The sequence below is a fragment of the Ruminococcus flavefaciens genome (assembly GCF_900119075.1).
GTDB classification, from domain to species: Bacteria; Bacillota; Clostridia; order Oscillospirales; family Ruminococcaceae; genus Ruminococcus; species Ruminococcus flavefaciens_Q.
This window is the reverse complement of the sequence record NZ_FPIP01000010.1, coordinates 1-115,343: the sequence shown is the minus strand read 5'-3', so window position 1 is coordinate 115,343 and position 115,343 is coordinate 1. Positions and strand designations below refer to the sequence as shown.

Sequence of the window (115,343 nt, the reverse complement as noted above, 5' to 3'; positions counted from 1 at the left end):
AACTCCGCGCTGATAAACGGAGAAAGATATGATATGTTCTATCTGCGTTATAAGGGAGGCGAGGGCGGTATCGGCGGATACGATATCTACCGCTGTATCAGCATAAAGCAGAACGCAGGTCAGAAAATGGGCAAAAAATGCCACCTCAGCGGAAGCATCGACTGGTCCAAGCACATCATGGCGTGGGACAGCGCAGGATTCCCTGTAACTTCTGTTGACAGCTGCGAGGTATTCTTTGAGACCAACAGCCCAAGCGGCGATTTCAGCCTCAATATCTGCGGCTTCAATACGGGAGCAGAAAGCGGAAAGGTAAAGGGCGACCTTAACGGTGACAGGTCTGTTGACAACTTTGACGTAATAGCCTGCCGAAAGGCGCTTCTCAATCCAGATAAACACCTGTATGATACTGAGGCAGGAGACATGAACGAAAACGGCGTCATCGACATCGGCGATCTTATCCTGCTTACCCGCTTCATTCTCGGAGTTTCAAAAGCGTGACATCTATACCTCTTTGAATAAATAAGAAAATCCCCTTTGATAAGGGGATTTTCTTGATATATGTTCAGTGTGATATCACTTTTTGGACTTCTTTTTGGACTTTTTCTTGGGTTCGTCGGACTTTTTAGCGGACTTTTCGTTCTTTTCGCTTTCGTATTCCGCCATAGCGTCCTCAAGCACCTTTCTGCATTCGGGCAGCTTCTCTGCTTCCTCAGGCGGAAGTGCAGGATATTCGGGCTTGCAGGCTTTCAGCTCGCTGAGAAGTATCTCTGTGATAAGATACCTTGTGTACCACCTCTGGTCGCCGGGGAGCACATACCACGGACTGTGTTTGGTGGAGGTCTTGTTTATGACCTCATTGAAGCATTTGAGGTATGAATCGTACTTATCGCGGACTTTCAGGTCGTCTGCGCGGAATTTCCAGTTTTTCTCGGGGAGCTGTATGCGCTCGAGAAGCTGTTCTGTCTGCTCCTCCTTTGATACGTGGAGGAATATCTTCACCATGCGGTAGCTGTTCTCGTAGAGGTATTCCTCGAAGTTGTTCACCTGCTCGTAGCGCTTCTCGAAGAACTTCTTCTTTGTATCGTCAAGAACTCGGTCTGACATATGGTAATGCTCCCATATATCCTCAGCCTGAACGGTAACTAAGTCCTCATAGTGACTGCGGTTGAAAACGGCGATCTCGCCTCTGCGGGGGATATTCTGATGAATGCGCCAGAGATAATCGTGAGCCAGCTCGTCGGCGGTAGGCGCTTTATAATAGTGCACCTTTACGCCCATGGGGTTCATGCCGCTGAAAACGTATTTTATAGCGGAGTCCTTACCCGAGGCGTCCAGAGCCTGTATTACTACTATAAGTCCCTCTCTGCCGTCAGCGTAGAACTTGTCCTGCAAAGCGATGAGCTCCTGCTTGTTGGCTTCGTATTTTGCGATTATATCGTCCTTTTCGACGTTATCCTCCTTGCTGTCGGTAGGAAGCTTGCGTATATCAGTTTTCTTGTTTTCTTCTATGATGTATTTGTCTGCTTTCACGGTAAATAACACCTCTTTATGATTATTAGTGGTTTGTGTAGGGGCGGATGCCCACATCCGCCCGTTGATGGCAGTAAAATGATCGGGGCGATGTGGGCATCGCCCCCTACAAGCTAATGGCTAAAGGCTATATTATTCGGAAAGCACAGGCGCTACGGTCATCATGCTGTATACCATAACGGAGTACAGCGCAGCCTGTCTTGCCGCAAGGAGAGCTCGTCTTTCCTGCTGGTCGCCCACGTTCTCGTCGCTGGCATAAGCGGTAGTCAGCAGCATGAATGCGTGGCTTATGGGCTCGCTCTTGCCGAACTCCGACAGATCCGCAATGGAGTTATGCTCCGCGAGAAAAGCTTCAACGTCGCTTATATCGCCGAGTATCTCGGCACTGCCGAACTTTGTCATCGCCAGTGCAGCCAGCATTGCCAGCTCATAGTGCTTGCCGTATTTGCGTCCCTTTTTGAGCATACTGTCGTACAGCTCCATGAACTTTGCACACTTGTCCTCGGGCTTTCCGTTTGCCATAGCCAGAACGTGGGACACGGTCTGTATGCTGTTCTTGTCGGCGCTGTGCTTGAGAAGCTTGTAGCTCGCCTCCATATCCTCGATGAGTTCGTCGTCGGTCTTCTCGGAAAAAGCGAGCATGATCGCAAAAGCCACGTCCTCCTTTGTGGTAAGGATACGGTGCTCCTTTTTCATGCGGTCGTAAATCTGCCTGCTGCGCTTTATGTAGCTCTCGGCAGTATTCTTGTCCGTGATACGCTGGAGCAGTACCGCCATTAACGCAAGATGCTCGGAATTGGTGAAGTACTTTCTCAGCAGGTCATAGCAGGCGATACAGCGCTCCATTTCGCCCTTGGGATCGTCGCTTATGGAAAGCCACGACGCTATCAGCGGTCTTATGGTGCTTCGGAAGCTTGAGAGCATTTTGTTGTTTTCTTTTATAAGAGCCATGCTGTTTTTGAATTTTGAAAGGTCGAATTCCGTATCCGCAGTGCACATAACGTTTGCGCACACAGGGTAAAGGATATCCCTTTCCAGCGGACAGAAATCGGTAAACAGCCCCAGATTGAGCAGATACTTATCACACAGAGTTTCAAGCAGCTCCTTCATGGTGCACCCCCCTTTTTTGTATTTGTTTTCCATAAACACTTAATACAATTTACAATTATTATATCACACTGTGCAGAAAATTTCAATGCAAAAATACTGATTTTCTTAATTTTTTTGGATAAAAACGGCAAAAAGTTACTAAATTCTTCAAAAACTGCGTTTTTTATCAGGGAAAACCTTTCTGAGGAAAGGTTCTCCTCTGACGGAGGCGCGCCCCTCTGTCCTTCGGACATCTCCCCGCACTGCGGGGAGTCACCCGAACCCCTTTCCAAAGACTTTTAGCTGATTTTTTCTATAATAGAGCCCCTTTTATATTAAAGAAAGGCGAGTCTGTTTTAGGGCTCTATTATAGAAAAAATGAAATAACGGTCACTGAAAGAAATACGGAAAAAATCTTCTTCAAAACGATTCCCACAAATAATAAGCGTAATTTTTGTGTATCATTATCACGGCTTCAAACCTTGAATTTTGTAGAAAACAGCAATTTTTGAACATAATAACGTGATTTTTACACATTCTAACTGTTGACTTGAAGAGAAAAATATGATATAATTTTTCTGTATATAAATTATTTATATTATTTTATATTTTTATGCGGTCAAAAAATTCGTGCAACGCCGTTTTTATTCTGAAAACGGTGAAAACAGCAAGAGTTTGACTCATATATTTAATATATTTACTTGGATTGAATCCGCTGCGGATTTTACGACCGACTTTTTTATGTTAAGGAGGAAGCTATGGGAAACAGTGAATACCGCAAGACTATTGATTACATACTCGACCTTATCAGAAGCGGAATGCTGCAGGTAGGGGACAAGCTTCCGACAGAGCGCAGTATATCGGAAAAGCTCGGCATAAGCCGAAACACTGTCCGCGAGGCGCTCAGGGGACTTGAGATTCTTGGTATTGTCAATGGAAAACAGGGCTCGGGAAATTATCTTACCGATAATATCTCGGATTCCATCGCTTCTGCGATGGACGTCATGCTTCTGATGAACAGGACTTCAAAAGAAGAGATATGTTCTTTCAGAAGAAGCATGGAAAAGACCGTGTGCAGCTACCTTATCGCAAAGGGCTGCAGCTCGGACAACAAACTGAAAATAGTCGCCGCTCTCAACAGGCTCAAGGATTCCGAGGGCACTGAGGAGCAGACTGTGGCAGACAGGGACTTCCACTATTCGCTTATAAACGCTACGGAAAACAGCTTCTGGATAACCTTCATGAACGCCGTTTCCGAGGTGTATATGCGCTGGATAGACGATTTCCTGACAACTGCCGACCACGATGTGCGCATGAGACTTCAGGACGCCCATGAGAAAATAGTGCAGGGAATAATCACGGGCGATGTTGAGTTCTGCTTCCGCGCCATCGATGCACACTATAATATAATAGACGAGAGCTTCGGCTAAGGAAAGGGATTTTATGAGGAAAAAGGGTTTCTTTGCCGCTCTTATGGCGGTACTGTTTGCTTTTAGCGCTGCTTCCTGTGATAATGAGCTCCATGTAGATGTAAAATCAAAGACGAGCGAACAGGAAACAACTGCGTCAGAAGGGGAAAAGGGAACTCAGTCGGCTGAGACAAATACAATAGCCAACGATATCAACTCATATATCACAGTCAAAGAATCAAAGCCTGCATTGTGGAAGGTCACAGACACCAACACTGGTACCGAGCTTTATATGTTCGGTATGGTGTACTTTATGACCGATAATACCCTGCCGCTGCCCGATTACGTTATGGACGCCTATAAAAAGAGCGATACCATAGCTGTTGAGTACGATATGAGCAATATGGCTCAGGATATGGAAAAAATGCAGGAATTCTACAGTCATATGGTCTATACCGACGGAACGGCCATAACGGACCATATTTCCGAGGAGACCTACAAGAAAGCTAAGGATTATCTGTCCAAGAATTTCTTCTACAATAATATGATGGACGGCTATTCCGCAGGCTTCTGGGCTTCACAGGTAAATGCCGTGGCTGTGGGAAATGTAAAGAATCTTATCATGGAGACTCTCGATTCGAGATTTGTCTCTATGGCAAAAATGGAAAACAAAAAGATAGTGAGCCTTGGTGATGCGGATTCACAGCTCAAGGCTATGGACGCAAGCACTGACGAGCTGTCTGATTTCATGATAAGCGATACTATCAGACGCGCCGAAAATGTCAGCGGCTTTACCAAGAATCTTGCGGATCAGTACGACTACTGGGCAAAGGGCGACGTCGATCCCCTTGCCGAGGAGCTCTACTGGCTCGACCGCTCGTCAGACCTTGACGACGACTACGAGGCTTATCTGGACGCTACTCTGTACCAGAAAAACCGCGATTTTTCCGCAAGGATAAAGGAAATGCTCGCAAACGGCGAGAGTCCGTTCGTTATCGTGAACGTTACCTGCTTCTCGGGAGAAAAGGGCATAGATGATATGCTCACCGCCGAGGGCTACAAGGTAGAGAGAGTAGACAAATAGTCTGCTCATTGACAGATATTACTAAATCAAACAAAAAAAGCGCCGAATGGTTTTTAAATTCGGCGCTTTTTTATAAATCTTCACGGAGCCCCTTGACATGGGACAAAAACTGTATTATAATGTTATAATGTATCAATATGGAATAGTATCGCTATTTTGCAAGATATTATAGCATACATTGCACTGACTTGTCAATAGTTTTCTGCAAAAATTTTTCATGATACGATAGCAACAAACAAGAACTGCTCTGCTTACACTGTGTGCGGCGGCAGAGCGGCAAAAAAATACAAGGAGGTTCCGCCTATGGTGAATGTTACACCTAAGCAGCTGGGAAAGAATGTCAGAATGAGCTTCGGTAAGATTACCGAGCCTCTGGAGATGCCGAACCTTATCGAGGTGCAGAAGAACTCGTATAAGTGGTTCAAGGAAGAAGGTCTTCGCGAGGTGTTCCGCGAAATGACTGCTATCACCGACTACAACGGCAATCTCGTCCTCAACTTCAAGGACTACCGCTTTGACGATACTCCCAAGTATTCTCTCGCAGAATGTAAATCAAGAGGAGCTACCTATCAGGTCGCAATGAGAGCGACTGCAACCCTTGCCAATAAGGAAACAGGCGCAGTCAGCGAAAGCGAGATCTATATGGGTGACTTCCCGCTTATGACAGACAGCGGTACCTTCGTCATCAACGGTGCAGAGCGTGTTATCGTATCACAGCTCGTCCGTTCCCCGGGTGTTTACTACTCCTTCACCAAGGATAAGACGGGTAAAGACCTGTTCAGCTCACAGATAATCCCTAACCGCGGTGCGTGGCTTGAGTATGAGCAGGATTCAAACGACGTTGTTTACGTCCGTATAGATAAGAACAGAAAGATACCTCTCACTACCTTCATCAGAGCTCTCGGCGAAGAGGGTACAGATGAGGAGATATTCGAGACATACGGCGATGATGAGCGCCTCAGACAGACTATCCTCCAGAAGGATCAGACCAAGAACCGCTCAGATGCCCTCATAGATGTATACAAGAAGCTCCGTCCGGGCGAGCCTCCTACGGTTGAAAGCGCAGTAAGCCACCTCAACAACCTCTTCTTCGAGGCTAAGAGATACGACCTCTGCCGTTTCGGACGCTATAAGTACAACAAGAAGCTGGGCATTGCTTCACGTCTTTCGGGCAGAACTCTTGCCGAGCCTATCATCAACGAGATGACAGGCGAGATACTTGCTGACGCAGGCGAGACTCTTACCTACGACAAGGCTTGCGAGATAGAGCAGGCCGGTGTTTACAGCGCATTCGTAAACGTCGAGGCTAAGGAGTACTACACTGACGAGCGCGGCGAGACAAATATCCGCATGGTCGAGAAGACAGTCAAGGTAATCGGCAACGGCATGGTAGATATCAAGGGTTACGTTGATTTCGACGCTGAGAAGTACGGCATCAACGAGAAGGTTTCCTTCAATGTCCTCAAGGATATCATCGACAACGCCGCTGACGCTGACGAGCTTGAAGAGACTATCAAGAAGAAGGCTGACGAGCTCTCTCCCAAGTACATCACACTTGACGATATCAGAGCTTCTATCAGCTACTTCCTCAACCTTTGCGAGGGCGTTGGTACTGTTGACGATATCGACCACCTCGGCAACAGACGTATCCGCTCTGTTGGTGAGCTCCTCCAGAACCAGTTCCGTATCGGTTATACACGTATGGAGCGCGGTATCCGTGAGAGAATGAACCTCCAGACTCAGGACGTGAACACACTCACTCCTCAGACTCTTATCAACATAAGACCTATTTCTTCGGCTATGAAGGAGTTCTTCTGCTCCTCACCACTGTCACAGTTCATGGATCAGAACAACCCTCTTGCCGAGCTTACTCATAAGAGACGTCTTTCGGCTCTCGGTCCCGGAGGTCTTTCAAGAGACCGTGCAGGATTCGAGGTTCGAGACGTTCACTACAGCCACTACGGAAGAATGTGTCCTATCGAGACTCCTGAAGGACCTAACATCGGACTTATCTCCTATCTGGCTACATTCGCAAGGATCAACGAGTACGGCTTCATCGAGGCTCCTTACAGAAAGGTCGACAAGACTACAGGCGTAGTTACCGACGAGGTAGTTTACATGACTGCCGATATGGAGGATAACTTCGTCGTTGCTCAGGCAAACGAGCCTCTCACAGAGGACAACAAGCTGGCAAGGCCCCGTGTAAATGCACGTTTCCGTGAGCAGATACTCGAGTGCGAGCGCGAAAAGGTAGACTACATGGACGTTTCGCCTAAGATGGTCGTTTCTGTAGCTACCTCAATGATCCCGTTCCTCGAAAACGATGACGCGAACCGTGCTCTCATGGGCTCTAACATGCAGAGACAGGCTGTTCCGCTTCTCAAGACAGAGCGTCCTTTCGTTGGTACAGGTATGGAGTACAAGGCTGCCGTTGACTCGGGAGTATGCGTAGTTTCCGACTACGACGGAAAGGTAACATACGTTGACGCCGACAGGATCACTATGGTGGACACAGACGGCGTTGAGCACAAGTACGAGCTCATCAAGTTCAAGCGTTCCAACCAGGGTACCTGCGTAAACCAGAGACCTATCGTCACAGCAGGCGAGGAGGTCAAGAAGGGACAGGTGCTTGCAGACGGTCCTGCTACCGCTGACGGTGAGATCTCCCTCGGTAAGAATGCCCTCATCGGCTTCATGACTTGGGAAGGTTACAACTACGAGGACGCTGTTCTCCTTAACGAGAGACTTGTAAGAGAAGATGTATTCACATCTGTTCATATCGAAGAATATGAGATCGAGTGCCGTGATACAAAGCTCGGTCCCGAGGAAATAACAAGAGATATCCCGAACGTGGGTGACGACGCACTGGCTAACCTTGACGAAAACGGTATCATCCGTATCGGTTCCGAGGTAAATTCAGGCGATATCCTCGTTGGTAAGGTAACACCTAAGGGTGAGACAGAGCTTACCGCCGAGGAAAGACTTCTCCGTGCTATCTTCGGTGAGAAGGCAAGAGAAGTCCGTGATAACTCCCTTAAGGTACCTCACGGTGAGTCGGGTGTTATCGTTGATGTAAAGGTATTCACAAGAGACAACTGCGACGAGCTCTCAGCAGGCGTAAATATGCGCGTTATCTGCTACATCGCTCAGAAGCGTAAGATCACTGTCGGCGATAAGATGGCCGGCAGACACGGTAACAAGGGTGTCGTTTCACGTATTCTCCCTGAGGAGGATATGCCATTCCTTCCAGACGGTACACCTCTCGACATCGTACTCAATCCTCTCGGCGTTCCTTCACGAATGAACATCGGACAGGTACTTGAAGTACATCTCGGTATGGCTTGTAAGGCTCTGGGCTGGCACATCATGACTCCTGTATTCGACGGCGCTCACGAGGGCGATATCCGTGAATGCTTCAATATGGCTAACGAGCACGCCAAGGAGCACAAGGACGATATGTTCGAGCTCAAGGCTATGGATAAGGTCATCAACCCCAATGCTCTGGAATTCACAGAGGATTGTAAGTTTACACTTTACGACGGACGTACAGGTGAAAAGTTCGATAACCGCGTAACGGTGGGCTATATGTACTACCTCAAGCTCCACCACCTCGTTGACGATAAGATACACGCTCGTTCAGTAGGTCCTTACGCACTTGTTACACAGCAGCCTCTGGGCGGTAAGGCTCAGTTTGGCGGACAGCGTTTCGGAGAAATGGAAGTTTGGGCTCTTGAAGCTTACGGTGCAGCATACACACTTCAGGAGATCCTTACAGTCAAGTCAGACGATACTATCGGACGTGTCAACACATATGAGGCTATCGTCAAGGGACAGAACGTTCCTACACCTGGTATCCCTGAGTCCTTCAAGGTTCTTATCAAGGAAATGCAGTCACTGTGTCTCGACGTTAAGGTACTTGACGAAAATCAGGAAGAGATCGACCTCACTCAGAACTTCGACGACGACGATCCGATGCCTTCACGTTCTTACGACGATGAGGACACAGTCGACAACTCAGACTTCAATGAAGACGATCTGGGCGACGCAGGCTACGGTATCGAAGGCGAGGACGAGGACGGAGATCTTGATCTCGTTGACGGTGAGGACGACTTCAGCTTCGATGAGGATGAGGACGACCTCGGTCTCGATGAGGACGACGACGTTCTTGATCTCGGTGATGATGACGGCGACGGATTCAGCTTCGATGACGAGGACTGATAACAGGTAAACGAATAAAAACAGCGGATTAGAATAATGAATGCCCACAGTCTGATGACTGTCGGACTGCGGCGCATGATTCCGAATTCAAATTCCGAATTAACATATCAGGAGGTAGCAGTTTGGAATTTACAACTTTTGAATCGATAAAGATAGGTCTTGCGTCCCCCGAGCAGATCAGAAGCTGGTCTCACGGCGCTGTTGAAAGACCTGAAACTATAAATTACAGAACCCAGAAGCCTGAGCGCGACGGCCTTTTCTGCGAAAGAATTTTCGGACCAACAAAGGACTGGGAGTGTCACTGCGGAAAGTTCAAGAAGATACGCTTCAAGGGCAAAATATGTGACCGCTGCGGCGTTGAGGTAACAAGGGCAAGAGTAAGAAGAGAGAGAATGGGCCACATCGAGCTGGCTGCTCCCGTTTCTCACATCTGGTACTTCAAGGGCACACCTTCCAGAATCGGTCAGGTGCTTGAAGTCTCACAGAAGAGGCTTGAGGAAGTTCTCTACTTCACAAAGTATATCGTAACAGATCCGGGCAACACAGAGCTCCTTAAGAAGCAGCTCCTCTCCGAGAAGGAGTACCTCTCATATTTAGAGAAGTACGGCGACGACTTCAAGGCTGAAATGGGCGCTGAGGCTATCAGAAAGCTCCTCAACGAGTACGATCCTGCAAGATACGATACTCACAAGCAGAGACTCATCGAAATGGGCAAGGTATCTCTGGGCGGCAAGAAGATAGAGTGCTTCAACAAGCCTACAGAGTGCGAGTGCGAGGAGTGCCAGAAGTTCAGAGAGCTTGAAGACATCGACTGGAGAAACAACCTCGAGATCGTTGCAGACGACCTTAAGGCTGAGCTGGTAGGTCTCCCAAGCGGTCAGAAGAAGGTCAAGCTCCTTAAGAGACTCCAGATAATCGAGGCATTCCGTCTCTCCGGCAACAAGCCTGAGTGGATGATACTCAGCGTAGTTCCTGTAATTCCACCCGATATCCGTCCTATGATAATGCTGGACGGCGGACGCTACGCAACATCAGACCTTAACGACCTTTACAGAAGAGTTATCAACAGAAACAACCGTCTTAAGAGAATGCTCGAGCTTGACGCTCCTGACATCATCGTAAGAAACGAGAAGCGTATGCTTCAGGAAGCTGTTGACGCTCTCATAGACAACGGCAGACACGGCAGACCTGTTACAGGTCCAAGCAACCGTGCTCTCAAATCTCTTTCCGATATGCTCAAGGGTAAGCAGGGACGTTTCCGTCAGAACCTTCTCGGTAAGCGTGTTGACTACTCAGGACGTTCGGTTATCGTCGTAGGACCTGAGCTCAAAATGTATCAGTGCGGTCTTCCTAAGGAAATGGCACTGGAGCTCTTCAAGCCCTTCGTATTAAAGAGACTTGTCGACAAAAAGGCTATCGCTAACATAAAGAGCGCAAGAAAGCTCATCGACCGTGCTGACAACAAGGTCTGGGACGCACTTGAGGACGTTATCAAGGATCACCCTGTAATGCTCAACCGTGCCCCCACGCTCCACAGACTTGGTATTCAGGCATTCGAGCCTATCCTTGTTGAAGGCCGTGCTATCAAGCTCCACCCACTCGTATGCTCAGCCTTCAACGCTGACTTCGACGGTGACCAGATGGCTGTACACCTTCCTCTTTCCGCAGAGGCTCAGGCTGAGGCAAGATTCCTCATGCTTGCGGCTAACAACCTGCTTAAGCCTTCAGACGGTAAGCCTGTTGCCGTTCCTTCACAGGATATGGTACTCGGTTCATACTATCTGACAATGGATAAGCCCGGCGAACCCGGCGAGGGCAAGGTATTCCGCGACGTTAACGAGGCACTCATGGCTTACAATGAGCATGACGTATCACTCCACGCTAACATCAAGGTAAAGATAACAAAGGATATCGGCGACAAGAAGGTATCCAAGATAATCGACGCTACAGTCGGCAGACTTATCTTCAACGAGAATATCCCACAGAATCTGGGCTACGTTGACAGAACCAACTCTGACAAGCAGTTCGACCTTGAAATTGCATTCCTCGTTGGCAAGAAGCAGCTCTCAGACATCATCGAGCGCTGCATCAAGATCCACGGCACAACAACTACTTCCGAAGTTCTTGACCGTATCAAGGCTCTCGGCTATAAATACTCCACAAGAGCAGCTCTTACCGTTGCTGTCTGCGACGCAACTATCCCTCCTCAGAAGAAGGATATCCTTGCTAAGGCTGACGCAGAGGTCGAGCAGATAACAAATGAATACGAGTACGGATATATCTCCGCACAGGAAAAGACCAAGAAGATCATCGCTCTCTGGACTAATACCACTGACGATGTTACTAAGGCTCTGAAGGCAAACTTCGACAAGTACAATCCTATCTGGATGATGGCTGACTCTGGTGCCCGTGGTTCTATCTCACAGATCAGACAGCTGGCAGGTATGCGTGGACTTATCGCCAATACATCAGGTACCGTTATCGAGATCCCGATCAGAGCTAACTACCGTGAAGGACTTAACATCTTGGAGTACTTCATCGCGTCAAGAGGTGCGAGAAAGGGACTTGCTGATACCGCTCTCCGTACCGCTGACTCAGGTTACCTTACACGTCGTCTCGTTGACGTTTCTCAGGACGTTATCATCCGTGAGGAAGACTGCGGAACTACAGACGGTATCGAGGTATTCGAGATCAAGAACGGCAACGAGATAGTTGAGCCGTTCGAGGAAAGACTTGTAGGACGTTTCCTCTCTGAGGATCTCCGCGACGAGTCAGGCGAGCTTATCGTATCACGCAACAAGCTTATCACAGACGCTGACGCTAAGAAGATAGTTGACAGCGGCGTTGAGAGAATAAAGATACGTTCTGTACTTACCTGTAAGTCAAGAACAGGCGTATGCTCAAAGTGCTACGGTGCAAACCTTGCATTCAACAATATGGTATCAGTCGGCGAGGCTGTCGGCGTAATCGCTGCTCAGTCAATCGGTGAGCCTGGTACACAGCTTACAATGAGAACCTTCCATACCGGTGGTGTTGCTTCTGCCGACGCTGAAGATATCACACAGGGTCTTCCCCGTGTCGAGGAACTCTTCGAGAGCAGACGTCCTAAGGGCGCAGCTATCCTCTCAAGGATCGACGGTAAGATACACATCGAGGAAGTCAAGACTACAAGAAATATCATCGTTACCAACGATGAGACAGGCGAGTCCGAAAGCTATATGATCCCATACAACCTGAAGATAAGAGTTCAGGAGGGCGAGGTCATCGAAAAGGGCACACGTCTTACGGAAGGTAACATCTATCCTGCTGATATCCTCAATATCCTCGGTACACAGGCTGTTCAGAACTACATCATCAATGAAGTTCAGAAGGTTTACCGTTTACAGGGTGTTGATATCAACGATAAGCACATCGAAGTTATCGTTCGTCAGATGCTCCGCAAGGTCAAGGTTGAGGAGACAGGCAGCAGCTATCTGCTTCCGGGTACTCTCGTTGACAGCAAGGAGATCGACGCTATCAATGAAGAGCTTCAGGCTCGTATCGACGCAGGCGAGTATGATGTACAGCTTGTTCAGACAAGTCCTGTTCTTCAGGGTATCACAAAGGCTTCATCAAATTCAGACAGCTTCATGTCCGCTGCTTCATTCCAGGAGACTACAAAGGCTCTTACAGACGCAGCTATCAGAGGCAAGAGCGACCGACTCCTTGGTCTTAAGGAGAACGTTATCATCGGTAAGCTCATTCCTGCTGGTACAGGTATGGAGTGCTACAGAAACGTTGAAGTCGTTAAGAATGAAGGCTACGGCGAGCACAATACAACAGCTCCTATGGCTAACCAGATATAACATCAAAGCTCCCGAGGTATTCTTCGGGAGCTCTTTTGTAATTAGTAGGGGATGCCGCCCTTGGCGTCCCGTTAATTTAACAATTATTATGACGGGCTGATGTAGGCATCAGCCCCTACAAAAAATGAAGTCAACAGAATCGTACAGGAGAACACGAATGAATATCGAACTTAAAAGAATCGGCATGGAGGACTGCGAAAGGCTCTGGAAAATGCAGGTCGAAGCCTTTTCGGAGCTCCTTGAAAAATATCAGGACTACGATATAAGCCCTGCCAACGAGCCATTGAGCCGTATTGAGGAGCGGCTCCGCCAGCCTTTTACCTGCTATTACTTTATCATGGACGGTGAAAAAGCTGTTGGAGCTATCCGCATTGTGGATATGAAAGACGGTGGTCAGAAGCGTATCTCACCTATATTCATTATGGCTGAGTATCGCGGAAAAGGCTATGCTCAGGCAGCTATGAGGGCTGCCGAGGAGCTTCACGGCGCAGAGAACTGGGCTCTCGATACAATTTTGCAGGAAAAGGGCAACTGTCATCTCTACGAGAAAATGGGCTATCGCAGAACAGGCGAGGAGCAGGTCATCAACGAGAGAATGACTATTATCGGCTACGAAAAATAGCCTTTCGTCTATGGCATATCCTGTCCGCCTGCTGAATATAATTCAGTGAGGTGAGATGTATGAAAAAAATCATAGCAGCTGCCTGTGCGGCTGCTTTTTTGTTGTCGTCAGGCTGCACCGCAATGCCGATAAACAGCGGCTCGGATATAATGAGGGAGTCCGTGCCGCCTGCCGCCGAGGAGCATAGCTATACTCCATTAAACTACACGAATCAGGTGGGAATGTGGCTGCCGTATGTGAAATTTCCAGAAATAATGCAGGGAAAAAGCGAGGAGGAGTTCCGCAAAGCAGTTGCGGAGCTTTTGCAGGACGCCGCAGCTGAGAACGTTAATACTCTGTATTTCCATGCCCACCCAATGGGGGACGCCTATTATAGCTCGGAGATATTCCCTAAGGGCTCATACCTCGACGGAGACTACGACTCATTACAGATAGTTCTTGATGAAGCACACAGGCTGGGAATATCAGTTCACGGGTGGATAAATCCTCTCCGCCTGCAAACAGAGGAAGAAATGAACAGACTACCCGATGACTTCATTATAAAAAAGTGGATAAACGCAGGTGAGCCATATGTGAAAGCTGTCAACGGGCGCTGGTATCTTGTGCCTTCATATCCCGAGACTGTGGAGCTTCTTGAAGCTGCAATCGGCGAAATACTGGACAATTACGACGTTGACGGAGTCCATATCGACGATTATTTTTATCCCGCCACCGACGAGGACTTCGACCGTGAGGAGTTTGAAAAAAGCGGCGAATCAGACCTTGCCGCATGGCGTACAGATGTCGTAAGCCGCTATGTAAAGGCTATCCGCGACGCGGTGAAGTCCCACGACGAAAGGCTTCTTTTCGGCATAAGTCCACAGGGGAATATTGACGGAAACTACAGCTCCCAGTACGCAGATGTGCGGCGCTGGAGCAGCGATAAGGAATTCTGTGACTATATTGTTCCGCAGATATACTTTGGTTTTGATAACGAGTGCTGTCCGTTCCTGCCGACTCTTGCACAGTGGGAGGAGCTTGTCGGCGGCGGAGTTTCGCTGATAGCAGGGCTTGCTCCCTATAAGCTGGGCAGAGAGGATAAGTGGGCAGGAGCGGCAGGGGAGCTGGAGTGGATAAACGATCCCGACATCATCGACAAGCAGATAGCCGCCGTGAAGAGCTCCGAAGCTGATGGATATGCGCTGTATTATTGAAGCTAAAATTGCAGGAATGCGGCATTATTTGCTGATGTTCTGCAAAATATTGCGATAGATATTGACTTTACCCCGTGACTGTGATATAATAATGCTATACGGGGCATTAGCGCAGTTGGGAGCGCATCACACTGGCAGTGTGGGGGTCAGGGGTTCAAGTCCCCTATGCTCCACCAGCGAAAAAGTCTATGTTTAGCCAAAAACATAGGCTTTATTTTTAGATCATTATGCTGCAAGCGGCAGAAAACACAATATTTCCGTTAAGATTTCCGTTATGTGTATCAAGAAACGCATATTGTAACGGCAAAAGCTGAAGCAATCACATAATAAAAAAATAAGGCTCTCCGTGACGGAGAGCCTCAATTCATTAGTCTGCATTATCCTTGCGCTTTTCTAGCTTGAGTTTATCCTCAAGGGCGTTTGATGCGATCTCGTCCGCGGACTGGATAGCGTGAATATATATCTTACTTGTCGTAGCGATACTGGAGTGCCCCAGTCGACGAGATACAGTCGGGATACTTACGCCCTCAGCGATTAGAAGCGTTGCATGGGTATGTCTGAGTGAGTGCGGTGTAAAGTACGGCAGACCGTTACGCTTAACAAATTTCCTTACCCAATCACTGACACTGTATGGGTTCATAGGCGTTGAATCAACCTTGGTGAATAAACGGTCGTTCGGTACTGTTTGTGTACTGCCGTCTACAAGAATGATCTGTATTTCGTCCTGCCAGTAATCGTCAAGATCAGTTCGCATTTTTTCCCAATATTGTTGGTATTCACGAAGAAGATCCAACACTGTATCTGATAGCTTGATAGTACGGTATGATGTGTCATTTTTCGGAGACTTTGTAATTATCCCCAAATTATCTACTGCCTGACTTGTCCTTCGTATAGATATGACCTTCTTCTCAAAATCTATATCCTTCCATTCTAGCCCGAGCAGTTCACCTCTGCGGATACCACTGTATATGAGTAAATACATAATTGTTTTCAACTTGAGAGGCTCATTTTCAAGCAGCTCAAGAACGTGTCTGACTTGTTCATCGTCAAGGAAAGCAGCTTCCTTACGCTCCAGCTTTGGAGCTTTCATATGGTTCCTGTCGGCGATGTTGAAGGGGATAAGCCTGTCACGTGTCGCCTGTGCCAGTATTGTGCTGATGAGTTTAATAGAACGGCATCATTGACCTCCTTTACAAAAAGAACGGCGTATGGCGCATAGTAGACTACAAGACCAACGCCGAAGCCGAGGGGCTTGACTACAAGTATTCAGATCAGCTCAACGCTTACAAAGAAGCATTCTTTGCTATGACAGGGGAGAACGCGGATACTTTTATCTACCATATTGACATATAATGAAAAATCCCTTGCAACTGCCGTAATGGCATTAAGCTTGTTTTTGACGATATTACAATATTTTTGCACGGTAAAACCTCCAATCAGATGTGTATATCTGATTAGCTGCGCCGCACATTTTTGGCTTTTTGTCAATACCTTTTTGCAATAATTTACATTATATACATAAAAAAACTGTAAGAGTATTTGGTCTCTTACAGTTTTTTCTTAACTTAATGACATTAGACTTAAAGCCGGGGCTTCATTTTATCAGAATAAAAGCCAATTGATTTTCAACTGCAAATTACTGGTCAGTCTATCGCTTCAAATCTGCTCTCAAACTCTGAACCGTCATCATCGGCAATTGTGGAATAGGTTATCTTTAATGTAAAGTCATCATCTATCTTTCTTAAATAAACGATGGTTACTCTGTCAGGGGCGTAATCAACAGATATTCTTGTCTTTGTGTACTCCTTGCCGCCAAGCTCTACTGTCTCAGGCTCTGTCACGTTGTACTCTATCCACTCAGCTCCGTCAAATTCTCTTTTGGTTATAAAATCATCAAATGTCACATCTGTCTTGTCAGGGAAACGGCTCTTTGTGTTGATGAATGTGAAATCTACTCTTGCATTCTTTTCGTAGTCCGTTGCAGCTGCGTCCACGTTCTCACTGTCTATTATGTACTTCTCTTCCTGTGACTTGAATCTGTTTCTCATCTGTTGCTCGGTGTATCTATCCTCTCGTGACATATAATCCATGCTCTCACTTCCTCTGAACCTGAACCCTGCATAGTCCGATGTGTACACCTTGCCTTCAAGTGTTCCCTCCCGGAATTCTGCGTCCGCAGCTGTTGTGATTGCGGTTGTGACCTCTGCGTCCTGAACACCGGTGCTCTGGACATTTGTCTCCGCGGTATTTTCCTGTACTGATGTAGAGACAGTTGTAACTGCCTGTGTTGATGTTGTCCTGACAGAAGATGTGTATGTTGTTTCTGTGCTGTTCTTATCTGTTGCGACAGCCGTTGCCGCAGGAGTGACGCTGCCTCCGCCGTTAATACCACCGTTTCTGTTCAGAAGTAAAACACTTCCAAGCACAGTTCCTGTTACAAGCACCAGTGAAGCTGCTGTAATGAGGGGGGGGAGCCAGACAGGTCTCTTTACGCGGTCAACTCCGCTCACTGTAACCTCATCGCCGCTTATATTATTATCTTTCCTTGTTCTTTCTATTTCTTCCTTTTTCATTTTGTACTTCCTTTCGCTCCCCGCGAGCAGCTTTTCAAACTGCTCTCCGCTTATTTCCGGACAATTTCCTGTAAGCTCGTCCATAGAATCATCCTCTGCGTTTTCAAGCATATCAAATATATTTTTTTTATTCACAGCTGCTCCTCCTTTACCTTGTGATGCCTGCTTCGGCAAGCTTTATCCGAAGCTTGTCCATTGCTCTCGTACATCGTGAACGCACCGACGACGCCGTCATGGAGACCGTCTTTGCTATATCCGATGATCTGCGGTTATAGTAGAACTTCTGGATAAGTATGGTGGAATCCGGCTCGCCCAGCTCTTTTATGTTCCTGAGGAGTATCCTGCGGAGTTCCGAACTGTCAACGCGCTCGTCAACACTGAAATCGGAAACAAGCTCCGTCATATCCTCCTCGTCGGTGAATGCGGCATGAGCTCTCTCGGCAGAAAGTCTCCTGTACCTGTCTATAGCCGTGCGCTTGGCAACAGTGCCGATATATCCCTTTATATCGTTCACGTACTTCTCATCGTACTCGAATTTTATGAAAATATCCGCAAACACGTCGCTGAAGCACTCCTCTATGTCCTCCTGGGTGCCGCAGCTCCTGAGCTTATTGAAAATTATCGAGTAAACATATTTTCCGTATTCCTGCATGAGTGCCCTGTGGCATTCAGCAGGAGATCTGCCGAGAAGCTCTCTCAGCTCGCTTCCTGTCATGTTCATCCCTCCCTGCTGTATTATTATTGAAGATCGACCTTTCATAAATAACATTCGGAGCGAAATACGAAAGTGCTGCAAGATCCGAAAAAAATTTTTTCCTTCTTATATATTACCATATTTTTACAGGGGTATCAACAAAAAAATCCCCCGACTTATGGTTAATGTCATTAAGCTAACCAAATACGCTAAAAGAACAGGAGTATGTTTGGAATATGACCAGACGTACTCCTGCTATTGCATTCTTCAAAATTGCATGACGAAAAGACAGATACGAGATCTGCCTGAAAAAAGAATGGCATAAGCGAATAATTATGATAACCTGTAATTGAAGCCGATAGCAGAATGGAAACGAGTTTTTCTATCAGCAATACGATCAGGTCTGACAGGACACTTGTTTCTTGCTATCAGCTCTTCCAAAAGTAAAGGATTTGCGTGTGTAGATCGAAAGAATTTGATGCAGATATGTATAGCAAAAGGATCTCCGTATTGAGCATCTGACAGAGCTTGTGCTGAAACGTAATAAGATGCTGTTCGGACAGAAAAGCGAAAAGGCTAAGTTTATCAATGATGGTCAGCTCGCATTTGAAGGTATATTCAATGAAGCTGAAGCCGAATCAGATAACTCTGCTTCTGAACCTACTACCGATACTGTTGTCAAAAAACAAGGAAAAACAGGACTGCATCGAGGAAGAAAAGAGATTAGAGCTGACCTTGAAACAAAAAAGATAGTATATGAACTTCCGCAAGAACAGCAGATTCTTATCATCTCTAATCCAGTACATACCGTGTTTCATCCAATCACATTCATAAATCTTGCCATATGTCAACGGAAAGAGTGGATTATTACCTATGTATCGTAACCTCCGCTTATTCAGGTATTGGTTTTTATCGCTTTGAAAAGACGTTCGACTACCACAACCGTAACATACAAATGTCACATTGGTAGTAAAAGGAGCATCAGTATAGAAAACTATGATACATTAGTATTTTTTGCTGATATATATAATATAGGACAATCAGCTTCAAGAAACCTTGTAGAAAACTATGGTGGAGATATGCCTATGGATTTAGATACATTTTATAGTCTTGTTGAAAACAACTCACTTTATGGAACAGACCTATATTCTGATCGTATGCAACATACATATACTTTTTGCCAAGGTATATCTGGTCGAATCGGTGGGTAAGATGTTTATAAGTAAATGTAAATTAGAAATAATTATTGTTTGAATATTTAATTATTATATTAAAAATAACCTCCACACATAGTGGAGGTTATTTTTAAGCATAGATATGGAATGCTCAAGTGGTACGCCCCAAACAGCAACTCGAATTTTATCGTAACAGAATTAAGGCATGGCAGAATAAATAAAATACAAATTGCTACCATATGTGGTAGTCTTTTGTTTTTTACATATGACTTAAAAAGAGACCTCACAGTTTCATCTGTGAGGTCTCTTTTTTATTCCTTTACTTTTCCTGCTTTTAGTCTTGTTAAGTAATCTTTTGTCTCGGAGGATATTACTCCCGAGAGCAGGATTATCGCTACAACATTAGGTATTGCCATAAGACCGTTGAATATGTCCGCCAGATTCCAGACTGCTTCAACAGCAAGGTAAGGACCTATGAAAACAGCGGCGATGTACACCCAGCGATATATTCCTGTTATCTTTTTGTTAGCGCCTGTCAGATAAGAAAGGCAGCGCTCCGAATAATAGTTCCAGCCGAGTATGGTGGTAAACGCAAACACTGCAAGACAGGACATGAGTATGAACGAGGATATTCTCTCGCTGAACGGCAGCCCGTAGTCAAATGCATCCATAGTTATCATAACGCCTTTAAGTTCAGAGGTATTGTGGCTTCCTGACATGATTATGGCGAGACCGGTCATTGTACAGACAATGATAGTGTCGATGAATGTACCTGTCATAGTAACAAGACCTTGACGTACAGGCTCGTTGGTTTTGGCGGCAGCGGCTGCAATAGGTGCAGAGCCGAGGCCTGCTTCGTTTGAGAAGATACCTCTTGCAACACCGCTTTTCATAGCGTACATCATTACAGTTCCAGCCGCACCGCCTGCGGCAGCTTTAAGGCTGAATGCGCCTTTGATGATAGATGATAATGCCGTGGGTATCTCTGTTATATGGCAGAAAATAATAGTAAGACAGCAGCCTGCATAAGCGATTATCATTACGGGGACTACTATCTCTGAAACAGTGGCAATACGCTTGATGCCGCCAATAACGATAAGTGCGGTAAGCAGCGTTATGAGAGCACCTGCGATAACTGTAGTCCATGTGTATTCCATGCCGAGTATAGTCACTGTATGGCTCTGCTCCGGGTCAAAAAAATTATTTGCAGCTGATGTGATACCGTTTATCTGGGTTATAGTACCTATTCCCATGATACCTGCAAGGAGCCCGAAAATTGCAAACATTTTACCAAGCCATTTCCATTTCTTTCCGAGTCCGTTTTCAATATAATAGAAAGGACCGCCGAGGATATTGCCGTTTTCGTCCTTGATACGGTATTTTACCGCAAGCATTCCCTCTGCGTATTTTGTAGCCATACCGAAAAATGCGGCAAGCTCCATCCAGAACAGAGCTCCTGAACCGCCTGCCGAAATAGCCGTTGCGACTCCGACTATATTGCCTGTTCCGACGGTAGCCGAGAGAGCGGTGCAAAGTGCCGCGAAGCTTGATACTTCACCGTTGCCTTCCTCTTCATTCTTCACCATGTACTTCAATGCCTTGCCAAGTTTATGTACCTGCAAAAATCTCAGTCTGAATGTAAGTAATATTCCGCAAGCCATGATGAGGATAATAAGCGGAAGTCCCCATACATAGCTGTCGATCTGACTGATTATATCGTTGATCTTATCCATTGACACATCTCCTGTCTTAAACTTCGTTAAAATTATATCATGCTTTTGCGTGAAAGTCAACAGGATAAATGTACAGACTTGGATTTTGTCCGTAGTATTTCCATAGTCTGACAGATATTCATTTTTCCATTTATTCTGAACATAGCCCATATCTGTCTTATGAACGCCTGCGTGTGCGAGTTTATCTTTTTCACCCGATGTGATATATTTTGACTCGATATCTGCACCTGAACGATTCTGATAGAAATAATTGAGCACATTGGTCAGCATATTATGTTCGCTGTCACTGTAAATATCAGTACCTAAATTACGATAAAAATGACATAAATGTTGAATACGAATATGCAATTCCTGAAAACCATTACTCAAAAACGAAGATAAAAGTAGAATGGTAGTAAAAACCATAGCTTCGCATTATATCTCCTTCAACAATCGCACGGTAAATGAAAGTACTGCTCTTACCACTTTTTTCACGCAAACTATTTTTCTGAAGCTCAAAATCTTCACAGCCGAAACTGTGTGCAAAATGGTATGAATGATAATATTAGATAATGTGAAGGTAATGTGAAAATCCGGGAATTCTTACTGCAAAACCGTTTCCGTTATATTTCCGTTATAGCTCAACGTGTTGCCGATATAACGGGTAGTAAAACAGAGTTGATCATCGAAAGAAAGAAACAGCTTGAGACAGAAGCTGATCATCAGAATGCTGATGGGATAGAAAACAATAACTGCTTCAGAAAGCTTTTTTATCCCAAAAGGACTGAGTAAAAAGGTTATATGCACGATAATATAGACTTCATTTTTCAAACGTAATTTAATCTGAACAGATGCTCGTACTGTATACAAACAAAATTGCTCCTGATTGTAGAAAGTGACAATAATTATGAAATCCTTGTAAATTATTGAACAAAATATTGCTTTTCAAGTTTTAGACATGTTAAAATTCATTTATAAACAAAGCTCTAATTTGAGCACAGGAGGTTTTATGATGAAATTTAACAGACTTTTATCGGCGGTACTTGCTGTCACATTATCCTCAAGCTTGGTAAACATTACATCATCATATGCAGAATCGAAGGATAGTCCTGTTACCAATGGAGCAGGAGAAAAGCATGAATTTAATGGACATACCTACCAGCGATTTGATGCAACATCAGAAACAACATTTATGTGGCGTGAAGCAAATAAATTCTGTCAAGAGCAGGGCGGTCACCTTGTGACTATCACCTCGGCAGAAGAACAAACATTTATAGAATCACTTCTTAGCGACGGCAATATGGATGTGTACTGGATCGGAGCAACTGTTTATGACCTTGAATTCAAATGGGTTACCGGAGAGGAAACTACGTATACTAACTGGGCAAAAGGTCAACCAGACAATGCATATGAAGGATATCATGTGGAAATACACCGAATTAGACTGCCGTCCGGTCCTGCATATTCCTGGGGAGACACAGATGACGACGGCGAATTTTTCGGACTTGATAAAACAGGCTTCATATGCGAATGGGACAGCAGTATAGATACAAGTACATCAATGCTCGGTGAGGGTACTGAAAAGAATCCTTATCAGCTGGCTACACTTGAGGATTACAAAAAATTCGTAAATATCGTAAACAGCGGTGCAAATACCTCTGCCTGTGCTGTAATGACAGCTGATATTTCAGGAGTAACTGAAATGGTTGGTACTCTTGAACATAAGTATATGGGATCAAGTGACTGGAGCGGCAATGCTTTCAGCGGTATGTTTGACGGCGGCGGTCATACTCTTGATGTAAAAATCGAAGGAAGCGGAGGCTATGAAGCTCCTTTCTGTAACGTAAACAACGCAACTATACGTAATCTAAAGGTAACAGGAACAATTACAGGCGGTATGCACTGTTCAGGACTTGTCGGTATTCTATGGAACAGATCTGTCAATACTATAGAAAACAGTGTTGTTGCAGCAACAATTACAACAAACAGCTCTCATTGCGGAGGCATAATAGGTCATGCATATACCTCGGATACAACAGTTAGTAATTGTCTGTTTTCTGGTGAGATAAAGGGCGCGTCCAGTACTGCCTGCGGTATTTATGGCTGGTGTCATGATAGTGGAACACATACTGTTAGCAACTGTCTTGAAAACGGCAAATTTACAGAATGCTCAGGCGTTGATCCAATGGGACATGGTACAGGCGTTACAGTAAACATAATAAACAGCTACAAGTACACAGATGCTGGACGTACTGGTAGTGTTGTCGGAGACATGACTCCAGATGAACTTGCTGCTGCTCTTGGTAATGGATGGAAAGTTGAAGACTCAAAGGTCATACCTGTAGTGATATATACTACTTATCCTGCTTATACGCTCGGTGATGTCAATGATGATGAAAAGATAAATGCTGTTGACGCATCTGAAGTTCTTACATATTATGCCAATATTTCTACTAATAAGGACGGCGGATTCGATGATACTCAGAAGCTTTCAGCTGATGTTAATAATGATGGAAAAATAGACGCAGTTGATGCTTCGTGTATTCTTTCATACTATGCATACACTTCGACAACTAATGATGCAACGAAGAAAAGCATAGAAGATTTTTTGAAATAAAATGATAATAGCTGCCCGTAATGGGCAGCTTATTTTTTTATTGGACAGTGAAGTATTCTTGATTTATACACCCAAAACGCGGTGCAATTAGGCTGAAATTAACTTCTATTTGCTTCAATATATTGTTTGAATATCCGAGAAAACCGTTTTTTTATATATATATTGTTATATTGGATATAGCTAAATGTATATCCGGAATAATAATTTGGAGGTAAAAGTAATGAATGATAATTGGATAAACATAGCTACTTTTCGACATGGAGCTAATATTTCGCTTAGTATCGTTATGAGGAGCATTGTGATATGCAGGTGCCTATGTTTTCTGTGCTCACCAAAGAAGCAGAAGGCGCTGTAAGAGATATCCATGATCGTATGTCGCTTATACTGGATAAGGATAACGTACTGGACTGGATACGTCCTAACGGAAATCCATGTATTATAGCTGAGAAAGCACTGACTAATATGGTATTCGAGAAGGCTGTGGAGTATTATAAATCGCCGACGGAGTTCATTGCAATGTAAGGAAAAGATAATTTGAAGGCGACTTTATGCCGCCTCATTTTTATATACTTAAAAAGGGTGAAAACAAAAGCAGCCTGTTTTTCTACAGGCTGCAATAAAACTAATTATTGAATTGCTAATATTCAAATCTTACTCTAAACCGAGCAGTTTACTCTGTATCGCCTGAGCATCACCGACCGTAAGTCCGTCACCGTTCATATCACCGTTAAGCTTGCCTTGTTCCGTAAGATGATGCTCTGCTGTACCGCCTATGCCGTATTTATTTGGATTTGCAAGAGCCTGCATGATTAATACGGCATCCGCCATATCAACAGAACCGTCATAGTTTGCGTCACCAGCTAAAGTAACTATGGGTGTAGTGACATCTGATATTGCTATAAACGGAATACTATATTCATTAGCATATTTCTCTGCACAAGAGCCTATATAACCTGTGATAGTAAGTTTATCACAGTCAGCAAAAGTATCAGAATAAATATATGTAATGCTGTCAGGAATTGTTATGTTAGTCAGGCTTGTACAGTGAGCAAAAGCAGTGTTTCCAATGCTTGTCACGCTTTCAGGAATTGTTATGCTTGTCAGATCTGAGCACTCATAAAATGCATACGATCCGATACTGATTACGCTGTCAGGAATAGTTACTCCATTCAAGCTTGAGCAGCCCCAAAAAGCAGACGATTCAATCTTTTTTACGCCGTCAGGAATCGTTACGTTTTTCAGGCTTGTACATTCACGGAAAGCCGCCTCTCTGATACTTTCAAGGCCGGCAGGAAGTGTTACGTCAGTAAGGCTCGTACATTCTCTGAAAGCATCTTCTCCAATAGTTGTTACGCTGTCAGAAAAAGTTATATCGGTCAGGCTTGTACATTCACGGAAAGCCGCCTCTCCAATATATCCTACACTGCCAGAGAACGTTACTCTGGCAAGGCTTTTACAGCGATCAAATGCCTCCATTCTAATAATATCAACGTTTTCAGGAATAGTTATATCAGTCAGGCTTATACAGTATTCAAAAGCCCATGTATCAATTGTTGTTACGCTGTTCGGTATTGTAATTGATGTCAGTTTTGTGCAATTACTGAAAGTGCTCATCTCAATCTCTTTTACGCTGACAGGAAGTTTTATGTCGGTCAGGTTTGAACAATACATAAAAGCACCATCCCCAATATATGTAACACTGTCAGGAATAGTTATGCTTTTCAGATGTGTAGCCCAAAAAGCATCATATCCAATAGTTGTTACGCTTTCAGGGATAGATATTTCAATAAGTTTTAAGCATTGTCTAAAGGCATTATCGCCAATGCTCGTAACTCCATCCTCAATAACGATATTTTTGATATTATCATTATCATAAAATGGTGATTCATTAGAAAAATAATTCGTCATTTCGCCTGTTCCGCTGATCGTCAGTGTTCCTTCGCTGTCTAACGTCCAAACAGCGTTTTCTCCGCATTTACCGCTGTTTACAATATCCGCCGCAGCCGCCACAAAATAGCTGTTCTGTTCATATGCACCTATAGTTGTCGTAGCTCCGCACATGATACTGCAAGCCAGCACCGCCGCCAAAAACTTTTTTGCTTTCATATAATGACCTCCCATTTTCTCGTAAGTGTATAATTAATTATTATATTATACCACATATAGCGGAAAAAATCAATAATATTAAGCTATTTTGCTCTATGCACAATAACTCAACGTAATATTGCATATTCTCGACAAAAGCATTTCAACATAACCCTGTAGTGACAAACTAAGCTCTAAGCACTATACTGACATCACTGCTGTTACTCCAAGGCATAACGGAATCCAGTTGTATTTGATCGGGATCCTCCTGAATATTTTTTCTGTGTTGCGAGTATACAAAATTAAGAATATTAAATGTGAACCGCCTTTGTGGAGGTTCTGTTTTTCTATTTACATTGTATCGGCAATATGTTATAATAGGTTACAAGAAACGAAAAAAGGAGCTATATATGGGACAGAAAGAGATCATCGACAGGGATACTTACCGAAAGATCAAGAAAATGAACCGAGAGGAGCTTACAAAGTTCATTCTTCGATATGGTGATTAGCTTCTCGGAGAGCAGGGCAAAACCATTGATCTTCCTGCTCTTGAAGCAGAGCTTAGTAAGATCAAAGGTATAGGCGGTAAACGCCTTGAGGAGATAATGGTCGTTATAGAGAAATTCTTAGATATCGAATAGGAGAAAATATATTATGGATTTTAAAAAGATAATTTCATATCTCATAGCTGTTACTCTGCCATGCAGTGCTATACCGGCATTAAATCATTCTATCAAACCATTTAATGTTGTTGCAGAAGACAATCAATCTGAAGCAACAGTTTCTTTTGATGCGGTAACCGGTACTCTTTATTTATCAGGTAATGTTAAACTTAATGAAGTGCAGAAATACAAAGGAAACGAACAAGTCAAGACCGTAATAGCAAAAGAGGGAACAATTCTCCCTGCATACTGCAGCGGATTATTCAGTGAATTCAAAGCAACTGAAATAAACCTGAAAAATGCTGACAGCAGCCAGGTAACTAATATGGACTCTATGTTTTTTAACTGCACATCTCTGAAAAAGCTCGATATTTCCAACTTTAATACATCAAACGTCACCAGTATGTATAAAACATTTGCATGGTGCTCTGCTCTGGAATCTCTTGATGTAACAGGATTAGATACATCAAATGTTATTAAAATGAATAATATGTTCGCCGGGTGTAAAACTTTAACATCTATTGATGTATCAAAGTTCAATACATCAAAAACTACTAATATGAAAGGTATGTTTTCAACCTGTTCGGCACTCAGGTCAATAGATATTAAAAACTTTGATACGTCTAATGTAACGGATATAGGAGGAATGTTCGGCAGCTGCAGTTCATTGGTTGATATTGACTTATCAGGTATCGATACTTCAAATGTTCATTCTACAGGAGGTATGTTTTCCGGCTGCGATGCTCTGAAAAAAATTGACATGACAGGGTGCGATACGTCAAATATAGAAGATATGGGACAAATGTTCGCAAATTGTCCTGCACTGACAGATATTGATCTTTCAGGCTTTGATACTTCACGAGTTGAGGACTTTGGAAGAATGTTCATGGGATGTAAATCATTGAAGGAACTCGATCTTTCAAACTTTAATACTAACAATGCAAAACAAATGAACGCAATGTTCAGAAATTGCTCTTCTCTTACTACTATTGATCTTTCGGGCTTTAATACTTCAAATGTAACAGATATGTCTGAAATGTTTCTTGGCTGTACAGCGTTGAGATCAGTGAATGTTTCAAGTTTTGACACTTCAAAAGTCACATCCCTGGGAAATATGTTTAATAACTGTATCGCTTTGACATCTGTCGACCTTTCAAATTTTATCACATCAAATGTTAAGACAATGACAGCAATGTTTTATCAGTGTTCATCACTGACAACTCTTGACCTTTCACGCTTCGATACATCAAAAGTTAAGCTTATGCAGGATATGTGCAGAGAATGTAAATCATTAAAGACAGTAGATATCTCAAATTTCGTGAAATCAGCAGACTGCACTGCGTTCAGTATGTTCAGATCCTGTCCCGTCTTAAAGACTATCTATGCAAATAATGATTTTGAATACAACGAGGATGACATATATATGTTCATCGATTCAAAAAGTATTGTAGGTGGCAATGGAACCAAATATAATGACAGAATATACTATTCAGAATATGCCTGCGTAGACAGAAATGGTAAACCAGGATATTTTACTAAAAATCCGAAAGCGCCAAAACCTAATACTACTGTAACAACGACTACTACATCAACCACGACCACTACTTCGACATCAACTACAACTACGACTACGACATCAACTGTTATGAATACGAACACTGATACAACTCTGTCCACAACAACGACAACAGCTCCAGTAAAACCTGTAACCTATACACTTGGAGATGTGAATAATGACGGAAAGATCAATGCGATCGACGCTTCAAGTGTTCTTGCATATTATGCTATGATCTCTACAAATCAGGAAGGTGGATATACTGAGGAGCAGAAGCTTGCTGCCGATGTTGATCATGACGGATTGATTAATGCTGTTGACGCATCAAATATTCTTGCGTACTATGCATATGTATCGACTACAAAAGGCACTCCGATGTCAATGGTAGAATATATGAAAAAGAAATAATAAGTATAACAGCGCCTCATATGAGGCGCTGTGGATTTATTTGGCTATTTCACGTATTTACTTTGTAGAGGCGATATGGTATAATAGGTTACAAGAAACGAAAAAGGAGTTATATACGGTACAGAAAGAGATTATCGACAGTGATACTTACCGAAAGATCAAGAAAATGAACCGCGAGAAGCTTACAAAATTCATTCTCCAGTACGGAGATGAGCTGCTCGGTGAACAGGTGAAAACAATTGATCTTCCGGCTCTTGAAGCGGAACTGAGCAAAATCAAAGGTATCGGTGATAAGCGCCTTAAGGAGATTATGGTTGTTATAGAGAAATTCTTGGATGTATAAAAGAATCCCATGAGGAAGATATGAATCCTCATGGGATTTTCTTATCAATAACGCTTTACCAAATAACTGTTGACCTGACTAACTATTTGTGATATAATGATTTTATATAGTATAAGATTAAATGGATACCGCCTTGATGACGGCAATACATTAGAAAGGAGCATTCTGCACTGAGAATAATCACACCGAAAGGCAAGATCATAAGAGGAATTGCATTATTCTTTCTTGCTGCACTTTTAATGTTGTCGACGATTATACTTTATCATGAAACATCTAGGGATATAAAGCTGTATACAGTACCAGTGACCGGAACTGTACAGCAGTGCGAATCATATCAGAGGACACAACCAGCTCCATTACATAGATTTAGAGAAAAAACATATTACACAATCACGATCAGTTATGAAACAGATTCCGCTCAGCAGCGAAAAATTGTGAAAACAGGTCTGACAAGATCTTATCAGAATGGCGAAGAAGTGGCGATTATGGTCAATCCGGATACAGGTAAAGCGATACTTAAAAGTGAAACCGTGCATAATCCGGAAATGTATATTTTTTTGAGTTTGTTGGCTTTGGCTTCAATCGCAGTCGGTGTGATATGTGTGAAGCATGCCCTGAATGAAATGTAATGACTGTATTCTATGAAAGCTACGGAGCATACAAAATCAACGTTATAACATGATGGCTGCCAATGGCGGCCATTCGTTTTAAAGAGTGTACAAAAAAAGCTCTCACAGCCAAAACTGTGAGAGCCAGATGCTATCGATGATAATGTGTAGGTAACGAGTAAGTTTAGAAATTCTGAATGATAAATCGTTTCCGTTATTTTTCCGTTATTGCAATAAAATTAGATATGTATTTGATACAAATCATGGAATAGCTGCTGTTTGAAAATGGCTAAATATCGGGACTTGTGAACTGTGAGCAACATAATGAAATTAAATCATTCTATTCTGGCAGTGTGGGGGTCAGGGGTTCAAGTCCCCTATGCTCCACCACAGGAATATTATACAAACCCTTTCTATTATTGCCATGGTTTTGCCATAACATTGTGGTTTGTAAACAGTAAAAAATAGGCGTAGAGTTTTATAACTTTACGCCTATTTCTTTTGAATATAGCATATCGCCTTTTCTATTACCGTTTTTTGAAAGGCAGTTACTGACTAATATATTATCCCTCTACTATACTTAGATACTTGTAAATGGTTGGATATGACAATGAGCAAAGGCGTGATAATTCTTTTTTATTCAGCTCTCCTTTTTTATATTTGGGATAGTGTTTATAGAAGATACTCGGGATATTATCAGCTGTAGTTGAAGGACATCCAATTTGTTTTCCCTTTGCTTTTGCATTTCCATTCCGCTTTTTACACGTTGGCTTATGATATTTCTTTCAAGTTCACTGAAAACGCCCATCATTTTTAGCATTCCCTCTGTCATAGGGTCAAGCTCTCGGCTGCAATCAACGATAAAAGTTCCAAGTATCAGTTTCAGATGTTTAGTTTTAGCAAGTTCGATTATTTCGCAAAGCTGTTTTGTACTTCTTGTAATTCGACTTACTTCTGTTGATATAATAGTATCACCTGTATTTACGATTTTCAGAAGTTTTTTAAGTTCAGCTCGTTCCGTATTCATACCGCTTTCGTACGCTATTACATTGATCCTGTTTCAGGCGAAGCATATGTTACCGAGTTCGTTCAGGGAATAACAGACGGAGAACAGCGTACAGAAGAAAGCCTGAATGTAAGAGACTATTTATCGTAAAACAACATTTGCATTGCAATCAAACAGATTAAAAAGTTAAGGCGGCGAACCGTAATAAAAAAGGCGGCATTGCCGCCTTTTTTATTAATGTAAACATTAAACAAATCGGGCGTTTATCGTATGCCCCTGCTTGATACGCAAGAGAATCAAGAGTAAAGAATATGTCGTATATGTTCGGAGCATGACCTGTCAGGATTTTTTTGAATATTGTATTGCCATATTCAATAGAACACGGGCGCATTGCTTACTATTGGAACTGTGTCCTTGTAGTCCTTTCAGCGGCTCCTTTGCGTTTTCGCCGCCCGAGAACTGATTTTTACGGCGGAAGAGCTTTGATGAAGTTTTTGAAAATTTTAATTGATTGTAAATTTTAGATGTTTTTGTTTAAATGGGTTGAAAATTAAAAGAAAAAATGATATAATATGTACAAAGCTGTATTTTGTAAGTAAAGGGGGGGAGTACCATGTCTGAAAAGAGCAATGACTGCTTGTGGATACACAAGCTGTTGTGCGAGCTCAAAGAAGTCTCAACGGACAGCGATAGAACGGCGCTTATCGAGCGATTCCGCCGTGAACACAGCGGCGATATGGAAAATGCAGTAATTGACGACGCGGATACTCTCGCTGAAATGCTCATCACTCTTAAAAGAAGCGGCACAGACCATAAACTGGCTAACCTTTCCGAGGATGAACTGGCAGAATTACAGGAAACAGAGCGTATTATCGATGAAAATCTCTTTGATTACTATTTCCAGCCTATCGTAAGTGCAAAGGACGGCGAAATATTCTCCTATGAGGCTCTTATGAGACCTAAGAGCGATATGAAGCTGACTCCTTATCATATATTGAAGTACGCTTCGCTTGTCAACAGACTTCCCGATATTGAACGCGGTACTTTCCTCAATGTTCTCGGCATAATAGACGTGAGAAAGGACGATTTCTTCGGCAAGTCGGTATTCATAAACAGTATCCCCGAAGCTAAAATGAGCACGGAGGATTTCAGAAAAGTTACCAAAATGCTTCTCAAGCATTCGGATATGGCTGTAGTCGAGATGACAGAGCAGTCCGAGATAGACGACGAGAGCCTTGAGTCCCTCAAGGAGAGATACCATAATATGGGCGTAAAAATGGCTATCGACGATTACGGTTCGGGATATTCCAATGCAGGAAATCTTCTGCGCTATATGCCGAACTTTGTCAAGATAGACCGTTCGCTGCTGACTGATATCCAGAACAGTCCGAAAAAGCGCCATTTTGTAAGAGAAATAATCCACTTCTGCCATGAAAACGAGATACTTGCTCTTGCAGAGGGAGTTGAGACTGCCGAGGAGCTCCACACTGTCATACTTCTGGGCGCAGACCTGATACAGGGCTATTTTACGGCAAGACCTGCTCCTGAGATAATTGATTCTATCCCCGATGAGATAAAGCAGATGATAAAGCGCTATCATCAGGAGCGCGAGGACGGTATCGGACAGCAGATATACATTGCCGATGTTTCCGAGCGCATAATCCTCGAAAGGCTTATGCAGTCGGGCATGAAGTGCATAGTTATCGGCTCAAACGGCAGCGGCGATATCAGTATCGAGGGCAGCTCAGAGCTTGACAGCCAGATACGCATAGAAACGCGAAAGGGCTACAGCGGCAGGATAACTCTTGAAAACGCATGGCTCAACAGTATAAAGAACAAGCCCTGCATAGATATCGGAGAGGACAACGAAGTAACGCTTGTGCTCTGCGGCGATAACAAGCTTGATATGGGCGGAATACGTGTTCCCAAGTCCTCAAAGCTCACCATAGCAGGCGAGGGCAGGCTTGAAATAAACGTAAACGGCAAGGAATTCTACGGCATAGGCAACGGAGCAGGACTGTGGCACGGCGATATAACCTTTGAGCAGTCGGGCAGAATAACCGTTAATGCAGACGGCGAGAAGGGAGTTGCCATAGGTTCGGGAAACGGCGGCGTTATCAACATCAACGCAGGTCAGTACCGACTTAATGTACAGGGCGACGTCAACGTAGGCATCGGAGCTCTTTATGCCGAGAGCGACATGGTGATACACGACTGTGATATCGGCATGGAGATGAATTCCGCAAGAGGAACGGCTATAGGCTCTATCGGCAAGAGCGACTTCATCACTATCTTCAAGACCTCGATAAAGGTATTCATGACAGGCACCGAGCTTGTGGGTATAGGAACTCTTGACGGCGAAAAGACAGAGTTTGCTATCAGAGAAGCCAGCTGCTTCATAACTATAAACGGCGAGCGCTGTTCTGCTCTCGCGGCACTTGAGGGCTGTACCAATACCTCTCTTGACAGAGTAGCAGTGGGAATTACAGTATCGGGCAGGCAGGCTCTTGGCATAGGCGGCTTTACGAAGGATACCACTATCCACCATAACGAAGCCGAGGTACATATTAAAGTAGATACTGATATAAATATTCTTGACTATATGGACCGTGACCGCATGATGATAGATAAGACTCTGTTTGATATAGTTTATAACGGAGAAAAACTGGTATTTGAAAACGACGGCTAATAGATAGGTGAGCGGAATTATTCCTGAAAAAGGCATAAAGGGTTTCTTTATGCCTTTTTTATTGTCCCCACGGCACTTATTGTTAAAACAAAAAAATATCTCTCCGAGTGTTACGCAGTCCATGCTGCAAGTGAATAGATAGTATGAAAGCCAACACAATGCATTGCTAAAGCTTTACAAGAGGTGATGAACTATGACAAATGAAGAACTACAGAATGCAGCCCGTGAATCGAAAGAAAAGGCTCAGAGAGCCATATTCGACCAGTATTTCAGCTATGTCTATACCATAATTTTCAGCAAGCTCCGAAGCTGTGCAAGCCGCGAGGATATTGAGGAATGTGTGGGAGACGTTTTCTCGGACATATACATATATTACGAGGAGAATAAGGCTGGAAACGGTGATATCTCGGGATTTGTGGGGACTGTTGCGCGGCGTAAGGCAATAAACGTCTTTAATCGCATTACGCGGCGGTCTGTGCCTGCGGTCTCGGTCGACAGCGAAGAAGCCGCGGATATCGAAGCTCCCGACAACACCGTGGAGACCGTTGAGCGCAGGGAGCTCCGCAGTACGCTTCTAAGCTGTATAGAGCGGCTTGGCGAGCCGGATTCCACCATAATCATGCAGAAGTATTTCTTTGACCGCAGTTCAAAGGAAATAGGCGAGCTTGTATCAATGACGCCCGAAAACGTCCGCGTGCGCAGCGGCAGGGCACTGGACAAGCTCAGAAAGCAGCTGGAAAAACTTGGAATAAAGGAGTGAAATATATGAACGATAAGGAACTCGGTCTTGACGTCTTTGAAATGGCAGACGACGAGGAAATAAAACGCATTGCTGCTGACTGTCCTGCTTCACCCGAAGAAAAGGAAAGGATGTTCAAGTTGAGCCAAAAGATATATAATGAAAGAACAAACGAAAGTAATGAAGCTCATGCCGATGAAGTATCAGGCGTTGAGCAATACAAAAAGCCCATATGGCATAAGATAGTTTCCGCAGCCGCCGCATTGGCGCTGGTGGCAGGACTTGGCACGGGAGGCTATTTCCTTGCAAGAAACAAGGGTGCAGATAATCATTTTGCAAGTGGTGAGGACTCTCAGGTGCAGGAAGCTGCCGAAAGCAATTACCCATTCGGAGAGATCGACAGAGTACGCATGATAAGTCCTGCAATAGCACCTGCGGCTATTGAGTTTGAACCCGGGCAGGTCTCGGAGCTTACTTCATGGCTCGACAAGCTCTCATGGGAGGAGCCTGAGAACGCAGAGATGCCTGACGGCGAGTACATTATGCTGTACATCTATAATAACGGTGATCCGTATATGCTTTCCGTAAGCCTTATGGACAACTCTATCAGGTACTATAAGAGCAGCAATGATGAACCAAAGGTTTACAGCGGCAGCGAAGTAATAAGCCGTTTCCTTAATACTATCGAATTGGAGCCCGATATTTATCTGTACGATATTGCTGATATTTCGGAAGATGATACTGTCAGCGCTGTATGGAAATATGTGCATATGGGTAGCAAAGACGGATTTTCTGTACCTGATCTGTACTATAAGAAAGCTGATCTTGCAAAGCAGGAGCTGAGAGAACTTGGATTTGAGTACAAAGTTGTGAAAATAGAAAGCACCGAAGTACAGCCCGACTATGTTGTAAAGACCGAGCCCAAAGCAGGAACAGAGCTAAGAAAGGGCAATACAGTCACACTATATGTAAGCATGGGTTCAGAGGGGGAGAACGTCACAGTAGATGATTATATCGGAAAAATGGCTGAGGACGCTTCCGTTATGGCAGGCTACAAGAACTTTAAGGTATACACTTATGAGATACCTTCCAATGAACCGCAGGGCACAGTAGTTGAACAGTATCCGAAAGCAGGAGCTAAGGCAGTGTCGGGAGAAAATTTAACCCTATTTACTTCTAAGGGCGGATTTACCGCAGGTGAAATAACCTACAAATTTGTAGTTCCACATGATACAGGATTTGTAAACGGCAGTTCGACAGTGGAATTTGTTTTTGAAGGAAACGGTAATACATCAAATGAAATGATAGGTATCTTAGACCCGGGAACAGCTATAATTTGCAATCTGAAAGGCGAAGGCAGCGGTATAAAGGCGATTGCGTACATCTCAGAGCTGAACACAAATAAACGTGCAGAGCTTGGACACTATATTTTCGACTTTGACAATGGCACATATACTATAGAAGAAGAGGATATAGAGGGAGCATTTGAAGCGATAAAGTAATACACAGAAAAAAGGAAGCGAAAGCTTCCTTTTTTCATTATAGGGGCGCCGATGAAATAACCACATTGTAGGGGACGGTGACTCCCTACAGTGTAGGGAGATGTCCGAAGGACAGATGGTCGCGGCTTCTGTTGGAAGTCCTCGACGTCCCATAAATAAAGTGAGACTAACGGGCTGTCGGGGACGCCAGCCCCTACATTTTTACTGCTTTTTGTTAATATTTACCATGTGAAGCACAGTGAAATCAGCTTCTCACTGTGCAACTCTACAATGTTACTAAAAAATCACAATATTGTATTGACAAACAATATTATACGACGTATAATATTGTCAGAGCTTGAATATTGGAGTCAATAAAATATTGCAGGCAAAACAAGTTCAAGCAGCATAACTGAATATGAAAGGAGAATGACTATGGGTTTTTCTATCAACGCAGGGCTTCTCGACGCTATGGTGCTTTCAATAGTTCAGAACAACGACACCTATGGCTATGAGATAACCCAGTATCTGCGAAAGGCTGTGGATATTTCGGAATCAACATTGTATCCCGTCCTCAGACGCTTGCAGAAAGGCGAGCTCCTTGAAACTTATGATAAGGAGTTCATGGGCAGGAACAGGCGGTACTACCGAATAACGCCGCAGGGCAATGATTCACTGGAGGAGTACCGTGAGGAATGGCGGAGCCACAAGAAGAAAATAGACAGTATTTTATTGAATGAGGGAGCTGAAAGCAATGAACAAACTTGAATTTCTTACCAGATTAAGGAACAGCCTTGAAAGAGGCGGAATGCCTGTCGAGGATATAAACGACGCGCTTACATATTATGAGGAAGTATTCATGGACGCAGGCTTCGGCAAGGAAGAGGAGACTGCCGCTTCTATGGGAGCTCCCGAGGACGTAGCAGTGAATATACTCCGCGAGAGCGGTATCACACCGCCTCCGCCGCCTGTACCGCAGAACATTGCGCAGGCACCTCAGCCGCAGCAGAAGAAAAAGCCTTCGGGCGGAGCGATAGCAGCAAGCATTATCATCGGAGTGCTCACATTCCCCATATGGCTGCCTGTACTTATCGTGGCAGTAGTAATGCTTTTCGTAATTATCGTAGTGCTCTTCTCACTGATATTTGCGTTCATCGCAGCAGGTATCGGTCTTATCGTAGGCGGTATCGCAGCGCTGTTTGAAGCGCCGTCAGTAGCACTTATGGCATTAGGTGCAGGACTTATCATCACAGGACTTGTGATTCTTCTTTGCAAGCCTGTATTCGGAGCAGCGATCCCTGCCTGCGGAAGAGGCATAAAGAAGCTTTTCACATGGGTAGGCGGATTATTCAAAAAGGGAGGAAAAGAAAATGTATGAGAATAATAATGGGGTAACACAGGAAGTTCAGGCAGCAGCTCCTCAGAAGAAGAGCGGCGGCAACTGGGTATGGATATCATTCGTGCTGGTAGGCATAGCACTGCTGGTTATCGGAATTATCCTTTTCAACAATACCGATGTCAAGAAATACGCAAAGATAAAGGATTTCAGCGAGAGCTACAGCGCAGCTGACGTAAAGAGGTTCAACCTTGAGATAGGCTGGGCAGACCTTACAGTCAGCAAGAGCAATGACGACAAGATATATGTAGAGGCTAAGAACGTGCCCGAGGGCTTTACAGCAGGCGTCAGGGGCGATACATTCTCAACTGAGTTTTCCGAGAAGAAGATACACTTCTATATGCTTCCGAGCTGGCTCAACGGCAGTGATAGCAACAATGCCGTTGTAGATATCAAGCTCCCTGATAAGGAGTACGAAAGCTTTGTTCTCGACCTTGGGGCAGGCGAGACAGATATGGCTGGTTTTAAGTGCGGCAAATTCAGAGTTGACTGCGGAGCAGGCGATGTTACATTAGAGGATATCGACTGTGAGGAAGGCAATCTTGAGTGCGGAGCAGGTCAGGTAACTGTAAATGGCATCAAGTGCAGCAGCAAGCTTAATATCGACGGCGGAGCAGGCGAGGTAGTCGTTTCAAGCGCAGTTCTCGGCGGCTTGGACGCAGATCAGGGCGTAGGCGAGCTGAACTTCACAGGCACAGTAAACGGCGATATCGACATTGACGGCGGCGTAGGCGAGATAGTCGTAAACCTCACAAATCCCGAGAGCGACTTTGTGGGCAGCGGCAGCAAGTACAAAATAGATATAGATACAGGCGTAGGCTCAAAGACGGTAAACTATAATGTTTCACGCTGAAAGCCATGCTTGACCACACAAAAATAAAAAAAGGCGACCGTGTCCGACACCGGTTATTCGGCACAGGAACGGTCACCGACACACTGCCGCTGGGGGGCGACACAGTAGTTACCATTGAATTTGACAACGGGACTACAAGAAAGCTCTGCGCAGAGATAGCCAATCTTGAAAGCGCAGAAGCAAACGAACATGATATAGATGATATAGATTGAATAACAGGCGTTTTTCCTGTGCGTACAGGTCATTATTTACCGTTGAAGGGAATATTGTAATATGAAAAAAGCGTTAAAAATCATAGGTAAGTTTTTTCTTGGTCTGCTTATCATAATTCTGGTATTTCTGCTGATAATGTTTGTTTATCACAGGATAATGCTTAACAAAGAGAAGAAGTATCTTGAACCATTGGGACAAATGGTTGAGGTAGACGGGCATAATATGAGTATCTACACCGAGGGCGAGGGTGAACACACTATCGTCATTATGGCAGGCGCAGGAATGGTCTCGCCGATACTTGATTACAGTCCGCTGTACAGACGTTTGAGCGATACCTATAAAATAGCGGTCATAGAGAAATTCGGCTACGGATTCAGTGATGTTGTGGACGGTGACAGGGATTTTGACACATTGCTTCGTCAGGACAGAGAAGCTCTGAAAAAGGCAGGCATAGAAGCCCCTTATGTACTTTGTCCGCACTCTATGTCGGGAATAGAAGCTATTTTATGGGCGCAGAAGTATCCCGATGAAGTTGAAGCGATAGTTGGATTGGATATGAGCACTCCAAAGGCTTATACAGAAGAAAACCTTAATGACGATGACAAGGGTATGGAGCTTTTTTATAAATTCCTCAGGGAATCAGGTGTCGGAAGACTCATTCTTACAGACAATAATGTTTCTCAGAGTTTTTCAGACCGCGAAAAGGATATATACAAGGCACTTGCTTTCAGAAAGTTTGCTAACAAGGACGTAGCAGATGAGGGAGATCATCTTGCTGACGCTATCGACGAGATAAATTCCGCTGATAAGCCCGATATACCTACATTGCTTTTCCTGTCTGACGGCAAGGAAACAAGCGGAAAGCTATGGATAGACGCCATGAACGACTATTCAGACGGTCTTACAGATTCGAGGGTAATACAGCTTGACTGCGGACATAATGTAGCAGAAAACGAACCTGAAAAGATAGAAGAAGAAATGAGAAAATTTATCGCAGAGCTTGACAGCTGAATCATATTTACAGAAAAACTAAGCAGGGGCGGATAAGGGGAGCCCCCTTTGGCGGATTCGCAGGTTACCCAATATGAGCCGTTACTTTACGACTCGGTAGCCCACTTTTTTCCGCTAAGGAGAGCAGCCTAATATCCGCCCCTATAAAAAATCTTTGTTATATTTGCTTAAAACGCAGTTGGCAAGCCAACTGCGTTTTTGTTTGTTCCTACGAATCGAAAAATTATTTTTCTGAAATTCAACGTGTTCGCATTGAAAAAATGCGCTTTTGGGAGTATATATGAAAGCGTTTCCAAAGCTTCACATCAAAATCCATTTACAGAAAGGAGTATCAATGAAAGGTCTTTATGAAACATTCAAGCTGGTCAAGCTTCTGACCGACCGATCCTGTATCCGCAGGTGCTATTTTACCACAGAAAACAAAAGGTACTGCACAAGCAGCACCGAGATGTATCTTCTTAAGGAGGGAACATAATGGCAGTTTATCGCGGAGCCTACAGCGGTCCTGAAATAGACAGACTGCTTGCAAAGGCTGACAGCTCCGATGTGTTTTCGGAGGAGCGTCTCAACGGTCTTTCCTTTGAACAGATAAGCAAGGAGGACTTTGATGATCTTGCCGAAAAGGACGCTGACAAGGTGTATTTTGTCTATGATGAAAAGGGCAAGGTAAAGCAGTATATCGGCGAAGCAGAGCTTGGCGGATTCTCTTTTGCCGCAGGAAATATGACCGCCCTTTTCAATAACTATGTGAGTATGATCACAGGAACAATAGAGGAGGAATAATACATGGGAACAATAGTTATAGATAAGGCATATTCAAGCTCTCACAGTGCATATGAGACTATCGTTGCCGACATGACGGATGCATGGAACTGGACGGCTGTTGAGACAGTAACAAACGGAACAAAATTCTGTATAGATGAGGACAGAAGATTCGGTATCTATGTTTATAACGGCAACAGCAATTATACCTCAATAGGTATCATGTTCGGAACAACAAGCTATCATATCGCAGGACCTTCGGGAACAGCAAACAAGCTTGTTATAAAGTTTGAAAAGATCGGAACTGATACAATGATTATCAGCGCCTATAGAGTAAACAGTTCCGACAGCCCGTATGTTGCGGCAAATCTCTGCGACAAGTACATCATCTGCAAGGCTGTAAATACATTGACCGAGGACGAGGAAACGGTATTGGTGTATATCGGTTCAAGCTCCACATCAGGCGGCAATAAGAGTATGATGTTTGCAAGTGACGTTATGCAGTCTGTTGATGTAATGGTCCAGAATGCAAACGCAAATATCAATGCCAAAAATACAAACCTTATACCACTGTATAATACAGCTTCTGCATTTATTACCAAGGACGTGTATATGTCACTCTGCGAGAACGTTTCTTCTTGGTATTTCGGCAATGTATTTGTAAATGATAAACCATACCGCATGAGCGGCTCGGTATTCGTGCTTGACGAGTGATAAGCCATACCTGAAACACCTCTGAGCCGACCTTGATACCTATGTAGAGAGTTTATGCTTATTATTGAGAGAACCCCTTTTGAAAAAGGGGCCCTCTGACGGAGGACGTCCCCTCTGTCACTGCGTGACATCTCCCCGCACTGCGGGGAGTCACTCTCAAACTCTCTCCCTAAAACTTTCGTTTTGTTTTTTCTCAGATAGGGCGCTCTATATAATAAAAAAGCCCTGTAAAAAGCAGGAGCGCCCTATCTGAGAAAAAAACAGATAAAAGTCTTTGGAAAGGGGTTCGGGGGAGAACCTTTCCTCAGAAAGGTTTCCCCCGATAATAAAACATAAATTTTACATCAGTAAAAAAGTTGACTCAGCGGTATTCAGATACCGCTTATTTCTCTTCGAGCTGAGTAGCTGCGCCGATGAACAGCGGGACGTTGTTCTCGTCAACTATCATATAAACGAATGGCTTATCGAGGTAGATATTGATTACCTTCTTTGGCTCCGGCATAGCGCAGCCTGCTGCCATCATAACAGCTGTTACAGCAGCTGCCTTTGTGCCCTTTTCGGTGACTTCTATCTTGGTCTTGTGGAGAACATCGTCGATGTAAAGGGGATCTGCTCCCTCAACTGAAAGGTCGTTTATCTTCGAGAAGTCAGCATTACGCCAGTCGAATGCAGTCGGCATACCCATATCTATAAGTACCTTAGTCATTGATTTGCTGTACTGATACTTGAACTTTGGTATCATAACATTGAGCTCTATCTTTTCTGGATCCTCATATTCCTTGAGTCCCTCAAAGAGCTTCTCGGCATCAAGGTCTTTTACATAGCTTACGATATCCTTTTCCTTTGGCATAATACCTACGAAGCTGTATTTGCCGCCTGCATAGGGCTTCTTGAAAGCGTCGGCGTCACCGAGGTCGTAGTAGTAGCGCTCCTGGCTGTGCATTGCCTTAATAGAGTGCTCATCGCCGTTAAGGTCGGTGAACTTTTCGTTTCTTGAACTCGTGTACGGGTTAGACCATTCAGCCTCAAAGTAAAGGGTATTGATGAGCATCATCAGTATTTCCTTTTCATCTGTAGGCGTAAGGTCGCCGTTTTTGAGGAGTGAGGGTATCATGCCCTGAGTATTCCTGTTTACCCAGCTGTTTACGTCCTTGACTGTATCATCGTTAAAGGCAGCCTTGTAAAGCTCTGCATTGTAAAACTTCTTGTTCTTTTCAAGGAACTCGTCATATACCTTGAAGGTTTCCTTATCCTTGAACCAGATAGAATCCGCAAGCATTACCTTCTGCTTTTTCTCGTTTGGCAGCTTGCTTATGTAGTAAGCCATATACTCGTTGAGCTGGTCAAGAGTAAGACCGTTGCCGAGGACTTTTTCCATTTCAGCCTTTGTTTCGCCGTCAGCGCCGTTTGCAGTCATAGCAAGGGCAGCTGATATAGACATCGGCGATACAAGGAGATTCTCCTCGTCCTTTTTTGTAGGATCGAAGCTGTTTTTCAGTATATCCACGCCGAATTTCATTTCAGCGGCAGCAAACTCAGCGTCAGTGACCTTGCCCTCGGAAGCCTTAACATCAACGGTGTTGTCAAGGCGGACGCTGCCTATCTCGCCTGCGCCGTTTATCTCCTTGGCTCTTCCGAGGAGGAAGTCCTGTACCAATTTAAAGTCTTCCTCGTCTATCTTGTCGTTCATATTTACATCACCGTTGAGTAACTGTATTTCTGTGAGCTCGGTTTTAAGAGTTCCTGCAAGCTGTTTTCTGTAGGTGATAGAGTCGAAGCTGTCCACAACTCCGTCGTCGTTGATATCGCCGTAATAGTGTATACCAAGACCTCTTACGCCCGAGATAAAGTCCATTTCAAATTCATATTTTGATGATGATGAGCTGCCCCAGTAGCCGCCCTTTTTTTCAAGCTCAGCCTTCAAAGCGTCAGCCTGTTCCTTATCATAGGTTGTGAATTTCAGCGTAACGATGTCGTCCTGACCGAACATATCACAGTATCTGATAGTGCTGTCCCATTTTTCATATAACTCCGTGTCAAGCTCGTCCAGTGTATTGCTTCTGATATAAGGAGAGTACAAAGATATCTCAATAGCATCGTAATAATCGTAATAGTCGGTTTTCTTAGGAATAACAGTAAGCCTTAAAATACTGGCTTGTGACAGGTCTTCAGCATCGTCATAGGTGTATATCCTGTTGATATAAGCGTCAGGTATCGTTACCTCATATGCGGTCTCGCTTGCATATCCGGGGGCAGCAGCCAAAGCCTGATTTCTACTGACGCACGGCGGAAATGTTCCCACAGCTCCCATAGCCAGTGCAAAGCTGAGAACACCTGCGGTAAGCTTAGACAGTTTTTTCATTTTTCCCATAGTACATTACTCCTCCCATAATGAATTGGATATAATATCCATAATAACAGTATAACACTAATATATATGTATGTCAATGAAAAATAGCTATATTGCATAGAAAAATGCTGAAATTGACATATTGTGTCTGATGTTCAGCATGATACTTACAAAAGTTCATTTAAATTGTGAGGGAGGGGGAGCATAAAAACAGGGCGGCAAGAGTATTTCTTGCCGCCCGTGGGTTTATCAGTGATAGTAAGAATCGATTCCGAAGTATTCTTCAAGTGTGAGTCCGCTGTTGTGTATCTGAGTTGCAAGGTCTGTTCCTACGTAGCGGATATGCCATGATTCATACTGATAGCCTGTGATGTCCTGCTTGCCCTGTGGGTAGCGGAGTATGAATCCGAACTCGTGACAGTGGTTCTCAAGCCATATAGCCTCGGGAGTTCCGATAAAGCTGTCATCTATCTGGTTTACGTCGATAGCAAGTCCTGTCTGGTGCTCGGAGTAGCCCGGGCGAGCGGAATATGTATCTGCGGCGGCTTGTCCGTCACGGGCGCAGTAGTTATTGTATATCTGAGCCTGATAATCATATGAGCGGAAGCCCGATGAAAGGTAGATGTTAAGTCCCTCCTGAGCGGCTGCGTTTGAAAGCTTGCAGAACTGATTATAGCAGGTGGAGTCAAGTCCGGGAGCAAAGTCCGCAGGCAGGCTGTAGCTCTTGTTTGCAATGAGCACACCGTTTATGTAGGTGAGACGCGAGTCATCATACTGCACAGGTGCAGGACCGTAATTATCACTTGATGAGGAAGTCTGAGCGCTCTGCTGCTGAGCAGGTGCGGCTGCGGTATTATCAGAGCTGCCAGCGGCAGTATTTGCAGCAGGAGCTTCTGTAGCTGCTTCTGTGTCTGCGGCTGTTGTGGTCACAGTCTCGGAGCTGTCAGCAGCTGCGGTAGTTGTGGTATCAGAGGCAGTCGTGGACTCCTCGGCAGATGTGCCTGTGGCTGCTTCGGTGACAGTTGCCGCAGGCTGCTGTGGAATGGGGAGACTTGAACGCTCGCCGACCTTGCCGCAGGCTGTCATTGAAGCGGCTGCCATAAGTATGAGAGTTATCTTTGATATCCTTTTCATTTTTATCCTCCTTTGCACAGAAGCGTATCTGCGCGGTTTAAAGCTTTCATAAGAAACAATCGGACAGGTAAGTCCAAGTGTTACGATTCGACAGATATTTTATTATTTTGACAAATTTCTCGTTACATACTTATATTAGCACATTCTTTTTCTGCTGTCAATACGGTGTTTAGAATTGAGAATTAGCCGTTAGCTTGTAGGGGCGAACAGTGTTCGCCCGTAATTCGAGATAAAAGTTCGATTACCGATTTGTAGGGGCTGATGCTTAACAAGCACCCGTACCCTCTGTCAGCTTTGCTGACATCTCCCTACACTGTAGGGAGTCACCCACATCAGCCCGACCAATTGTACCGAATACACACGGGGCGATGTGGGCATCGCCCCCTACACATGGCTATTTGAAGTTATTTCGTTATTCACGGGCGGATAATATCCGCCCCTACTACTTTCTACTCACTAATTACTGATCACTATGCACTGATAACTAAAAAAGCCATAAGGTAAACCCTTACGGCTTTCGTCACTGCTCTATAAAAATCACGAACTCCATTTCCGAGGTCTCCTCGATACGCCGCACATGGACGCTGCCGCCCAGTGCCTTTGCGGTCTCGTGGACGACGTAAAGTCCTATGCCGCAGCCGTTTTTGTCTGCGGCGTTTGAGCCGCGCCAGTAGCTTCTGAACACGTAGGGCAGCTCGTTCTCGGGGAGCAGCTCGCCCATGTCGCGGACGGATATGCTGAAAGCCTCGTCCTGCTTCATAAGCTTAACCGTAATGCCGCTGCCGTCGCCGTATTTCAGTGCGTTTTCAAGGAGCTGGCTAACCGCGCGGTACAGGGCGTACTTGTCGCTTTCCATGATAGGCGAGCCCTCGCATTCCACAGTAAAGGGTATGCGCAGAAGCGCCATTCTGTCCGTATATTCGCTGCGGATAAGGTCTGCAAGCTCCGAAAGAGGAAATAAGCTCTTTTCTATATCATAGCCGTCGTTTGTTGCCTCAGAAGCGGTCATAAGCTCCGCCGCCATTGATTCTATCTTGGCGGTGTTGCTGTCTATCTTATCGGCTATATCCGAGGACATTCCCGTATCTGAGTAAAGCCCCGTTCTCACTGCGTCGGTGTAAAGACGTATATTCGCCACGGGAGTCTTTACGCCGTGGGCAATTGAGCTCACAAGCTTCTGGTGTTCGCCCTCAAGGATATGTATCCTGTGGCTGCTGGCTGCAAGGACGTCCGTAAGCATATTCATACCCCAGATATACTTGCCGAAATATCGGCTCTTGCTCTCGGGGAGCTTCTGTATATCGCGGAGCCGCGCCAGTCTCTCGGGGTAGTCGGAAAGCCTGCGGAAGGGCTTGAAAACTGCAAAGTGAATGAACAGTACAGCTCCTGTGAGGAGGGCAAAGCAAACAATAAGCATGATATTCACTGCAAGCTTTATGCGCTGAAAGATATCGTCGGAGTAGGCGTACTGCACAAAGCCTGTGAGCTTGCCGTCTTTTCCGTAAATACTGCAAACTGCGCAGCGTTTGTCAACGGAAGTGTAGAACACGCTGTCACTGCTTGTTATCGGGATAAAAACTATGCTCTCGGGAGCGCTGTTTCCGTAGGTGTTTTGCCATTCTGCTTTTCTATCGCTGATTATCTCGGACGGAGAAGCTTCGCTTTCCGCGGCAGCGTCGGATATCTCTTGGTTTATCCTGTTGACGGCAACATTACGGCTTTTCATCTGATTTCTCATGACATTTCCGAAGCCGATATTGAAGCCGATTATCAGCACCGCGAATACCGCGGTTATTATCATCAGTGTGCGGATAACCTTTTTCATGGGCTGTCACCGAATTTGTAGCCCACCTTCCACACGGTACGTATGAGCTGTGGGGAATTTGGATCCTGTTCCAGTTTTTCGCGGAGCCAGCGTATATGAACGCTGACGGTGCTTGGCTCGGTGAAGCAGTCCGTGCCCCATACGGCGTTGAAAAGCTGCTCCTTGCTGACGGCTTCGCCCTTGTGCTCCATGAGATAGCGGAGCAGCTCGAACTCCTTGGCGTTGAGCTTCAGCTCCTTGCCGTTACGGGTTACTATACGGGAATTCGGATCGAGGACTATGCCGCAGCAGCTGACGGTACTGCTTTCTGTATCGGAGGATTTGCGCTTAATGAGAGCCTTTATCTTGGCGGTGAGAACCTTTACCGAAAAGGGCTTGTCGATGTAGTCGTCAGCGCCTGTTTCATAGCCGAGGAGCTTGCTGTCCTCATCGGTTATGGCGCTCATCATAAGTATTGGTATATCGCGGCTGCTGCGTATGGCAGTGCAGGTCTCGTAGCCGTTCATACGTGGGAGCATAACGTCCAGCAGCACCAGTCGGAAATCCTCCTCATTAAGTAGCACAAGGGCTTCCTCGGCAGCTTCGCAAAGCCTTACCGAGAAGCCCTCTTTTATTATAAAATCATGTACGAGCTGACCGAGCTCGGGATCGTCTTCGATAATAAGAATGTCGGTCATAGGTTTTCATGTCCTTTGGTAAGTATCATTTCCAGCTGCCTAAGTCTATGAACTCGGGTGAGTCCTCCACGCCGTCTGCGCCTGTAAGTACAGCCTGCATTGTCTCAGTGGAGTAGTCTGCTATGAACATATGCACCAGTCCGTCACTGCGTATGCGGTCAAGGTCGTTGTCGGTGCTCTCACAGGTCATGAGCTCCTTGAAGCGGTCAATGGTGATATCCTTTTTGCCGCAGAAGAGCTGTTTGTAGCGCTGCCACCTGATGAGGTTGTTTTCATCCCGATCGATACCCCTGAGATTATCCGCTGTGACGAAGCAGTTTACTGCGCAGATGTAATTGCTGTCCTCCCATGTGTACTGCCTGTGGAGCTCTGAAGAGCTGTCGCGTATCAGGGGAGCGCCGATTATCTGTATTTCCTCTTCATCGGGATCGTCACTGGGTTCGGGCTTCTGGTCGTCGCGTACTGTAAAGAGCTCCGCAACGAGAGCCTCGTTTTTGTCTGTGGCAATAACGTTGACGCTGTAGGGATAGCTGTAGGCGTTTTCCGTGAGGTACTCCGCCGCCTCTCTTGCGGTAGTGAAGTTCTCAAGGGCATATCTCATGCCGTAGGTGTAGCTGGTCTTGTTTTCACAGGTATATTTTACCATATAACCGCTGCCCACGTCAAGCTCTCCAAGCATTACTCCGTCGTTGTTAACGGCGGTGAGTATGGTGAGAAAGCCCAGATAGGACAGGGAAGTGAAGCTCTTTTCGCCGTTCTTCATATGCACAAGGGTGTGGGCTTTGCATATCTGGTTTTCGGTGCCCAGCTGCCATTCAAGGAGACGTGCGGTGATGCGCTCGCCCGAAGCTGTGGCATTTCCGTTGGCGGATAGAGCGCTGCAGGCGGTATTTCTGAGTACATCGGGTATAAACTGCAAAAGTTTGGCTTCGTCGCAGCTGATGATCCCGTCCTCGGTGAAGCCCTCGGAATCGCCGCTTATTGCGCCTGCAAAGCCGTCAAGCTCCTGCCTGTAGTCCTCGGGGAGAGCGCTGTAAAAAGCGTCGGAGCGCTTTTTTATTCCCGAATAATCACCGTTTAGATGAGAAAAGGCGGCTTTTATGTTCTCATAGAGGTAGCCCTCGCACATTTCGCTGTAATCGGGATAGGCAAGGAGAATGGTCTTTCCGTAGGCTGCTCCCACCTGTTGGGGAGTGCCCTTTTCGTAGTCGAGAGTTACGTCGAAGTAGCTGTCCTTGCACTCGATAACGCATAGACCGTCGTCGCTTTTTACGGTCTTGACTGTCCTTTCCTTTGTGGGAGCTGTACCCTCATAGTGATTGTCGATGTAGATGTCTGATACGGGGCGGAGAGTGCTCGGTCCCTGCTCGGGAAATGTGAAATCGTCATAGCCGCTGCGTCCGCAGCCTGCGGCTGCCGATAATGTCAGGGCGGCGGCAGCAAGGATAGGGAAGAATCTGTTCTTTTTCATATTACTCTCCTTACCAGCCGCGCTCCATGAGCCAGCTGCCCAGACGGCGCTCCCTGCCTGAGAGCTCAGCCTCGTCTGTGAGCTTGCCCAGCTCTATCTCGCCCTGTATGTCGCCGTCCATGAGGTACAGCACCTTGTCGCTCATGGCTGCTACCTTTATGCTGTGAGTTACCATCATTATGCTTGTGCCGTCGCGGTTTGCAGCCACAAGCTCGCGCATTACGTCTGCCGCAGCCTTTGAATTGAGGGCACCTGTGGGCTCGTCTGCGAATATGACCTTGGGCTCATTGATAAGGGCTCTGCAAAGGCAGGCTCTCTGGAGCTGTCCGCCTGAGACCTCGTTCACCTCATGCTCGGCAGTCTCAATGATATCCAGCCTGCGCATAAGGGATTCGGCGCGTTTGTTGGCTTCGCTTCTCGACATTCCCGACTGATAGGCGGGGAGCACGATATTATCGAACACGCAGAGCTTCTTCATCATGTACATCTGCTGGAATATGAAGCCCATTTCCGTAAGGCGGAGCTTTGACATCTCCTTTTTGTTGAGAGAGCTTATATCACGTCCGTTGAAATTGACCTTGCCCGAGGTCATCTCGTCCATGCCGCTGACGGTGTAGAGCAGGGTGGACTTGCCGCTTCCGCTCGGTCCCATGACGGTGACGAATTCGCCCTCGCCGAGCTCAAAGTTTATATTTCTCAGCACGTTGTTGCTGTTTTTCTTGATTATATATGTTTTGCACAGGTCCTTTACCTGTAAGACTTTGTTCATCTGAACGCCTCCGTTATTCCTCGGATATCTTCCAGATACCGATGTGTTTTATGTTTCTGAGATTGATTATGGTCGTGAAGAGCACTGCCGAAGTGATTATCAGCGGTATCACTATGAAGCTCACAGGGAACTCGAAATAGAGCTTCATACCTGTTACCTCGTACTGCGTCATGAAGCTTCCGAAGAATATCGTGCCCAGTGTCCACAGATACAGTTCTCCCAGAGCTATGGACAATACAAGAAGTATCACCATTCTAAGCAGATACCATGCCTTTATGGAGATATTGCGGAATCCGAGGCTCTTGAGCAGTGCGGTCTCGGGGACTTCCTCTGCAACGAAAATACTCATGTAAAGGTAGGTTATGAGTACGAGTATCAGCACTATAGCTCCGCCTACCACGTATTCAAACAGCATGAACAGTGTGTCGAATTGCTTTACCGAGTTTTTAAGATCCTGTTTGCCGTCAACGACCTGTTCGCTGCCGAAAAGCTCCTTCATACGGGCTATTACGGCAGGCTTTTCAGCTTCGGGGGCGTCAATGGTGTAGCCTGTGAAGTAATAGCTGCTCCTGAAGCCGTCCTCATATTCGCTGCCCATGATGATAATGGGATCTCCGTCCTCCATGTAATCTATCAGGGCTGTTATAACTAACTCTCTTTCGTTCTCAACGTAGCCTGTTTTGTCTTCGTTGTTCTCTTGTATGAATACCTTTATCACATCGCCTACGTTTATGCCGAGCTTTCCTGCGGTATAGGCGCTCATTGCGGCTTCGTTGGCAAGCTTTGGCACTTTTCCGCCCTTGCGGTATATTTTTTTCTCTACTTCGCCCTTTTTCCAGAGTATATCAAAGAATTTTTCCTTGCTGTCTATTTTCATATAGCCTCTGGTTGCGTACATCGAGTCTAAATGCGCAGGAATATCGGCGTCGGCAAGCCTCTTGTTTACTATATCGGCAAAATAAATGCCTGTGTTCTTGGCTTCGTTGAATATATCTTCCTGAAGCTCCTCGTTCCAGCGGATAGAGAAATCAAGGTTGTTGTACAGCCAGTAGGAGGTGTATTTTGGATTTATTACGCTGTTTCGGACGTTGAATCCGAGAAGCACTATCACTATTCCGAGGGAATAGGATATGAGCAGGAAGATATAGCGCTTGAAGCGCATGAGTATATCCGTCAGTGCAATGAAAAACGGCACGGACATTTTCTTTCTTCTGTGGAGGAACATTGGGAAGCGCTTGCTGAAGCGCTCGCCGCGGTTCTCGCCGTGAATGGCGTCTATTACGGATATCTTGTTTATCCTGCGCATTACGATGAGTGAGAACGCTATCATCATTATGATTATGGCGATAACGGATATCACGCCGATTAGTATCATCTGCCAGCGCTCGGGGAGTATGAAGTCGGGACCGAACATATTTATAAATGCTCCTGCAATGGGCAGACCTGCGATTATTCCCACAATGCCGCCTATTACGGCAAAGGCTATGTACTTAGCGGCAAAGAGCCAGCGGAAGCTGAATGAATCCACGCCCAGAGCCTTCATCATGCCTATTTCCTTTTCCTCGTTCTTGAGGTCGGCTATCATGGTGAAGCGTATGGTCATAAAAATTATCAGTATGAGGAAAACGCTGACTATTATCACGAATACCGAGATTATCTCCATGAATATCACATCGTCGTTCATGCTTGAGCTTGAAACTATGCTGAGCACGGGGACGTCCTGCTTGTACAGCCTTTCCTTAAGGTCGGCTATGCTTTCCTCGTTGGCGTCCTTCATCTGTATATTGTATACTATGTAGGAGTTGATATGATTTTCGGTAAGGACTTCATAATCTGCGTCGGAAACGATGTATCTCACAACGTTGCTGTCCATGTTGTCCTTGAATATGCTGCATATCTCCAGCTCATAGACCTCGCCTGTCGGCTTGGTGTATTTTACCTTGTCGCCGACCTTGACGCCTAAGGTGGACTGCACCTCGATAGGTATGGCGATACAGCCGTTTGGAACGCAGAACGGGCGGTCGTTGAGATCGTATACAAGGTCATGCTCACGCGGCATGGTGGTGAGCCCCTGAAATTTCAGCATGAACATATACCTGTTCTCGTGTAGGTCATTGTGGGGGTACTCAATAGCAGTTTCGGATATCTTTGCTATCTTGGTCGTGCTCCAGTCGGTGACATCGGGCTCTTTTTTGAGAGCCCCGGATATCCTGCTGCTGAGATCTTCTTCGGTGAAGCGCTCGGAAAGCAGCCAGAACTGGGTATCGGAGCTTTTGCACAGCCGTTTTGCAGTGGCTTCGCGGGTAAAGTTGGAGAATATCTGCACCGAGCCCGAGAAAACAAGTATCGAAGCTGCGCATATGAATATGAACAGTATCACATTCAGACCTTTTTTGCGTTTAAGGTCACTTTTCAGCATTTTAAAAAACATAGCTATCTCCTTTGTGGTGATCGTTTGATACTATGATAACATATCAGAGTTTAAAAAGTCCTTAAAAAATTAAAGAAAAATGAAAAATTGACGAAAATCGCAATAAGTGTGATGACATTTGCGGCGATTTGTGATATAATCATCTTGTACGATGTACAGAACATCGGAAAATCAAGATATTCTCATTACGGAGGCAAGAGCATGAAAAAGTTCATGGCTATTCTTTGTATGACCGCTCTTTTATGCGGATGTTCATCAAAAAATTCAGGCAGCAGTGACTCTCAGTCTGCTGTTTCAGGTAATAATACAGGCTCGGAGGTGACTACCGAGGCTGATACAGGCAGCGGTTCTCAGGAGGGAACTACTGTGAACAACGCTCCCACTGATCCCAATCTGGAGAGCGATCCCTCGGAGATACTTGTCAGCGGCGAGAAGACCGATATGAGCTCCGTTGCAAATGTGAGCTGGGACAAGATATACCGCTCTGCACTGGAGGACTTCAAGAAGTCGGATAAATTCAGCGACGACGCCCGTTTCACTGTTTATGATATCAACGACGACCATATACCCGAGCTTATCATATCATACGGCGGCTACGGTGACAAGACCTTCCTCGTAAAAACTCTCAGCGAGAGCGTTTACACCGAGTTTGAGCCGATGACGGGCTGTGACCAGCTCTCATACGTTATGGACAGAAGCCTGCTGACAGCTGTTCGTCTCCATGACGACATACAGGTGCAGAACATTCAGCTCTACCGTATAAAGAGCGGAATGATGGCTAATGTGGGCTCGTTCCAGCGTTCGAGCAGCGCAGCAAAGGTCGACGGCGTTCCTGTTACAGACGATAAGTTCGACGAGGAGTACACACACTACATATCAGGCGTTATCAAGAGCATGGGCTTGGACTTCGGCTTTGACGACGCTACCATTGACGCAGCCCTCGGCGATACGGAAAGCTGGGAAAAGGGCTATGAGGCTGTGCTCAACGATTACCTTAAGTATAAGAAAGCAAACGACGATAACCACTTCTCGCTTTATGATATAAACGGCGACGATGTTCCCGAGCTTTTCGTTTCTGGCGGCTATCATTACGCTCCATATGTTGATATATACTCATGGAACGGCTGTACAGTGCCTGTTGGCTCATTCGGTACGGACGGCACTATCGGCTTTGCTCCCGACAGCAAGGAGCTCATTTCCCTTGTGGATAACCCGAGCTATACCGCAGGCAGCGTTTACAGCTTTGATACAGAGGGCAATTACAAGTTCTCAGAGCTGTTCAGCTACGGAAATACCGAGAACAGCAAGAATCAGGATCAAAATGCTGAGGTCATCTATAAGATCAACGGTCAGCTCACCGACAAGAGCGACTACGAAAAGCAGGTCAAGGAAAAGGTTAAGAAGTCCTATTACGTCCTCGGACAGGATAACGACGTTACCGCAGATACCGTAAAGAACGTAGGCAGCGGCAAGTATAAGGAAGCTTCTAAAAACTGAAAATAACACAAGACAGCCGTGAATCTAACCATGATATTTATAAAGTAGTTTTATGTTTATTATTGAGAGAACCTTTCCTCAGAAAGTTTTCCCCCATAATTGACAATAAGCTTCTATATAAGTATTGCGGTTATGATTCACGACTGTTTTTTAATAAAATATGAATATTTTTAGCGTATAAGTTTGTATTTCCTAATACTGAAAGTATTGCAATGCATACAAAATACAATTGATATAATTGAGAAAAATTGTTGACTTTATGTCACTTTTGTGATATAATATATATGGATAATGGTGTAATTTATATTCGTTATTGCTTGGCATGACAATTTGGTGATGTCCTGCGGAGCAATATAGGGGGGTGAATATATGTTTACGGCTTCTGACCTGAATCTGGGACTTTACAGCCCTGTAGGCGATATCACGGTCATGGCGCTCTGTATTATCATGGGTGTTTTTATAAAACAGGCCTATATCGGGAGCGAAAAGAAAAGATTCCGTATTATTATGCTGATTCTGGTATTTATTCTCATATCGGCTATGGCGAATGTCGGCGTACAGATGATGCTCAAGGCTGATACTGTCAGACCGCTGCCTATATATATTATGAGACTTACGCATCATGTGCTGATGATATCGGTAATTTACCTGTATATCCAGTATCTCCGCGAGCCGCTGTGGGTAACGCCAGGCACAAAGAAGCAGTATCAGATAATATCGCTTATCACTGTAATTATTGCGGTGACCACAGATATCATGGCTACTATCCTGAAGGTAGGCTTCTATGTCGGAAAAAACGGCGAATACCGCTCTACCTTTGATGTGTTTGAGATAGTGTATACGCTGCTGATGATAACGGTCGTATACATACTTATCAAATACAAATCAAGGCTTCTTGCCAGAGTTTTCTGGGGAGTAATGGGCTCTATCATAATTGCAAACGCGTTGCTTTGCATACAGATGATAAATAGACAGGTTTCATATACTACACTCAGTTTCTTCCTGCCTGTCGTGGGCATAATATTTATGTTTCACTCAAATCCCTTCAATATCGATACGGGAGCAGTTTCAAGCAGCTTCTTTACCAAGGAGATAGAGGGAAACATCGAAAAGGGCAACGAAATGCTCATAATGTGCTGTTCAATGACGGATTTTGAGCGTTCTCTCTCCATGTCGCCCGAGCTCAAATCGGAATTCTACAAGTTCTTCCGGCTCAATGTTAAAAAGGGCGTTCTTTACAGCTTCCCGAATGAAAGATATGTCCTTACTATCGTAAAGAAAAAGCAGATAGACTATGAAAAGCTTGTCGAAAAAATGCTCAGTGACTTCCTTGAAAGTCACTCAAAGTTCAAGATAGACTACAAGATAGTCATTATGGAGACCTCAAAGAGTATCCTTGATGTTAACGACTATTATCATCTCATTGAATACAGCGAGATGAAAATGCAGCAGAATACCATTTGCCGCGTAACTGATGAGGATATCAAGGAGTACTACGACAAGAACTATATCCTCAGTCAGCTTGTGGATATCGCTGCTAAAAAAGACCTCTCCGATCCGAGAGTCCTTGTGTACTGTCAGCCTGTATATAATATAAGCACGGGCAAGTACGATACCGCAGAGGCTCTTATGCGCCTTAAGCTGGAAAAGACTGGAATGGTCTTCCCAGACCAGTTCATTCCGTTGGCAGAGCAGTTCAACCTTATTCATAACCTCAGTATGATAATCCTCAACAAGACCTGCTATACGGTCAGGGGATTTATCGAGGAGGGCTACTACGTAAAAAGAGTTTCCGTTAACTTCTCGGCTATAGATATACGATATGATACCTTCTGCGACGAGGTAAAGAACATAATCGACCAGAACGGTCTCGAATACGACAAGATAGCCGTTGAGATAACAGAGAGCCGAAGCGAGGCGGACTTCAACCTTATGAAGCAGAGAGTTATACAGCTTCAGGACTTGGGCATAAAGTTCTACCTTGACGATTTCGGAACGGGCTATTCAAACTTTGAGCGTATCATGGAAATTCCGTTTGATATCATCAAGTTTGACCGCTCGATGCTTATGGAGTCTCACAGAAGCTCCTCATCACAGTACATGGTCAAGACCTTCGCAAATATGTTCAACGACCTCAGGTACGCGGTGCTCTTTGAGGGCGTCGAGAACGACAGCGACGAGGACCGCTGCATTATGATGAAGGCTCAGTACTTGCAGGGATATAAGTATTCAAAGCCTATCCCCATAGAAGAACTGAGGAAATTCCTTTCACTTACAGTTAATCAGTAACGAACAGGCATAAAGAAGTATATCTTCGTTATGCCTGTTTTTAATAATATTGAAGAAACAATAAAATTGCCGCCCTGCGGCGGCGATTCGGATACTATTATTCTTTATTATTTTAGCCGGTGCGATAAAGAAGCTTTATCACACCGGCTATTATGCTTTATGTCATTTGTGCAGATGATAGTTCTGCTCAGTTCTCGGGGGGATTCAGATGCATAACATCGCCGTCTGAAACGCCTCTTGGATTTGTGAGGACCAGATCGTTCTCGTGGATAGTGTCCGATGTAACTTCCAGATACTCATCGCCGTCAAAGCCCTTTTCGATCTTGCGCTTTGAGATGACGTAATCGCCCTTGCTGTTCTTGCTTGCGATGAATACGCAGTAGCCGCCGTTGTCGCCGCCCATAACTGCGTCATACGGAACGCTGAGAACGTTCTCGCACTTATCCATAACTATCTTTACAGTTGCCTTTTCGCCGATGACCAGCTTGCTGTCCTTTTCGTCTACGCTTACCTCTACGGTGAAGCCCTCATCTTCTTTCTGTCCCTCGGACGAGCGCTTTCTGTCGATGCGCTTTACCTTGCCGCTTACGGACTTGTCCCCGGTAGAAGCTGTCTTTATCTCCGCGGTCATATCCTCGCTTATTTTGATAAGATCAGACTCGCTGACCTTGCCTGTGATAACGAACTGTGAAGCGTCTGAGATAGAAATGACATCAGCTGATGAAGGCACCTTGCCAACAGCAGCGTTTACCTGCGATACAACGCCGTCCTTAGGAGCCTTTACTACACAGCGGTCTATCTTGTCCTGAATGTCCTTGAGTTCCTTGCTTGGCTCGGCAGAAGAAGGATTCTTCTTTTCTGCGTCGAGAGCGTCCTGAGCCTTTTTGATCTCTGCGTCAGCCTTTTTTACTGTTTCCTCGTAAGCTGCCTTTGCAGCAGGGATAGCGTCCTCAAAACCCTGAAGCTTTGCGTGGAGCTCGTCCGCGTCATTGCCTATCTTATTTGCTTTTTCGAGGATAGATTCCCACTTTGATTTTTTAGCTGCGGCGTCATCGCCTGAAGCAGCTGCCATTTCGTCGTATGCGCGGTCAGCCTCGCCGATGAGTGCGTTGTACTCGTCGACCAGATTGTTGTAGTCTGTGTAAGCCTGATCGCGTTTGTTTTTAGCATTCTCTATCTCGTCCTGAGCCTTTTTGATGTTGTCTTCTTTTGCCTTTTTTGCGTCGCTGAGCTTTTTCTCGTTAGCTGCGTGAGCGTTCTTTGAATCGTTCTGAGCCTTGGTCTTGAGTTCCTCAGCCTGCTTTTTCAGATCCGCAGAATCAAATTCGAGAAGAACATCGCCCTTCTTGACCTTGTCGCCAACCTTTACGCTGAGCTTCTTTACCTTGAGATCGGTCTCTCCTTTTACAGTGACCTTGTCGCTGCCTGCAACAGAGCCTGTCATGCTGACATTTTTCTCAAGATCGCGGTATTTGACGTATCCGCAGCCGCTTGATTTTTCCACGTCCTTGACTGTAGACCTGCCGCTTGCGTGTCCTGCAAAGAAGAACAGTGCTACGCCGATGATAGCAACTATAAGCAGTGCTAACAACAGCTTAAGTAATTTATTCGATCTTTCCATAAAAACATCTCCTTCAGAAATGACATTTTATCACATATATGATACCATATTTTTTACATATCGTCAATGATTTTTTCCGCTGATATAAGCAATAAACAGAAATTTTACAATTAATCATACATTGTTGACAGATAGTTTATCAAACTATAAAAAATTTTGAATTACAGGAGAAATTTAATTGTATTTTTAATTTATTGAGTCCTTGATATTTTCGGTTATTTGTGATATAATGCATTTTATGAAGTCATCAGCAATGAAAAGAGGATTATTATGGGGTGCTTGGGCAATATTTTATGGTTCATATTCGGCGGATTTGCCAGCGGACTGGGCTGGGCTCTGGCAGGAGTGCTTTGGTGCATAACGATAATCGGCGCACCTATCGGTCATCAGTGCTTCAAGCTTGCGAAGCTGTCGTTCTTCCCATTCGGCAAGACAGTCGAGTACGGCGGCGGACCTGTTTCGCTCATCGCCAATATATTATGGCTCATATTCAGCGGTATACCGCTGGCTGTAGGATTTGCGGCGTGGGGGATAGTACTCTTTGCGACCATAATCGGTGCGCCATTCGGTATACAGATGTTCAAGCTGGCAAAGCTTGCGCTCATGCCCTTCGGAGCCAAGGTCAAGTGATATCACCCGACAAAGGAGGAATACCATGAAAAAGGTACTTATATCGGCTGCTGCGGCATTAATGGCAGCTTTTGCAGTATCATGCAGCGCTGCGGAAAGCAGTCCTGCAAATGAAACAACAACGCCTACAGCAGAGGCTGTGACATATGCGGAGAAAACTGCGGAAAATACTACTGTAACGACAGCTGACAGCTCTCAGCCGCTGATCATAGCTATACCCGACAGCGTACTTGATTCCGATGGTATCATCGCTCCTATGGAAGCAGGGGAGCTGGTGGAAAAGCTCGCAAAGCTGAAAGCATATATGACGCTTGACGAAATAATAGCGCTTTTCGGAAAAGAACCGTTTATGGTAAAGGAATCAAATGAAAATATTTTCAAGTATTACAGCGGTGACGTCACCATAACTCTGTGGGGGACTCAGTTGTTTCAGGCGATAGTTGAGTGCAAGGGCTCGGCTCTGCCTGTAGACTTGGGACTTGACATTCCAAAGCAATGAAAAAGAACTACACGCGGATATTCTTCCGATATATATTCGAGTTCACGGCGGCAGGCTTTGTGGGCTGGCTGTACGAGGTGGCTACGGTATGGATAATGTACCGATATTTCGACAACCGCGGTATGCTACATATGCCGATAATACCTATTTATTCCGTGGGAGCGTTCATACTTCTTGCCCTGCTGAGAAAAAAGCGCCACCCGCTGTTCATATTCCTGTTTGCAATGGCGGTGACGACAATATTCGAGCTTGGAGCGTCCTATCTGCTGGAATTTATCTTCCATGAGCAGTTCTGGACATACGAGACATGGTATTTCTCCATACTTGACAGGTCGAGCCTTATATCCAGCGCTATATTCGGAGTCCTTGCAGTTGCCTATTTTTACGGGCTCCACCCGTTGTCGGGAAAGCTCAGCGAGAAGCTCCCCGAGCCCGTATGCCTTGGCACGGGAGCCTTTATGGCAGGAGCTATAGCCACGGATATAGTGATATCTTTCAGCGAACATCTGTAAATCAAAATTTACATTTGTAGGTGACGCCGTCTCGGCGTCCCGAAAATGGGTGCTGTAGGGGGCGATGACCACATCGCCCCGTTAAGGGACGCCCTCACTTGCAGGGCGTCCCCTCTCAAAAAACAGTCCACTGGACTGTTTTTTGATTCACCCCTTGCGGAGCGCCTTCGTAACTGTGGGGCTTTGCCCCACCCCCCACAAGGGCTGTCAGCCCTTGACCTGACCAAAGGAACACAGTCCCTTTGGAATCCCATTCATGGATTTCACAAGTAATTACGCTAAATTATGATTTAGGGCTTCGTTTTTTTGTGTATTCGCAGTGCCTCGCTATTGACAAAATGAGGGTATAATGATATAATCACCCTATGGGAAAGATGCTCCGCAATAGGCGGAGAAGAAGCGGAAAATGAAATGAGGTAACATATGAGAACTGCGGTAATGACCGATACAAACAGCGGTATAACGATAGAGGAGGGCGAAAAGCACGGCGTTTATGTGCTGCCTATGCCTGTTATTATAGACGGGAAGGACTTCATGGAGGAGCTCACCCTCAAGCACGAACAGCTCTACAAGGCGCTGAACGAGAACAAGGACATCGTGTCCTCTCAGCCATCTCCTGCGTCTTTAACGGAAATGTGGGACAGGATACTTGCCGACGGCTATGACGAGCTTGTATATATCCCTATGTCAAGCGGTCTCAGCGGCTCCTGCAATACCGCAAAGGCTCTTGCTGGTGACTATGAGGGCAAGGTAGAGGTCATCGACAATCACCGTATCTCCATAACCCTGCTGGACGCGGTCTACGATGCGAAATATCTTGCGAACAACGGCAAATCCGCCGCAGAGATAAAGGCTCATCTCGAGGAGAACGCCTACCAGAACGATATCTATATCACGCTCCACAGCCTTAAGCGTATCACCAAGACGGGACGTATAACCGCCGCTGGAGCTGCCATTGCTACGGTGCTCAATCTGAAGCCAATTCTGAAGATACAGGGCGGCAAATTGGACGCATATGCAAAATCGAGAGGTATGGCAGCTGCCGAGGCAAAAATGCTTGAAGCTGTCCATAAGGACCTGGAGAGCAAATACGCAGGCATCCCCAAGGAGCACCTGAGTATAGGTGCGGCTGGTACTATGGAGACTGCCGAGGAAATAAAGCGCTGGGTGGATATCGTGAAGAACGAGTTCAAGGGCTACAAGGTCACATACAGACCGCTGTCGTGCAGTATAGCCAGCCACGTAGGCACAGGCACACAGGGCGTAGCAGTGGGACTTACCACACGCACCCTTAAATTAGAGAGTAGTAAGTAGAAAGTAGAGAGCAGAGCTAAGTGCATGGACTGTCTTTGGCAGTCCGCAAGCAACGAATTTGCTTTAAATGACCAATTGTAGGGGACGGTGACTCCCTACAGTGTAGGGAGATGTCCGAAGGACAGAGGGTCGCGGCTTCTGTTGGAAGTCATCGACGTCCCGTTTATTAAGGAGTTTCTATGATAAGCAGGAAACAACTGCTCGCTGAAATGCTGAGCCAAGATATACCGAATAAACTTAAAAGTGGTTCAGCTGCTATCTTTTTTGAAAAAGGGGACAAGTCCGAAACCATTACTTTCAGCCGGCGAGGTTCTTTTGTAATAGCCCGTTACGGCAGGCTGAGACTGCCGATATATTTATATTTGTTCAAGGAACTTCGATAAAAAACAAACCCTCACCACACGGTGAGGGTTTTATCGTATATGTTAGATCAACGGCTAAAACAGCTTATTTAAGGAAGCCGTTGATTATCTGCTCCTCAGCCTCAGCCTCGGTAAGACCTAAAGTCATGAGCTTTATGAGCTGCTCGCCTGCGATCTTGCCGATAGCAGCCTCGTGAACGAGAGCTGCGTCGATGTTGTTTGCTTCAAGAGAGGGGACTGCAAGGATACGGCCGTTGTCCATGATAATTGAGTCGCACTCGGTATGACCGCTGCAAGCCGCGTCGCCGATGATACAGAGGTCAAGCTTCTGATAGGAGTCGTCCCTTGCCACTGAACGCGATACAACGTCTGCACTTGAACCGTTGCCCAGCAGGCTCACCTTGTAGATACTGCCTGCGTACTGCTTGCCGTGAGTCATGAGCCTCTCGCGGACAATGAGCTTTGCGTCGCCCTTGAGCTCTGCAATAGTAGTCCTGTCGGTGGAGTCAACGCCCTTTATCTGCACCATTTCCATTTCCATGGTGCTGCCCTCTTCCATGTAGACCTCGGTAACGGGATTGAGTATGCGCTTGCCCGTGCCGTCGCCTGAGCCATAGTGCTTCTCGACGTACTTGATACGGGAGTTTTTGCCGATATAGAAACGGTGGATACCGTCGTGCTCGGAGTCCTGAGAACCGCAGTTGTCGATACCGCAGCCTGCAACGATGAGCACATCGCAGTTTTCGCCAATATAGAAATCGTTGTAAACGTTCTCTTTGAGACCGCTCTGACTGAGAACAACAGGGATATGAACGCTCTCGTTCTTTGTGCCGTCCTTGATGCGGATATCAATTCCGCTTACGTCTGTTTTTGAAGTTATATCAATGTTTGCAGTAGTATTCCTGCCCACGGACTCGCCGTTTGCGCGGAGATTGTAAGCTCCCTCGGGGATATTATGGAGATCGGCGACCTCCTGAAAAAGTCTTTTCTGAACTGCGTCCAAAGCTGCCATATTATCCCTCCTTACACCATTTTGTGACAGATATTAGTTGCGTTTTCAGTGCCTGTTATCTCGGGTAGAATGATATCCCTGCTGCCCTGCTTGGCGATCTTGCCGTCGGCGATGACAACTATCTCGTCAGCGATATTGAGGATACGCTCCTGATGAGAGATAACGATAATGGACCTGCCGCGGCGGTCCTTGCGCATATTCTCAAAAATGCGTATAAGGTTGTTGAAGCTCCACAGGTCGATACCTGCCTCTGGCTCGTCAAAGAGAGCCAGCTTTACGTCACGGGCAAGGACTGTAGCTATCTCGATACGCTTCAATTCGCCGCCCGAAAGGGAAGCGTTTATCTCACGGTCGATGTAGTCCTTTGCGCAGAGACCTACTTCGGAGAGGTAATCGCAGGCTTCGGAAACAGAGAGAGTCCTGCCTGCGGCGATACGGAGGATATCGAGAACTGTCATGCCCTTGAAGCGTACTGGCTGCTGGAAAGCGAAGCCGATACCCATGCGGGCACGTTCGGTTATGGTCTTCTCGGTGATGTCCTCGCCGTCGAAGAATATCTGACCTGATGTGTTCTTGATTATACCTGCAACTATCTTGGCGAGGGTAGATTTACCGCCGCCGTTAGGACCTGTTATAACGACGAATTTGTTGTCCTCAACAGTGAGGCTGACGTCGCGTACTATGCCAATGCTCTGACCTTCGTCTTCGGCATTGAACGTAATATTCTTTAATTCGAGCATTTTTAACTCCCTTTCGATGCAAATCAAAATTTTGCAAAAACCAATTTTGATTTAGTTTAGAGTTGAGAGTATAGAGTGGAGAGTTGATACGGATCTCAAATAATAACTTTCAACTCTCAACTGAGGACTCTCAACTTTGCGCATATGCGCAAGATTCAGACATTGTTATTGCTTTATCAATTATACCACGTAAAAATACTCAAATCAACACGGCAGATGATTTGTTGCATTGATGTAACAGTGTCAAGCTGCGATATTTGCCGAAAAACAGCCTTTTGCGAGTTATGCTTTGCTAACAACTTATAAACTGAGACTATTAAAAATGTGAATCCTCATAAAATGAACTTTTGGTATAAGTTTTGCGGATTTCAACGTGTTCGCGTTGAAAAAAGGGGCTTTTGGGGGTATATATGGAAACGCTTTTTTATTAACCCCAATTATTGAAAGGAGAAATAATATGCTTGTTATTCTGAAGGAAAAATTTGTCAGCTTCGATGAGGGCTTATCCGTGGTCATCGCGGAGCTCGCCGTAGACAGCAAGACCGAGCTGCCCACTGAAAGCGGTATCGAGGGAAGAAAGCTCTCGCCTGCGTCCCTTGCGTGGGAGATAAGCACGGGTGAGTTTTACGGCTTCGGCAGTGACGGAAAATGGGTGAACCAGACCACAGGGGAGCCCTATGAGCCAACGCCTGCCCCCGAACCAGAGCCCGAGCCTGATCCCGAGCCTGATCCCGAATCTGAAACAGAGTAAGAAAGGGCGGATATATTCCGCCCTTTCTAATGCGTAAATTGCACACGTTCAAATAGCTTTGCAGGGGCACACACTGTTCGCCCCTACACTAATTACTGATGAATCAGGGGACGTCGAGGACTTCCAACAGAAGCCGCGACCCTCTGTCCTTCGGACATCTCCCTACACTGTAGGGAGTCACCGTCCCCTACATTCTTACCTGATGGCTTATGATATCTCCTTGCGGAATCGTACAAAATAGGAGCTTTCGTCCTCATGGTGGATATAGCAGCCGTTTTTCAGCATAGCCCTAAGTGAAGCAGGATTTGTGCGCTGAACTCGGAGATATACCTCCTCCTCGGGGACTGTATCGCAGGCTTTTTCAAGGAGCATTGCAAGCCCCTGCGTACCATAGCCCTTACTGCGGTATTCGGGAGCGATATAATAGCCGATGTGTCCCGCGCCGTTCACAAGTGACTCGCAGAGATGCTGACGGAGCTGCAATTCGCCGATTATCTTGTCATCGTCCCACAGAAAGTATGTAGTTGCAGGCACATATCCAACCGGCAGGCGCTCGCCGACGGAATTAGCTATGATAATGTCAAGGGCATCGTCGAAGTCCTCGCGGCTGATACCGTGGTATTCGTTTATGAAGCCGTTTTCGTCCTCGGGTATGTCACGGACGAAGAGATATTCCTTTTCGATGTCGTCTGTATTGGCAGGTTTCAGGTAAAGCATAGGCTGCTCCTTTCGTGTTATTTTTTACATTATATACCATTAATTTGCCGAAAACAAGGAGGAGCTCTGTTTTTATGTGAATATTGTGTAAAATGCAACATATATTTTGTGAGGCCGGGCAAAAAAATATTCAAATTATTGACAAATCTTGCATAAGATGTTATAATTAGCTTATATGCAGCGTATAGCTGCGCGTTCTGTTTTACGGAATGCAGATGGTGATTTTTTTAGAGGTGAGGATATGGCAAGTGTTTCAATCAAGGTAGTTTATCAGAACGAGACTTTTTTACAGGCAGGAATAAAAAAGAAGGTACAGATCAGCGAGGATCAGCTCAAATTCATAAACAGGAACAGGAATAAGGGCTTTCTCACTGTTAACTGGGAAAAAACAGGCTCAAAGAATCTTCTGAAATACAAGGTGAGCAATATGACTGCGCTTTCGGAGTACGTCAAGCAGAACCTTACTCAGGAGAAGTATTTCGAGCTGATACGCCAGATACAGAGGTTAATGGAATTTGCCAGCGAAAATAATCTTAATTACGATCATCTTGTGCTGACAGATCCCAAGCACGTATATTACGATATTGAAAAGAAAAAAATAGGTGTGGCATATCTGCCTGTCCTAAGTAGGGACTACAAGTGCGCCAACGTGGTGAAGTTCCTTGCTAAGCTCCATAAATACGCAAATATCACAGTTACAGATCAGGGCGTCATGCAGAAGTACGTTTTCTTCCTCAATGACTACCTCAAGACCAAAAAGAGCAGCGTTCTTACACATAATCATCTTTACAATCTGCTCCATGAGGTGCTTGAAGTATCCCTTGGCACTCCTTCGCAGATAGCTGCCGAGGAGAGCGGTCAGACTCCTGCCGACAGCAGCAAGACTGCGGCTGTAGGTGCAGATAACGACCACACTATAGTTGTAAGCGGCGGCAAAAAAGCGGAGTGCCCTGCTTACCTTAAAGATGAGAACAACAGGGAATTTGCCATAAACCATTTCCCTTTCACTATAGGCAGAAAAGCCGACAACGACCTCGCCCTCACAGACAAAGGCACAGTTTCAAAGCTCCACGCGGTGATAACCTTTGAAAACGGCACCTTCTACATCGAGGATAAGGATTCCTCAAACGGAACCTTCCTCAATAACTTTGCCGAGAACAGTCAGCGTGTCATCAAGGAGAAGCTCAACAGCGGCGATGTTATCTACATCTACAACATTCCGTATGTGTTTACTGTAAATTCAGCCGATAACGCTACTGTTGTCGTAGGTGACAATGCAAACCGCAAGAAGTCCGAAAGCAAGAACAACAAGTCCAAGAATATAGCATATCTTGTGAATTCTTCCAGCAACGAAAAGGTGCCCATATTCGTTTATCCCTTTACCTGCTCGGAGATATCGGGCATTGTTATCGGACGCGAGAACAGCCGCGACAGACACAGCATCTATATCGAGAATATCTCGTGCAGCTCCCTTTCCGTTGAGGGCAGCGATATCGCCGAGGGCAGCAGAGAGAGCATTTTCTCGGGCTGTAATTTCCTGTATCACGGCATACCATTTACATTCTTTGAAGAAAATTAACGGTGAGTTTTTATGAAATACGTTTTTTCCTACGTTACTACCGAGGGTGCGGTAAGAAAGATAAATCAGGACTCTCTGTTTATCGTCACCGCAAAATACAAGGACGATGAGATATTCTTCGGAGCTGTATGCGACGGAGTAGGCGGACTCTCTGGCGGCGAAAAAGCCAGCGGCTACGTCTGCAAGCGCATAAACGCATGGTTTACCGAGGACTTCTCAGAGCTTATGAGCAGCGGCGCTTCCATACTGAAGATACGCAAGTCCCTTGATGACCGCCTCCATCAGCTCAGCGACAATATCAACGCCTATGCGGAGAAGAAAAACTCGGATATGGCTACTACCTTTACCTCGCTGCTGGTAATTCCTCAGATGAGACATATCCTCATCGCTCATGTGGGAGACTCCCGTCTGTACAGGATAGATGACGAGGAGATAAAGCTCATGACCTCCGACCATTCAGTAGTTGCGCAGGAGGTCAGAAACGGCATTATAACCGAGGAAATGGCTGAAAACGATCCCAGACAGAACCAGCTCACAAACTGTATCGGAGCAGGTCTTGAGGATACCTCATACGACTACAGCATTGCGGATATAAGCGAGGGCAGCTGCTATATGCTCTGCTCTGACGGATTCCGCAAGAAGATATCTTCCGATGAGATACAGGAGTACCTCGCCCCCTCAAACAACAAGGACGAGAAGACCATAACCTATAATCTGGAATGTCTCAAAAATAAGGTCATGAAGCGCGGAGAAAAGGACAATATCACTGCCCTTATGGTCAAGCTCTGCTGAAAGCGAGGAGATAGGTTTGCTTAACGAAGGCTTTGTGCTTGAAAACAGGTACAAGATCGTTAATATTGCAGGAAAAGGCGGTACCTCCGTGGTTTACCGTGCACTTGACCTCAAAGCCAATAACGCCCAGCGAGCTGTGAAGGAGGTCAAGAAGACCAACGGCACAGACGCATACAATGCAAGGCAGGAGTCGCTGCTTATCAAGGAATTCTGCGAAAAGGACGTGAAGAATTCCTATTTTCCCAATATTATCGAGATAATCGACAATAAGCCCGACGCCCTTTATATCGTTCAGGACTATATAGACGGCGTCTCTATGGAAAAGCTTCTCGCTTATTATCCGTTCAGGCACAATATGGTGCTGAAATACGCCAAGGATATCTGTTCTGTAATATCCTTTATCCATAAGTGCGGACTGATACACAGCGATATGAAGCCCGACAATATAATGGTCGTAAGGACCGAGGAGGACCTCGAAAATTCCAAGCGTCCCGACAAATTCGGCAAGTTGAAATTTATCGACTTCGGCTCTGTTATCGAGAGACGAGAGGGTACATTTGCCTATACCCCTGCATATGCCGCTCCCGAGCAGTTCCGCAAGGAGGAGCTTGACGAAAAGACGGATATCTTCAACATCGGTGCTACCATGTATCACATGATAACAGGTAAAAAGCCCATGAACGTTTCTGTTAAGGGCAAGCTTGTAAGCTCTGCGGAGCGATTCGTGTTCGACAAGGGCACCAATGCAGGACTTGTGAGGATAATCCGCAAATGCGTACAGGACGACAAGAACAAGCGCTACCGCTCCTGCGACGAGCTCTATGCAGACCTCGACAGGGCGGAGAACCATACATACATCAGAGTTACGGCAATACTTGCAGGACTTGCCGCTCTTTCACTGGGCGTATCTCTCTTTGCAGGCATAATGGCTCACAAAAAGGACAGCGAGGACTTCAATACCCTCCTTGAAATAGCCGAGAGCTCCAACGAATACGAGGAGAGAGCGGCGGCTTTCGAGGACGTTATCCACGCCGACGGCTCATATGCGGACGCCTACCTTGAGCTCATCGAGCTCTACAAGAGCGATCAGGTGTTCAGGGCTGACGAGGTGGAGCAGATACGCAGGCTCATAAATGAGAACGTGAATGAGCTGCAAAAGGCTCCCGATTATGAGAATGTTGCCTTTGAGCTGGGAATACTCTACTGGTATTACTATTTCTACGGCAGCAACGAAGAGGACCTTATGAACCAGAATACGGGAACATCAGGCAAGATAGCTGCCGTTAAGTGGTTCAAGGAGTCTCAGACGGAGAACTTCAAGGATAAGTACCCCAAGAAGTACCAGATAGCCCGTGTTTACTGCGCTATCGGTGATTTCTACTCACAGAGCCGCAAAAAGGAGAACGAGCTTCTCGGAAATGATATTTCCGCAGACCTCTGGAACAGCATGAACGAGCTCAGCGAGCTTGTTGAAACGGAAAACGCAGATTCGGATATAATCGTATTGGAGACCTACAAGACTCTTGTAAATCTCGAATACACCAACATAAACGAATTCTCAAAGGCAGGCGTCAGCTTTGCCGAGCAGAAGAAATTCATCGATGATATCAGGGATAAGACCGAGAAGCTGGAGCCTCAGAGCGGTACTGCCGCGGAGGCAAAGGAGTATATCCTCGGTTCATATGATATGATAATACAGAGCATAGAGGGCTCTGAGTAAGGAAGAAGGTGCGGAATGGATTCATATGACTGGCAGATAATATCCCATATATTCCTTGGGATAAGTATAGTTCTCTTTATCGCCGCACTTATCCTGACAATCAGGTACAGAGTCATATCCAATATGATATCCGATATCAAGGTCAGAAAGATGTCGCCCGAGCCTTTCAGGGCGCCGTCGTCAATAAATCTCAGTCTTAGGAGCACCGATTCGGAGCTGTCCGCTCCGCCCGAAAGCGACGAGGACGGTCCGTGGACTGTGGTAGTTGCTCCAAAGCAGGGGGAGGAAGATATGGACGGTACTGTGGTAGTGGGCAACAATAAGAGCTCTGAGAGCGATTTTATCATTACAAGCAATATCGTAGTAATAAATGCAGATGTAGATGTAATAGACAACGGGAGAAAGAAATGAGAAAATGCGTCGTTTTCGGCGGTATAGCCGCTTCACTCGCTTTTGCTCCTGCGGGAGCTGTCTATGCGGCGGGGGACTATGAAGCGCCGTCGGGAATAGAGCTTTCCATAGGCGATACAGAGATAGACAGGGCTGACCTTGCAGGCGGCAGGCTTGTTGAGGTGCCTGTCAATATCGGGAACAACAGCGGATTTGTGTCAGTGAAAATGCTCATACAGCTTGACGGCAGGCTCAGCTTTGCCGAGGACTATGAGCTGGGCACAAGAGCAGAGGATATGGCAGGAGTCCATATCTCAGAGCAGAGGGATATGGAGAACACCCGTAAGGTGAACTTCGTGACCAAGACTAAGTCGCGCTGTACAAGCGACGGCGAGATAGGCTATGTTAGGGTAATGCTCTCTGAGGATACTCCTGTGGGAAGATATGATATAAATATCTATCCATATACCGACGAGCCTATGATACTGACGTACAATAATTTTGACGCATATTTCGGAGCTGAATGCTTCTCTCAGCTGAGGGGCGGCACTATTACCGTAAAGGACGGCGATACAGTGCCTCAGCAGGAGCAGGCTCCGCCTCGTCACGATGATGACGGGGACAGAAATGCGCCTGAGGAGGAAAGCTCCTCCGATGAAAGCGAAAGCAATAACGAAACGCATACAACAACTTCAGTGACCACAGCCACAACTGTCACCACAACAAAAACGACAGCAAAGACAACGGTCACTTCAACGAAAAATCCTGCTGGTGCCGCAAAGGAGACCTCTGCGGTGACAGCTTCTGAAGCGACCCCTTCTGTTTCGGCTGTGACCACCGAGCCGTCAGCTGAGACAGATACGACAAAACCAAAAAAGAATCTTCTGCTGATCCCTGTTATCGCCGCAGCAGTCATCGCACTGGGGACAGCCTGTTTTATAGTCAGAAAAGGAGGTAGGTCAAATGAATAACGGCAGATTTGATCTTAAACGAAAGCTTGCTTTTGTGGCGGCACTTGCTTTTGCTGCAAATTCAGCAGGCAGTATGTCTGCGGCAGGCGCTGAAACAGCCTTTACTGCGGCAGGTACCGAGCCTTCCGCTGTAGGTGTACCGGGAGATAACGCTCCGCCTGCGCCTCCACAGGGCAACGGCGGCGGTAATTTTGAGACAGTAACATATACTATCATCATAAACGGCATTACCATTGATGAAAACCGTTTCACAGAACTTCTGAATCTGGTATTCGGCACGGTGGGCTCGGATCACAGCTTTAATGCGGAATCTGGCACAGGAACCGTAACTATCAGCGGCTATCACAATGTAAACAGGGTGAATATAGCCGTTTCGGACGATACAAGGCTGATGTTTGATACTGATTCTTCCGAGGACAACGATACTTTTGTTTTCAATACCTACTATAAGGTGAACGGTTATTTCAACGATGACAAGATCACCATGACAGGCAGAGACGGAGATGTGCATTACGAGCTGCGCGACGGATTCTGCAGAAGCGGCACCGTACTTGAGATAGCTCCCAAGGAAGCTTATCTTATCGATTCGGGCACAGAGTCTCTCGATGTATCTGTTGAGGCGCCTGTCAATATCAGGACAGAGAGTGATGATGACAACGGCGACGGCTATAAGCTTGTGGTGAACGATGTGGATCATGCCGTATCGCCTAAGACATTTTCCCTCAGCATTGACAGAAGCATCTACAAGGTATTGGTGGGCGGAGAACCTGTTTCCGACAATCAGTTCAAGTGGAAGGATATCAACAATATAGCTATATCCGCTCCTGATAAGCAGGCTCTGTTCGTATCCTGCGAATACGGCGGAGAGCTGATAGAGCTTTACGATAACTGGTTCAGCTGCTCGAATCTGCTGGAAAACAATAAGTTCAGATACAGGAATAACTGCCATATCTCCGTTCAGGGCATAGACAGCACCGTTTCCGCTGAGGCGGTATTCGGAGAGGGCGACGGGCAGTACGTCAGAAAATACAATATCCCCGTTGTCGAAGCGGAGAACGATATTGGCTATGAGCTGAAAATACCATATCTTGCAGGCGACGGCTACTGCCTCAGCAGCTATTCCTACGGCGCTGACCGCGATAAGCCTCTCACAGATGTGTACGACGCCCTCACAGGCGAGGACAGAGAAAAGAAGCTGGATTATCAGTACGACTGCGGAGATATACACCTTGTCTACAGAAAGCTTGCGGACAGCGAGAATATGTATATTTTCCAGCCTGAGGAAGAGCTTTTCAGAAGAAATGAAGGCTGCTATTCCATAAGCTCATCGGACGCTCTGGTCAAGTTTATGGACTTTACCTCGCTGTTTGACGGCAGCACCGTGCTCTTTGACGTTTTCAGCAACGGAAATGTAAAGGATATCGAGCATAAAAAGTTCGTTATCGGCAGCTCGTCAAGAGAGTTTTCGGAGAATCTCAAGGACAGCTCTAAGTCCGCGCTGTATATCGTAAAGAATATCATCAGCAAATCAGGCGATGACGCTGTCAGCAATGGTCTTGACGGTATCATATGCTTCTATGACGACAAGACAGCTCCCTCAGTGGAATTTACACGCGGCGAAAACTCCGATGAATGGGCAGGCAGAGAAGGTATCTCCTTTGCCATGAAGATAACCGATAATGAACAGTGCCCTGTGGAGGAAAAGCAGGACCTCACCTTTGAAGAGGGAGAAATAATCGATATCTACAGCAAGTACATCAACAAGGAGTCGAATTTCAGCCGTGAGATAAAATCTGTTGTGGTGGGTGACTACAGATTCGACAGACCTGAAAACGGCTGGGGTGACACAGCTATGATAAAGGGCTATGTGGAAACTCCCGACATGAGAGATAAGTATAATGCGGCTGTAGCTGTGCTCTCAAAGATAAGGCTCGCAGATATCAGCAGCAAGTACAGCGACCAGCTCAATTATGACGGCTATTACCGCGAGCTCCTGAGGAAGAATTCGGCGGCTCTTATCGAAGATATCAACGCATACTACAATGCCGAGATAAGCAGTGAAGAGGAAAAGGAAGAGCCCGATGAAAGCAGGATAGCTGAGCTGAGAAAGCAGCGCGATAAGTATGCGACTGTTGTGTCTGCATATAAAACAGCGCAGGAGACTCCCATAAGGTCTTCAAAATGCGTTCCTGTGCTCACATATGACAAGGATACAAAGGAATTCGTTGTTTCCGTAAAGGCTGAAGCCGCTTACGAAAACCAGATGATAGAAGAATGGCTCAAGGTATTCGCTTTTGACGACAGCAATAATTCAAGCTGGAACAACTATGACGCAAGGCGCGTAAGGGTAAAGATAGACGGCGCTCCGCCTGTTGTTTCGGATAACAAGATAACTATAACAGGCGATGAGGTAATAACTGACGACGACGGCAAAGAGGCGCACGTACTCAAGGCAGGAAGCGTTATCAGTGCCGCTCTCACCGATGTGCAGTCCGCAGGAAACGGCTCGGGAGTCAGCGATGTAAAGATATACTTCGGCGAGAAGGACAACTCTGATAATAAGATGACCTTACAGGACGGAAAGTATATCTTCAATATCGTTGAGGACGCCATTAAAAATGTCAATATCAAGACCTGTATCACTATCTATGCAATAGACAGCGTAGGCAATCCTGTTACCATAAAGAGCAGCGACAGCAAGTACGGCGGATTCAATATCATAATCGATGATACTGCGCCCGAATGCTCGGTGAAGAACGCTTCGGACAGTGAAAAACGTTTTGTTTCCGAGGGAAAGGAATGGTACAGGGCTTATTCCGATGTCAGGATAGCGGTTGCTGCCGAGGATCCCAATTCGGGTATCGGCTCGGGAATAAAGGAGCTTAAGCTTAATATAAACGGTCATGACAGAACTGTCAGAGCCGACTCACAGAGCGGTATCGACCGCGATGCTCTTAAGGAAGGAAAGTATGAGCTTGTATTTGAGGCTGTTCAGGATTCGGACAGATTCAGGGCAAGACTTGTCAACAGCACAGATGGTTCCGTGGCTGCCGATCTTGGAGAATTCAGCAGACATGACGGCGCTGTAAAGGCGGAGCTGAGCGTTGCGGACTTCGCAGGAAACGAAAGCGCAAAGAGCGCGGCAGAGGTCTGGATAGACCTTTCCGTGCCGAGCATTAATGACATCAGCGCAGACGGCGTTCCGCTCGTACGCGACCAGCGCTACGGTTATGTTTATTTTGCAAGGGAGCAGGCTGTTGTACGCGTTTCCGTAAATGAAAACGGTCCGAGCGCAGGCATAGACAGCGTCAAGGCTGTTCTGGTGAACAGCGACGGTACGCCAAGTGCTGTAGTGCCCGAGGTACGCAGAACAGACGATTCCCGTCAGTGGGAGGTCATCGTTCCGCCGATGTTCAGGGGCTATATGAGAGTAAGTGTGCTCAGCTGCATGGGCAGAGAGTCGGAAGTATCCGAGACTGCTCTGTTCATGGTGGAAAAGGACGAGGACCACAGGGCAAATGCAGATATCACACTGGATCTCCCGCCGACAAGCTTTAAGGACGTAAACGGCTTACCGCTGTATGCTGACGATATAGACGCTGATATACGCGTCAAGGAGAATTTCTCGGGTATCGCAGATATAGTTATTTCCGCGTCGGGAGCAGGTGAGAGAAGTCTTAACGTAAACGATAACGGAGATATTTCGGGCAGCGGTATCGAAAGCTGGACCGCTGAAGACAGCAGCAGAGATCTGAATACAGTCAGGGAGATATCCACAAAGGTAAAGCTTACAGGAAACTCCAATGACAATGACGTGAATGTGACCTTCAGCGATAAAGCAGGAAATACAGGCGATGACAAGGCGGTTAAAAGGAGATACAGCATAGACAAGACCGATCCTGTTATCAACGTGACCTTTACCGACGCAAACGGCTCCGCAGACAATGAGTTCAAGCAGATATACAAGAACACAAGAAAAGCTGTTATCACTATAAACGAGAGGAACTTCGACAAGTCGCTCGCTGATATCAGAGTCAACGGCGGCAGACGAGAGCTTGAATGGAAACTCACAAGCGGTACAGCAGGTACTGACAGCGCGGCATATCAGGCTGAGATACCCTTCGATAACGACGGCACCTACAGACTTACCGCCAGCTTCAAGGATATGTGCGGCAGAGAGGCTAAGCCTTATGATTCGGGCGAATTCGTCATCGACAGGACTGCTCCTGCTATGAATATCGGCTTCGATAAGAAGATAGCCAACGAGCGCTTCTATAACGAGCCTACTACGGCTACATTCAGGATTTCAGACCAGAATTTCGAGCCGTCAAGAGTGGTCATGACGGGTACCTACAACAACAGCGCCGAGGACTTCCCGAAGGCGTCGGAATGGGTAAAGTCGGGAGACGATTACGTTTCTACCGTCAAGTTTGAAAAGGACGGCGAGTACACCGTTAATATCACAGGCAAGGACAAGGCAGGAAATACTCTTGAAGCCTACAATGCAAAGTTCTGTATCGACAGTCAGGCTCCAAAGATATCCGTAAGCGATGTAAATGCGGCTAACAACAAGAAGGAAATAAGACCGCATATCCAGTTCAATGATGTCAACCTTGACAAGGACAGCATTAAGATAAAGCTTGAAGGCGCTAACAGAGGACGTTCTCTTGACTTTGAGGGAGAGCTCCGCGAAAGTGCCGACGGCTATGAGTATGTATTCAATAATATCCCCGATAAGGCGGACTTTGACGATATCTACACCATTAAGGCAAGCGCTAAGGACAGCGCTTCAAACAAGGTGGAGAAGGACTTCCGCTTCTCGGTAAACAGATACGGCTCAACATTTATGCTGGACGAGGGTACTGGAAGCATAGTCGGAAAGTACATCTCCAAGGCTCAGGATATCGTTATCTCTGAGGTCAACGCCAACAAGCACTCCGAGCCCTACAGCGTATACATCACCAAGGATTCGGAAATGGCTGTGCTCAAGGACAATGTTGACTACAAGGTCGAGTACGCAGGCGGCGATGATGAGTGGTCTGAGTACAAGTACATAATCTATGCCAAGAACTTTGAGGACGACGGAAGATACACCGTTTCCATACACTCCGTTGACGAGGCGGGAAATATCAACGTCAGCACCTCGGAAAAGAAGAATTCTTACCTTGAATTCTGCGTGGATACCACACAGCCGCTGTGCATACCGCTGAATCTCTCGGCAAACAGCGCATACAAGGGCGAAAGACTTGAGGCAAAGATGTCAGTATCGGACAACATCATGCTCAAGGGTGCAAAGGTATTCGTTGACGATAAGGAGATAAGGTCGAGATATATCGACGACGAGTATCTTGAATTTACCGTCCGAAATGCTAAGCACGCTCAGAATGTAAGGGTAGTTCTAACCGATATGGCAGGCAACGAGATAGAATATTCCTACAAGAATATCCTTGTTACCACAAACGCAATGCGAATCCTTGCTCATAAGACATGGTTCAAGTTCCTTTGCGGAGGTATCGTGCTCCTTGGCGGTGCAGCTGCTTTCTTCATCAGAAAACGCAAGAACAGACTTCTGTAATTACAAACGCCGCAGGATTAACCCTGCGGCGTTTTATAATTTAGAACTAAGAATGTAGGGGCGGCGTTCCGCCGCCCGAGCCGTAAGCCATTAGTTGTTAGCTATTAGCTGTTAGCTGTAGGGGCTGCCTTTGGCAGTCCGCAAATTATAAAAGAAGCATATTAAATGTAGGGGCGCACAGTGTGCGCCCCTTTATCCGGCAAATTTTATTTCCTGCGGGCGAACACTGTTCGCCCCTACAGAATTATGAACTATGCGTCAAATTTGCTTATGAAATCTTCGATCGGGATAGGCTTGGAATAATAATATCCCTGTAAGCAGTCTACCTCGTAATTGAGAAGTATATCTCTCATTGCTGCGGTCTCTATTCCCTCTACGCAGACGTTTGTGCTGTAGCTGCGCATCATATTGGCGACAGCTCCCACAAGCTGGCGGTCCTGAGGATTTTCCTCTATCTTCATGACAAGACTGCGGTCTATCTTGATAACGTCAAATGGAAGGCTCTTTACTATGCCGATAGACGAGAAGCCCGTTCCGAAGTCGTCAAGAGCTATCTTTATGCCCCGTCCGCGTAGATTTACTACGATGTTTTTCAGCAGATCCATGTCAAGGAGTCTGCACCGTTCGGTTATCTCAAGGCAGAGAGCCTCGGGGGGATAATCCGTCTCGGCAAGAGTTGCAAGCACCATATCCACGAAATTCGGCTTTTCAAGCTGATTGTAGGACAGGTTTACGTTTATTATGAAGTCTGGGAATTTCTCCCTCAGCTTCTTTGCGCCAATGAGAGCAGTTCTGAGTATCCACTGTCCAAGCTCGATGAACACAGGATCCTTTTCAAGTACGGGTATGAAGCTGTCAGGCGGGACCATTCCGTATTCCTCGTTTTTCCACCTGAGAAGGGCTTCGGCGCCTATGACCTTTTCGGTGAGGGCGTCAACTACAGGCTGATACAGAAGGAAGAAGCCGTGAAAATCCTGCATGATCGAGGAGCGGATAACGTGGAGAACTTCTGTGCGGTGCTTTTTGTCCTTGTTTATGCTGTTGCCAAATTCCACAATGTCGCCCTGTCGGCGGAGCTTTGACTCGCCGTAGGCATAATTCAGGCAGGCATATACGGTCTGGGGATCAATATTGAAGTTATCCACACTGAGAAGTCCTGCGCTGGTGTCAAGGATTATCAGTTCGTTGTCGATGAAAAATTCGTTGCGGAAATAATGACGCATTGTGGAGTATTTCGACTTTATATTTTCAACGGTGTGATCCGAGTTCGGTATTATTACTGCGAATTTTGTGCCGTCAAGGCGGTAGACTGTTCCATAGTTTCCAACAGCCTCGTAAAGGTATCTGGCGTATTTCTGCAATACAAGGTTGCCGAAATGATAGCCGTATACCTCGTTTATCTCAGAGAATTTCGTCAGACCTAACATAACGACCTTAAAGGGCTCGGTTTTAAGTATTTTAGCTTCGATATCCTCAAAGAAGCCATACTGGTTCTGAAGCCCTGAAAGAGCATCGATATATCCCTGTATGCTGTGGTTGCGGATCGTTCCGCAGAAGTACTCGGGTATTCCCTTAGGACTGTATATGACCGTTCCGCGGCAGGTGCATACATCGTATTCGCCGTTTATCTTGCGGGCTCTGTACTGCATATCGTGGGAATTTGTTTTGCCCGAAAAGATAGCCTCGATACCCTCGCGGTATATCTCGGCGTCATCGGGGTGGATATGGCTGTCCCATATCTTTGCCGCATTGACCATGTATTCGCTTGGCAGACCAAAGAGGTCAACTGCCTTCTTTGACCAGCGTGAATAATCATAGCGCATATCACACAGATATACATAGGTTCCCTCGGCAAATATGGAAAAGGCATTGAACAGTCTGTCCAGCTTTTCCTTGCGGTCAAGGGGAATAGATATGTCACCGTTAATGTATTCGATTGAAGACTTGCCTGCTTCACCGCTCTTTATTGCTTTTTTGTCCTTGTACATCAGATTCTCGGCACGTTCAAAAACAGATGTGAAGCTATTGTCCTCATCGCTGTTGAAAACCGCCATGCCTGCTGCGAGAACAGGACCGTCCTTGCATTTGATATTGTCAACCACCTGCTCATGCAGATCCTCAAAGAGGGCGTTTCTGTTCTCGTAGTCTATTCCTCTGAGTAAAACAGCGAATTTGTCGCCATCGATCCTGAAAACAGGGCTGTGGGTGAAGATATTGCAGATGAGCTTGCAGGAGGCGATGATATGACCGTCGCCTGCCGCAGACGAAAAGCTCTCGTTAAGCTGTGTTATGCCGCTGACATCGCAGACTATGAGCGCAAATGGAAGATATACCAGACCGTTGTTGATGTTTTCCTGTATGGCCTTGGCAAGCTCGTCAAAGGCGGTCTTGTTTTTGATGCCTGTCAGCTCGTCGCGCCTTGTTACCTCGTTGGCAAGGCTGAGAACGTTTGTAAGAGCGTTCTCGCGGCGTATCTCCTCAACGGTATCCTCCACGCCAACTATGAGGTGCAGTCTGTCCCTTGCCCATGATACGGTAGCACGGGCAAAGCGCGGTTCGCCGTCAATCATAAGGGTATAATCAAAGGTGTAGAGCTTTTTTATCTCAAGGGCTGAAATAATGCTTTCCTTTTTCAGCTTGAATTTTACTCTTTCAAGGTCTTTGGGAGCGATTATCTTTTCGGCGTTTTTCTGAGCGTCGCTGAAGAAGTTCTTGCCGTCCTCTTTTACGTGATCGTCGCCGTATATCTTGGCGCTGGTGAAACGGGTGTAATTGCCGTTCTCAGCGTTGATATAATAGATGATATCGTAGCTTCGAGCCAGACTTTCGGCTATGTTGTCAAAGATTCCCTGTTTATCCATTATACATATCCCCCCTTTGGGTTTGAATAGGAAGATTAACTATATTTATTATAACATTATTACTCTATTTTGTCAATGAATTATATATTAAATGTGCATTTTGACGAACAAAAAATCGCGTTCCACATTATGCGGAACGCGATCTCTGCCGGTGATGGTCAGCTACCGGCGATATAAAGGGGAACGAAGAGGTCAGTTGGTTGCCTGGAATATGCCTCTTACGAAGCTGTAAAGGTGCGAATGGATAGAATCGTCACCGTGATGACCGCCCTGAACTACGTGCCATACGTGAGGTACGTTGTTCTTGTTGAAGTTGTTGTGGTAGCCCTCGGGAGTGTTGAGTCCTACAACGTCGTCCTGAGTACCGCCTGTTATCATTACGAGGTAAGGTGTCTCGCTTGCATTGTTCCACTTCCATGAGCCTGAAGCGCCCGGTGCAGGGCAGATAGCGCCTACATAGCCGAACTTGCTGCCGTACTTCATGCCTATCTGGAGAGACTCGCGTCCGCCCATTGAGAAGCCTGTTACGGCTGTGTTCTCTCTGCCTGTTGCAACGCTGTACTTGCTCTCGATATGGGGCATGAGGCTGTCAACGATATCATCAACGAAGTTGTCGTAGCCCTCGTTTGAACCCTGATCTGCAAAGCCTGTAGCGTCGTTCATTGTAGCGCTGGTGAATACGAAAGGAACAACTACTATCATGTCCTTTGCTGCGCCCTCGGCGATAGCATTGCCGATTATCTGCTGTGTGTACATCTGACCGTTGCCCTGTGTTATCATACGGTTCTCGTTCTCGAAGAAGCCGTGGAGCAGGTAGAGGACAGGGTACTTCTTGCTTGAGTCATAGTTTGCGGGGAGAAGGATATTGTATGGCTTGTTCTTGTTAGCCTTCTTGGAGAAGTAGGTCTCCTTCTTGATAGTACCGTACTGAACGCCCTGCTTCTTCTGATGTGAGTCGTTTGGCTCGTTGTTTACAAGTGCGTTCTGAACTATCTTTGTAAGCTCCTCCATTGTGTACTTCTGCTGACCTGTGGGGGCAGAAGTTTTTGTTGTGGTAGTTGCGATGATAGTAGGATCAGAGCGTGTTGTGGTTGTCTGATTGGTCGGATTAGTCGGAGCAGTTCCGCCGTCAGTTGCCTGGAATACGCCTCTTACGAAGCTGTAGAGGTGAGAGTGGATAGAGTCGTCGCCGTGGTGACCGCCCTGAACTACGTGCCATACGTGAGGTACGCTGTTCTTGTTGAAGTTATTGTGGTAGCCCTCGGGAGTGTTGAGTCCTACGACGTCGTCCTGAGTACCGCCTGTAATCATAAGGAGATATGGCTGCTCGTCAGGATTGCTCCACTTGAATGCGCCCGAACCGCCCGGTGCAGGGCAGATAGCGCCTACATAGCCGAACTTGTCGCCGTGCTTCATGCCTATCATGAGGGATTCCATACCGCCCATTGAGAAGCCTGTTACGGCTGTGTTCTCTCTGCCTGTTGCAACGCTGTACTTCTCCTCGATATGAGGCATGAGGCTGTCAACGATATCGTCAACGAAGTTGTTGTAGCCCTCTACTGAGCCTGCGTCGCCGAAGCCTGTAGCGTCTCTCATAGTTGCGCTGGTGAAGATGAACGGGCATACAACTATCATGTCCTTGGCTGCGCCCTCAGCGATAGCGTTGCCCACTATCTGACGGGTGTACATTGTGCCGTTGCCCTTGGTTATCATACGGTCCTCGTTCTCGAAGAAGCCGTGGAGAACGTAGAGGACCGGATATTTCTTGCTCTCGTCATAGTCGGCAGGAAGCAGGATATTGTATGGCTTCTGCTTGTTTGCCTTCTTGGAGAAGTAGTTCTCCTTCTTGATAGTACCGTACTTGACGCCCTGCTTCTCCTGATGTGAGCTGCTGGGCTCGTTGTTTACAAGCTCGCTCTGTACCTTTTCGGTAAGTTCCTCGCAGGTGTACTTCTGCTGTCCTGGAACTACCACAGGCTCCTCAACAGGGAATTCGCTTATCTTGCCTGAAACGAACTTCATGATGAGTACGGCGTCTGCCAATTCATAAACTCCGTTGCTGTCGGCGTCGGCAGCCTTGAGAGCTTTTTTATCGGTGATTCCATTGATAAGTCCCTTACGTGCAAGGATAATATCAAAGGAGTCGATGCGTCCGTCGTAGTTGATGTCGCCCTTGTTCATTTTTACGGGAGCAGAGGGCTCGTCAAATGTGGTGCCGCTGGGAGCTGCTGCTACTTCGTCAACGTAGAAGCTGCACTTGCTCTCCTCGGTCTCGATATACAGCTGCATATCTGAGGCACCTGAGGGAATTGTGAAGCTGCTTGCTTCAAGGTGTGCCCATTCGCCTTTTTTTGCGGTGACCTGAGTTATCTTCGGATAGCTGGTAGTTCCCCCGTCGTTGCACTGTAATGTCAGGTAGAATGTCACTGAGTCCTCAGCTTCGGTCATTACATATGCGCTGAATGCGTAGTCCTGACCAGCCTTGAAGTCCGTGCCGAGAGCGACTGTTGCGCCGTTCCATGAGCTCTCGCGTCCGCTGGTGAAGAGAGAGTATTCACCTGAGCGTGAGGTGCCTGAAACGGTCTTTACTGAGGCGGAACCTCTGCCGCTCCATTTTTCGGTGCCTTCTTCAAAGGTGCTGTGGAGCAGGTAGTCGGATTCTGCGGCTGAGAGGGGCAGGGCGCTCGCAGATGAAAGGGCAAGCATGGCTGCCATTAGGGTGGGTATGGATTTTTTCATTTACATTCCTCCTTGTAAATATATCTTTATGTATAATTTGTACCATATTTTACAGCACTTGTCAACTCAAATCTTGCGGAGTTAACTAATTATGAACTAAAAATTAATTTTATGTTCCTGAGAAAATCCACCCGAGATATAAAAAAGACCTTTTGTTTGCACAAAAGGTCTATAAAATCAGACGATATTTATTATTACGTACTCGGATTTAGTACCCGTTTTGAAAAGTATCTCCCAGTCGGAGATGCCTGAGGTCACAATAAAATCTGTGTTTTTTCTCCTTTCGTGACCATATGTTGCGTCATTTATCTTGAACCACTCGCCAACGTAGGTTACAGGGAAAAGCTGTCCGCCGTGGGTGTGCCCCGAGACTACAAGGTCGGCATTGGCAGCCGCTTCGTTATCATAGTCGTTGGGCTGGTGGTCGAGGACTATGGTGTAGTTTTCCGTTGGGATATTCTTCATGAGGTCGGATATATCGGCGCGTTCCTTTTCGCCGCTGTCGCGCCTGCCGATAATGGTGATGTTGTCGGCGGAGAAAACGGAATCCTCAAGTACGCGGACGCCGCTTTTTTCGAGCTCTGCGGCAAGGTCTTCCGCTGAGAAACCGCGGTGTTCGCTGCCGTAGTAGCTCTTGTCGTGGTTGCCGTAGCAGTAAAAAGCGCCGCGGTCAAGCTTCAAGCCGCTGAGAGCCTTGCAGGCTGTTATCATATCCTCGCGGTTGGTGCTGTCGTCCACGAAGTCTCCTGCAATGAGGAGCATATCGGGCTTCTGTTCCATTATGCGGTCAAGCTGTTTTGCGAAGCCCTCGCCGTCAAATGTAGTTCCAAGGTGAGAATCCGCTATAAGAGCTATGCGCATATGAGGGATATTTTTATCCGTGGAAATGGTGTAATCGGTCTGCCAGATGTGGAAGCAGAGATAATAGCCGACTCCCAGATATACCGCCGAGGTGATGAGCGAGAGCCAGCCTGCCCAGTTGCAGGTGAAGTCCTTTTTGCGGACTGCCCTGATGATACGGAAAATGAGTCCGTATATCAGGAAAAACATGAGAGTGCTCAGCAGTATGATTATGGCGTTGGTGACCGAGGTAAGGAACACCAGTGCCGCGAATACTATTGCTATAATGCCGAAGGAGATGAGTCCCTTCAGCCATTTTCTGCCGCCTGAAAGCTTTTTTATCAAGCCGAACCGTCCCACTGCAACTGTCAGGTATGCTGTTCCTGCCGCAAATGCCGCAAGAACTGCCGCTAAGATTATCAGCCACATCGTCATATAGTGCCCTCCTGAATGAGTGTTATTTTTATTATACTTTATCGGAGCTTTTATGTCAATTGTCAGGCTGTGAACATTATGTGGATTTTTGTGGATCCGCGCTAAAAAACTTGACTGTTTGAAGACAATAATATATAATAATGGTACAATGCATTAGATAAAGGGAGGGTTAAAAATGCATAATAAAAAAAAAAAATTAATGGCAGGTATCATATCTGCGGCAATGGTCACTACAGCAAGCGCAGCAGCAGCTTCTCCTGCGGCAAATGCGGAGAAGAGGATCGTTCAGGTCCTCGGTGAGAGCACCTTTGAGAAAAAGGCTGTTCCGTGGCAGACTGTTGAGGCTTTGCCTGCGAGACAAAAATTCAACATTGAGGACGGAGCTTTCCACATCTATGTCCTTGTGCCCAAGGGTGCTGACAAAGAAAAATGGGATCTTCAGGTCAAGCACAGGAATCTCAGCTTCAGGGCAGGTCACGAGTACAAGGTGAGCTTTAAGGCAAAAGCCTCAAGAAAGGGTATGGAGCTATGCTCGTATATCGGCAATATTGCAGGTACACAGGAGTATTTCGTGCTGGACGGACGTGATGTTGATGAAGGCGAAGGCGGAATGCATATGGGACCTGATATGGGTGGTTCGTGGCCGTCAAAGTGTTTGAATCTGACTACCGAGTGGCAGACTTGTGAGGGAATATTCAAGGCTACAGAAGACCTTGAGGCTTGTCAGTGGACATTCCAGTATGCAAAGGGCACAAATTATCAGGGCAATGCTAAAGAGGGTGACGAGATATGGTTCGACGATATGTCCATAGAGTGCCTTACCTGCGAGGAGGAAGGTCTGGATCAATGCGGTTGGAACAACAGCAATGATCTGGGCATAGTTGATCCGAAAAGCGACGTCCGCCTGAATCAGATGGGATATTATCCTGACAGGGAGAAAAAGGCTGTCTATGTTACCGAAAAGGACAGGAAAGCTATGGACTTCAAGGTGCTGGACAAGAACGGCAAGACCGTTTTCTCGGGCAAGACAGTTCCTGCGGGATTTGATGAGCTGTCAGGGGAGTACTGCCATTATATAGACTTCTCGGCGGTGAAAACAAAGGGTACTTATACCATTGCTGTGGACGATGAGAAGAATATTTTCACCAATGAAATAACAGGCGAGACCTGCAAGAGATATATCAGCCATGAATTCAGAATAGGCGACGATATCTATGACGGAGTTCTGAAAAATGCGCTTAATTACTATTACATGAACCGTGCAAACTGTAAGATAGAGCCTGATTACATAAACTCGGAGGATAAGCACGCTCTTGCTCACAATCCTCTTGAGCGCAAAGACAATGCTTATGTACAGTCTGCGTGGTCAGATACGTATATTGATATCAGATATGATGCTGACTATAAGCTTAATAAGAATGTGCTTCTTGACGTTTCGGGCGGCTGGTATGACTCTGAGCACTTCACAAAGGACGTTGTAAACGGCGGAACTGCTGTATGGACTTTACAGAATATGTACGAGAGGTCTAAGATCAAGGGCACCGACGGCAAGTGGGCTGACGGCAAGACCATGACTATCCCCGAGGAGTACGGCTGGAACGGCGGAAAGACCGTTAGCTGCAAGGGGACTCCCGATATCCTTGATGAAGCAAGATATGAGCTTGAATTTATGTTCAGGATGATAGTTGATCCCGAAAAGGACACTATCTGGGGCGAGGACTGCGCAGGTCTCGTTTATCATCAGGTAAAGGAGAACAGCAATTATAACACCTATGAGTTACCATTCGATGAGATAGATCATGAAAAAAATCCCCGCGTTATCAGTCCGCCTTCATATGCGGCTACATTCAATATGATAGCCTGCGCAGCACAGGCTTCGCGTCTGTGGAAGGGCATTGACGATGACTTCGCAAAGGAGTGTCTCGACCACGCTGAGAAGTCATGGGAGGCTGTTCTTAAGCACGAGGAAAAGTTCTCCGCAGAGGAGGGCGATAATGATGATGATCCGCAGTTTACTCCGTATCAGCGGCAGACCGATCTTGACGCCACCAATTCCAATGTTATGGACGAGGCTTACTGGGCTGCCTGCGAGCTTTTTGCAACTACAGGTGAAAAGGCTTACTATGACTATCTCAAGAAGTATAAGGGTACTTCTTTCGAATCAAGAGAAACTCAGTGCCATGCACTGGGAGTTCCGAATTATATACCTCTGGATGATTCCTACGGCTCTCTCAGTACCCTTGACAGATTCAACAAGACAGGCTGCGGAACTCTTTCGCTGTTCCTCAGCGATAAGACCTCCGAGGCTGACAAGGCTGAGATAAAGAAGAGCCTGCTGTATACTGCGGATATGTATCTTGACCGCATGAACGATACGGGAAATAACGCTATGGGTATGCCATATCAGAAGGTACAGTGGCTCAGTTATTACAGCTATCCCTCTGACGCATACACAGCAGGTCTGGATTACGGCTCTAACAGCAGAGTTACAGGAAACGCTGCTGTAATGGCTTATGCCTACGACGCAACAGGGGACAGCAAGTACCTCAGCGGCGCTTTGCAGTCCATTGATTATCTTTTCGGAAAAAACGGTCTGGGCTTCTCATATGTAACGGGCTGCGGTTCGTATCATGTAAAGAATCCTGTGAACGAGTACTGGCTCAATGAGGTCAGCAAGAATTATCCTAAGGCTCCCGACGGAGTAATGGTCGGCGGTCCTTATACATGGGTAGTTGACAACTATGCACGCGCTATAGGTCTTAATCCCGATAAGACAGCTCCTCAGAAGTGCTATGCAGATTCAGTGGAGGCGTGGTCAGAAAATGCTCCCGATGTTGACTGGCAGGCAGGCTTCGCATGGAATATATCCTTCATCGAGGACGTCCTTGCGGCTGAACCTGTATCAGTAACGACGACTACCACAACAGGAACAGCAACAACTACTACAACAACTGCTACTGCGACCACGACCAAGGGCAAGGACGATACCACAACATCGACAATGACTCTTACCACTGTCATAGTGCCTGAGCCGATTGAGTACGGTGACGCAAACTGCGACGGCAAGGTTGATATGGGCGATGTAGTCCTCATTATGCAGGCTCTGGCAAATCCCGATAAATACGGAGTGGGCGGAACTGACAAGAACGCTTTCAGAGTGCAGGGCTGGAACAATGCGGACGTTTACGACAAGGGTTCCGGCGTTACGACTAACGACGCACTTGCTATACAGGAGTTCCTGCTCGGCAAGGTAAAAGAGCTGCCTGTTGCTGCAGCAAAATGAATTTTTTGATAAAAAGTCGCACAAGGGGAGCCCCCTCTGGCGGATTCGCAGGTTACTAAATATGAGCCGTAAGTTTACGGCTCGGTAGCCCGCTTTTTCCGTTAAGGGGAGCAGCCTAACCGCAACACTTATATAGAAGCTTACAGTTAATTATGGGGGAAACCTTTCTGAGGAAAGGTTCTCCCCCATACCCCTTTCCAAAGACTTTTATCTGGTTTTTTCGCAGATAGGGCGCTTCTTAAATAAAAAAAGACCTGCAAAAATGCAGGTGCGCCCTATCTGTGAAAAAACAAAACTAAAGTTTTAGGGAGAGAGTTTGAGAGAAGCCCCTTTTTCAAAAGGGGTTCTCTCAATAATAATTATAAAACTTCTATATGAGTATCATGGTTAATGTGCGGCTTTTTATTTTTGTGAATAATATACGATCATGCAAAATATATAACATATTTACGTTTAATGTAAATATAACATCATTATTTTGTCCACCTTTGCAATGTATTTTGAGTTTACAAATAATAAAATTAATGATAAAATATACAATGTATAAAACTGTTATACGTGAATGACTGTAAAAAATATTTTCATACAGGGGGTTATTAAAATGAATATCACTCGCAAATTCAAGACTGCTGTTTCAGCAGTTATGGCGGGAGCAATGCTGATAAGCACTGCTTCAACAATCCCGACATCAGCGCCTATGGTAGCTGACGCTGCCAGCGCGTGCAACATCAACACAAACAAGGAATATCAGACTATCCGCGGCTTCGGCGGCATGAACCACCCCGAGTGGCAGAGCTACAACGCTCAGAACGGAGCTCCCGGAGACATGACGGCAGCTCAGGTCCAGACAGCCTTCGGAAACGGCGATAACGAGCTTGGTCTCACTATCCTGCGTATCTTCGTAAGCGACGACAAGAACGCTTGGAAGAACGCTATCCCGACAGCTCAGAGAGCTCAGAAGCTTGGTGCAACCGTATTCGCAACACCGTGGAATCCGCCTGCATCAATGAGACAGAATGGCTCGGGCGGTCCTTCAGGCGGTAAGTACGTTCTGAAAAACGGCGCTGAGGGACAGTACGCACAGCACCTCAACGACTTCATCAAGTACTGTAACAGCCAGGGCGTTCAGCTCAACTCCATATCAGTACAGAATGAGCCTGACTGGTCAGGCGAGTGGACAGCATGGACACCAGACCGTGCGGCAAACTTCATTGCAAACTACGGTAAATCCGTAACAGCAGGCACAACTACAAAGCTGATGTCTCCCGAAAGCTTCAGCTATAATAAGAGCTTCTACAACGCAATTCTGAATAACTCCAAGGCTATGGCAAACTGCGATATGTTCGGCACTCACTTCTACGGAACACAGCGCAGCCAGATGGATTTCCCTGCACTTGAACAGTGCGGCAAGGAGATCTGGATGACAGAGGTTTATGTACCGAATAGCGATAACAACTCAGCAGACAGATGGCCTGAGGGCGTTAAGGTTGCAGAAAATATCCACAACGCGCTCGTTGTTGGTAACATGAACGCTTACGTTTGGTGGTATATCCGCCGTCAGTACAGCCCGATGTGGGATACAGGAAAGATATCAAAGCGTGGCTATGCAATGGCTCAGTTCTCCAAGTGGGTACGTCCGGGAGATGTCCGTATCGACGCCACAGAACAGCCTGATTCAAATATTCTCGTATCGGCTTACAAGCACAGCGACACACAGGCAACAGTAGTTGCTATCAATAAGGGCAGCAATGCTCCTGTACAGCAGTTCAACTTCAGCGGAAGAACTATTACAGACGTAACACGTTACAGAACATCTGCTAATGAGAATATTACAAAGACTTCAAGCCCTGATTTCAGCGGCTCATCATTCAGTGCACAGCTTCCTGCAAACAGCGTTTCCACATTCGTAGTAAGCCTCGTAAGCGACGGCAAGGGCTTCGAGGGCGGCAAGGATCCTGTTCCTCCAGAGCCGATAGAGCCAGACGCAAACGGTTACTATTACCACGATACATTCGAGGACGATAACGGCAGCTGGGAGAGCCGCGGCGGCGCTTCTGTAAACACTGGCGGTACAGCTTACAAGGGAAATAAGGCTCTGACAGTTTCCGACAGAAGCAGTGCATGGCACGGTGCTGCAAAAACTCTCGACTCCCTTACTTTCAAGGCAGGTCAGGAGTACAGCTTCAGTGCTGTTGCAAAGGGCTCAGGCAATATGATGCTGTCACTGGAATACAAGGATTCAACGGGTACAACAGCTTATGCTCACATCGCAGACGGCGTTTCAAACGGCGAATACGTACAGCTTTCCAACACAAACTTCAAGCTCCCTGAGGGCTCGGGCTATATCCTCTATGTTGAAACAGAGGAAGGAACAAGTGATTTCAGCATTGACGAAGTTGTCGTTGCTAAGGCAGGTGTAAAGGTTGACGGTCCTGTGGTTACAACTACTACGACCACCACAACCACAACAACTACAACAACAACAACGACGACTACTACAACTACTACTACAACTACGACCTCCACAACAACGACTGCCGAGCCGACTACGACTTCGACAACTACATCGACTACAACAACTACCAAGCCTGTGACACAAACTACAACGGCAGAGCCTTCCATGAAGCTTGCAGGCGACGCTAACTGCGACAATACAGTAGATATGGGCGACGTTGTACTTATCATGCAGGCTCTTGCAAACCCCAACAAGTACGCTATCGGCGGTTCTGACAAGAACGCCCTTACAGCTCAGGGCAATGCAAATTCTGATGTTGATACAGACGTTAAGGGACTTACCACGAATGACGCTCTGAAGATTCAGAGATTCCTCTTAGGACTTATCCAGTCATTGAGTTAAGCTGAATTCATCAGATAACACAGCAACCGCCCGTAATCGTAGTACTTATAAAGAAATTTTATGCTTATTATTGAGAGGACCCCTTTTGAAAAAGGGGTCCTCTCAAACTCTCTCCCTAAAACTTTCGTTTTGTTTTTTCTCAGATAGGGCGCTCCTGCATTTTGCAGGATTCTTTTATTTATGAAGCGCCCTATCTGAGAAAAAACCAGATAAAAGTCTTTGGAAAGGGGTATGGGGGAGAACCTTTCCTCAGAAAGGTTTCCCCCATAATTAACTATAAGTTTCTATATGAGTATTACGTTTATGGGCGGCTGTTTCGGTTTACGATAGTAAAGGCGCGGTGTTCACCGCGCCTTTGCTGTTCTTATTATTGTGCTGCTCTTCTGCGGACCTCCGCTGTGAGCTCGTCAAAATAGATCTGCGAGTCTATTTGATTATATTCGTCAACATATTCTTCCCATGAGCTTTCAAAGTCATTGCTCATTACCAGAAGCGGCAGATATTTATGCTTCGCAGCGTCTATCTGCTTCATTACCTTGCCGTAATCGGTCTCGTCGGTAACTGAATTGCTGAATGACCACATGGGATACCATGGCGAGTTCTCAGGCGGATCGTTGAGCATTTCCGTGTAGGTCTGTATGCCGTATGCGCTGAAGCAGCGCTGTACATCGTCGGACAGGTGTTCGTAGAAGATATTCGGCTGGTTCGTGGACTCAAAGGCATTTATGCCGTCGGGCGCCATGCCGAGATAGTAGGGCATATAGTTGTAAACGCATATATGCTTTCTGCGGTATTCCTCGTTGCGCCACTGTGCGTACTGCTCGTCGGTCTGGTAGAATATACCGTCTTTGTCAACGCTGTAGTCAACGCCCTCAACTCCCCAGAATCGGAGATTGAGTATCTCAGGTGTGAGAAGGTCGCTGATGAACTTTATTGCAGCCTCGGGATCGTCGCAGCTTATTGAGACGCCAACGCCTGCGGAGCCGTTGAATGCCACTCTGTCACGGTATCTGTCGGGGATACTTCTGTCCATAGTAATTCCAAGAGGGATATATGTGCAGTCAGGGGACAGCTTGTTGACTGAGCTGGAGAAGTTCCAGTTCTGGTCTATCATGCCGAGAACTCTGCCCGATGCGAGCCTTGAATAGTACTGCTCGGAACTGAGCATTGAAAATTCCTTGTCGATAATGCCCTTCTTGTATTCCTCATTCAGAAGCTTGTACCATGCCTTTGCAGTAGGCGTCAGATTATAGTCCTTTGCTTCGAGAGTTTCCGTATCCACTATACAGCAGCCGTCGTTGGGATAGCCGTCAAGGAACATGGGCGGATTGTCAAGGGCAAAGAACCATGCGTCGTTTGCCTCTATCTCATAGCCGTAGTAAGCCTCGCCGTTTTCATTGGTTGGGTTGGCTTCAAGATATCTCTCGATAAGGTCGAAGTACTCATAGGGAGTCTTTATATCTGGATAGCCTGCCCATTCAAGGACCTTTACCTGTATCCAGAAGGCTTCGCCGCTGTGGATAGGGTTGGTGTCCTTGATATTTATTGAGGAGAACAGCGGTATATAGTATACATGACCGTCGTCTGCGCGGACGCTGTCCCACTCTCTTTCGGTGTACATATTCTTTATTCTCGGGTACTGATCCCAGTAGCTGTCTATGGGGATAAAAGCGCCTTCCTTGATGAGCTTCTGGCAGTTTTCAGCGTCGGGCGTCATAAAATCGGGGTACTTATTGGATATCATCATATCGCTGAAGGTCTTGTCTATATCGTCCTGATCAGATATCCACGACTGACGAAGGATAACGCCGGTTTTTTCACCGATTATCTGCTGGATCTCATTGTCTCTGTCGATCTCGGTGCTTCTTGCTGCAAATATTCCTGTGAATTCTTTGATATTGTTTTCCTGAGGCTTATTTTTGCCGCAGCCGCTTACGGAAAGCGTCATTGCCGCAGCGAGAAATGCTGCCGTCATTTTCCTTATCGTCATACTATTCCCCCTATTCTGTATCTTTTTTTATCGTAAATACAAGTCTGAATCTGTCGCGGAAAGGTATCTCGAATTCTACGTTGTCTCCGAGACAGTGCTTAAGGCGCAGATACGGGTTGAATCTGTAGTTCCTGTCGAAGCTGTACTCATCGCTTATATCGCCGTCCTCGAATATGGCGCTTAGCTTGAGCACGTCCTCCTTGACGGGAATATCGCTGCTCTCAAAGGAGATGACCGCGGTATCCTCTGTTACCATGATGTTAGAGGAAACGTCCTCATAATGCTTGAAGACATCTGCCGCGATAAGAGCAAAGGAATAAGCGGGAACGCTCCATTTTTCAGGCGGTATCGGAGAAGCCGAGAACTTCGTTCCGTATTTGTCTGCTACCTCCTCGATGAGCTCTGCCTCCTGTGTAAGCGAAATATCCTCAGTATTGCTGTTTGAGTTGATGTCAGGGTATTTTTCACGCATGGTAAGCTCTGCGTCGAGACGCATTGCTGTTTTGAACAGAGAAGCGTAATCGGATTCCTTGCGCAGGAGAGAAGCATTCCTGTTCTTGAATTCCTTGCCGCTCTTCTGGAGCTTTTCCGATATATCGCAGCATATATCAAGAAGTGTGCCTATCTCGTCTCTGCCGTTCCTGCCCTTGTGGGTATTCTGTATGATACCGATAGCCTTGTATTCTGTCGAAGCAGCCTTGACTCTGCGCTTTATGCCTACTGCGAGCATACGTCCCATAAAGATAGAGAACACAACTATGCCTGCAAGCAGGACCATGAGCTGTTTGTTGACCTTTATAAAGTCCGTGAAGCCCTTTTTATGTGAGCGTGAGTAGAACTCGATATCGACTGTGTAGTAGTTACGTGTGATGCACTCAAAATCCTGACTGATAGTGATATTGTCGCCTGTGGAAGCGTCCTTGTCGCTGGTATACAGCAGATGATTGCCGCTCATTATATAGAGCTCGCCGTCGAAATCGAGGCTGTCGGCAAATTCGGATATGACCTTGCTGTTCATTTCGAGACAGAGGTAGCTTTCGCCTGTGTCAAGATTATAGTAGTCGAGCTTTCTGACGAGAATGAACTCGTTCTTTTCCTGGTCTATGCAGAGCACAGTGGATTTGTTGAGCTCCTTGAAGTACTTGTACCAGTAGTCGTTGATAGCTGAGTCAAGCTTTTTTATGCTGCCGCCTGTGAGGACGGTGGGGTTTTTTGTGTAGATAGTGCAGCGCTTTACGATGTTGGTCTCTGCGATATTCAGAGCAGTATTGCGCTGGAGCGGGTAGTAGGCAGCGTAGTATTCTGCCTCAGATGAATAATGTTCGTTGAGAAAGTCGTAAATAGTTTCGTTGGTGTAGATGTTTTTTGCGATAGACACAGCGCTCTCGACGGAGAGATTTACTATCTGCTCCGAGGCTGTGACTACGGTATGCTCCATTTGTCTGTATTTCTCTTTCTGGGTAAGTTTGATAGTTCTTACCATTGAGCCCCATATCGTCAGTACCGCAAGCAGCATCATGACGACAAGGATAGCATTTTTGATGCCTACAGGAGTATTGGAAAATGGAGCGAAACGCCATCTTATTCTTTTTTCATTTTCCAAAACTACCACCTCGCTTATCTGTCGGGCATATTGAGGAGTCTTTTCAGCTCCGCTTTCTTCATGTACATATTTTCCTCAGCCTCTGCAAGGAGAGAATCATAGGAAAAGACGCCCTTTGCATATGAACAGCCGTATGACAGCGAGCATTTTACGGAATCGCTTTTTCTGCTGAGTATATACGGCGAATCTTTGTCGAGCTTATCCATTACTTTATCTAATCTTCTGATAGAACTTTTGGTCATGACAATGAGGAACTCATCACCGCCCATTCTGAAACAGTAGTCTCCGTCTTCAAGAAATTCCCTTATGTAGTTTGCGGCTCTTTTTATTACGAAATCGCCGCTCTCATGACCGAGGGTATCGTTCATGAGCTTGAGGTTATTGACGTCGAAGTAAATGATGCAGAGAGCGTCGCACTTGCGGAATGAATCCTCCATGCTGTGATAGAAGCGCTTGTTCCAGTGCTGAGTCATACCGTCGTGGTTAGCGTCATATATAGCCTGATTCAGGTCTCTTTCGCCCGTGTCGATACTGCCGAGAAGAGTTTTCAGCGAAGCGCTGAGCTGTCCTATCTCGTCATTGCGTGAGTCGTCAAAGATGACCGACGCATCGGCGGTTTTCTGTTCCTTTTCGTTTTTCTTGATAGAATCGATATAATTGGATATCTTCCTGAGAGGGGAAGATATCTTCTTTTTCAGGTGCAGCACAAAAATGAGCACAAATATAAGACTGAGCAGAAGCAGTCCGCCGAATACAGCCGCGATAAACTTGAAGTACTGCGTCTCAAAGGGCTCCTGAAGCTCGACTATCACAATACCGCAGAGATTGTCGTCGACTGTTCTAAGCGGACGGTAAACTGTGAGCCTGCCATTGCTGATGTGGCTCATGGAGTTTCTGCCGTTTATCAGTTCAGCCTTTACAGACGAGGTATAGCTTGTATAATCAAGGCGAGAGCCGAGGGGCTCGCCGCCTGAATCGTAGATATATACGCCTGCGGTGTTGCTGAAGCTGACAAGGGATATCCTGTTTATTATGTCACTGTTGCTGCGTTGATATGCGGCGAGCTTGTTCTGTACCGATTCATAATCATCAGATTTGATCCTTGTTTTAAAGCTTTGTCTTGCATTATCTGCGTTGATAGTCAGCGAAGCGAAGTCAAGAGCGGCGGAAGCGGTGCGTTCACTGTAGTGCGAGCCTATGAAGTGTACACAGCCGTATGAAACGCCGAAGCTGATGAGAACAAAAAGGACGAGTATGACTGCCACAAATAATCCGAAAGATTTATTTAGTGATCTTGACATTTTGATACCTCTGTCCGTTTTATCCGAGGGAGAAGCCCGAATTGAGGGGAGCTTCTCCGCATAGTTATACTTATATTTATACTACTATTTTACATTATTTCATTGTATTTGTCAACTTGTATGGCAAAACAAAGTTTAGGGTTCACAAAAATGTTACATTTGTATAAAGAATTGAAGAAAAAGCACTAAATATTACAAATAGTATAGGTATTTAGTTTCCATAAAAACCATAAAAAAACCGCCTTGAAAGCGGTCTTTTACATTGAAGGGGAGATCATTTCTCCGAATACGTCTCTGAGCATGGACAGATCGCCCTGCGCAGCTTTTATGGCTGCGATAATGAGCATATCCGTGCCGCATTTTGCAAAGTCGATATCCCGTCCCGCATTGCGCGTAAGCAGGGTTATGAACAGACGAAGGGTGCGTCCGTTACCCTCGCGGAATGGGTGGAGCATATTGAGCTCGTGGTACAGTTCAGCTGTTTCATCGAGAAATTCGCTGTCTGACAGTCCGCAGAGAAAGTTCTGAGCGGCAAGGCGCTTGAATTTCAGTGTGCCGAGCCTTTCAAGCTCGCTATGGTCGCAGAAAACAGTACCCTTTTTGGAGATATTTATAGTGCGGAGACAGCCTGCCCAGTCGTATAGGTCTCTGAAGAGAGTCCTGTGGAGAGACTTGTAGAACTCAAAGTCAACATTGACGAATTCAGTCTCCTGTTCAGCCTGTATGCCGCGGAGCAGGGTTATCTGCTTTTCGAGAGCGTCGAGCTCCTTTTGGTCTCTTATATCAAGCTTGTTTATGAGCACTGTTGTATCAGGGTAGCAGTTCCACTGACAGCCCTCTATTTTATAGACAGCCATTATTTTCTTTTGGCGTCTTTGATTATCTTATCTGTGAACTGCTTGAATGACAGCTCGCCGTTAAGACATCTTCTGACGTTTTCGATCTCCTTTTCCGAAAAGCGGTAGCCCTCCATACGGACGGAGGCAAGCTGGTTTTTCAGCGCTTTTTCGGTGGTGACGTTCTGCATCGTTATCAGCTCCTTTACGACGATATTATACCCTTTTTTATGCCGTTTGTCAACAGTCTGCGAGAAAATGTTATACGTATGGCAGGATATGTTATTTGTCAAACCGGCATTTTACACATACTCGGAGCGCGAAGCTTATACAATCCGCCAAAAATTTTGCGTAAAATTACAAAATAGATATAGGATATATTGACATTAGCACTAAAAATGTGTAAAATATTAACATAATCGTTAGTCATACTTTTAGCTAATACGTCAATGTCGCTCCATGCATTTTATTACAGCTATATCGCGTTATTTCACTATTTATCACTGATAGGCTGAGAATTTATGCGGCTCGGGGCAGGATACTGCTCCGAGCCGCTGTCTGTGATCGCAGGAGCGCATATTGTATCGGAGGTGATATATATCAGAAAACACATTAAGCATATAGCCTTTGGAGCGGCTCTTGCGGCGGCTGTCATCTTCGGCGGCACTGGCTGTAATAAGAATAGTGCAGAGGTGGCTGTAAAGGACGGTCAGACGCTTCTTATCGAAAGTCTGAATGAAAAGTACGGCGAGAGCTTCACATTTGTGGATAACGCAGGAGGCGGCACGGCTATGCAGGATCACTGCGCAATACACGTCCGCTCGGAGAAGCTCCCCGATGATACGGTATACGCGGTTCGCGGAGTTTTCGACGGCAAGACCGAGAACAGGGACAACTACATGGCGTATTATCTCAGAAAGGACGCTGAGGCTTATCTGCAATCCATGGCGGAGCAGGTCTACGGGAAGTGCAGGACGTTCTATGCTCCCGATGATAAAATGGTCCTGCCTGCGGATATGGGAAAGGATTCCACGGTGCAGGAGATGCTGAAGGCTTCAAAGTGCTATTATTCAGTGCTTCTTCCCGGCGGACAGGATTTGTCCAAGAAGGAAAAGAAGCTTGACGAGCTTTTGGAAAAGCTCAAAGACGAAAAAATACGCTGTTATTTTTACATTGCATATCTTGATGACGATAAATACTATGATTCCGCTGTGTCAGCCGCAGATGCGGATAAGTCGCATATCATCGCTGACTGTACTGTGGGAATGGACGACGAGTTCAATATTACGGACAAAAAATGGGGGTAAATGTCTATGTCTGATTTTTTTGCAGAAAAAGGGATAACAAATGAAGCAAGAGCTTCGATAATACTCAATACATTCATGTACGTTGACAAATGTATCAGGAGCAAACAGCCGATCACTCTGAAAAGCATTGCCGAGCAGATAAGCATGGACGGTCTTGAGGATTCTCAGAAAGCGGCTCTGGAAATGGTAAGGAGAAGTTTTGCTCATAACAGGAATTCAGATGTGGGGGAACTGGAGCTGGTAAGCTTTTCCGAGCATGACAGAGCAAGGTACAAGGGAGCCTGCGGTGCGGTATTCAGAAGTTCCGACGGCTCAAAGGTATACGTGGTGTACCGCGGTACAGGCACGGGACGCTGGTACGACAACGGCGACGGTCTTTCCAATACCTCGTCGGAGTATCAGAATGTGGCTCTCAGATACTTCAACGACGTTATGGATACTCTTGACCTTGGCGGCGATGTAAAGCTTGTGGTAACAGGTCACTCAAAGGGCGGAAATCTGTCCCAGTTCGTTACGCTGAGATCGGGCTACGGTGACAAGGTAAGGTACTGTATATCCTTTGACGGACAGGGCTTTTCACCTGAGTTTCTGAATAGTATCGACTACTACAACGCAAACAACAGCCGCGTTAAGGGGCTTTGCAATAAGATGTATTCCGTCTGCGGAGACAATGACTATGTGAATGTCCTTGGAAAAAAGGTCATACCCAAGTCCAATACAGTCTATATCAGAACTAAAACGGCGGCTACGGATATTTTCGGCGCTCATACTATAGTGCCCGAATACTATAAGGACGTTAACAAGCATTACTGTGATTATCTTTTCGATTTCAGCAGAAACGCCTTCAACGATCAGGTGAGTCAGCAGAGAGAGCTGGCAAAGTGCTCGAAGGAGCTTAGCAGAAACGCCATGAATCTTCCCCATGACAAGAGAGAGGATATGTGCAGGACGCTTATGACTCTCTCGGAGCAGTTCATCGGCGGAAGCAATTCTCCAAACGGTCTCAACGGCGAAAAAGCCACTCTTGAGGAGAGCGTGGGATTCCTCACAAATCTGTACGAGATAATCGTGCCCCTGACTTCATATGTTGGTACAAGACAAGGCGAGGATATGCTCTTTGACCTGCTTATCTTCCCGCACGACGCCAATGCGGACAGCTCTCTTGCTTCTGCACCTATCGGGGACAGGCTCAATTATGTCATGTCCGATCCCGACCTCATGAAGCTGTATTATCTCGGCGCTTCACTTGCCATAGAGAGTATCTCCGAGCGTGCGGCGCAGGTTGGTTATGCAGTGGGGGAGGTGTCCTCAAAGCAGCTCACTGCGGAGCTGGGCTTCGTTTTGCAAAATCAGCTCTCGGCTATGGATATGGTAAACTCCTGCCTGAGAGGCGGTGCAAAAGCTGTCAGCAATGCGGTCTCTGCTGTAAAGTCGTATATCAACACTTCAATGAACGTGCGTGCAAGCTTTCTGCGCAGCATAGGTCTGGGAAGTCTTGCAGGCTTCAGTAACTGGAGCAAGTATTTCGAGTACTGTAACAACGAGGGAAAGGTTCTGAGATATGGTACCAACAGAAACGACAATCTTGCGTTTACCAACGCTGACGAGGCTATATACGGCGGCACCGGCGACGACTATCTCCATGGAAAGGGCGGTAACGATGATATCTACGGAGAAGAGGGCGCAGATCATCTCTTCGGCGAGGAAGGCAGCGACAAGCTCTTTGGCGGAGCTGGCGGAGATTTCTTATCGGGAAATCAGGATAATGATTATCTCCATGGCGGCTTCGGTGATGATACTCTCAAGGGCGGAGCAGGCAACGACGCTCTTTACGGAAGTGTGGGCAATGATACTCTTATGGGTGAAGAGGGCGATGACCTGCTGTGCGGCGGTATAGGAAACGATACCTATATTTTTAAAAGAGGCTTCGGCAGCGATATCGTAAACGATTCCGACGGCGAAGAGACGTTCAGATTTGATGATATGCTGTCCTCGGAAATGCTGTTTACGACCTCCGACGACAAGAGCGTTACCATAAGGAATATGAACACAGGTGACAGAGTGACTTTCAGGAACTTCAAGCCTGCGCGGTATACCTTTGTTTTCAGCGGCGTCAACTATATTGTGGCAAAGAAAAACGGAGCTTATGTATTCCGTGAGATATGATGAAAACAGGCATAAAGCTTAACCGTGATACTCTTATAGAAATTTTATGTTTACTATTGAGAGAACCCCTTTTGAAAAAGGGGCTTCTCTCAAACTCTCTCCCTAAAACTTTCGTTTTGTTTTTTCACAGATAGGGCGCTCCTGCATTTTGCAGGAATTTTTTTATTTATGAAGCGCCCTATCTGTGAAAAAACCAGATAAAAGTCTTTGGAAAGGGGTATGGGGAAGAACCTTTCCTCAGAAAGGTTTCCCCCATAAATAACTATAAACTTCTGTATAAGTACTATGGTTAGCTTTATGCCTGTTTTTGACAATGTGTTTTTTACGCAACAACTTGATGGGCTGTCGAGGACGCCAGCCCCTACATATTTTATTGGTTTTGGCTATTTAATTGTCAGCTTTTCTAATGGCTAATGGCTTTTCGGTACTCCGAGGCTGTTACGCCCTTTTTCTTTCGGAAAAGCTTCATAAAATGCGACGCGTCGGGATAGCCGCATTTCTCCGCTATCTCGCCTACGCTGAGCGAAGTACTTGCAAGCAGTCTTTCCGCAAGGGCAAGTCTTGCTGAGATAACATCGGCGTTGAAGCTCATATTCAGGAACTGTCGGTACAAATGCTGAAAGTAGGAGGTGCTTATGCCTATTTTTGCGGAGGCTGTCTCTGCTGTCCATTCAAGCTGAGGCTCCTCATAGACGTTGTAGCGGAGCTCCCTTATTTTCGCAAGATAGGCGCTGCTGCTGTCACCTGCGGAGCTTCGCGTGGCTTCGAGCCTTTCCTCAAGCTGGGTTATCATATCCGTTGGAGCTGTGCCGCTTTGGGTGACTGCGGACAAGCGTCGGAGCTTTGCTGAAATACTCACGTTCTGCTGTGCTTCTATCATCTTGAGGTTGGACTTCAGCGAGTTTACGAAAAGCTGCTCGGGAAAGTCGGAATCGTCACATTCGCCTATTATAATGAACTCCGCGCTGCCTGTTCTTGCGGCGAGCTCGCCCCTTGCGCAGGAAAGGTTGACTGCCTGTGCAAAGGATACTATTATCTGCCTTACGTACTCGCTGCCGTACTGTCCGCGGAGCTGTTCTGCTCCCTCGATACAGTAGATAACGCCGTAGTATCGCTGTTCGGGGCTGAGAGTATCGGTTCGGGAGATAAGTCCCTTGCGGCTGAAAAGTCCTGTGAGGATATCACGCTCTGAGAGCCGCTGTATTTTCTCGTTGAGAGACTTCTCGTAATCAAGCATACGTATGCGCTCAATGGAATTGGCAGCCACCTGACAGAATTCGCCGTAGTACTGCTCGAAGATAACTGCTCCCGTATATCGGCGGACGCAGTAGCCGAAATTCCTGTCGAGGTAGTGCAGGGGAGTGCATATGTATGCGGCAGGCTCGTCAGAGAGCTCCTGCTGTGGTATCAGCTTGTCGAGGGAGAATTTCCGCGGAGTGATATCGCTTTTTCCGCTGGAATATGCTATGCGGCAAAGCATTTTCTTTGTGTAGCCGCTGTTTGTGCTTTCCTCGTCATCGCAGAGACAGAGGAAAAAGTCGCTGCGAGAGTCCATGAGGTAGGCGTTCTGCGCAAGGACAATGGCACATTCTTCCATGTTCTTGACGTTGTTCATCATGGAGGAGTAGTTGCTGTGCATGAATATCCCCATGCTCATGTCCCTTGCGAACATCTTCTCGCTGATAGCGGCGTTTCCCGAGGTATTTGCCTTACAGCCGCAGCTTGCTCCCGTCTTAACGGCAGGGCGGACTTCTATGCGCTGTGTGGGAGCTTCACCGCTTATGAGCTCATGCAGGCGGCATATGGCTCCGATACCGTTTTCCATGAACGCATTGCCGAATGTGGTGAGGGAGGGCTGATAGCTGCTGACATCGGGGTTGCCGTCATAGCCGCCTACGGCGATATCGTCGGGGACGTTTATGCCGTTTTCGGCAAGGGACAGGCAGAGCTGCAAAGCCATGAAGTCGTTGCCGCAGACTATGGCTTCGGGACGTTCTACCTCTCCCTTTGCGATTCGTGCCGCGAAGTCCTTTGCATAGTTCACCCAGAAGTCGCCGTAGAAGATGTAGTCCTGACGGAATGGTATGCCGTTTTCTGTGAGGGCGTCGCGGTAGCCCTCGATACGCTGGTCTGAGTGTATTATCTTTTCGGGACCGCTGAGACAGTATATCTTTTTAAAGCCGTGAACCTTTATGAAGTGCTCGGTGAGCTGTCGGAAGTTCTCTCTGTTGTTTTGCAGGCAGCTCTCAAAGCGGTCGCTTACATAGTCGAGAGCTATGACAGGTATGCCCTTTTCGCAGAGCATATCCTCCAGTTTTTTTGACAGGGAGCGGCTGTAGAACGAGCCTAAGTCGATAACGGCTCCGTCAAAGCTGAGCTGTTTTATGAGAGTGTAGATATTTTCGTCGCCTTTCAGGTGGTCGGTCTCGTTGTCGAAGTTTACGAAATGGGTAAGCACAACAAGGTCGTAGCCGAGGGCAGCGGACTGCCGCGACAAGGCTTCGATAAGGCTGGTCTGGTAGAGCTTTTCAACATTTACGGTTATGAAAGCTATGCGTTTTCTCACGGGCATCACCTCTTTACCTGATTATAACATAAAGCAGGGGAGAAATCAACTGCAAAAAGCTGAAAAGTACATAAATTGAGTTGGAATTTTCATTGAATTTTACATCTTGTTGCTCTATAATAAAATCAACATGATAAATCATAGTTTAACGCAATAACTTGCTGAGCCCATGAACGGGATTCCAAAGGGACTGTGTTCCTTTGGCGGAGTTACTCCCCACACTGTGGGGAGTAACCCCGCAGTTACGAAGCGCTCCGCAAAGGGTGAATTCAAAAACAATCCGGTGGATTGTTTTTCAAGAGGGTGACTCCCTGCTGTGCAGGGAGATGTCAGCAAAGCTGACAGAGGGTGCCGGACACGATTAGTGTCGCCCTGCAAGGGAGGGCGTTCCCTGAACGGGACGCCGAGGGCGGCGTCCCCTACAAACATAGATTATGATTTAAGAAAGGAAGTTTTATCATGAATAGTTTCTTCAAAAAGAGCTGGTCTGTGGCACTTGCAGCTGTTACTCTCGCTTCATCTGCTATGGGAAGCTCAATTTTCACCACCTCCGCTGTAAGCGTTAGTATCCAGCAGTATGCAGGTGAAACCAGCAGCGACAATTACAGCGCTTCTGCCGCAGCAGCAAGCTCCGACATAAACGTTGCCGATATCGGCGATTTTTCAGTACCTCTCCTTACAAGCAATAAGGTGGCTGCTGCCGATTACAATATTCCCAACCTCAATATCCCTGCAAAGTCAGTTCCCGAGACTGAGGGCATAAAGTTCGTAAAGGATATGCGCCTCGGCTGGAATCTCGGCAACACTATGGACGCTATCGACGATACAGGCTGGGTAGGCAGCGAAATGGGTATCGAGACCTGCTGGAACGGCGGCTACAAGACCTCCAAGAAGATGATAGACACCGTTAAGGCAGCAGGCTTCAGAACTGTTCGTATCCCTGTTTCATGGCACAACCACGTTGACAGCAACTACCAGATATCAAAGCAGTGGATGGACAGAGTTCAGGAGATAGTTGACTACGCCGTTGACAACGATATGTACGTTATCCTTAACGTTCACCACGATAACGACGCTAAGTATATGTACCCCGATACTGCTCATTATAACCAGTCCAAGAAGTACATGACCACTGTATGGTCACAGATAGCAGAGCGCTTCAAGGACTACGACAACAAGCTCATTTTCGAGACCATGAACGAGCCCCGTCTTATCGGTCATCAGAACGAGTGGTGGATAAATCCCTCCAACGCTGACTGTATCGACGCTATAAAGACTATCAACAAGCTCAATCAGGACGTTCTCGACACTATCCGTTCATCAGGCGGAAACAACGGTACAAGATACGTTTCAGTCCCGGGCTATGACTGCTCCGTTGACGGCGCTACAAATGAGAACTTCAAGATACCTACAGACAAGGTACAGAACAGACTTATCGTAGCTGTTCATGCATATCTGCCATACGGCTTCGCTCTCGCTGAGGAAAGCGACTCACAGAGCGTAAACAAGTTCAACATCAACACAGACACAGGCGAGATAAATCAGGCTTTCGACAAAGTATACCAGAAGTACACCTCAAAGGGTATCCCTGTTTACGTCGGTGAGTACGGCGCAAGAGAAAAGGGCAACAACGTTCAGGACAGAGTTGACTGCGCTGCTTACTTCACAGCTTATGCTTCATCAGTAGGCGTTACCTGCTGCTGGTGGGATGATATCAGCTTCATGCTCCTCGACAGATCAAACTGCACATGGAAGCGTCCCGAGATAGTTGCTGCTATCAACAAGTACGCAAGAGGAAACGCTGAGTCAACTATCGTTACTTCTGTTACTAACCCCAATGAGATAGTTACTACAACTACATCTGCTAATGTTTCCGAGAGCGACAAGATATACGGAACAGAAGCAGGCAACGGCATGGTATCATTCGGTACAAGCATCGGCGAAACTGCTTTCGTTGACGTTCAGTTCGCAGGCAATACAAACTTCATGAACGGCTGTCTGGGCTTCTCACCACAGCTCAACGGCAAGAGCTACTGGGTATCATACGTATGGGAGGCTAAGAAGTCAGGCATTATCACTCTCGATATGAACAATCCAAAGCAGGTAATGGACGTTTCCACTGAGCCTTCCGAGGCTGTTACAGACGCTGACGTCAAGAAGCAGCTCATCGAGAACATCAAGAAGGAAAAGTCCGCACTCTTACAGGCTTGGTACGCTTCCGACAAGTCAGGCAAGGAGATATCTCCTGCTGACACAGGTGCTACAAGCATAAAGGCATTTATCATTTCTTCAAACGGCACTCAGCAGACAACAACTACTACTACAACTACAACCACCTCTGAGACAACAACATCATCAACAACATCAACTACAACTTCCACTTCAACATCAACATCTACATCAACTACGACAACTGTAACTTCGACTGAGACTACAACAACTACTACTGTCAAGCCTGACGATAAGGCTGACAAGTACGGCGACGCAAACTGCGACGGCGAAATTGATATGTCAGACGTTGTTCTCATCATGCAGTATCTTGCAAATCCAAACAAGTACGGTCTCAACGGTTCTGACGAGAAGCACATCACAGAAAAGGGACTTCTCAACGGCGACGTTGACAAGTCAAGCGAGGGTATCACAGCAAATGACGCTCTCCGCATACAGGAGTACCTCCTCAAGAAGGTAGCTTCTCTTGATATCGCATAATGTTTTTTTCATAATATGCTCCAATAGGAAAACTCCGCTGTATTAACGGTATACAGCGGAGTTTTTCATGTCTGTTTATATTAAAGAGTATAGTTGCATATTGTATGCTGTTAAGGGACGCCCTCACTTGCAGGACCCCCTAATCGGGTCCGTCCCCTCTGTCGCATTGCGACATCTCCCCACCCCGTGGGGAGTCACCCTCTTTCAAAAACAGTCCACTGGACTGTTTTTTTAATTCACCCTTGCGGTGACTCCCTGTAGTACAGGGAGATGTCAGCGTAGCTGACAGAGGGTACTCGCTCCTGTTAGGAGCGCCTTCGATGCTTGGGCTTTGCCCAAACCCACCAGAGGCGCTGCCTCTGGACTCCGCCAAAGGAACACAGTCCCTTTGGAATCCCACTCATATGCTTTTGAAAATTATTACGTTTATCGGTTGTTTACTGTTTCGGGATACATATCATGCTGTGAAAGGCGCTCCCACGCCATTTTTTCCCATTTTGTACCGGGCTTGCCGTAGTTGCAGTATGGATCAATTGACAGTCCGCCGCGGGGCAGGAACTTTCCCCATACCTCGATGTACTTTGGCTCCATGAGCTTTATGAGGTCTTTCATGATGATGTTCACGCAGTCCTCGTGGAAGTCTCCGTGGTTGCGGAAACTGAAAAGATACAGCTTCAGGGATTTGCTCTCCACCATTTTTTCAGCAGGTACGTAGGAGATGTATATTGTTGCAAAGTCGGGCTGACCTGTGATAGGGCAGAGACTTGTGAACTCGGGACAATTGAACTTCACGAAGTAGTCGTTGTCGGGGTGCTTGTTGGGGAAGGTCTCCAGCACCGAGGGATCGTAATCGTAGGAATATTTTGTATGCTGATTGCCGAGAAGGGTGATATCGCCCTTTTCGTTGTCGGTTCTTCCACTCATATTTATTCTCCTTTCATGGCAGGATCGTCCATGCCGTTGGCTCTGAATGCGGCAATTCTGTCGCGGCAGGTTCCGCATGATCCGCAGGGCTTGTCGCCGCCCTCATAGCAGCTCCATGTGAGCTCATATGGAACGCTCAGTTTAAGTCCCTCGGCTACCACCTGAGCCTTGTTCATGCCAATAAAGGGAGCAACAACGCGGAGCTCCTCGCCGCTGCCGAGATAGATAGCGCGGTTGATAGCGTCATTGAAGTCGCTGCTGCAATCGGGGTAGGCGTTGCCTGCGGCGTCATCGCTGTGAGCGCCGTAGTATATCTCCGTGCAGCCGTTTGACAGGGCTATGCTTGCCGCAGAAGCAAGGAAAAGTCCGTTTCTGAACGGAACGTATGTGGAGACGGGCTTGCCGTCTGTCTTTTTCAGCTGTTCCGCATAGGACTCCTTGGGGATATCCTCTGTAGAGCCGCTGAGCAGTGAGCAGTCGCTGTCCGCAAAAATAAGGGCAAGGTCGAGCTCCTTGTGCTTAACGCCGTAGTGCTTGGCTATTTTACGCGCCGCTTCAAGTTCGCGGCTGTGCTTCTGTCCGTAGTAGAGGGAGAGGGCGAGAACTTCGTCAGCTCCGTATTTATTGACGGCGATACCGAGACAGGTGGTGCTGTCCACACCGCCGCTGAAAAGAACCAGTGCTTTCATGTGTTTCTCCTTAGTCGAATTTGATGAGATCTTTGAGCTCGGCATTTTTGCGGAACTCACCGAGATATGTGCCTGTGACGGTCTTTGCGTTGGCGTTTTTTATGCCGCGGGCTGTCATGCAGCTGTGGCTGCCGCGTATCATTACTCCCACATCGGGAGTTCCTGCGGCTTCGGAGATTATCTCCGCGATGTCCTTGCCGAGGCGCTCCTGCAATTGCAGGCGCTTTGCAGCCATATCGCAGATACGGGCTATCTTGCTGAGTCCGAGGACCTTTCCCCGTGGGATATAGGCAACGTTAACACTCATATCGTACATGAGTGCAAGGTGGTGTTCGCAGTAGCTGAATACGGTGATATCCTTCATGACCACGGCGCTGTCCATATCGGAGCTGGTGTCGGCTTCAAAGGTCTTGCCGAACATCTCGGCTATCTGATGATTTGTATAGGCAGTTCCCTCAAGGACTTCCTCAAGCATACGTGCGACACGGGCAGGAGTCTCTTTCAGCCCTTCGCGCTCGGGATCCTCGCCGATAGCCTTTATAAGTCCGAGAACGTGGTATTCTATCGCTTCTCTGTCCATTAAACGCCCCTCCTTGTGGGTTCCCAGATGAATTTGTGGAGCTGTAACTGCAAACGGACTCCGTTCATCTTGTGCTGCTCCATGAAGTCAACAATGTCCGCAGGCTCTATCTCGCCGAAAACTGGACTGATGAACACATGGCAGCGCTCGGTGAGCTTGTATGTGTCTATGAGCTCCGCAGCCTTTTCAAGGTCTGCGATACTGCCCGACACGAACTTGACTGTGTCGTGGCAGCCTAAAAGCCGGAAATTGTCTATGCACATGAACTCCTCCATGCCGCTGGACGGCAGCTTGTAGTCCATGGTGAATATGGGGCGGTACTCCGCCGAAGCAAGCCTTTCAAGGGATATACTGCCGTTGGTCTCTATCTCAACGCGGCAGCCATTCTTTATGAGAAGCTCCGCCAGTGCGCCGCATTCCTTTTGCAGCAGGGGCTCGCCGCCTGTAAGAGTTACATTGTGTACCTCGCTTTCGGCAACCCATGCAGCAAGCTCCTCGATAGTCTCGTACTCCGCAGGAGCGTTTTCGGTGTTAGCCCAGCAGGTGTCGCAGTATGAACAGCTTAGGTTGCAGCCGCGGAAACGAATGAACGCCGCAAGCTCGCCTGCGTGAGCGCCCTCGCCGTTTATGCTTATGAATTTTTCAACAACAGGCAGCATTACTTTTCCTCCTCATATATCGCGCAGTTTTCGGGTGTTTCGTATACGGTCACGCTCTTCACGGGAAGTCCCCTTTGAGTGAGGACTTCATAGAAATCACGGGCAAAATTTTCGGCTGTGGGACGGTAGCTTACCTCGATAAGTCGGAAATCCTCGTCCCTGAGAGCGGCAAGAGTAGCGGCTTTCAGCGAGCCTGTCTCATAGATGAGAGCGTGGTCGAAGCTGTCCGCAAGAGTGCGTACCTCGCGCTTCAAGTCGCCGAAATCTATTACCATGCCGCGCTTTTCCCCCTCGGCAATGAGAGCTTCCTCAGCCACACAGACCTCTATCTTCCAGCGGTGTCCGTGGATATTTGCGCACTTGCCCTTGTAGCCTGCAAGAAAATGCGCACTGTCGAACTCCGCTGACGTTTTTAGTATATACATTATCACACCTCATTTTCAGTGGTTAGTTATTTGTGATCAGCAGAAAGTGGAGGCGGTCGAGCTGTTTCAGCTCAAAAAAATATGCGCCTGCCCAATATTAAGCAGACGCACCTGTCCTCCAATTATGTGCAGTAGACCTGCACTTTTACACAGTATCCCTGTGTACACAGATGCCCTGGTTTTATTTAACGACAGGATGGCGCAAACGAACTGTCGGGTAGTTATATCAATACATATTATATCATCAAAAAAGCCGCCTGTCAAGCCGTTTTTATTGACAAACGGGGCGTTATGAGTTATAATTTTACTATGGCGTTATAGGGGAAGATATGTATAAAGAAGTTTTTCAATATACTGCTGAAAATAACCGATTTTTAATCGGACAGAAAGGAATAAAAACTATGAAGCTCCAACCAATTGTCGTATCACTGCTGGATACCGACCTGTACAAGTTCAACATGGATCAGGTCATCTTCCACAAGCACACAGACCTCTGCGGTCAGTACTACTTCAAGTGCCGCAACAAGGACGTTGTTTTCACTGCCGAAATGGTGCAGGAGATAAACGACCAGATCGACCACCTCTGCTCTCTCACATTCAAGAAAGAAGAGCTGGACTACCTCCGTTCCATACGCTTTATCAAGGACGACTACGTTGAGTTCCTGAGACTGTGGAGACCTATCCGCGACTACGTCACCGCTGAGCTCGACGGCAACGGTCAGCTTCAGATAGTTGTTGACGGACCGCTGTTCTCTGCAATGCAGTTCGAGATATATCTCCTTGAAATTGTCAACGAGGTCTACTTCCGCATGAAGTTCGATTACGAGAAGCTGAGAAAGTCCGCTGAGGAGCGCCTTGACGCAAAGATAAAGGCTCTCAGTGACGGTACATATACATTCAAGTTTGCGGAGTTCGGCTGCCGCAGACGACTTTCGCGCGAGTGGGAGGACGTTGTGGTGAAGCGCCTGTGCACCGAGACAGACAAGTGCGTGGGTACTTCCAATGTTTACCTTGCAATGAAGTACAATGTAACTCCTATCGGCACATACGCACATGAGTTCGTGCAGATGTATCAGGGTATTGACTCGATACCTCTTGCTTACACCAACCACTATGCAATGAATGACTGGTACAACGAGTATCAGGGCGATAACGGTACTGCGCTTACCGATACGTTGACTACAGACCTGTTCCTGCTGGATTTCAACCGTTCAATGGTCAATAACTATACGGGAGTCCGCCACGACAGCGGCGATCCCTATGCGTGGGGCGAGAAGATAATAGCTCATTACAAGAAGTACGGCGTTGATCCGAAGACAAAGCTCCTGCTGTTCAGCGACAGCCTTGACTTTGACCGCGCACAGAAGCTGTATGAGTACTTCTGCGACAAGACCAAGGTGTCCTTTGGCATAGGAACTTTCTGCTCCAATGATACAGAGGAGACAGCTCTCAATATCGTTATAAAGCTCCAGTACGTAAACGGACGTCCCGTTGCAAAGCTCTCTGACGATATCGGCAAGGCTATGTGCCGCGACGAGGATTATCTTGAATATCTCAAGCGCTCCGTGGAGTTCAGAATACAGAGAGAATCGAATAAATAAGAAAAAAGCCGTGCATATAACTGTGATACTCATATAGAAATTTATATTTATTTATCGGGGAAAACCTTTCTGAGGAAAGGTTCTTCCCCGAACCCCTTTCCAAAGACTTTTATCTGGTTTTTTCTCAGATAGGGCGCTCCTGCATTTTGTAGGACTGTTTTTATTTGCAAAGCGCCCTATCTGAGAAAAAACAAAACGAAAGTTTTAGGGAGAGAGTTTGAGAGAAGCCCCTTTTTCAAAAGGGGTTCTCTCAATAATAAGCATAAAACTTCTGTATAAGTATTACAGTTAGGCACGGCTTTTTAACTTGCCTGACAGTTATTTATCCAGCTGTTTCATAAGCTGGGGCAGGTCGCTGAACTGCTTCAGCTCGGGAACGGTTTGCCTGATAGTTCCGAAGCCGTAGGCGGAATGGATAAAATCAAGCCCTGCTTTCATAGTCGCATCGTAGTCACCCTGTATATCGCCTACGTACCAAGCCTTGTCAAGTCCGTTGCGCTTGGCAAGAAGAGCGATATTGTCGCCCTTTTCCTTTAAATTATTGCCGTAGCACTCAATATCCGCAAAGTATCTGTCGAAGCCGTAGTGCTCCAAAAATGCCTCGATATAGCCTTTCTGACAGTTGCTGACGATGTAGAGCCCGTAGCTCTCGCTGAGCTTTACCAGTGTTTTTTCAAGGTCGGGGTAGAGCTCGCCGCCATGGTCGCGCAGATAGTCGTTCTCATGGAGACAGCAGGCATCAAGAAGATCCATGCGCTTTTCCTTTGAGAAGCCCTTGAAAATGATATCAGCTATTTTGTCCATGGTAAGTCCCATGACTCCCATAACGTCTTCCTTTGTTATATCGGGCATATCTATCCCGAGCTCACGTATTTTTTCAGTCCATGAAGCGGCAACGTTCTCCGAGGAATCCCAGAGAGTACCGTCCATATCGAATATCAGTCCTTTTTTCATTTTCCCTCCGTCATTCTGCTGTATATTTCGTTGAGCTGTACTCTGTCGTGCTTTATCTCGTCAAGTATGGTTATCCTGCCCTTGCGGACAGTTCTTGCCTTCTCCCACATATCCGCGAACATATCCTCGGTTATGCCGTAGGACTTAGGATCAATGCTCAGTCCGTGCTTTTTGAAGAAGCTGATAAGCTTGTCGGGTTCCTGTCCCTGGAATATGCAGGCAGGGATACAGCCCATAGCGACTGCAAGTCCGTGGGTTATTTTTATCTCGGGGTAGTACTCCTCAATGGCGTGTGCGAAGAGGTGCTCGCTGCCGCTGCATGGGCGTGAGGAGCCTGCTATCTCCATAGCCAGACCGCCCATGACAAGAGCTCTTGACAGGATACGGATAAACACGCGGCTCTTCATGTCCTGTTCGTCGCAGTGATAGACAGAATCGTAGCTCATTCTGCTCAGTGCGTATGCGAAGTCGTCCACGGGAGCGTCCGTCTTTTTTGCGGAGAGCTTCCAGTCATACAGCGCCGTATGCTTTGCAATAGTGTCTCCTATGCCAGAAAGTGTCTGGTTCACGGGAGCGTTGATTATCATATTTGTATCCACAATGATAGCTGTGGGTATTTTGCATTCAATGGTCTTACGTGCCATGCCCTCGGTCTCAAGAACTGCAAAGGGCGAAGCAAGGGAGTCGTTGCTGAGAGAGGTGGGCATACAAATGTAGACCGCCTTGCTGATATGTGCGGCATATTTTGCGGTATCGAGAACTCTGCCGCCGCCAATGCCGATTATGACCTTTATGTCCTCAACACAGACCTTTTTGGCTATGCGAACAGCTTCGTCGAAGCTTGCACGCTCCATGGCGATTATCTCTGCGCCGCCGAAGTCACGGCTGATATCGGTTATTTTCTCCTTGTAGATGTCGATAAGGAACTGCTCCGAGACCACAACGGTCTTCTGACCGATTATCTCGGGGATATAGCGCTTTATTATCTCGTCGGAATGAAAAAAGGCGTCCTCCTCAACTGCAAGGCAGATAGGGAGATTGAATCTTGTATGCTGGTTCATGGTAAGACCTCCGCTCTTTATTAGATTATATAATTATTATATCACAGTATTATTAATAATTCAAGCATCTGTGCATTTCTAAGAGCTAAGTTTGACATAATTATATTGTTAAAACAGCACAAAAATGAGTAGAAATAATTCAAAACTGCACAGCAAAAAGCTTGACTTGATTTATTAACAATGATATAATTACTTTAGATAATTATGCGTACTTGATGTACGGAATTGGAGGAATACTATGAAAGCAAAAAGACTGATAAGCGGGCTGACCTCTCTGGCGCTTTCACTTTCGGCTTTTGCAGGACTGGGCAATCTAAGCGCAGTCAAGCCTGTTGAGGCACAGGCTGCTCAGGCAAACTGGAAGTTCGATTTCGGCGGCAGCGGTGCGGCAGGCGGCTACACGGGAGTTTCTGCCACAGACGGCTATAATTCAGGCAGAGGCTACGGATTCGCACAGACATGGAACGTGTCCAATGTTTCCGCAGGAGGCAGCGGTGTTACAGCGGACGCGGTAAAGTTCAACGACTACGGTACAGGCAATACCTTCAACGTTGACCTGCCAAAGGGACTCTATGAAGTCAAGGTCACTATCGGAAATGCTCCGAGAACCACTATCAAGCTTGAGGGCATGGTTCAGATGATGAACCTGACGGGCAGAGGAGCTACCGAGACAGTAAAGCTCCCTGTTACCGACGGACAGCTGAATATTCAGGCTGTAGAGGGCATGAGCAAGCGTGAGCAGTCCATTTCCGCAGTGGAGATAACACAGATAAACACTACGGGAACTATGCCGCCTATGGTATGGATATGCGGCGACTCTACCGTTGCTAATTATTATAACTGCGCGGATACTTCACAGCACGGCTGGGGACAGTTCTTCAACGGCAGAGTTTTCGGCAGCGGCTATGAGGTCCGCAACATGGCTACCAGCGGACAATACGCCAAGGGCTTCGTTGACGCAGGGCAATTCGCGCCTATTGAGAAATACGGAAAGTCGGGAGACTATTACATAATCTCCATTGGTATCAACGATTCAAACTACTCCAACGAGACGGAGTACTACAATACAGTCACCGATATGGTAAAGCGTGCCAAGGCTAAGGGAATGGAAGTCATTCTCGTTAAGCAGCAGGGCAGACGCGGTGACTTGCAGCGCAATCCAAAGCTCACAGGACGCTGGTACGGCGGCTCTCTTGACAAGATAGGCAGCGAGCAGAACGTCAGAGTAGTCGACCTGTTCACAAAGTGGCAGAACTTCGGTCTGTCTGTGGGCTACGACGGTATGGCTTCATACTATGCTATACAGGCTAACGGCAGCAACGACGACCTCCACCAGAGCAAGAAGGGCGCTCAGAAGATTGCCGAAATAATGGCTGAGGAGGTAGGTGCTCCTGCAAGAGAGCCTATCCACCCCAAGTCGGAAGTAAGCTATATGTTCAAGAACGTCAACAGCGGACTCTATATGGAGACCTCTGCTACAAACGTTCAGCAGGGAAGTGCAGACGGCTCAAAGCCCCAGAATACATGGAAGTGCGTTCAGGCTACAGGCGATTATTTCTACATAAAGCCTGCAAATACCGACCTTTATCTCTATGTTGACAACGGCAGCCGCGACAACGGTGCGAATATAGTTGTTGCAGACAAGAACGGCTACAGCGACCAGTTCTTCAAGTTTGCGGATAACGGTGACGGCACAGTGACTATCCTCACAAGAGCTTCCCGTGACGCTTCTGCGGTAGAGGTTGGCAGCGCTGCAACAAATAACGGCGCCAATGTACAGCAGTGGGAGGTAAACGGTCATGCCTGCCAGAAGTGGGAGATGATAGAGGTAGACGATATCATCGTTACAACTCCCACAACTACTACAACAAGCGAGACTACGACCACCACAACAACGACAGTTGTCACCACGACTGAAACAACAACTACTTCTGTTCAGATACTTGTGAACTACGGCGACGCTAACTGCGACGGCAGTGTTGATATGTCGGATATAGTTCTCATAATGCAGGCTCTTGCAAATCCGAACAAGTATGCTTACAACGGAACAGACAGCCACGCTATCACAGAGCAGGGCATGGCAAATGCGGACGTTACAGGAAACAGCGACGGTATGACAGTTCAGGACGCTCTTTACATACAGGAGTATCTCCTCGGTCTCCATGACCTGCCCACACCTGTTTCGGTTGTAGTTACTCAGCCTACAACTGCTCCTCAGACTACTACGACTACAGAGACTACAACAACGACCACCACAACTACAACAGCTCCTGTTGTGCTCAAATACTATGCCGCTGACCAGACATGGAACGACGGCGTTATCGAGACTACAAACTCGGGTTATACCTACGACAAGGGCTATGTAAATCTGGGCAACAACACCGACAGCAACATCACCTTTACAGTTGACGTTCCTGCCGAGGGCAACTACATGACACATATCCGCTTCGCTAACGGCTCGACCAACGACCGTAAGATGAAGATATTCGTGAACAACAATTTCGATTCATGCTGGATGCAGTCATTCCCGGGCTCAGGCTCATGGACTGACTGGAAGGAGTTCGGAATAGTTCTTCCTCTCAAGGCAGGCAAAAACACTATCGTAATGCAGTCGGCAATGTCCGAGGGAGCTCCTAACCTTGAATATATCGAGCTCAGCGCTACCGATGAACCATATGCAGAGATATACGATCCCTCACAGGAGCAGCAGAACACAGGCAGCGGTCAGCATACTCTCTACATCGCAGGCGACTCAACTGTACAGAGCTACCGCGAGTCATACGCTCCTCAGCAGGGCTGGGGCTACTATATGCAGAGCTACTTCAACAGCGACATCACTGTTGCTAATCACTCTATTGCAGGAAGAAGCTCCAAGAAGTTCTACGACGAGGGCAGATGGCAGACCATTGCTGACAGCCTCAAGAGCGGCGACTTCGTAATGATACAGTTCGCTATCAACGACGCAGGCGCTTCAAATGCGGACAGATACGCACCTACCTGCGGCAACGTTGACAATCCGTCATCGGGCTCATACGAATGGTACATGACTCAGTTCATCAAGTCCGCAAAGGACAAGGGAGCAACTCCCATACTTGTAACAACAACTATCGGCATGAAGGCTTACTCAAACGGCAGATTCGCAAACAGCTATACCAATTACAATACTGCCTGCTATAATCTTGCCAAGAAGTACAGCATTCCGTGTATCGACCTCAATACTCTTATGGTGAACCACTATAACTCAGTAGGCTACGACACAGCCAAGAGCTATCACCTTATGGGAGCTGTTGCAGGCTCTACCGACGGTACTCACTTCTGTGAAAAGGGCGCGAATATCGTTGCAGGACTTGTTGCAGTAGAGATAAAGAAGCAGAATATCAGCGGTTTAGCTTCTTATTTGAAGTAATTAGTATAAGCTGGAATTAAAAAAATTCCGATCGTAGGGGCGAGTTCCGCTCGCCCCTGCATGGCAATAATGTTATTTGATCATAAACACTGATAGGAATGATAAATATGCAGAACGATAAAAAAGACATAAACGCAATACTGGCTTCGCTTGATCCGAAATTAAGGGATAAGTTAGAGCTCCCGCAGCAGGAGAAAGGGGCTGATATACAGCCTGTGGAGCAGGCAGCTCCCGAAATTATCCCTGAACCTGTTGAGGAAACTCCGGAAACAAAGCTTGACAATGCGATTGCTTCTCTTGATCCGCGGCTGAAAAGCGCAATAAACGGCGAGGAGAACGAGACTCCCAAGGACAGTCTGACAGAAGCGCAGGATAAGGCTGCGGCGATACTATCCTTTGAGGGCGGAAAAAAAGAGGGCGTAAAGCACAGAAACGGTGCGGCATATCTGGCGCTGGAGCTTATTATACTGGAGATAATCGCCTTTATCCTGTTCTTTGCGACGTTCAGGTCTGAGGACTGGGGCGGTTTAGGTCTTATTGCTCTGCTCATGCCTGCTATCGTGGGTATACTCATGAGAATGTTCAAAGACCAGCTTTCGTTTAAGGAAGCGGTTATGAAATGCAAGCCGCATATCGGCTTATCATGTTTCTTTTTAGTGTGTGTAATGCTTTCTGCATGACAAAAAGGCTTCACCTTTCAGGTGAAGCCTTTTTCAGTGAATAGTAAGCAGTGAGTAGTGTACGGACGAAGTTTCGCCGCTTAAAAATCAAAATAAAAGGGCGGATAATATCCGCCCTGCGAGGAACGCCGAGGGCGGCGTTCCCTATGATTTATTGCTTATTCAATAGTAACCTTCTTCATTACCTGTGGAGTTGTTGGCTTGTCGTTGTAGTCTGTAGCGCACTCTGCTATCTCGTCAACGACGTCCATGCCCTCTACTACCTTGCCGAATGCGGCGTAGTTGCCGTCAAGGTGAGGAGCGTCCTCGTGCATGATGAAGAACTGTGAGCCTGCTGAATCGGGCATCATTGAACGTGCCATTGAAAGTACTCCTCTTGTGTGCTTGAGGTCGTTCTTTACGCCGTTAGCTGCGAATTCGCCCTTGATGTGCCAGCCCGGACCGCCTGTGCCTGTGCCGTTGGGGCAGCCGCCCTGTATCATGAAGCCGGGGATAACTCTGTGGAATGTGAGTCCGTCATAAAAGCCCTGCTTTACAAGCTTTTCAAAGTTTTCGCAGGAGATAGGAGCGATATCGTGATAAAGCTCTATCTTGATCTTTTTGCCGTTTTCCATTTCGATGATTACCATAATTATTTCTCCTTTTTATTCATTCCGCACGGAGCGGAGAAGATACTTTCCTGTGTTTTATCAGTCCATTGGGATAGTGAAGCCCTCATCGTTCAAAGAGACATAGGGTATCTCCTCATAGGGAGCTTCGTATATTGAAGTTGTTCTTTCTTCAAACTGCTGATTGTATTCGTCAAGCATAGACAGGGTAGTAGTTGGGATATCGGCTTCCTCGGGAGTAGTCACGGGGATAGTCTCAACTACCTCGCCCAGCATATTTGTTACGGTGACGTATTCGCGCTGAGTAGTTTCCTCAATGAGCTGGGGCGGATCTGTCGGATTTTGCGGTACAGGTGCATCGGTTATCAGATGATAAGAGGGAGCCTGAGTTGTATTCTTCTGACGGCGGCTTTCGTTCTTGTCGGCAATGTCCCTTGCACAGGACTTACCAGCCATAGCGATAAGTATTGCCGCTATCAGTGCTATGGCAAAGCCAACTATTTTACTTGCGTTCATATTTTATCCTTTCACGGCGTGAGCCAAAGTCGATTTTCTCTATTATACCCCAATTTGCGTTTGTTGTCAAGCTTGCAGGGAACGGCTTACGGCTGTTTATTCCAGCAGTCCCTGTATGCCCTTTTCCTTGAACTGCTTCTTGTAGTATACCAGTTCCTCCTGTATGATATCGTCGATGACGCGCATACCGAGGAGCTCCACAGGCGCCTTGTCGTCGGTGAGTATCTTTCCTCCCGAAGTATATGGGACAAGCTCCGCCTGAACCGTATTCATCATAGCTTTGAGGGGCTCGTTTGTGAGCTTTTCCGTGTTTCTGCGGAGAAGTGCAAGCATATCTGCATTATTTGAGGCAAAAAGCTCGCGGTTGGTGCAGTTTTCAACGTCAACAGTGTGGACTTCCGAAAATACCGAGGCTATTGTATCCGCAAGGCGATTGTTGATACCGTCGGCGCTGTCGGAGCGCATATTCATATTTACTACCATGACGCCGTTGTCGGTGAGGTGGTCTTTCACAAGGGTGAAGAACTCAACCGAGGACATCTGAAATGGGATAGTGATGTCCTGATAGGCGTCAACCATTATGACGTCGTATTTTTTGTCGCAGGCGGCGAGAAAGGCTCTGCCGTCGTAGGTAGTGACCTTTATATCCTCGGGGAGCTCGAAATACTCATGGGCAAGGTCGGTTATCCTGTCGTCTATCTCAACGCCCTCGGCAGTTACATCGCTGAAGTATGCGGTGCACTGCTTGGCGTAGGTTCCTGTGCCCATTCCGAGTACAAGAATATCCGCAGAATCGGGCTTTTCCGTCATAAGGGGAGCCGCCATTGCGTAGTCGTAGTACATACCCGAAAGCTCTCCCGATTTTACATAAACGGACTGGACTCCGAAGAGAACGTTGGTGGAGAGGTAAACGTTTGAGTCGTCCTCGCTGACCTGCAAGTAGTTGTATACGGACTCGCCCTCATAGGTGAGACCTTTTTCCCAGAATGCAAAGCCCATAGACGGCGAAGCAAAACAGCATACCACGAAAAGCACAGAAGCAACAGCGGTCTTTACTGCGCCTGTTTTGCTGCTGATAAAGTAGACAAGTCCGATAAGGAGCATTATGCCTGCAAAGATAAGGAATGTCACGGCAGTTCCAACCGCAGGGATAGATATAAATGTAGGGACGAATGTGCCGATTATAGAGCCGATAGTGTTGAACGCTCCGAGAGTACCCACGGTACTGCCGCTGTCGTCAAGGGAGTCTACGGTGTACTTTACAAGTGACGGTGTGACAGTTCCAAGGAGAAAAAGGGGATACACAAATACGGTCATGCAGGTGATGAATGCCGCCCATATGAGGAAGTTCGTATTGACGGTGATGACCAGAAGTCCTGCTATGCCTGCGATAGCGAGCTTGCCGATGAAAGGCACGGCGGCTATCCAAACCGAGGCTATGAGTATGCGCCCGTAGAGCTTATCGGGATCGGGATTTTTGTCGGCGCTTTTGCCGCCGTAGATGTTTCCCAGAGCCATTGCTATCATGATAGTTCCGATGATGATAGTCCAGACTATCTGCGAGGAGCTGAAATAGGGCGCCAATAGTCTGCTTGCGCCCAGCTCTACCGCCATGACGGACATACCTGCAAAAAACTCGGTCATATAGAGGTACCATTTGTTTTTCAGTATCTTTGGCAGGGGCTTTTTCACTGGTGTGGGAGTGGTTTTCTTCTTCATATATTTCTCCTTATTTGTAAGAACTAAGAACTCAGATCTAAGAACTAAGAAAGAAACTGTTTTTGATAATGCAGGTGATAGTATTACCTGCAATCTTAGTTCTAAGTTCTTAGC

Annotated in this window: 87 protein-coding genes and 1 tRNA gene (1 of these 88 running past the window's edge); 48 read left to right on the top strand and 40 right to left on the bottom strand. The window is 46.5% G+C overall.

Translation table 11 applies throughout. The features are described from left to right. Positions 1-498 carry the 3' portion of a dockerin type I repeat-containing protein gene (locus BT105_RS13105; RefSeq protein ID WP_072301152.1) on the top strand. It extends 1,893 nt beyond the left edge of the window, so only the last 498 of its 2,391 coding nucleotides appear in the window; its start codon lies beyond the left edge, outside the window; its stop codon occupies positions 496-498. Positions 499-573: 75 nt separating this feature from the next. Here BT105_RS13105 and BT105_RS13100 read toward each other — a convergent pair whose 3' ends face one another. From BT105_RS13100 to BT105_RS14910, 3 genes are all read right to left on the bottom strand, one after another. Next, complete coding sequence (locus tag BT105_RS13100) at positions 574-1,530, bottom strand: PPK2 family polyphosphate kinase (protein ID WP_072301151.1); 957 nt, start codon at positions 1,528-1,530, stop codon at positions 574-576. Between the two features lie 132 nt (positions 1,531-1,662). Next, entirely contained in the window at positions 1,663-2,640 is a 978-nt protein-coding gene (locus tag BT105_RS13095) for a DUF4003 family protein (protein ID WP_072301150.1), read from the bottom strand. Further along, positions 2,637-2,873 (bottom strand): hypothetical protein, encoded by a 237-nt coding sequence (locus BT105_RS14910; RefSeq protein WP_072301149.1) that lies wholly within the window; start codon positions 2,871-2,873, stop codon positions 2,637-2,639. Before BT105_RS14910 ends, BT105_RS13095 begins: the two co-directional genes overlap by 4 nt. 504 nt (positions 2,874-3,377) lie before the next feature. Here BT105_RS14910 and BT105_RS13085 point away from each other — a divergent pair. From BT105_RS13085 to BT105_RS13055, 7 genes are all read left to right on the top strand, one after another. Next, positions 3,378-4,049, top strand: coding sequence for a FadR/GntR family transcriptional regulator (locus BT105_RS13085; protein ID WP_072301148.1), 672 nt, complete (start codon positions 3,378-3,380; stop codon positions 4,047-4,049). Positions 4,050-4,062: 13 nt separating this feature from the next. Next, positions 4,063-5,112, top strand: coding sequence for a TraB/GumN family protein (locus BT105_RS13080; protein ID WP_072301147.1), 1,050 nt, complete (start codon positions 4,063-4,065; stop codon positions 5,110-5,112). Positions 5,113-5,415: 303 nt separating this feature from the next. Beyond that, positions 5,416-9,330: a DNA-directed RNA polymerase subunit beta gene (gene rpoB / locus BT105_RS13075; RefSeq protein WP_072301146.1), complete on the top strand. Its 3,915-nt coding sequence runs from the start codon at positions 5,416-5,418 to the stop codon at positions 9,328-9,330. 122 nt (positions 9,331-9,452) lie between these two features. Beyond that, complete coding sequence (gene rpoC, locus BT105_RS13070) at positions 9,453-13,175, top strand: DNA-directed RNA polymerase subunit beta' (RefSeq protein WP_072301145.1); 3,723 nt, start codon at positions 9,453-9,455, stop codon at positions 13,173-13,175. A 157-nt stretch (positions 13,176-13,332) separates the two neighbouring features. Continuing rightward, on the top strand, positions 13,333-13,797 hold the full coding sequence (locus BT105_RS13065; protein ID WP_028514720.1) for a GNAT family N-acetyltransferase: 465 nt from the start codon (positions 13,333-13,335) through the stop codon (positions 13,795-13,797). A gap of 59 nt (positions 13,798-13,856) precedes the next feature. Further along, positions 13,857-14,990, top strand: a complete 1,134-nt coding sequence (locus BT105_RS13060; RefSeq protein ID WP_072301144.1) for a glycoside hydrolase family 10-like protein — start codon at positions 13,857-13,859, stop codon at positions 14,988-14,990. Positions 14,991-15,090: 100 nt separating this feature from the next. Further along, positions 15,091-15,166, top strand: a tRNA-Ala gene (locus BT105_RS13055). A 191-nt stretch (positions 15,167-15,357) separates the two neighbouring features. On the opposite strand, the gene BT105_RS13050 is transcribed toward BT105_RS13055, so the two are convergent. Then, on the bottom strand, positions 15,358-16,080 hold the full coding sequence (locus BT105_RS13050; protein ID WP_072301143.1) for a site-specific integrase: 723 nt from the start codon (positions 16,078-16,080) through the stop codon (positions 15,358-15,360). 86 nt (positions 16,081-16,166) lie between these two features. On the opposite strand from BT105_RS13050, the gene BT105_RS15430 reads away from it, so the two are divergent. After that, a complete protein-coding gene (locus tag BT105_RS15430; protein ID WP_143186607.1) occupies positions 16,167-16,343 on the top strand; it encodes a PD-(D/E)XK nuclease family protein in 177 nt (58 codons plus the stop codon). Positions 16,344-16,633: 290 nt separating this feature from the next. Here BT105_RS15430 and BT105_RS13040 read toward each other — a convergent pair whose 3' ends face one another. Together BT105_RS13040 and BT105_RS13035 are read right to left on the bottom strand one after the other, a co-directional pair. Continuing rightward, positions 16,634-17,698, bottom strand: coding sequence for a hypothetical protein (locus BT105_RS13040; protein ID WP_072301142.1), 1,065 nt, complete (start codon positions 17,696-17,698; stop codon positions 16,634-16,636). A gap of 13 nt (positions 17,699-17,711) precedes the next feature. After that, positions 17,712-18,278 (bottom strand): RNA polymerase sigma factor, encoded by a 567-nt coding sequence (locus tag BT105_RS13035; RefSeq protein WP_072301141.1) that lies wholly within the window; start codon positions 18,276-18,278, stop codon positions 17,712-17,714. 488 nt (positions 18,279-18,766) lie between these two features. On the opposite strand from BT105_RS13035, the gene BT105_RS13030 reads away from it, so the two are divergent. Further along, on the top strand, positions 18,767-19,141 hold the full coding sequence (locus tag BT105_RS13030; RefSeq protein ID WP_347497065.1) for an IS66 family transposase: 375 nt from the start codon (positions 18,767-18,769) through the stop codon (positions 19,139-19,141). Positions 19,142-19,743: 602 nt separating this feature from the next. Here BT105_RS13030 and BT105_RS13025 read toward each other — a convergent pair. Next, on the bottom strand, positions 19,744-21,165 hold the full coding sequence (locus tag BT105_RS13025) for an alanine/glycine:cation symporter family protein (protein WP_081367918.1): 1,422 nt from the start codon (positions 21,163-21,165) through the stop codon (positions 19,744-19,746). A gap of 988 nt (positions 21,166-22,153) precedes the next feature. Here BT105_RS13025 and BT105_RS13015 point away from each other — a divergent pair. After that, positions 22,154-23,761: a lectin-like protein gene (locus tag BT105_RS13015; protein ID WP_177243992.1), complete on the top strand. Its 1,608-nt coding sequence runs from the start codon at positions 22,154-22,156 to the stop codon at positions 23,759-23,761. A gap of 303 nt (positions 23,762-24,064) precedes the next feature. Beyond that, entirely contained in the window at positions 24,065-24,283 is a 219-nt protein-coding gene (locus BT105_RS13010; RefSeq protein WP_072301137.1) for an SOS response-associated peptidase family protein, read from the top strand. A gap of 129 nt (positions 24,284-24,412) precedes the next feature. Here the strand turns inward: BT105_RS13010 and BT105_RS13005 are convergent, their stop codons facing one another. Next, positions 24,413-25,867, bottom strand: a complete 1,455-nt coding sequence (locus BT105_RS13005; protein WP_072301136.1) for a leucine-rich repeat protein — start codon at positions 25,865-25,867, stop codon at positions 24,413-24,415. A gap of 633 nt (positions 25,868-26,500) precedes the next feature. Here BT105_RS13005 and BT105_RS12995 point away from each other — a divergent pair. The 3 genes from BT105_RS12995 to BT105_RS12985 all read left to right on the top strand — a co-directional run bounded on the left by BT105_RS12995 (position 26,501) and on the right by BT105_RS12985 (position 29,443). Next, the gene (locus BT105_RS12995; RefSeq protein WP_072301135.1) at positions 26,501-28,471 is read left to right on the top strand and encodes a BspA family leucine-rich repeat surface protein; all 1,971 of its coding nucleotides are present in this window, start codon (positions 26,501-26,503) and stop codon (positions 28,469-28,471) included. Between the two features lie 166 nt (positions 28,472-28,637). After that, positions 28,638-28,814 (top strand): hypothetical protein, encoded by a 177-nt coding sequence (locus BT105_RS15130; protein WP_177243991.1) that lies wholly within the window; start codon positions 28,638-28,640, stop codon positions 28,812-28,814. Positions 28,815-29,053: 239 nt separating this feature from the next. Then, on the top strand, positions 29,054-29,443 hold the full coding sequence (locus BT105_RS12985; RefSeq protein ID WP_072301133.1) for a hypothetical protein: 390 nt from the start codon (positions 29,054-29,056) through the stop codon (positions 29,441-29,443). A 619-nt stretch (positions 29,444-30,062) separates the two neighbouring features. Here the strand turns inward: BT105_RS12985 and BT105_RS12980 are convergent. Further along, entirely contained in the window at positions 30,063-30,449 is a 387-nt protein-coding gene (locus BT105_RS12980; RefSeq protein WP_072301132.1) for a recombinase family protein, read from the bottom strand. 592 nt (positions 30,450-31,041) lie between these two features. On the opposite strand from BT105_RS12980, the gene BT105_RS12975 reads away from it, so the two are divergent. The 11 genes from BT105_RS12975 (at position 31,042) to BT105_RS12930 (ending at position 40,286) form a co-directional block, all read left to right on the top strand. Further along, positions 31,042-33,117, top strand: coding sequence for an EAL domain-containing protein (locus BT105_RS12975; RefSeq protein ID WP_072301131.1), 2,076 nt, complete (start codon positions 31,042-31,044; stop codon positions 33,115-33,117). Positions 33,118-33,310: 193 nt separating this feature from the next. Further along, positions 33,311-33,877, top strand: a complete 567-nt coding sequence (locus BT105_RS12970) for an RNA polymerase sigma factor (protein ID WP_072301130.1) — start codon at positions 33,311-33,313, stop codon at positions 33,875-33,877. A gap of 5 nt (positions 33,878-33,882) precedes the next feature. Continuing rightward, complete coding sequence (locus tag BT105_RS12965; protein ID WP_072301129.1) at positions 33,883-35,358, top strand: PASTA domain-containing protein; 1,476 nt, start codon at positions 33,883-33,885, stop codon at positions 35,356-35,358. Between the two features lie 414 nt (positions 35,359-35,772). Continuing rightward, positions 35,773-36,105, top strand: coding sequence for a PadR family transcriptional regulator (locus BT105_RS12960; RefSeq protein ID WP_024860438.1), 333 nt, complete (start codon positions 35,773-35,775; stop codon positions 36,103-36,105). Next, the gene (locus tag BT105_RS12955) at positions 36,092-36,715 is read left to right on the top strand and encodes a DUF1700 domain-containing protein (RefSeq protein WP_028515275.1); all 624 of its coding nucleotides are present in this window, start codon (positions 36,092-36,094) and stop codon (positions 36,713-36,715) included. The genes BT105_RS12960 and BT105_RS12955 overlap by 14 nt, the downstream gene beginning before the upstream one ends. Continuing rightward, entirely contained in the window at positions 36,708-37,586 is an 879-nt protein-coding gene (locus BT105_RS12950) for a DUF4097 family beta strand repeat-containing protein (protein ID WP_072301128.1), read from the top strand. The genes BT105_RS12955 and BT105_RS12950 overlap by 8 nt, the downstream gene beginning before the upstream one ends. A gap of 5 nt (positions 37,587-37,591) precedes the next feature. Then, a complete protein-coding gene (locus BT105_RS12945) occupies positions 37,592-37,798 on the top strand; it encodes a hypothetical protein (protein WP_028515277.1) in 207 nt (68 codons plus the stop codon). A 61-nt stretch (positions 37,799-37,859) separates the two neighbouring features. Then, positions 37,860-38,810, top strand: a complete 951-nt coding sequence (locus BT105_RS12940) for an alpha/beta hydrolase (protein WP_072301127.1) — start codon at positions 37,860-37,862, stop codon at positions 38,808-38,810. Between the two features lie 334 nt (positions 38,811-39,144). Next, positions 39,145-39,285 carry a hypothetical protein gene (locus BT105_RS15125; protein ID WP_177243990.1) on the top strand — a complete coding sequence of 47 codons (141 nt, stop codon included), beginning with the start codon at positions 39,145-39,147 and terminating at the stop codon, positions 39,283-39,285. Further along, the gene (locus tag BT105_RS12935) at positions 39,285-39,593 is read left to right on the top strand and encodes a hypothetical protein (protein WP_072301126.1); all 309 of its coding nucleotides are present in this window, start codon (positions 39,285-39,287) and stop codon (positions 39,591-39,593) included. The genes BT105_RS15125 and BT105_RS12935 overlap by 1 nt, the downstream gene beginning before the upstream one ends. A gap of 3 nt (positions 39,594-39,596) precedes the next feature. After that, positions 39,597-40,286: a hypothetical protein gene (locus tag BT105_RS12930; RefSeq protein ID WP_072301125.1), complete on the top strand. Its 690-nt coding sequence runs from the start codon at positions 39,597-39,599 to the stop codon at positions 40,284-40,286. A 382-nt stretch (positions 40,287-40,668) separates the two neighbouring features. Here BT105_RS12930 and BT105_RS12925 read toward each other — a convergent pair whose 3' ends face one another. The 7 genes from BT105_RS12925 to BT105_RS12895 all read right to left on the bottom strand — a co-directional run bounded on the left by BT105_RS12925 (position 40,669) and on the right by BT105_RS12895 (position 50,943). Beyond that, the gene (locus BT105_RS12925; protein ID WP_072301124.1) at positions 40,669-42,657 is read right to left on the bottom strand and encodes a serpin family protein; all 1,989 of its coding nucleotides are present in this window, start codon (positions 42,655-42,657) and stop codon (positions 40,669-40,671) included. Between the two features lie 228 nt (positions 42,658-42,885). Then, a complete protein-coding gene (locus BT105_RS12920) occupies positions 42,886-43,770 on the bottom strand; it encodes a M15 family metallopeptidase (protein WP_072301123.1) in 885 nt (294 codons plus the stop codon). 520 nt (positions 43,771-44,290) lie between these two features. Then, complete coding sequence (locus BT105_RS12915) at positions 44,291-45,595, bottom strand: sensor histidine kinase (protein ID WP_072301122.1); 1,305 nt, start codon at positions 45,593-45,595, stop codon at positions 44,291-44,293. Next, positions 45,592-46,272 (bottom strand): response regulator transcription factor, encoded by a 681-nt coding sequence (locus BT105_RS12910; protein WP_028515729.1) that lies wholly within the window; start codon positions 46,270-46,272, stop codon positions 45,592-45,594. Before BT105_RS12910 ends, BT105_RS12915 begins: the two co-directional genes overlap by 4 nt. A gap of 25 nt (positions 46,273-46,297) precedes the next feature. Further along, positions 46,298-47,743 (bottom strand): C45 family autoproteolytic acyltransferase/hydrolase, encoded by a 1,446-nt coding sequence (locus BT105_RS12905; protein WP_072301121.1) that lies wholly within the window; start codon positions 47,741-47,743, stop codon positions 46,298-46,300. A gap of 10 nt (positions 47,744-47,753) precedes the next feature. Continuing rightward, positions 47,754-48,512, bottom strand: a complete 759-nt coding sequence (locus BT105_RS12900) for an ABC transporter ATP-binding protein (protein ID WP_072301120.1) — start codon at positions 48,510-48,512, stop codon at positions 47,754-47,756. 13 nt (positions 48,513-48,525) lie between these two features. Further along, on the bottom strand, positions 48,526-50,943 hold the full coding sequence (locus BT105_RS12895) for an ABC transporter permease (RefSeq protein WP_072301119.1): 2,418 nt from the start codon (positions 50,941-50,943) through the stop codon (positions 48,526-48,528). A 201-nt stretch (positions 50,944-51,144) separates the two neighbouring features. On the opposite strand from BT105_RS12895, the gene BT105_RS12890 reads away from it, so the two are divergent. Further along, on the top strand, positions 51,145-52,440 hold the full coding sequence (locus BT105_RS12890) for a hypothetical protein (RefSeq protein ID WP_072301118.1): 1,296 nt from the start codon (positions 51,145-51,147) through the stop codon (positions 52,438-52,440). Positions 52,441-52,809: 369 nt separating this feature from the next. After that, entirely contained in the window at positions 52,810-54,729 is a 1,920-nt protein-coding gene (locus tag BT105_RS12885) for an EAL domain-containing protein (protein ID WP_072301117.1), read from the top strand. A 187-nt stretch (positions 54,730-54,916) separates the two neighbouring features. Here the strand turns inward: BT105_RS12885 and BT105_RS12880 are convergent, their stop codons facing one another. Beyond that, entirely contained in the window at positions 54,917-56,350 is a 1,434-nt protein-coding gene (locus tag BT105_RS12880) for an efflux RND transporter periplasmic adaptor subunit (RefSeq protein ID WP_072301116.1), read from the bottom strand. Positions 56,351-56,620: 270 nt separating this feature from the next. On the opposite strand from BT105_RS12880, the gene BT105_RS12875 reads away from it, so the two are divergent. The 5 genes from BT105_RS12875 to BT105_RS15215 all read left to right on the top strand — a co-directional run bounded on the left by BT105_RS12875 (position 56,621) and on the right by BT105_RS15215 (position 59,688). Beyond that, positions 56,621-56,980, top strand: coding sequence for a YccF domain-containing protein (locus BT105_RS12875; RefSeq protein WP_072301115.1), 360 nt, complete (start codon positions 56,621-56,623; stop codon positions 56,978-56,980). 25 nt (positions 56,981-57,005) lie between these two features. After that, positions 57,006-57,479, top strand: a complete 474-nt coding sequence (locus tag BT105_RS12870) for a hypothetical protein (RefSeq protein WP_072301114.1) — start codon at positions 57,006-57,008, stop codon at positions 57,477-57,479. Further along, positions 57,476-57,991: a putative ABC transporter permease gene (locus tag BT105_RS12865; RefSeq protein ID WP_072301113.1), complete on the top strand. Its 516-nt coding sequence runs from the start codon at positions 57,476-57,478 to the stop codon at positions 57,989-57,991. Before BT105_RS12870 ends, BT105_RS12865 begins: the two co-directional genes overlap by 4 nt. A 423-nt stretch (positions 57,992-58,414) precedes the next feature. Continuing rightward, entirely contained in the window at positions 58,415-59,305 is an 891-nt protein-coding gene (locus BT105_RS12860) for a DegV family protein (RefSeq protein ID WP_072301112.1), read from the top strand. A 179-nt stretch (positions 59,306-59,484) separates the two neighbouring features. Continuing rightward, positions 59,485-59,688: a hypothetical protein gene (locus BT105_RS15215; protein ID WP_072301111.1), complete on the top strand. Its 204-nt coding sequence runs from the start codon at positions 59,485-59,487 to the stop codon at positions 59,686-59,688. A gap of 64 nt (positions 59,689-59,752) precedes the next feature. On the opposite strand, the gene BT105_RS12850 is transcribed toward BT105_RS15215, so the two are convergent. Both BT105_RS12850 and BT105_RS12845 read right to left on the bottom strand, forming a co-directional pair. Continuing rightward, positions 59,753-60,679, bottom strand: coding sequence for a SufB/SufD family protein (locus BT105_RS12850; RefSeq protein WP_072301110.1), 927 nt, complete (start codon positions 60,677-60,679; stop codon positions 59,753-59,755). A gap of 11 nt (positions 60,680-60,690) precedes the next feature. Beyond that, entirely contained in the window at positions 60,691-61,419 is a 729-nt protein-coding gene (locus BT105_RS12845; protein WP_072301109.1) for an ABC transporter ATP-binding protein, read from the bottom strand. A gap of 457 nt (positions 61,420-61,876) precedes the next feature. Here BT105_RS12845 and BT105_RS15120 point away from each other — a divergent pair, with 457 nt between their 5' ends. Beyond that, positions 61,877-62,170, top strand: a complete 294-nt coding sequence (locus BT105_RS15120; protein WP_072301108.1) for a hypothetical protein — start codon at positions 61,877-61,879, stop codon at positions 62,168-62,170. A gap of 207 nt (positions 62,171-62,377) precedes the next feature. On the opposite strand, the gene BT105_RS12835 is transcribed toward BT105_RS15120, so the two are convergent. After that, positions 62,378-62,887 (bottom strand): GNAT family N-acetyltransferase, encoded by a 510-nt coding sequence (locus tag BT105_RS12835; protein WP_072301107.1) that lies wholly within the window; start codon positions 62,885-62,887, stop codon positions 62,378-62,380. A gap of 241 nt (positions 62,888-63,128) precedes the next feature. Between BT105_RS12835 and BT105_RS12830 the strand changes: the two genes are divergently transcribed. From BT105_RS12830 to BT105_RS12805, 6 genes are read left to right on the top strand one after another with little or no spacing between them, the layout of a single operon-like run. Then, positions 63,129-64,466: an FHA domain-containing protein gene (locus BT105_RS12830; protein ID WP_072301106.1), complete on the top strand. Its 1,338-nt coding sequence runs from the start codon at positions 63,129-63,131 to the stop codon at positions 64,464-64,466. Positions 64,467-64,478: 12 nt separating this feature from the next. Continuing rightward, a complete protein-coding gene (locus BT105_RS12825) occupies positions 64,479-65,258 on the top strand; it encodes a PP2C family protein-serine/threonine phosphatase (RefSeq protein ID WP_072301105.1) in 780 nt (259 codons plus the stop codon). A 16-nt stretch (positions 65,259-65,274) separates the two neighbouring features. Further along, entirely contained in the window at positions 65,275-66,978 is a 1,704-nt protein-coding gene (locus BT105_RS12820; RefSeq protein ID WP_072301104.1) for a serine/threonine-protein kinase, read from the top strand. A 15-nt stretch (positions 66,979-66,993) separates the two neighbouring features. Next, positions 66,994-67,389: a hypothetical protein gene (locus BT105_RS12815; RefSeq protein WP_072301103.1), complete on the top strand. Its 396-nt coding sequence runs from the start codon at positions 66,994-66,996 to the stop codon at positions 67,387-67,389. After that, positions 67,386-68,339, top strand: a complete 954-nt coding sequence (locus BT105_RS12810; RefSeq protein ID WP_072301102.1) for a hypothetical protein — start codon at positions 67,386-67,388, stop codon at positions 68,337-68,339. The genes BT105_RS12815 and BT105_RS12810 overlap by 4 nt, the downstream gene beginning before the upstream one ends. Continuing rightward, positions 68,332-73,914 (top strand): Ig-like domain-containing protein, encoded by a 5,583-nt coding sequence (locus tag BT105_RS12805; RefSeq protein ID WP_072301101.1) that lies wholly within the window; start codon positions 68,332-68,334, stop codon positions 73,912-73,914. Before BT105_RS12810 ends, BT105_RS12805 begins: the two co-directional genes overlap by 8 nt. A 251-nt stretch (positions 73,915-74,165) precedes the next feature. Here BT105_RS12805 and BT105_RS14730 read toward each other — a convergent pair whose 3' ends face one another. The 3 genes from BT105_RS14730 to BT105_RS12785 form a co-directional block, all read right to left on the bottom strand. Further along, positions 74,166-76,775: a bifunctional diguanylate cyclase/phosphodiesterase gene (locus tag BT105_RS14730; RefSeq protein WP_081367909.1), complete on the bottom strand. Its 2,610-nt coding sequence runs from the start codon at positions 76,773-76,775 to the stop codon at positions 74,166-74,168. 192 nt (positions 76,776-76,967) lie between these two features. Further along, a complete protein-coding gene (locus BT105_RS12790; RefSeq protein ID WP_081367908.1) occupies positions 76,968-79,514 on the bottom strand; it encodes an alpha/beta hydrolase-fold protein in 2,547 nt (848 codons plus the stop codon). 177 nt (positions 79,515-79,691) lie between these two features. Then, on the bottom strand, positions 79,692-80,789 hold the full coding sequence (locus tag BT105_RS12785) for a metallophosphoesterase (protein WP_081367907.1): 1,098 nt from the start codon (positions 80,787-80,789) through the stop codon (positions 79,692-79,694). 175 nt (positions 80,790-80,964) lie between these two features. Here BT105_RS12785 and BT105_RS12780 point away from each other — a divergent pair, with 175 nt between their 5' ends. Continuing rightward, positions 80,965-84,072, top strand: coding sequence for a glycoside hydrolase family 9 protein (locus tag BT105_RS12780; RefSeq protein WP_072301099.1), 3,108 nt, complete (start codon positions 80,965-80,967; stop codon positions 84,070-84,072). Positions 84,073-84,673: 601 nt separating this feature from the next. After that, positions 84,674-86,929 carry a carbohydrate binding domain-containing protein gene (locus tag BT105_RS12775; RefSeq protein ID WP_072301098.1) on the top strand — a complete coding sequence of 752 codons (2,256 nt, stop codon included), beginning with the start codon at positions 84,674-84,676 and terminating at the stop codon, positions 86,927-86,929. A gap of 367 nt (positions 86,930-87,296) precedes the next feature. On the opposite strand, the gene BT105_RS12770 is transcribed toward BT105_RS12775, so the two are convergent. From BT105_RS12770 to BT105_RS15115, 5 genes are all read right to left on the bottom strand, one after another. After that, complete coding sequence (locus BT105_RS12770; RefSeq protein WP_072301097.1) at positions 87,297-88,919, bottom strand: type 2 periplasmic-binding domain-containing protein; 1,623 nt, start codon at positions 88,917-88,919, stop codon at positions 87,297-87,299. A 10-nt stretch (positions 88,920-88,929) separates the two neighbouring features. Next, positions 88,930-90,522: a hypothetical protein gene (locus BT105_RS12765; protein ID WP_072301096.1), complete on the bottom strand. Its 1,593-nt coding sequence runs from the start codon at positions 90,520-90,522 to the stop codon at positions 88,930-88,932. A 14-nt stretch (positions 90,523-90,536) separates the two neighbouring features. After that, positions 90,537-91,823: a GGDEF domain-containing protein gene (locus BT105_RS12760; protein WP_072301095.1), complete on the bottom strand. Its 1,287-nt coding sequence runs from the start codon at positions 91,821-91,823 to the stop codon at positions 90,537-90,539. A 257-nt stretch (positions 91,824-92,080) separates the two neighbouring features. Continuing rightward, positions 92,081-92,680 (bottom strand): Fic/DOC family protein, encoded by a 600-nt coding sequence (locus BT105_RS12755; RefSeq protein ID WP_072301094.1) that lies wholly within the window; start codon positions 92,678-92,680, stop codon positions 92,081-92,083. Then, on the bottom strand, positions 92,680-92,952 hold the full coding sequence (locus BT105_RS15115) for an antitoxin VbhA family protein (protein WP_177243989.1): 273 nt from the start codon (positions 92,950-92,952) through the stop codon (positions 92,680-92,682). Before BT105_RS15115 ends, BT105_RS12755 begins: the two co-directional genes overlap by 1 nt. A 297-nt stretch (positions 92,953-93,249) precedes the next feature. Here BT105_RS15115 and BT105_RS12750 point away from each other — a divergent pair, with 297 nt between their 5' ends. After that, on the top strand, positions 93,250-93,966 hold the full coding sequence (locus BT105_RS12750; protein ID WP_207646769.1) for a hypothetical protein: 717 nt from the start codon (positions 93,250-93,252) through the stop codon (positions 93,964-93,966). 6 nt (positions 93,967-93,972) lie between these two features. Beyond that, complete coding sequence (locus BT105_RS12745; RefSeq protein WP_072301092.1) at positions 93,973-96,132, top strand: alpha/beta hydrolase family protein; 2,160 nt, start codon at positions 93,973-93,975, stop codon at positions 96,130-96,132. Between the two features lie 89 nt (positions 96,133-96,221). Here BT105_RS12745 and BT105_RS14895 read toward each other — a convergent pair whose 3' ends face one another. Together BT105_RS14895 and BT105_RS12740 are read right to left on the bottom strand one after the other, a co-directional pair. Beyond that, positions 96,222-96,446 carry a hypothetical protein gene (locus BT105_RS14895; protein ID WP_143186600.1) on the bottom strand — a complete coding sequence of 75 codons (225 nt, stop codon included), beginning with the start codon at positions 96,444-96,446 and terminating at the stop codon, positions 96,222-96,224. Between the two features lie 89 nt (positions 96,447-96,535). After that, positions 96,536-98,698 (bottom strand): substrate-binding domain-containing protein, encoded by a 2,163-nt coding sequence (locus tag BT105_RS12740; protein WP_072301194.1) that lies wholly within the window; start codon positions 98,696-98,698, stop codon positions 96,536-96,538. A gap of 459 nt (positions 98,699-99,157) precedes the next feature. Here BT105_RS12740 and BT105_RS12735 point away from each other — a divergent pair, with 459 nt between their 5' ends. Beyond that, complete coding sequence (locus BT105_RS12735) at positions 99,158-101,407, top strand: cellulase family glycosylhydrolase (RefSeq protein WP_081367905.1); 2,250 nt, start codon at positions 99,158-99,160, stop codon at positions 101,405-101,407. A gap of 426 nt (positions 101,408-101,833) precedes the next feature. On the opposite strand, the gene queF is transcribed toward BT105_RS12735, so the two are convergent. From queF to queD, 5 genes are read right to left on the bottom strand one after another with little or no spacing between them, the layout of a single operon-like run. Continuing rightward, the gene (gene queF, locus BT105_RS12730) at positions 101,834-102,331 is read right to left on the bottom strand and encodes a preQ(1) synthase (RefSeq protein WP_072301091.1); all 498 of its coding nucleotides are present in this window, start codon (positions 102,329-102,331) and stop codon (positions 101,834-101,836) included. A gap of 2 nt (positions 102,332-102,333) precedes the next feature. Then, positions 102,334-103,020, bottom strand: coding sequence for a 7-cyano-7-deazaguanine synthase QueC (gene queC / locus BT105_RS12725; protein WP_072301090.1), 687 nt, complete (start codon positions 103,018-103,020; stop codon positions 102,334-102,336). 10 nt (positions 103,021-103,030) lie between these two features. Then, positions 103,031-103,600 carry a GTP cyclohydrolase I gene (gene folE, locus BT105_RS12720; RefSeq protein ID WP_072301089.1) on the bottom strand — a complete coding sequence of 190 codons (570 nt, stop codon included), beginning with the start codon at positions 103,598-103,600 and terminating at the stop codon, positions 103,031-103,033. Beyond that, on the bottom strand, positions 103,600-104,259 hold the full coding sequence (gene queE / locus BT105_RS12715; protein ID WP_072301088.1) for a putative 7-carboxy-7-deazaguanine synthase QueE: 660 nt from the start codon (positions 104,257-104,259) through the stop codon (positions 103,600-103,602). Before queE ends, folE begins: the two co-directional genes overlap by 1 nt. Next, the gene (queD, locus tag BT105_RS12710; protein WP_072301087.1) at positions 104,259-104,684 is read right to left on the bottom strand and encodes a 6-carboxytetrahydropterin synthase QueD; all 426 of its coding nucleotides are present in this window, start codon (positions 104,682-104,684) and stop codon (positions 104,259-104,261) included. The genes queE and queD overlap by 1 nt, the downstream gene beginning before the upstream one ends. Positions 104,685-105,085: 401 nt before the next feature. Between queD and pncB the strand changes: the two genes are divergently transcribed. After that, on the top strand, positions 105,086-106,285 hold the full coding sequence (gene pncB / locus BT105_RS12705; RefSeq protein ID WP_072301193.1) for a nicotinate phosphoribosyltransferase: 1,200 nt from the start codon (positions 105,086-105,088) through the stop codon (positions 106,283-106,285). Between the two features lie 318 nt (positions 106,286-106,603). On the opposite strand, the gene BT105_RS12700 is transcribed toward pncB, so the two are convergent. After that, positions 106,604-107,239, bottom strand: coding sequence for an HAD family hydrolase (locus BT105_RS12700; protein ID WP_072301086.1), 636 nt, complete (start codon positions 107,237-107,239; stop codon positions 106,604-106,606). Then, positions 107,236-108,300, bottom strand: coding sequence for an iron-containing alcohol dehydrogenase family protein (locus BT105_RS12695; RefSeq protein WP_072301085.1), 1,065 nt, complete (start codon positions 108,298-108,300; stop codon positions 107,236-107,238). The genes BT105_RS12700 and BT105_RS12695 overlap by 4 nt, the downstream gene beginning before the upstream one ends. A gap of 238 nt (positions 108,301-108,538) precedes the next feature. On the opposite strand from BT105_RS12695, the gene BT105_RS12690 reads away from it, so the two are divergent. Next, positions 108,539-111,706, top strand: coding sequence for a GDSL-type esterase/lipase family protein (locus BT105_RS12690; protein ID WP_072301084.1), 3,168 nt, complete (start codon positions 108,539-108,541; stop codon positions 111,704-111,706). 107 nt (positions 111,707-111,813) lie between these two features. Continuing rightward, positions 111,814-112,386 carry a hypothetical protein gene (locus BT105_RS12685; RefSeq protein ID WP_072301083.1) on the top strand — a complete coding sequence of 191 codons (573 nt, stop codon included), beginning with the start codon at positions 111,814-111,816 and terminating at the stop codon, positions 112,384-112,386. Positions 112,387-112,544: 158 nt separating this feature from the next. Here the strand turns inward: BT105_RS12685 and BT105_RS12680 are convergent, their stop codons facing one another. The 3 genes from BT105_RS12680 to BT105_RS12670 all read right to left on the bottom strand — a co-directional run bounded on the left by BT105_RS12680 (position 112,545) and on the right by BT105_RS12670 (position 115,229). Further along, positions 112,545-113,015 carry a peptidylprolyl isomerase gene (locus BT105_RS12680; RefSeq protein ID WP_072301082.1) on the bottom strand — a complete coding sequence of 157 codons (471 nt, stop codon included), beginning with the start codon at positions 113,013-113,015 and terminating at the stop codon, positions 112,545-112,547. A 60-nt stretch (positions 113,016-113,075) separates the two neighbouring features. Further along, complete coding sequence (locus tag BT105_RS12675; protein WP_072301081.1) at positions 113,076-113,510, bottom strand: hypothetical protein; 435 nt, start codon at positions 113,508-113,510, stop codon at positions 113,076-113,078. A gap of 96 nt (positions 113,511-113,606) precedes the next feature. After that, the gene (locus BT105_RS12670) at positions 113,607-115,229 is read right to left on the bottom strand and encodes a spermidine synthase (protein ID WP_072301080.1); all 1,623 of its coding nucleotides are present in this window, start codon (positions 115,227-115,229) and stop codon (positions 113,607-113,609) included. Positions 115,230-115,343 lie beyond the last annotated feature (114 nt).

Bases quoted from the DNA above. Each gene is read 5' to 3' on its own strand.
- folE (WP_072301089.1), bottom strand. From the start codon at position 103,600: ATGGACAGAGAAGCGATAGAATACCACGTTCTCGGACTTATAAAGGCT.
- BT105_RS12830 (WP_072301106.1), top strand. From the start codon at position 63,129: ATGGCAAGTGTTTCAATCAAGGTAGTTTATCAGAACGAGACTTTTTTA.
- pncB (WP_072301193.1), top strand. From the start codon at position 105,086: ATGAAGCTCCAACCAATTGTCGTATCACTGCTGGATACCGACCTGTAC.
- BT105_RS12845 (WP_072301109.1), bottom strand. From the start codon at position 61,419: ATGCTCGAATTAAAGAATATTACGTTCAATGCCGAAGACGAAGGTCAG.
- BT105_RS13005 (WP_072301136.1), bottom strand. From the start codon at position 25,867: ATGAAAGCAAAAAAGTTTTTGGCGGCGGTGCTGGCTTGCAGTATCATG.
- BT105_RS13085 (WP_072301148.1), top strand. From the start codon at position 3,378: ATGGGAAACAGTGAATACCGCAAGACTATTGATTACATACTCGACCTT.
- BT105_RS12770 (WP_072301097.1), bottom strand. From the start codon at position 88,919: ATGACGATAAGGAAAATGACGGCAGCATTTCTCGCTGCGGCAATGACG.
- BT105_RS12690 (WP_072301084.1), top strand. From the start codon at position 108,539: ATGAAAGCAAAAAGACTGATAAGCGGGCTGACCTCTCTGGCGCTTTCA.
- BT105_RS12875 (WP_072301115.1), top strand. From the start codon at position 56,621: ATGGGGTGCTTGGGCAATATTTTATGGTTCATATTCGGCGGATTTGCC.
- BT105_RS12985 (WP_072301133.1), top strand. From the start codon at position 29,054: ATGTTGTCGACGATTATACTTTATCATGAAACATCTAGGGATATAAAG.
- BT105_RS15120 (WP_072301108.1), top strand. From the start codon at position 61,877: ATGCTTGTTATTCTGAAGGAAAAATTTGTCAGCTTCGATGAGGGCTTA.
- BT105_RS12700 (WP_072301086.1), bottom strand. From the start codon at position 107,239: ATGAAAAAAGGACTGATATTCGATATGGACGGTACTCTCTGGGATTCC.
- BT105_RS12685 (WP_072301083.1), top strand. From the start codon at position 111,814: ATGCAGAACGATAAAAAAGACATAAACGCAATACTGGCTTCGCTTGAT.
- queC (WP_072301090.1), bottom strand. From the start codon at position 103,020: ATGAAAGCACTGGTTCTTTTCAGCGGCGGTGTGGACAGCACCACCTGT.
- BT105_RS12900 (WP_072301120.1), bottom strand. From the start codon at position 48,512: ATGAACAAAGTCTTACAGGTAAAGGACCTGTGCAAAACATATATAATC.
- BT105_RS13065 (WP_028514720.1), top strand. From the start codon at position 13,333: ATGAATATCGAACTTAAAAGAATCGGCATGGAGGACTGCGAAAGGCTC.
- BT105_RS12910 (WP_028515729.1), bottom strand. From the start codon at position 46,272: ATGACCGACATTCTTATTATCGAAGACGATCCCGAGCTCGGTCAGCTC.
- rpoB (WP_072301146.1), top strand. From the start codon at position 5,416: ATGGTGAATGTTACACCTAAGCAGCTGGGAAAGAATGTCAGAATGAGC.
- BT105_RS13010 (WP_072301137.1), top strand. From the start codon at position 24,065: ATGCAGGTGCCTATGTTTTCTGTGCTCACCAAAGAAGCAGAAGGCGCT.
- BT105_RS15130 (WP_177243991.1), top strand. From the start codon at position 28,638: ATGAACCGCGAGAAGCTTACAAAATTCATTCTCCAGTACGGAGATGAG.
- BT105_RS12920 (WP_072301123.1), bottom strand. From the start codon at position 43,770: ATGAAAAGGATATCAAAGATAACTCTCATACTTATGGCAGCCGCTTCA.
- BT105_RS12995 (WP_072301135.1), top strand. From the start codon at position 26,501: ATGGATTTTAAAAAGATAATTTCATATCTCATAGCTGTTACTCTGCCA.
- BT105_RS12890 (WP_072301118.1), top strand. From the start codon at position 51,145: ATGAAAAAGTTCATGGCTATTCTTTGTATGACCGCTCTTTTATGCGGA.
- BT105_RS12965 (WP_072301129.1), top strand. From the start codon at position 33,883: ATGAACGATAAGGAACTCGGTCTTGACGTCTTTGAAATGGCAGACGAC.
- BT105_RS12850 (WP_072301110.1), bottom strand. From the start codon at position 60,679: ATGGCAGCTTTGGACGCAGTTCAGAAAAGACTTTTTCAGGAGGTCGCC.
- BT105_RS12970 (WP_072301130.1), top strand. From the start codon at position 33,311: ATGACAAATGAAGAACTACAGAATGCAGCCCGTGAATCGAAAGAAAAG.
- queF (WP_072301091.1), bottom strand. From the start codon at position 102,331: ATGAGTGGAAGAACCGACAACGAAAAGGGCGATATCACCCTTCTCGGC.
- BT105_RS14910 (WP_072301149.1), bottom strand. From the start codon at position 2,873: ATGTCCGAAGGACAGAGGGGCGCGCCTCCGTCAGAGGAGAACCTTTCC.
- BT105_RS12980 (WP_072301132.1), bottom strand. From the start codon at position 30,449: ATGAATACGGAACGAGCTGAACTTAAAAAACTTCTGAAAATCGTAAAT.
- BT105_RS13015 (WP_177243992.1), top strand. From the start codon at position 22,154: ATGATGAAATTTAACAGACTTTTATCGGCGGTACTTGCTGTCACATTA.
- BT105_RS12760 (WP_072301095.1), bottom strand. From the start codon at position 91,823: ATGTCAAGATCACTAAATAAATCTTTCGGATTATTTGTGGCAGTCATA.
- BT105_RS12905 (WP_072301121.1), bottom strand. From the start codon at position 47,743: ATGAAAAAGAACAGATTCTTCCCTATCCTTGCTGCCGCCGCCCTGACA.
- BT105_RS12810 (WP_072301102.1), top strand. From the start codon at position 67,386: ATGAGAAAATGCGTCGTTTTCGGCGGTATAGCCGCTTCACTCGCTTTT.
- BT105_RS12975 (WP_072301131.1), top strand. From the start codon at position 31,042: ATGTCTGAAAAGAGCAATGACTGCTTGTGGATACACAAGCTGTTGTGC.
- BT105_RS12675 (WP_072301081.1), bottom strand. From the start codon at position 113,510: ATGAACGCAAGTAAAATAGTTGGCTTTGCCATAGCACTGATAGCGGCA.
- BT105_RS12745 (WP_072301092.1), top strand. From the start codon at position 93,973: ATGTCTGATTTTTTTGCAGAAAAAGGGATAACAAATGAAGCAAGAGCT.
- BT105_RS12915 (WP_072301122.1), bottom strand. From the start codon at position 45,595: ATGAAAAAGGTTATCCGCACACTGATGATAATAACCGCGGTATTCGCG.
- BT105_RS12860 (WP_072301112.1), top strand. From the start codon at position 58,415: ATGAGAACTGCGGTAATGACCGATACAAACAGCGGTATAACGATAGAG.
- BT105_RS12805 (WP_072301101.1), top strand. From the start codon at position 68,332: ATGAATAACGGCAGATTTGATCTTAAACGAAAGCTTGCTTTTGTGGCG.
- BT105_RS12790 (WP_081367908.1), bottom strand. From the start codon at position 79,514: ATGAAAAAATCCATACCCACCCTAATGGCAGCCATGCTTGCCCTTTCA.
- BT105_RS12815 (WP_072301103.1), top strand. From the start codon at position 66,994: ATGGATTCATATGACTGGCAGATAATATCCCATATATTCCTTGGGATA.
- BT105_RS14730 (WP_081367909.1), bottom strand. From the start codon at position 76,775: ATGGATAAACAGGGAATCTTTGACAACATAGCCGAAAGTCTGGCTCGA.
- BT105_RS12940 (WP_072301127.1), top strand. From the start codon at position 37,860: ATGAAAAAAGCGTTAAAAATCATAGGTAAGTTTTTTCTTGGTCTGCTT.
- BT105_RS13025 (WP_081367918.1), bottom strand. From the start codon at position 21,165: ATGGATAAGATCAACGATATAATCAGTCAGATCGACAGCTATGTATGG.
- BT105_RS12680 (WP_072301082.1), bottom strand. From the start codon at position 113,015: ATGGTAATCATCGAAATGGAAAACGGCAAAAAGATCAAGATAGAGCTT.
- BT105_RS12785 (WP_081367907.1), bottom strand. From the start codon at position 80,789: ATGACGATGTGGCTGATAATCTTAGCGGCAGTTCTTGCGGCATTTGCG.
- BT105_RS12950 (WP_072301128.1), top strand. From the start codon at position 36,708: ATGTATGAGAATAATAATGGGGTAACACAGGAAGTTCAGGCAGCAGCT.
- BT105_RS12835 (WP_072301107.1), bottom strand. From the start codon at position 62,887: ATGCTTTACCTGAAACCTGCCAATACAGACGACATCGAAAAGGAATAT.
- BT105_RS12895 (WP_072301119.1), bottom strand. From the start codon at position 50,943: ATGTTTTTTAAAATGCTGAAAAGTGACCTTAAACGCAAAAAAGGTCTG.
- BT105_RS12865 (WP_072301113.1), top strand. From the start codon at position 57,476: ATGAAAAAGAACTACACGCGGATATTCTTCCGATATATATTCGAGTTC.
- BT105_RS15215 (WP_072301111.1), top strand. From the start codon at position 59,485: ATGATAAGCAGGAAACAACTGCTCGCTGAAATGCTGAGCCAAGATATA.
- BT105_RS12695 (WP_072301085.1), bottom strand. From the start codon at position 108,300: ATGAACCAGCATACAAGATTCAATCTCCCTATCTGCCTTGCAGTTGAG.
- BT105_RS15125 (WP_177243990.1), top strand. From the start codon at position 39,145: ATGAAAGGTCTTTATGAAACATTCAAGCTGGTCAAGCTTCTGACCGAC.
- BT105_RS12780 (WP_072301099.1), top strand. From the start codon at position 80,965: ATGCATAATAAAAAAAAAAAATTAATGGCAGGTATCATATCTGCGGCA.
- queD (WP_072301087.1), bottom strand. From the start codon at position 104,684: ATGTATATACTAAAAACGTCAGCGGAGTTCGACAGTGCGCATTTTCTT.
- BT105_RS12885 (WP_072301117.1), top strand. From the start codon at position 52,810: ATGTTTACGGCTTCTGACCTGAATCTGGGACTTTACAGCCCTGTAGGC.
- BT105_RS12670 (WP_072301080.1), bottom strand. From the start codon at position 115,229: ATGAAGAAGAAAACCACTCCCACACCAGTGAAAAAGCCCCTGCCAAAG.
- BT105_RS13095 (WP_072301150.1), bottom strand. From the start codon at position 2,640: ATGAAGGAGCTGCTTGAAACTCTGTGTGATAAGTATCTGCTCAATCTG.
- BT105_RS12735 (WP_081367905.1), top strand. From the start codon at position 99,158: ATGAATAGTTTCTTCAAAAAGAGCTGGTCTGTGGCACTTGCAGCTGTT.
- BT105_RS12880 (WP_072301116.1), bottom strand. From the start codon at position 56,350: ATGGAAAGATCGAATAAATTACTTAAGCTGTTGTTAGCACTGCTTATA.
- BT105_RS12955 (WP_028515275.1), top strand. From the start codon at position 36,092: ATGAACAAACTTGAATTTCTTACCAGATTAAGGAACAGCCTTGAAAGA.
- BT105_RS12930 (WP_072301125.1), top strand. From the start codon at position 39,597: ATGGGAACAATAGTTATAGATAAGGCATATTCAAGCTCTCACAGTGCA.
- BT105_RS12960 (WP_024860438.1), top strand. From the start codon at position 35,773: ATGGGTTTTTCTATCAACGCAGGGCTTCTCGACGCTATGGTGCTTTCA.
- BT105_RS12935 (WP_072301126.1), top strand. From the start codon at position 39,285: ATGGCAGTTTATCGCGGAGCCTACAGCGGTCCTGAAATAGACAGACTG.
- BT105_RS12755 (WP_072301094.1), bottom strand. From the start codon at position 92,680: ATGGCTGTCTATAAAATAGAGGGCTGTCAGTGGAACTGCTACCCTGAT.
- BT105_RS13060 (WP_072301144.1), top strand. From the start codon at position 13,857: ATGAAAAAAATCATAGCAGCTGCCTGTGCGGCTGCTTTTTTGTTGTCG.
- BT105_RS12925 (WP_072301124.1), bottom strand. From the start codon at position 42,657: ATGGGAAAAATGAAAAAACTGTCTAAGCTTACCGCAGGTGTTCTCAGC.
- BT105_RS12825 (WP_072301105.1), top strand. From the start codon at position 64,479: ATGAAATACGTTTTTTCCTACGTTACTACCGAGGGTGCGGTAAGAAAG.
- BT105_RS12775 (WP_072301098.1), top strand. From the start codon at position 84,674: ATGAATATCACTCGCAAATTCAAGACTGCTGTTTCAGCAGTTATGGCG.
- BT105_RS13035 (WP_072301141.1), bottom strand. From the start codon at position 18,278: ATGACAGGAAGCGAGCTGAGAGAGCTTCTCGGCAGATCTCCTGCTGAA.
- queE (WP_072301088.1), bottom strand. From the start codon at position 104,259: ATGCTGCCTGTTGTTGAAAAATTCATAAGCATAAACGGCGAGGGCGCT.
- BT105_RS12870 (WP_072301114.1), top strand. From the start codon at position 57,006: ATGAAAAAGGTACTTATATCGGCTGCTGCGGCATTAATGGCAGCTTTT.
- BT105_RS13080 (WP_072301147.1), top strand. From the start codon at position 4,063: ATGAGGAAAAAGGGTTTCTTTGCCGCTCTTATGGCGGTACTGTTTGCT.
- BT105_RS13050 (WP_072301143.1), bottom strand. From the start codon at position 16,080: ATGAAAGCTCCAAAGCTGGAGCGTAAGGAAGCTGCTTTCCTTGACGAT.
- BT105_RS12945 (WP_028515277.1), top strand. From the start codon at position 37,592: ATGCTTGACCACACAAAAATAAAAAAAGGCGACCGTGTCCGACACCGG.